72 protein-coding genes, 1 tRNA gene and 1 riboswitch are annotated in these 82,312 nt (G+C 70.3%); of the genes, 37 read left to right on the top strand and 36 right to left on the bottom strand.

What is annotated here, in order from left to right:
- Nucleotides 1–181: 181 nt before the first annotated feature.
- The 3 genes from ACFWU9_RS28275 to ACFWU9_RS28285 all read right to left on the bottom strand — a co-directional run bounded on the left by ACFWU9_RS28275 (nucleotide 182) and on the right by ACFWU9_RS28285 (nucleotide 3,530).
- Nucleotides 182–1,519 (bottom strand): MFS transporter, encoded by a 1,338-nt coding sequence (locus ACFWU9_RS28275; protein ID WP_384323304.1) that lies wholly within the window; start codon nucleotides 1,517–1,519, stop codon nucleotides 182–184.
- Between the two features lie 114 nt (nucleotides 1,520–1,633).
- Nucleotides 1,634–2,716, bottom strand: a complete 1,083-nt coding sequence (locus tag ACFWU9_RS28280) for an inositol-3-phosphate synthase (protein ID WP_384323306.1) — start codon at nucleotides 2,714–2,716, stop codon at nucleotides 1,634–1,636.
- Nucleotides 2,717–2,777: 61 nt separating this feature from the next.
- Nucleotides 2,778–3,530 carry a PadR family transcriptional regulator gene (locus ACFWU9_RS28285; protein WP_384323308.1) on the bottom strand — a complete coding sequence of 251 codons (753 nt, stop codon included), beginning with the start codon at nucleotides 3,528–3,530 and terminating at the stop codon, nucleotides 2,778–2,780.
- A 361-nt stretch (nucleotides 3,531–3,891) separates the two neighbouring features.
- On the opposite strand from ACFWU9_RS28285, the gene ACFWU9_RS28290 reads away from it, so the two are divergent.
- Nucleotides 3,892–6,621: a transglycosylase domain-containing protein gene (locus ACFWU9_RS28290; RefSeq protein WP_384323310.1), complete on the top strand. Its 2,730-nt coding sequence runs from the start codon at nucleotides 3,892–3,894 to the stop codon at nucleotides 6,619–6,621.
- A gap of 155 nt (nucleotides 6,622–6,776) precedes the next feature.
- Nucleotides 6,777–8,273: a glycosyltransferase family 87 protein gene (locus tag ACFWU9_RS28295; protein ID WP_384323312.1), complete on the top strand. Its 1,497-nt coding sequence runs from the start codon at nucleotides 6,777–6,779 to the stop codon at nucleotides 8,271–8,273.
- Between the two features lie 51 nt (nucleotides 8,274–8,324).
- On the opposite strand, the gene ACFWU9_RS28300 is transcribed toward ACFWU9_RS28295, so the two are convergent.
- From ACFWU9_RS28300 to ACFWU9_RS28310, 3 genes are all read right to left on the bottom strand, one after another.
- Nucleotides 8,325–9,356 carry an alanine racemase gene (locus ACFWU9_RS28300; RefSeq protein WP_384323314.1) on the bottom strand — a complete coding sequence of 344 codons (1,032 nt, stop codon included), beginning with the start codon at nucleotides 9,354–9,356 and terminating at the stop codon, nucleotides 8,325–8,327.
- Nucleotides 9,357–9,518: 162 nt separating this feature from the next.
- Nucleotides 9,519–10,637 carry a lipid II:glycine glycyltransferase FemX gene (locus tag ACFWU9_RS28305; protein WP_384323316.1) on the bottom strand — a complete coding sequence of 373 codons (1,119 nt, stop codon included), beginning with the start codon at nucleotides 10,635–10,637 and terminating at the stop codon, nucleotides 9,519–9,521.
- Between the two features lie 134 nt (nucleotides 10,638–10,771).
- Complete coding sequence (locus ACFWU9_RS28310; protein ID WP_384323318.1) at nucleotides 10,772–11,104, bottom strand: hypothetical protein; 333 nt, start codon at nucleotides 11,102–11,104, stop codon at nucleotides 10,772–10,774.
- Between the two features lie 271 nt (nucleotides 11,105–11,375).
- Here ACFWU9_RS28310 and rpsF point away from each other — a divergent pair, with 271 nt between their 5' ends.
- From rpsF to rplI, 4 genes are all read left to right on the top strand, one after another.
- Nucleotides 11,376–11,666, top strand: a complete 291-nt coding sequence (gene rpsF, locus ACFWU9_RS28315; protein ID WP_069626054.1) for a 30S ribosomal protein S6 — start codon at nucleotides 11,376–11,378, stop codon at nucleotides 11,664–11,666.
- 76 nt (nucleotides 11,667–11,742) lie between these two features.
- Nucleotides 11,743–12,351, top strand: a complete 609-nt coding sequence (locus ACFWU9_RS28320; RefSeq protein WP_384323320.1) for a single-stranded DNA-binding protein — start codon at nucleotides 11,743–11,745, stop codon at nucleotides 12,349–12,351.
- Nucleotides 12,352–12,393: 42 nt separating this feature from the next.
- On the top strand, nucleotides 12,394–12,630 hold the full coding sequence (rpsR, locus tag ACFWU9_RS28325; RefSeq protein WP_003967857.1) for a 30S ribosomal protein S18: 237 nt from the start codon (nucleotides 12,394–12,396) through the stop codon (nucleotides 12,628–12,630).
- 18 nt (nucleotides 12,631–12,648) lie between these two features.
- The gene (rplI, locus tag ACFWU9_RS28330) at nucleotides 12,649–13,095 is read left to right on the top strand and encodes a 50S ribosomal protein L9 (RefSeq protein ID WP_384323322.1); all 447 of its coding nucleotides are present in this window, start codon (nucleotides 12,649–12,651) and stop codon (nucleotides 13,093–13,095) included.
- Between the two features lie 176 nt (nucleotides 13,096–13,271).
- Here the strand turns inward: rplI and ACFWU9_RS28335 are convergent, their stop codons facing one another.
- Nucleotides 13,272–14,750 carry an MATE family efflux transporter gene (locus ACFWU9_RS28335; RefSeq protein ID WP_384323324.1) on the bottom strand — a complete coding sequence of 493 codons (1,479 nt, stop codon included), beginning with the start codon at nucleotides 14,748–14,750 and terminating at the stop codon, nucleotides 13,272–13,274.
- A gap of 423 nt (nucleotides 14,751–15,173) precedes the next feature.
- On the opposite strand from ACFWU9_RS28335, the gene dnaB reads away from it, so the two are divergent.
- Both dnaB and ACFWU9_RS28345 read left to right on the top strand, forming a co-directional pair.
- Nucleotides 15,174–17,498, top strand: a complete 2,325-nt coding sequence (dnaB, locus tag ACFWU9_RS28340; protein WP_384323326.1) for a replicative DNA helicase — start codon at nucleotides 15,174–15,176, stop codon at nucleotides 17,496–17,498.
- An 84-nt stretch (nucleotides 17,499–17,582) separates the two neighbouring features.
- Entirely contained in the window at nucleotides 17,583–18,017 is a 435-nt protein-coding gene (locus tag ACFWU9_RS28345) for a VOC family protein (protein ID WP_384323328.1), read from the top strand.
- Between the two features lie 21 nt (nucleotides 18,018–18,038).
- Here the strand turns inward: ACFWU9_RS28345 and ACFWU9_RS28350 are convergent, their stop codons facing one another.
- A complete protein-coding gene (locus ACFWU9_RS28350) occupies nucleotides 18,039–18,650 on the bottom strand; it encodes a TIGR04222 domain-containing membrane protein (protein ID WP_384323329.1) in 612 nt (203 codons plus the stop codon).
- Between the two features lie 137 nt (nucleotides 18,651–18,787).
- The gene (locus tag ACFWU9_RS28355; protein ID WP_384323331.1) at nucleotides 18,788–20,071 is read right to left on the bottom strand and encodes a DUF418 domain-containing protein; all 1,284 of its coding nucleotides are present in this window, start codon (nucleotides 20,069–20,071) and stop codon (nucleotides 18,788–18,790) included.
- Between the two features lie 207 nt (nucleotides 20,072–20,278).
- Here ACFWU9_RS28355 and ACFWU9_RS28360 point away from each other — a divergent pair, with 207 nt between their 5' ends.
- Entirely contained in the window at nucleotides 20,279–21,655 is a 1,377-nt protein-coding gene (locus tag ACFWU9_RS28360; protein ID WP_384323333.1) for a serine hydrolase domain-containing protein, read from the top strand.
- Nucleotides 21,656–21,703: 48 nt separating this feature from the next.
- Here the strand turns inward: ACFWU9_RS28360 and ACFWU9_RS28365 are convergent, their stop codons facing one another.
- On the bottom strand, nucleotides 21,704–22,111 hold the full coding sequence (locus ACFWU9_RS28365; RefSeq protein WP_384323433.1) for a GNAT family N-acetyltransferase: 408 nt from the start codon (nucleotides 22,109–22,111) through the stop codon (nucleotides 21,704–21,706).
- Nucleotides 22,112–22,274: 163 nt separating this feature from the next.
- Entirely contained in the window at nucleotides 22,275–22,748 is a 474-nt protein-coding gene (locus tag ACFWU9_RS28370) for a MarR family winged helix-turn-helix transcriptional regulator (RefSeq protein ID WP_384323336.1), read from the bottom strand.
- A gap of 252 nt (nucleotides 22,749–23,000) precedes the next feature.
- On the opposite strand from ACFWU9_RS28370, the gene ACFWU9_RS28375 reads away from it, so the two are divergent.
- Nucleotides 23,001–24,230, top strand: a complete 1,230-nt coding sequence (locus tag ACFWU9_RS28375) for an MFS transporter (RefSeq protein ID WP_384323338.1) — start codon at nucleotides 23,001–23,003, stop codon at nucleotides 24,228–24,230.
- Between the two features lie 22 nt (nucleotides 24,231–24,252).
- On the opposite strand, the gene ACFWU9_RS28380 is transcribed toward ACFWU9_RS28375, so the two are convergent.
- Complete coding sequence (locus ACFWU9_RS28380; protein ID WP_384323340.1) at nucleotides 24,253–24,831, bottom strand: DUF2269 domain-containing protein; 579 nt, start codon at nucleotides 24,829–24,831, stop codon at nucleotides 24,253–24,255.
- A 76-nt stretch (nucleotides 24,832–24,907) separates the two neighbouring features.
- Between ACFWU9_RS28380 and ACFWU9_RS28385 the strand changes: the two genes are divergently transcribed.
- On the top strand, nucleotides 24,908–25,570 hold the full coding sequence (locus ACFWU9_RS28385) for an HAD family hydrolase (protein WP_384323342.1): 663 nt from the start codon (nucleotides 24,908–24,910) through the stop codon (nucleotides 25,568–25,570).
- A gap of 91 nt (nucleotides 25,571–25,661) precedes the next feature.
- Here ACFWU9_RS28385 and ACFWU9_RS28390 read toward each other — a convergent pair whose 3' ends face one another.
- From ACFWU9_RS28390 to ACFWU9_RS28405, 4 genes are all read right to left on the bottom strand, one after another.
- The gene (locus tag ACFWU9_RS28390; protein WP_384323344.1) at nucleotides 25,662–26,141 is read right to left on the bottom strand and encodes an NUDIX domain-containing protein; all 480 of its coding nucleotides are present in this window, start codon (nucleotides 26,139–26,141) and stop codon (nucleotides 25,662–25,664) included.
- A gap of 75 nt (nucleotides 26,142–26,216) precedes the next feature.
- Entirely contained in the window at nucleotides 26,217–27,110 is an 894-nt protein-coding gene (locus tag ACFWU9_RS28395; RefSeq protein WP_384323346.1) for a LysR family transcriptional regulator, read from the bottom strand.
- 221 nt (nucleotides 27,111–27,331) lie between these two features.
- Entirely contained in the window at nucleotides 27,332–28,489 is a 1,158-nt protein-coding gene (locus tag ACFWU9_RS28400) for a cystathionine gamma-lyase (protein ID WP_384323348.1), read from the bottom strand.
- A gap of 6 nt (nucleotides 28,490–28,495) precedes the next feature.
- A complete protein-coding gene (locus tag ACFWU9_RS28405; protein WP_384323350.1) occupies nucleotides 28,496–28,876 on the bottom strand; it encodes a phage holin family protein in 381 nt (126 codons plus the stop codon).
- A gap of 14 nt (nucleotides 28,877–28,890) precedes the next feature.
- On the opposite strand from ACFWU9_RS28405, the gene ACFWU9_RS28410 reads away from it, so the two are divergent.
- The 4 genes from ACFWU9_RS28410 (at nucleotide 28,891) to ACFWU9_RS28425 (ending at nucleotide 31,269) form a co-directional block, all read left to right on the top strand.
- Nucleotides 28,891–29,208, top strand: coding sequence for a cupin domain-containing protein (locus tag ACFWU9_RS28410; protein ID WP_384323352.1), 318 nt, complete (start codon nucleotides 28,891–28,893; stop codon nucleotides 29,206–29,208).
- 196 nt (nucleotides 29,209–29,404) lie between these two features.
- Nucleotides 29,405–29,623, top strand: coding sequence for a DUF5326 family protein (locus ACFWU9_RS28415; RefSeq protein WP_384323354.1), 219 nt, complete (start codon nucleotides 29,405–29,407; stop codon nucleotides 29,621–29,623).
- A 327-nt stretch (nucleotides 29,624–29,950) separates the two neighbouring features.
- Nucleotides 29,951–30,682 (top strand): IclR family transcriptional regulator, encoded by a 732-nt coding sequence (locus ACFWU9_RS28420; protein WP_384323356.1) that lies wholly within the window; start codon nucleotides 29,951–29,953, stop codon nucleotides 30,680–30,682.
- Between the two features lie 152 nt (nucleotides 30,683–30,834).
- The gene (locus ACFWU9_RS28425) at nucleotides 30,835–31,269 is read left to right on the top strand and encodes an SsgA family sporulation/cell division regulator (RefSeq protein WP_384323358.1); all 435 of its coding nucleotides are present in this window, start codon (nucleotides 30,835–30,837) and stop codon (nucleotides 31,267–31,269) included.
- Between the two features lie 134 nt (nucleotides 31,270–31,403).
- Here the strand turns inward: ACFWU9_RS28425 and ACFWU9_RS28430 are convergent, their stop codons facing one another.
- Nucleotides 31,404–32,789, bottom strand: a complete 1,386-nt coding sequence (locus ACFWU9_RS28430) for a YibE/F family protein (RefSeq protein ID WP_384323360.1) — start codon at nucleotides 32,787–32,789, stop codon at nucleotides 31,404–31,406.
- Between the two features lie 71 nt (nucleotides 32,790–32,860).
- A riboswitch (TPP riboswitch) is annotated at nucleotides 32,861–33,003 on the top strand.
- Here ACFWU9_RS28430 and thiC point away from each other — a divergent pair.
- The 9 genes from thiC to ACFWU9_RS28475 all read left to right on the top strand — a co-directional run bounded on the left by thiC (nucleotide 32,998) and on the right by ACFWU9_RS28475 (nucleotide 42,953).
- On the top strand, nucleotides 32,998–34,839 hold the full coding sequence (gene thiC, locus ACFWU9_RS28435) for a phosphomethylpyrimidine synthase ThiC (RefSeq protein ID WP_384323362.1): 1,842 nt from the start codon (nucleotides 32,998–33,000) through the stop codon (nucleotides 34,837–34,839). Its footprint overlaps the riboswitch before it by 6 nt.
- 258 nt (nucleotides 34,840–35,097) lie before the next feature.
- Nucleotides 35,098–36,567 (top strand): MFS transporter, encoded by a 1,470-nt coding sequence (locus tag ACFWU9_RS28440; RefSeq protein ID WP_384323364.1) that lies wholly within the window; start codon nucleotides 35,098–35,100, stop codon nucleotides 36,565–36,567.
- A 24-nt stretch (nucleotides 36,568–36,591) separates the two neighbouring features.
- Nucleotides 36,592–37,848 (top strand): ferritin-like domain-containing protein, encoded by a 1,257-nt coding sequence (locus ACFWU9_RS28445; protein WP_384323367.1) that lies wholly within the window; start codon nucleotides 36,592–36,594, stop codon nucleotides 37,846–37,848.
- A gap of 77 nt (nucleotides 37,849–37,925) precedes the next feature.
- Complete coding sequence (locus tag ACFWU9_RS28450; RefSeq protein ID WP_384323369.1) at nucleotides 37,926–38,444, top strand: PaaI family thioesterase; 519 nt, start codon at nucleotides 37,926–37,928, stop codon at nucleotides 38,442–38,444.
- 4 nt (nucleotides 38,445–38,448) lie between these two features.
- Nucleotides 38,449–38,757, top strand: a complete 309-nt coding sequence (locus tag ACFWU9_RS28455; protein ID WP_384323371.1) for an acyl carrier protein — start codon at nucleotides 38,449–38,451, stop codon at nucleotides 38,755–38,757.
- Nucleotides 38,733–40,442: a fatty acyl-AMP ligase gene (locus ACFWU9_RS28460; protein ID WP_384323373.1), complete on the top strand. Its 1,710-nt coding sequence runs from the start codon at nucleotides 38,733–38,735 to the stop codon at nucleotides 40,440–40,442. The genes ACFWU9_RS28455 and ACFWU9_RS28460 overlap by 25 nt, the downstream gene beginning before the upstream one ends.
- A gap of 30 nt (nucleotides 40,443–40,472) precedes the next feature.
- Nucleotides 40,473–41,030 carry a hypothetical protein gene (locus ACFWU9_RS28465; RefSeq protein ID WP_384323375.1) on the top strand — a complete coding sequence of 186 codons (558 nt, stop codon included), beginning with the start codon at nucleotides 40,473–40,475 and terminating at the stop codon, nucleotides 41,028–41,030.
- Nucleotides 41,031–41,284: 254 nt separating this feature from the next.
- On the top strand, nucleotides 41,285–42,289 hold the full coding sequence (locus ACFWU9_RS28470) for a sensor histidine kinase (protein ID WP_384323376.1): 1,005 nt from the start codon (nucleotides 41,285–41,287) through the stop codon (nucleotides 42,287–42,289).
- On the top strand, nucleotides 42,282–42,953 hold the full coding sequence (locus ACFWU9_RS28475; RefSeq protein ID WP_384323378.1) for a response regulator: 672 nt from the start codon (nucleotides 42,282–42,284) through the stop codon (nucleotides 42,951–42,953). Before ACFWU9_RS28470 ends, ACFWU9_RS28475 begins: the two co-directional genes overlap by 8 nt.
- A gap of 88 nt (nucleotides 42,954–43,041) precedes the next feature.
- On the opposite strand, the gene ACFWU9_RS28480 is transcribed toward ACFWU9_RS28475, so the two are convergent.
- The 3 genes from ACFWU9_RS28480 to ACFWU9_RS28490 all read right to left on the bottom strand — a co-directional run bounded on the left by ACFWU9_RS28480 (nucleotide 43,042) and on the right by ACFWU9_RS28490 (nucleotide 46,890).
- The gene (locus tag ACFWU9_RS28480) at nucleotides 43,042–43,860 is read right to left on the bottom strand and encodes a hypothetical protein (RefSeq protein ID WP_384323380.1); all 819 of its coding nucleotides are present in this window, start codon (nucleotides 43,858–43,860) and stop codon (nucleotides 43,042–43,044) included.
- Between the two features lie 147 nt (nucleotides 43,861–44,007).
- Nucleotides 44,008–45,108 (bottom strand): metallophosphoesterase, encoded by a 1,101-nt coding sequence (locus ACFWU9_RS28485; protein WP_384323435.1) that lies wholly within the window; start codon nucleotides 45,106–45,108, stop codon nucleotides 44,008–44,010.
- Nucleotides 45,109–45,777: 669 nt separating this feature from the next.
- Nucleotides 45,778–46,890: a LacI family DNA-binding transcriptional regulator gene (locus tag ACFWU9_RS28490; protein WP_164251772.1), complete on the bottom strand. Its 1,113-nt coding sequence runs from the start codon at nucleotides 46,888–46,890 to the stop codon at nucleotides 45,778–45,780.
- A 479-nt stretch (nucleotides 46,891–47,369) separates the two neighbouring features.
- Here ACFWU9_RS28490 and hisC point away from each other — a divergent pair, with 479 nt between their 5' ends.
- The 6 genes from hisC (at nucleotide 47,370) to ACFWU9_RS28520 (ending at nucleotide 58,419) form a co-directional block, all read left to right on the top strand.
- A complete protein-coding gene (gene hisC, locus ACFWU9_RS28495) occupies nucleotides 47,370–48,458 on the top strand; it encodes a histidinol-phosphate transaminase (RefSeq protein WP_384323382.1) in 1,089 nt (362 codons plus the stop codon).
- Between the two features lie 259 nt (nucleotides 48,459–48,717).
- The gene (locus ACFWU9_RS28500) at nucleotides 48,718–50,247 is read left to right on the top strand and encodes a cytochrome ubiquinol oxidase subunit I (RefSeq protein ID WP_384323384.1); all 1,530 of its coding nucleotides are present in this window, start codon (nucleotides 48,718–48,720) and stop codon (nucleotides 50,245–50,247) included.
- A 16-nt stretch (nucleotides 50,248–50,263) separates the two neighbouring features.
- The gene (cydB, locus tag ACFWU9_RS28505) at nucleotides 50,264–51,265 is read left to right on the top strand and encodes a cytochrome d ubiquinol oxidase subunit II (RefSeq protein WP_384323386.1); all 1,002 of its coding nucleotides are present in this window, start codon (nucleotides 50,264–50,266) and stop codon (nucleotides 51,263–51,265) included.
- Nucleotides 51,266–51,305: 40 nt separating this feature from the next.
- On the top strand, nucleotides 51,306–55,088 hold the full coding sequence (gene cydD, locus ACFWU9_RS28510; protein ID WP_384323388.1) for a thiol reductant ABC exporter subunit CydD: 3,783 nt from the start codon (nucleotides 51,306–51,308) through the stop codon (nucleotides 55,086–55,088).
- Between the two features lie 226 nt (nucleotides 55,089–55,314).
- Nucleotides 55,315–57,027, top strand: a complete 1,713-nt coding sequence (locus tag ACFWU9_RS28515) for a GAF domain-containing protein (protein WP_384323437.1) — start codon at nucleotides 55,315–55,317, stop codon at nucleotides 57,025–57,027.
- Between the two features lie 423 nt (nucleotides 57,028–57,450).
- Nucleotides 57,451–58,419 carry an XRE family transcriptional regulator gene (locus tag ACFWU9_RS28520; protein WP_384323390.1) on the top strand — a complete coding sequence of 323 codons (969 nt, stop codon included), beginning with the start codon at nucleotides 57,451–57,453 and terminating at the stop codon, nucleotides 58,417–58,419.
- Nucleotides 58,420–58,453: 34 nt separating this feature from the next.
- Here the strand turns inward: ACFWU9_RS28520 and ACFWU9_RS28525 are convergent, their stop codons facing one another.
- From ACFWU9_RS28525 to ACFWU9_RS28555, 7 genes are all read right to left on the bottom strand, one after another.
- Nucleotides 58,454–59,329, bottom strand: coding sequence for a Cof-type HAD-IIB family hydrolase (locus ACFWU9_RS28525; protein ID WP_384323392.1), 876 nt, complete (start codon nucleotides 59,327–59,329; stop codon nucleotides 58,454–58,456).
- A 179-nt stretch (nucleotides 59,330–59,508) separates the two neighbouring features.
- On the bottom strand, nucleotides 59,509–60,414 hold the full coding sequence (locus ACFWU9_RS28530) for an LLM class flavin-dependent oxidoreductase (protein WP_384323394.1): 906 nt from the start codon (nucleotides 60,412–60,414) through the stop codon (nucleotides 59,509–59,511).
- 55 nt (nucleotides 60,415–60,469) lie between these two features.
- Nucleotides 60,470–61,045, bottom strand: coding sequence for an RNA 2'-phosphotransferase (locus ACFWU9_RS28535; RefSeq protein ID WP_384323396.1), 576 nt, complete (start codon nucleotides 61,043–61,045; stop codon nucleotides 60,470–60,472).
- Nucleotides 61,046–61,296: 251 nt separating this feature from the next.
- Complete coding sequence (locus tag ACFWU9_RS28540; RefSeq protein ID WP_384323397.1) at nucleotides 61,297–62,268, bottom strand: MerR family transcriptional regulator; 972 nt, start codon at nucleotides 62,266–62,268, stop codon at nucleotides 61,297–61,299.
- A 24-nt stretch (nucleotides 62,269–62,292) separates the two neighbouring features.
- Complete coding sequence (locus tag ACFWU9_RS28545; protein ID WP_384323399.1) at nucleotides 62,293–63,198, bottom strand: metal-dependent hydrolase; 906 nt, start codon at nucleotides 63,196–63,198, stop codon at nucleotides 62,293–62,295.
- A 47-nt stretch (nucleotides 63,199–63,245) separates the two neighbouring features.
- Entirely contained in the window at nucleotides 63,246–65,159 is a 1,914-nt protein-coding gene (locus tag ACFWU9_RS28550; RefSeq protein ID WP_384323401.1) for an SDR family oxidoreductase, read from the bottom strand.
- Nucleotides 65,159–66,001, bottom strand: coding sequence for a M24 family metallopeptidase (locus ACFWU9_RS28555; protein ID WP_384323403.1), 843 nt, complete (start codon nucleotides 65,999–66,001; stop codon nucleotides 65,159–65,161). The genes ACFWU9_RS28550 and ACFWU9_RS28555 overlap by 1 nt, the downstream gene beginning before the upstream one ends.
- A 222-nt stretch (nucleotides 66,002–66,223) precedes the next feature.
- On the opposite strand from ACFWU9_RS28555, the gene ACFWU9_RS28560 reads away from it, so the two are divergent.
- The 6 genes from ACFWU9_RS28560 (at nucleotide 66,224) to ACFWU9_RS28585 (ending at nucleotide 71,231) form a co-directional block, all read left to right on the top strand.
- Nucleotides 66,224–67,309, top strand: a complete 1,086-nt coding sequence (locus ACFWU9_RS28560) for an ABC transporter ATP-binding protein (protein ID WP_384323405.1) — start codon at nucleotides 66,224–66,226, stop codon at nucleotides 67,307–67,309.
- Nucleotides 67,299–68,180, top strand: coding sequence for an ABC transporter permease (locus ACFWU9_RS28565; RefSeq protein WP_384323407.1), 882 nt, complete (start codon nucleotides 67,299–67,301; stop codon nucleotides 68,178–68,180). The genes ACFWU9_RS28560 and ACFWU9_RS28565 overlap by 11 nt, the downstream gene beginning before the upstream one ends.
- Nucleotides 68,177–69,088, top strand: a complete 912-nt coding sequence (locus ACFWU9_RS28570) for an ABC transporter ATP-binding protein (RefSeq protein ID WP_384323409.1) — start codon at nucleotides 68,177–68,179, stop codon at nucleotides 69,086–69,088. The genes ACFWU9_RS28565 and ACFWU9_RS28570 overlap by 4 nt, the downstream gene beginning before the upstream one ends.
- A 29-nt stretch (nucleotides 69,089–69,117) precedes the next feature.
- The gene (locus ACFWU9_RS28575; protein WP_384323410.1) at nucleotides 69,118–69,840 is read left to right on the top strand and encodes an ABC transporter permease subunit; all 723 of its coding nucleotides are present in this window, start codon (nucleotides 69,118–69,120) and stop codon (nucleotides 69,838–69,840) included.
- A gap of 280 nt (nucleotides 69,841–70,120) precedes the next feature.
- Nucleotides 70,121–70,813, top strand: coding sequence for a hypothetical protein (locus tag ACFWU9_RS28580; RefSeq protein ID WP_384323412.1), 693 nt, complete (start codon nucleotides 70,121–70,123; stop codon nucleotides 70,811–70,813).
- A 311-nt stretch (nucleotides 70,814–71,124) separates the two neighbouring features.
- A tRNA-OTHER gene (locus ACFWU9_RS28585) sits at nucleotides 71,125–71,231 on the top strand.
- Between the two features lie 80 nt (nucleotides 71,232–71,311).
- Here the strand turns inward: ACFWU9_RS28585 and ACFWU9_RS28590 are convergent.
- From ACFWU9_RS28590 to ACFWU9_RS28630, 9 genes are all read right to left on the bottom strand, one after another.
- Nucleotides 71,312–72,160, bottom strand: coding sequence for an HAD-IIB family hydrolase (locus ACFWU9_RS28590; RefSeq protein ID WP_384323414.1), 849 nt, complete (start codon nucleotides 72,158–72,160; stop codon nucleotides 71,312–71,314).
- Nucleotides 72,157–73,446 carry a serine--tRNA ligase gene (serS, locus tag ACFWU9_RS28595; protein ID WP_384323416.1) on the bottom strand — a complete coding sequence of 430 codons (1,290 nt, stop codon included), beginning with the start codon at nucleotides 73,444–73,446 and terminating at the stop codon, nucleotides 72,157–72,159. Before serS ends, ACFWU9_RS28590 begins: the two co-directional genes overlap by 4 nt.
- Nucleotides 73,447–74,005: 559 nt before the next feature.
- Nucleotides 74,006–74,941: a prephenate dehydratase gene (gene pheA, locus ACFWU9_RS28600; RefSeq protein WP_384323419.1), complete on the bottom strand. Its 936-nt coding sequence runs from the start codon at nucleotides 74,939–74,941 to the stop codon at nucleotides 74,006–74,008.
- A gap of 91 nt (nucleotides 74,942–75,032) precedes the next feature.
- The gene (gene efeB, locus ACFWU9_RS28605) at nucleotides 75,033–76,355 is read right to left on the bottom strand and encodes an iron uptake transporter deferrochelatase/peroxidase subunit (RefSeq protein ID WP_384323421.1); all 1,323 of its coding nucleotides are present in this window, start codon (nucleotides 76,353–76,355) and stop codon (nucleotides 75,033–75,035) included.
- 4 nt (nucleotides 76,356–76,359) lie between these two features.
- Complete coding sequence (locus ACFWU9_RS28610; RefSeq protein ID WP_384323423.1) at nucleotides 76,360–78,420, bottom strand: copper resistance CopC/CopD family protein; 2,061 nt, start codon at nucleotides 78,418–78,420, stop codon at nucleotides 76,360–76,362.
- Between the two features lie 14 nt (nucleotides 78,421–78,434).
- On the bottom strand, nucleotides 78,435–78,869 hold the full coding sequence (locus ACFWU9_RS28615; RefSeq protein ID WP_384323439.1) for a copper chaperone PCu(A)C: 435 nt from the start codon (nucleotides 78,867–78,869) through the stop codon (nucleotides 78,435–78,437).
- A 65-nt stretch (nucleotides 78,870–78,934) separates the two neighbouring features.
- Nucleotides 78,935–79,597, bottom strand: a complete 663-nt coding sequence (locus ACFWU9_RS28620) for an SCO family protein (RefSeq protein WP_384323425.1) — start codon at nucleotides 79,595–79,597, stop codon at nucleotides 78,935–78,937.
- 67 nt (nucleotides 79,598–79,664) lie between these two features.
- Nucleotides 79,665–80,525, bottom strand: coding sequence for a YcnI family protein (locus tag ACFWU9_RS28625; protein WP_384323427.1), 861 nt, complete (start codon nucleotides 80,523–80,525; stop codon nucleotides 79,665–79,667).
- Nucleotides 80,526–80,632: 107 nt separating this feature from the next.
- Nucleotides 80,633–81,490, bottom strand: a complete 858-nt coding sequence (locus tag ACFWU9_RS28630) for a hypothetical protein (protein ID WP_384323429.1) — start codon at nucleotides 81,488–81,490, stop codon at nucleotides 80,633–80,635.
- Nucleotides 81,491–81,682: 192 nt separating this feature from the next.
- On the opposite strand from ACFWU9_RS28630, the gene ACFWU9_RS28635 reads away from it, so the two are divergent.
- Nucleotides 81,683–82,168 carry an ATP-binding protein gene (locus tag ACFWU9_RS28635; RefSeq protein ID WP_384323431.1) on the top strand — a complete coding sequence of 162 codons (486 nt, stop codon included), beginning with the start codon at nucleotides 81,683–81,685 and terminating at the stop codon, nucleotides 82,166–82,168.
- The last annotated feature ends 144 nt before the right edge of the window (nucleotides 82,169–82,312 follow it).

The following is an 82,312-nucleotide window of genomic DNA, read 5'->3' on the forward strand; positions in this document are numbered from 1 at the left end:
CCTCGGGGTTGCGGGTTGTGTTGTTGTGTGGGCAATCCATTTTTTTTGTGGGGCGGGGCGGGGGGTCGGGGGGTGGTTTTTTACCTTTAAAAATTCCCCCGCGTCGACCGGGCCCATGAGGCGTCGCGCGGTGTGAAGGAGGGGCGATGTTTCACGTGAAACATCGCCCCTCCTTTATGCGCTAGCCGTCCTTCTCCTTCTCCTTGTCCCTCTCGTCGTCCTTCTTCTCGTCCTTCTTCTCGTCCTTCTTTCCGTCCTTCGTCCTGAGCTTCGCCCAGCGGAAGAGACCCGCCGCGACGGCCGCGTAGACCACCGCCACGCCCAGTACGAGCGGTACCGAGCGCCCGTCCGGCGGAAGCATCAGCGCGGCGACCCCCGCGGCGCCGACGAAGGCGACGTTGAAGAGCACGTCGTAGAGGGAGAAGATGCGCCCCCGGTAGGCGTCGTCCACCGATGTCTGCACCACCGTGTCCGTGGCGATCTTCGCGCCCTGGGTGACCAGACCGAGGACGAACGCGGCGGCGAGCATCGGGGCCGGAGCGAACGGCAGCCCGAGCGCCGGCTCCAGCACGGCCGCCGACCCGGCGCACGTGACCATCCAGCCGAACGAGCCGAGCCGCCCGACCGCCGACGGGGTGACGACGGCCGCCGCGAAGAAGCCCGCTCCCGAGACCAGGAGCGCCACCCCCAGCAGAGCGAGCCCGTCCTCCTCGTCGCTCGTCCAGGCGTAGCGGCACAGCATCAGGACCATCACCGTCAGCGCCCCGTAGCAGAAGCGCATCAGCGTCATCGCGGTGAGAGCGACCGCCGCGTCCCGCCGCTCCGCCAAATGGCGCAGCCCGCTGCGGAGACCGCGTGCGGTCGACGCGACGGCGGCCTTCAGCCGCGGCTGGACCAGCCCCGGATCGGGGCCGAGCAGATCGCGCGCCATGGTGATGGCCGCCAGCGCCGACGACAGATAGAGCAGGGAGGCCAGCAGCACCACGGCGGCGTCCGAGTCGGCGACTAGCAGTCGCACCAGGAAGGCGAGTCCGCCGCCGGCGGTCGCGGCGAGCGTGCCGGCCGTCGGGGAGAGGGAGTTGGCGAGGACCAGGTGCTCGTCCTCGACGACGCGTGGCAGCGCGGCCGAGAGCCCGGCGAGTACGAACCGGTTGACCGCCGTGACGGCGAGCGCGGAGGCGTAGAAGAGCCAGTCCGGCAGCGAGGTGAGGATCAGTACGGCGGTGCAGGCGGCCAGGAGGGCCCGCAGCACGTTCCCGTACAGGATGATCTGGCGCCGCCGCCAGCGGTCGAGCAGCACCCCCGCGAACGGGCCGATGACCGAGTAGGGCAGCAGCAGCACGGCCATCGCCGACGCGATGGCGCCTGGGGTGGTCTGCTTCTCGGGGGAGAACACGACGTGCGCGGCGAGCGCGACCTGGAAGACCCCGTCGGCCCCCTGCGACAGCAGACGCACGGTCAGCAGACGGCGGAAGTCGCGCAGACGCAGGAGCACGCGCAGATCGCGTACGACAGACATGTGGATCAGCGTCACACACGATGCCCGTGCCACACGCGAGGGGTCCCCGGGCAGTCTGCCCCGGGGACCCCTCGGCGGTACGTGTACGGGGGAGTCCGCCCTCCCCCTTCCGTGCTAGCGCTCGACGTCGCCGCGGATGAACTTCTCCACGTTCTCGCGGGCCTCGTCGTCGAAGTACTGCACCGGCGGGGACTTCATGAAGTACGAGGACGCGGAGAGGATCGGGCCGCCGATGCCGCGGTCCTTGGCGATCTTCGCGGCGCGCACGGCGTCGATGATGACACCGGCGGAGTTCGGGGAGTCCCAGACCTCCAGCTTGTACTCCAGGTTCAGCGGGACGTCGCCGAAGGCGCGGCCCTCGAGACGGACGTACGCCCACTTGCGGTCGTCCAGCCACGCCACGTAGTCCGAGGGACCGATGTGGACGTTGGAGGCGCCCAGGTCGCGGTCCGGGATCTGCGAGGTGACGGCCTGCGTCTTGGAGATCTTCTTGGACTCCAGGCGCTCGCGCTCCAGCATGTTCTTGAAGTCCATGTTGCCGCCGACGTTCAGCTGCATCGTGCGGTCCAGGACGACACCGCGGTCCTCGAACAGCTTCGCCATCACGCGGTGCGTGATGGTGGCGCCGACCTGGGACTTGATGTCGTCACCGACGATCGGGACACCGGCCTCGGTGAACTTGTCCGCCCACTCCTTGGTGCCGGCGATGAAGACCGGGAGGGCGTTGACGAAGGCGACCTTGGCGTCGATGGCGCACTGCGCGTAGAACTTCGCCGCGGCCTCGGAGCCGACGGGCAGGTAGCAGACCAGGACGTCGACCTGCCTGTCCTTGAGGGTCTGGACGATGTCGACCGGGGCCTCGGCGGACTCCTCGATCGTCTCGCGGTAGTACTTGCCCAGACCGTCGAGGGTGTGGCCGCGCTGGACGGTGATGCCCGAGTTCGGGACGTCGCAGATCTTGATGGTGTTGTTCTCGCTGGCACCGATGGCGTCCGCGAGGTCGAGGCCGACCTTCTTGGCGTCGACGTCGAAGGCGGCGACGAACTCCACGTCCCGCACGTGATATTCGCCGAACTGAACGTGCATCAGGCCGGGCACCTTGCCGGCCGGATCGGCGTCCTTGTAGAACTCGACGCCCTGCACCAGCGAGGCGGCACAGTTGCCCACGCCGACAATGGCTACGCGAACGGAACCCATCCTGGTTGCTCCCTGTGTGTGATCTCAATGTTGCGATGAAGCCCCGCGCTGATGCGGAACCTCATGGGGTGGTGTCCACGGACGGATCCGGCCGGCCGGGGTCTTCCGGAGGCGAACCTCCGGAAGACCCCGGGGACCGGGGCAGGCCGTCCGTGTCTCCCGTTGTGTTGCTGTTGGTCCTGTCGCTCGACGCACCGCCCGCCGCGCTGTCCTGCTGGGCGGCGGTGCCGTCCGGGCCGGGTCGTCGCTGATCCCGTCCCGCGCGCTCGCTCTCGATCAGCTCGTTGAGCCAGCGCACTTCGCGCTCCACGGATTCCATTCCGTGCCGCTGAAGTTCGAGCGTGTAGTCGTCGAGGCGTTCGCGGGTCCTGGCCAGGGAGGCGCTCATCTTCTCCAGCCGCTCCTCCAGCCGGCTGCGGCGGCCCTCCAGCACGCGCATCCGGACCTCGCGCTCCGTCTGTCCGAAGAAGGCGAAGCGGGCGGCGAAGTGCTCGTCCTCCCAGGCATCGGGGCCCGTCTGCGAGAGCAGCTCCTCGAAGTGCTCCTTGCCGTCCGCCGTGAGCCGGTAGACGATCTTGGCCCGTCGGCCCGCGAGTGACGCGGCGAGCGCCTCGTCGGGCGCGCTGCCGGGCTCCTCGATCAACCAGCCGTTGGCGACCAGCGTCTTCAGGCAGGGATAGAGCGTCCCGTAGCTGAAGGCGCGGAAGATCCCCAGCGAGGTGTTGAGCCGCTTGCGCAGCTCGTACCCGTGCATCGGGGACTCGCGCAGCAGACCCAGGACGGCGAACTCGAGGATGCCCGAGCGTCTGCTCACTGGCCGCCTCCTCCGCCGTCCTGACCGCTTATGCCGTCCCGATGTATCGACTCGATACATCGGGACGATAGAACACCGATGCTGATGGGACAAGGGGGGCCATGGTGAACGGCGTCACATCATCAATTCACAGCGAGTAACTTGCCTGGTTTGGGGTGAAGTTCAGATCTCGGAGGGGTTTGACCCTGCGTAGTCTGTGCGGCATGCAGACCACCGGGAACCGCGTGACGTGTGAGAGCGTCGTCGTTCTGGATGCATGCGGGATGAGCCCGACGGCGGGTACATCCGTATTCATCTCGGGGGGACCGGAACTCAACTGCCGCTTCCAGGCGCCCGCGCCTGCCCGAGGAGTAGTCGTTCGATGAGTGAGCACCGTCGCAAACAGCCACAGCCGCAAGGTGGCCAGGGTGGCGGACGAGCCGCGGCCAGGCGCGCCGCACAGCGGCCTTCGGGCCGCCGCGCGGACCCCTCCCGTGGAGTCCCCACGGCCTCCCACTCAGACTCCTACGAACCGGAGCCCTCCTACGGAGGACGCGCCGAGGCACGTAAGGCGGCCCAGCGGGGCCGCCGACGCGCAGCGGAAGGCGGCGCCGGGGCGGGAGGCCACGGCGGGGGCCGCCGTGGCGGTGGGCCCGGAGGTCCCGGAGGTCCCGGAGGTCCCGGTGGCGCAGGCCGAGGGCGTGGAGGGCGGCCGGGCAAGAAGCGGCTGATCGACTACCCGCGCCACGACAAGTACGGCTGGCAGCGCTGGGTACCGTCCTGGAAGCTCGTGACCGGCCTCTTCATCGCCTTCATGGGCGGTCTGATGGCCGCCGGCACGCTCGCCTACGCCATGGTCGAGGTGCCGAAGGAGAACCTGGCGTCCAAGGCGCAGAACAACGTCTACCTCTGGGACGACGGAACGCCGATGGTCGCCACCGGCGGTGAGGTCAACCGGCAGATCGTCGGGATCGAGCAGATCCCCGAAGAGATGCAGAACGCCGTGATCTCGGCGGAGAACAAGACGTTCAGAAAAGACGCGGGCGTCGACCCGATGGGCATCGGCCGGGCCGTGTTCAACATGGCCAGGGGTGGTCAGACGCAGGGTGGCTCGACCATCACCCAGCAGTTCGTCAAGAACGCCATGCTCAACCAGGAGCAGACCTTCAAGCGCAAGTTCGAGGAGCTGTTCATCTCGATCAAGGTCGGGGCCGACCTGGACAAGAACGAGATCATGGCGGGGTACCTCAACACCTCCTACTACGGACGTGGCGCCTACGGCATCCAGGCGGCGGCCCGTACGTACTACAACAAGGACGCCAAGGACCTCGACGCCAGCCAGTGCGCCTTCCTGGCGACGCTGCTGAAGGGCGCGACGTACTACGACCCCAACGGCAACCCGTCGATCGACAAGAACGCCAGCGCCAAGAAGAACACCGAGCGCGCCCAGAAGCGCTGGGCGTGGATCCTCGACGAGATGGTCAAGGACGGCCATCTCGGCGCGCAGGAGCGGGCGACGTACAAAGAGTTCCCGATGCCGGGGCCGCCGAAGAAGAACGCGCAGCTCAGCGGTCAGATCGGCTACCTGGTGGACCTCGCCAAGGCCTACTTCATCAACAACAACGACAGGGGCATCACGGCCGACGACCTGGCCAAGGGCGGCTTCGAGATCAAGACGACCTTCAACAAGGACAAGGTCAAGGCGCTCAACAAGGCCGTCACCGACGTCTACAAGGCGAACATCGATCCGAAGAAGCGCCCGGAGAAGGACACCCACGTCCAGTTCGGCGGCGCTTCGGTGGAGCCGGCGACCGGCAAGATCGTCGCCATCTACGGCGGCCAGGACGCCACCAAGCACTTCACCAACAACGCCGACCAGACCGGTGCCCAGGTCGGATCGACCTTCAAGCCGTTCGTGCTGGCCGCGGCGATGCGTGACGGTGTCCGCGACCCCGACCTCGGGCCGGAACAGGGCAGCGAGTCACGCACACCGGTGTCGCCGGACAAGAGCGAGTACAACGGCGAGAACAAGCTCAAGATCAAGGACTACAACGGCCAGGTCTGGACCAACGAGGAAGGGAAGGAGTGGCTCCAGCGCAACGACGGTGACGAGGACTACGAGGACATCAACCTGCGTGAGGCCATGAAGGTCTCGGCCAACTCCCCCTTCGTCCAGCTCGGCATGGACGTCGGCATTCCGCAGGTCAGGCAGTCGGCCGTGGACGCGGGACTGCTGGCGGACAGCCTCCCGGGCGGCAGCAACCCCTCGTTCTCCATCGGTATCTCCGACCCCAGCGCCATCCGCATGGCCGGCGCGTACGCCACGTTCGCCGACAACGGCACGCAGCGTGATCCGTACTCCGTCCAGGAGGTCAAGGAGAAGGGCGTCGTCGTCTTCAAGTACGACAAGAAGCCCAAGGCCAACTTCCCCGCCGACATCGCGCACAACGTGACGGACGTCCTGAAGTCCGTGGTCATGGAGAAGGGCGGCACGGGCACCTCGGCGCAGCTGCCGGACGGCCGCGAGGTCGCGGGCAAGACCGGTACCACCGACGGCAACAAGTCGGCCTGGTTCGTGGGCTACACCCCGCAGCTCTCCACCGCCATCGACATGTACCGGCTGGACGACAACGCGGCGAACAAGAACCGCAAGTTCCTGGAGATGTTTGGCACGGGCGGCCAGGAGAAGATTCACGGTGCGTCGTTCCCGGCCGACATCTGGCGGGAGTACATGACGGTGGCGATGAAGGGCGAGAAGCTCCTGACGTTCCCGGAGCCCGAGCCCGTCGGTGAGGCCGTGTACGGCGGCGGTGTGGAGTCCCCGCTGCCCAGCCCGAGCAACACGCCGTCGGAGTCGCCGTCGGAGTCGCCCTCCGAGTCCCCGTCGGACTCCCCCTCGCCGACGATCAGCGAGTCCGAGTCCTGTGAGCAGCCGAACGGCTGTGAGGACGGCGGTCCGGGCGGCCCGGGCGGTCCCGGCGGTGAGGATCCCGGCGGAGTGATCGGAGAACCGGGCACCTCGTCCAGCAGCCCACCACCGGGTGAGGGAGACGACGAGGGCGGCGATACCGAGGGAGACGACGAAGGCTTCATCCGAGGCCAACAGGGCTAGGGCCCTCCCGGCCGGTCGAAGCCGACAGGGCCGCGCTCCCCGAAGGCTCCCAGGAGCAGCAGGAAGGCCGTCGTACCAGCGCCGTACACAGACCGTGTACGGCCGGGTGCGGCGGCCTTCGCCGTGCCACAGCGGCGTACGGCAGGATGGTCGCCATGCCGAGCACAGAAGACACCACGGTGCCCAAGGACCGTCCGGTCGTACCGCCCACCCGGCGGGACCGGATCGCCGCGTCCGGCAGTGAGCTGATCGGCGGCCCCATCGGCCGCTGGGCCTGGTACGGCGGCAGCCGGCTCACCCCGGTGCGGGTGGTCGCTCTCGTGGCGATCGGGATGTTCGCGCTCGGCATGGTGCAGAAGATGCCCTGTTACGAGTGGGCCTGGTTCCGGGGCGCCAGCTCGCAGTACACGCACGCCTGCTACTCGGACATCCCGCACCTCTTCCTCGGGCGCGGTTTCGCCGACGATCTGGTGCCGTACTTCGACCGGCTGGGCGGCGACATGGAGTATCTGGAGTACCCGGTCCTGACCGGTCTGTTCATGGAGGTCGCCTCCTGGCTCACCCCCGGCGGCGGCTCGATACAGCACCGCGAGCAGATGTACTGGATGGTCAACGCCGGGATGCTGATGATCTGCGCGGCGGTCATCGCCGTCTGCGTCGCGCGCACCCACCGGCACCGCCCCTGGGACGCCCTGCTCCTCGCCCTCGCGCCCGCCTTCGCGCTCACCGCCACCATCAACTGGGATCTGCTGGCCGTCGCGCTCCTGGCGGCCGGGATGCTCATGTGGTCGCGCGGCCGGGCGCTGGCCTTCGGCATCCTCATCGGCCTCGCGACGGCGGCCAAGCTCTATCCCGTACTGGTGCTGGGGCCGCTGCTGCTCCTGTGCTGGCGCGCGGGGCGGCTGCGGGAGTTCGGGGTCGCGCTGGGCGGTACGGCCGCCTCGTGGCTGCTGGTGAACCTGCCGGTGATGCTGCTCGCTCCGGAGGGGTGGAAGAAGTTCTACACCTTCAGCCAGGAGCGGCAGGTCGACTTCGGATCGTTCTGGCTGATCATCACACAGCGCACGGGCCAGTCCCTGGAGGTCGAGACCGTCAACAGCTGGTCGATGGCGCTGATGGTCCTGGCGTGCGCGGGCATCGCGGCGCTGGCGCTGACGGCGCCGAGGCGGCCCCGGTTCGCGCAGCTCGCCTTCCTGGTCGTCGCCGCCTTCATCCTGACCAACAAGGTCTACTCGCCGCAGTACGTGCTGTGGCTGGTCCCGCTCGCCGCGCTGGCCCGGCCGAGGTGGCGCGACTTCCTGATCTGGCAGGCCTGCGAGGTCATGTACTTCCTGGGCATCTGGATGTACCTCGCGTACACGACGAGCGGGGACGCCCACAAGGGGCTGCCGACCGAGGGCTACCAACTGGCCATCGCGCTGCACCTGCTGGGGACGCTGTACCTGTGCGCCGTCGTCGTACGGGACATCCTGCTGCCGGAGCGCGACGGGGTACGGCGCGACGGTTCGGACGACCCGTCGGGCGGGGTGCTGGACGGGGCGCGGGACGTGTTCGTGCTCGGGCAGGCCGCCAGGCCGCAGGCGCCGGTGGCGCACACGGTGGAGGCGTCGCAGCGCGTGTCGTGGGGGGTACGGCCGCCGGGAGCCGCCTGAGGCGCGGGCTCCGGCGGCCGGCCGGGCGGTGCGTCGGGCCCGCGGCTGCCTCTAGCGGTCCACGAGCCGGTCGAACTGCGTCGTCGTGTGACGCAGATGCGCCACCAGCTCGTCGCCCACCTTGGGCTCCTGCGCGTCCGCCGGGACGAAGAGGATCGACACCTGCATGTGCGGCGGCTCGGCGAACCAGCGCTGCTTGCCCGACCAGACGAACGGCGAGAGGTTGCGGTTGACCGTCGCCAGGCCCGCCCGCGCCACACCCTTGGCACGCGGCATGACGCCGTGCAGCGCCTTGGGGGCCTCAAGACCGACTCCGTGCGACGTGCCGCCCGCGACGACCACCAGCCAGCCCTCGGAGGCGGTCTTCTGCTGGCGGTAGCCGAACCGGTCGCCCTTGACGACGGGCGTCACGTCCAGCACGGCGCCCCGGTACTCGGTCGCGTCGTGGTCGCCCAGCCACAGGCGCGTACCGATGCGCGCGCGGAACCGGGTCTGCGGGAACTGGCGCTGGAGCCGGGCCAGTTCCTCGGCGCGCAGATGGCTGACGAACATGGTGTGCAGGGGGAGCCGGGCCGCGCGCAGCCGGTCCATCCAGCCGATGACCTCCTCGACCGCGTCCGACCCGTCGGTGCGGTCGAGCGGGAGGTGCAGGGCGAAGCCTTCGAGGCGTACGTCCTCGATGGCCGCGTGGAGCTGGTTGAGTTCCTGCTCGCGGACGCCGTGGCGCTTCATGGAGCTCATGCACTCGATGACGACGCGGGCGCCGACCAGGGCGAAGACGCCGTCGACGGAGGAGACGGAGCGGATGACGCGGTCGGGCAGCGGTACGGGCTCCTCGCCGCGCCGGAAGGGGGTCAGGACCAGCAGGTCGCCGCTGAACCAGTCCTTGATGCGGGCGGCTTCGTAGATGGTGCCGACCGCGAGGATGTCGGACTCGAAGCGGGTGGTCTCCTCGGAGAGCCGCTCGTGACCGAAGCCGTAGCCATTGCCCTTGCAGACCGGGACAAGGCCCGGGAACTGGTCAATGACCGACTTCTGGTGCGCCCGCCAGCGCGCGGTGTCGACGTAGAGGGAGAGCGCCATGCCGGTCCGGAACCTTTCTCTCGGCTGCGGTGTATGAAGGATATGAACGTTCTTGAGGGCCTTGGGGGCCTTACGCAATTATTGGGCGCGCTGGTGCGGTTGACCGGTGTCCGGCACCGCAGCGTGCTGACCACCGGCACCCCGCCGCCCAGGGAGCCGGGCTCAGCGGCGAGACATGTACATGTCGAGAGCCTTGTGGAGCAGCTTGTTGAGCGGGAAGTCCCACTCACCCACGTACTCGACGGCCTCGCCACCCGTGCCCACCTTGAACTGGATGAGACCGAAGAGGTGATCGGTCTCGTCGAGGGAGTCGGAGATGCCGCGCAGGTCGTAGACGGTGGCGCCCATCGCATAGGCGTCGCGGAGCATCCGCCACTGCATCGCGTTCGACGGCCGGACCTCCCGCTTGTGGTTGGCCGACGCCCCGTAGGAGTACCAGACGTGGCCGCCCACGATGAGCATCGTCGCGGCGGCGACGTTCTCCCCCTCGTGCCGGGCGAAGTAGAGACGCATGCGGTTGGGGTCCTCGGAGTTGAGGACGGTCCACATCCGCTGGAAGTAGGAGAGCGGCCGGGGCCTGAAGTGGTCGCGCTCGGCCGTGATCTCGTACAGCCGCTGCCACTCCTCCAGGTCGTTGTAGCCGGCCTGGACGACCTCGACGCCCGCCTTCTCCGCCTTCTTGATGTTGCGCCGCCACAGCTGGTTGAAGCCCTTGAGGACATCGTCCAGGGACCGGTTGGCCAGCGGCACCTGGAAGACGTAGCGGGGCTGTACGTCCCCGAATCCCGCCCCGCCGTCCTCGCCCTGCTGCCAGCCCATCTTGCGCAGCCGGTCGGCCACTTCGAAGGCGCGCGGCTCGATGTGGGTGGCCTCGACATCACGCAGCCGCTTGACGTCCTGGTCCTGGATCCCGGACTTGATGGCCCCCGCGTCCCAGCGGCGGATCACCACGGGCGGACCCATCTTCACGGAGAACGCGCCCTGGTGCTTCAGATGGGCCAGCATCGGCTGGAGCCAGTCGCTCAGGTTCGGGGCGTACCAGTTGATGACCGGGCCCTCGGGCAGATACGCGAGATACCGCTTGATCTTGGGCAGTTGGCGGTAGAGCACCAGGCCGGCGCCGACCAACTGGCCGTCCCTGTCGAACCAGCCCAGGCTCTCCGAGCGCCACTCCGTCTTCACGTCCGCCCACGCGGGGACCTGGCAGTGGCTGGCCGCGGGCAGACTCTGGATGTACGCCAGATGCTGCTCGCGACTGATGGTGCTCAGCGTCAGGGTCATGCGGGGCGCTCCTCGCAGATGTGTCCCCATGGAGTAGGGGGGGCTCCGGCTCTCGCGCCGAAGCCTACTTGCCGATGGAGCGCCCCGGCTGGCCACGGGGCGGAGCGGACCCCGGGCCCGGGGCCCGGGAGGGGCTAGCCGATCACTCCGCCGAAGAGGCCGCCGTGCGCCATGCCGAGGTAGAAGCCGACCCCCGCGGAGCCCAGGCCCATGAGCGTCGCGAACCGCTCGTGTGTCGTCCTGGAGATGAACTGGCTGTACAAGCCGGTGAGGATGCCGATGAGCCCTGCCCAGGAGCTGAGCAGGTGCAGGTTGTGGAACATCGAGGAGATGAACGCGAGGACGCCCAGGACCGCGGTCACCCAGAGCAGGGTGTCCTGGAGGGGATGGGGCCGATGATCGGTGGCGAAGAGAGAACCGGTCGCATGGGTCGCACCGGTCGATTTGGGTTGCATTGCCTGTGCCATGGGGCACCTCCTGGCGCCTTGCCGGAAGCGGCGCATCGTGACGCCGCACACACCCGATGTGTCCAGAGTGCGTCCGTACCCGGCCGGATTTCAACCGGAAGCCGGTCTGCGGGTAGTCTGTACGGTCTGCACCGGTGTCTGCCCAGGCCAGAACGCGATCTTCGCTCGACGAGCGGGATTGTCAGTGGCGGCCGATACCGTTGCTCACGCATCACGACCCTCCTGCCACGGAACGACCGTGGCCGCTGAGTCCAAAGGAGGTGGGTTCCACATGCGTCACTACGAGGTGATGGTCATCCTCGACCCCGATCTCGAGGAGCGAGCAGTCTCCCCGCTGATCGAGAACTTCCTCTCCGTCGTCCGTGAGGGCGAAGGAAAGGTCGAGAAGGTCGACACCTGGGGCCGTCGTCGTCTCTCTTACGAGATCAAGAAGAAGCCCGAGGGCATCTACTCGGTCATCGATCTGCAGGCCGAGCCCGCGATCGTCAAGGAGCTCGACCGACAGATGAACCTGAACGAGTCGGTCCTCCGGACCAAGGTCCTCCGTCCCGAGACCCACTGAGCTCTTAGCTCAACGGTCGTCGGGTCCGAGTAGCAGCCAAGCAGCAAGAAGCAATCCCCGCCGAGAGGTTCACCCAATGGCAGGCGAGACCGTCATCACGGTCGTCGGCAATCTCGTCGACGACCCCGAGCTGCGCTTCACCCCGTCCGGTGCGGCGGTCGCGAAGTTCCGTGTCGCGTCCACTCCCCGCATCTTCGACAGGCAGACCAACGAGTGGAAGGACGGCGAAGGCCTGTTCCTCACCTGCTCGGTCTGGCGTCAGGCGGCGGAGAATGTCGCCGAGTCGCTCCAGCGGGGCATGCGCGTCGTCGTGCAGGGCCGGCTGAAGCAGCGGTCCTACGAGGACCGCGAGGGCGTCAAGCGCACGGTCTACGAGCTGGACGTCGAGGAAGTCGGCCCCAGCCTGAAGACGGCCACGGCCAAGGTCACCAAGACCACGGGTCGCGGCGCCCAGGGCGGTTACGGCGGTGGCGGCGGTCAGCAGCAGGGCGGTGGCGGCAGCTGGGGCGGCGGTCCCGGTGGTGGCCAGCAGGGCGGCGGCGGAGCACCCGCCGACGACCCCTGGGCGACCAGCGCACCGGCCGGCGGCCAGCAGCAGCCGCAGGGTGGCGGGGGCAGCGGAGGCAGCTGGGGCGGAAGCTCCGGCGGTTCCGGCGGCGGCTACTCGGACGAGCCGCCCTTCTAGGGCAGCTCGCTCCCACTTTCTTGATCACACAGGAGAAACACCATGGCGAAGCCGCCTGTGCGCAAGCCTAAGAAGAAGGTCTGCGCGTTCTGCAAGGACAAGACCCAGTACGTGGACTACAAGGACACGAACATGCTGCGGAAGTTCATTTCCGACCGTGGCAAGATCCGTGCCCGCCGCGTCACCGGCAACTGCACGCAGCACCAGCGTGACGTCGCCACGGCCGTCAAGAACAGCCGTGAGATGGCGCTGCTGCCCTACACGTCCACCGCGCGATAAGGGGAGGGTGACCTAATCATGAAGATCATCCTCACTCAAGAGGTCTCCGGCCTCGGTACCGCCGGCGACGTCGTCGACGTCAAGAACGGGTACGCCCGTAACTACCTGGTCCCGCGTGGTTTCGCGATCCGCTGGACCAAGGGTGGCGAGAAGGACGTCGAGCAGATTCGTCGTGCTCGCAAGATCCACGAGATCGCCACCATCGAGCAGGCCAACGAGATCAAGGCCCGCATCGAGGGCGTGAAGGTGCGTCTGGCCGTTCGCTCCGGCGACGCCGGCCGTCTCTTCGGCTCCGTCACCCCGGCCGACCTCGCTTCGGCGATCAAGTCCGCCGGTGGTCCGGAGGTCGACAAGCGCCGTATCGAGCTCGGTTCGCCGATCAAGACCCTGGGCTCGCACCAGGTGTCCGTGCGTCTGCACCCCGAGGTCGCCGCGAAGTTCGGCGTCGAGGTCGTGCCCGCCTAGGGTTCCGGCCGACATGGTTCACCGGGTCCGCCCGGTGGCCGGCAGAGACAGTGAGAGGGCCGCACCCCAGCCGGGGGTGCGGCCCTCTCGTTTCACGTGAAACCAGGGCGGGCCATGGAGCGCCTCCCCGGTCCGACCCGCACGGATCCACCTGGCCCGCGCGCCGGCCGCTCCCGTCAGCGGGTGGCGCCCGTGATCAGCCAGCGGCCGGAGCGGGTGCGTAGCCAAAGCGTCAGCATGCGGACGGCCATCATGAGCGTCATCGCCCACCACAGGGCGGTGAGACCGCCTCCGAACACCGGCACCAGCAGGGCGGCCGGGGCGAAGACCGCCAGTGTCACGACCATCGCCTTCGCCAGATACGGGCCGTCGCCCGCTCCCATCAGCACACCGTCCAGGACGAAGACGATGCCCGCGATCGGCTGGGTGACCGCCACCACCAGAAGCGCCGGCAGCAGCGTGTCCCGGACCACCTGGTCGCCGGTGAAGAGGGGGATGAACAAGGGGCGCGCCAGCACGATAAGTACCCCCAGCCCCACACCGGAGACCACGCCCCAGCGCACCATGCGACGGCAGACGTCCTTGGCGCCCCGGGGATCGTTCGCCCCCAGATACCGGCCGATGATCGCCTGCCCGGCTATCGCGATGGCGTCGAGCGCGAAGGACATCAGATTCCACAGGGACAGGATGATCTGGTGTGCGGCGACATCGGCGTCCCCGAGGCGGGCGGCGACGGCGGTGGCGATCATCAGGACCGCGCGCAGGGAGAGCGTACGGACGAGAAGAGGGACGCCGGCCTGGGCGCTCGCGCGTATGCCCGCGGAGTCGGGCCGCAGCGAGGCGCCGTGGCGGCGGGCCCCTCGTACGACCACCACCAGATAGGCGGTCGCCATGCCGAGCTGGGCGATGACCGTGCCCCAGGCGGAACCGGCGATGCCGAGACCGGCGCCGTAGACGAGGGCCACGTTGAGGACGGCGTTGGCGGCGAAGCCGCCGATGGCGACGTACAGCGGGGTCCGGGTGTCCTGGAGACCGCGCAGAACGCCCGTGGCCGCCAGCACGACCAGCATGGCGGGGATGCCGAAGCTGGATATGCGCAGATAGGTGATCGCGTACGGGGCGGCGGTGTCCGAGGCGCCGAAGATGTCGACGAGCCAGGGCGCCAGGGGGAGGGTGATCGCGATGACGGCGGCGCCCAGCAGCAGGGCGAGCCAGATGCCGTCCATCCCCTGCCGGATGGCCGCCTGGAGATCACCCGCGCCGACGCGGCGGGCGACGGCGGCGGTCGTGGCGTAGGCGAGGAAGACGAAAACGCTCACGGCGGTGGTCAGCAGGGCCGCCGCGATCGCCAGACCGGCGAGCTGCGGGGTGCCGAGATGGCCGACGATCGCGCTGTCGACCATCAGGAAGAGGGGCTCGGCGACGAGGGCGCCGAAAGCGGGCACGGCGAGGGCGAGAATCTCACGGTCGTGGCCTCGCCGGGCGGCCTTGGACGGGCCGTTTCGCGAGTCGTCCTTCCGCGAGCGGCCGATGGGTGAACGGCCGTTCGGCCCGCCGTCCGGCGCGCTGTCGGATCCGGTGCGGGGGGCGTCGTCGGAGCGGCTGTCGGAGCCGCTGTTCGGTCCGGACCCGGGTGCCGTGGGGACCTGTGTCATGCGGTCAATCTAATCTTCCACAGGTAAGAGATGCAATGCGCCTGTGATCCTTACCATTCGGCAAGACCGGGGCGCTGCTGTGCGCCGTTTGCTCTGATCTTGGACCAGCTTGAAAAGTTTTTCTCCCCCACAGCCGGTGGACGGAGAAAGTCCAGGTCAGGGTGGGTGCGACAGTCGGGCGGCGAGGTTGTCCACAGTGCTGTCCCCCGGTCCGTGCACAGGTTCACCGGGGTTCTCCACAGCATATGGTCCTTCGTCCACATGGCCTGTGGATAACCAGATTGGCGGACGGTCCCCGCGGGCCTACCGTGGACCGACGTCCGACGCGCCGGAACCGGAGTCAGGCCACTCGATTTGTCAGTGTCGTGCCGTAGAAAGAGTGGCACGGCGAGGTCCGCTGGGCGGACGGGAGGAGGTGGCCGGATGAGCATCCCCGAGCCATTGGACGACCCCTGGACCGAAGCCGGGCCGAGCGATCGTCTGCCCGTCTCCCGCCCGCGCCGGGGTGAGACGCGGGGCCGCGAGGAGCAGCACGAGCGCGGCAGGGACAACGCGGCGTGGGACGGCGGATCGCCGGGCTTCGAGCGGGTGCCTCCCCAGGACCTGGACGCCGAGCAGTCCGTCCTCGGCGGGATGCTCCTCTCCAAGGACGCGATCGCCGATGTCGTGGAGACCATCAAGGGCCATGACTTCTACCGCCCGGCGCACGAGACCGTCTTCCAGGCGATCCTCGACCTGTACGCGAAGGGGGAGCCGGCCGACCCCATCACGGTGGCCGCCGAGCTGACCAGGCGCGGTGAGATCACCCGGGTCGGCGGGGCGTCGTATCTGCACACACTGGTCCAGTCGGTGCCGACGGCGGCGAACGCGTCGTACTACGCGGAGATCGTGCACGAGCGCGCGGTGCTGCGCCGTCTCGTCGAGGCCGGCACGAAGATCACGCAGATGGGATACGCGGCGGACGGCGACGTCGACGAGATCGTCAACTCCGCCCAGGCCGAGATCTACGCGGTCACCGAGCAGCGCACCAGCGAGGACTATCTGCCCCTCGGCGACATCATGGAGGGCGCGCTCGACGAGATCGAGGCGATCGGTTCGCGCAGCGGTGAGATGACCGGGGTGCCCACGGGGTTCACCGACTTCGACTCGCTCACCAACGGGCTGCACCCGGGCCAGATGATCGTCATCGCGGCCCGTCCCGCCATGGGTAAGGCCCTGGCCCTGGACACCCCCCTGCCCACCCCCACCGGCTGGACCACGATGGGAGAGGTGCGGCAGGGCGACCTCCTCCTCGACGCGACGGGCCGGCCGACTCGGGTGGTGGCCGCGACGGACATCATGCGCGACCGCCCCTGCTACGAGATCACCTTCGACGACGGGTCGAGCGTCGTCGCCGACGCCGACCACCAGTGGGTCACGGACACCGAGGACTCGGGCGTAGTCGCCTCGGTCAGGACCACCAAGGAGATCGCCGAGACCCTTCGCGCCGTCACGTCCGACGGGCGCATGAAGCACTCCGTACGGACGACGGCACCGCTCGAACTGCCCGAGTGTGATCTCCCCGTCCCTCCCTACACGCTGGGCACGCGGCTCGGCGGCGGGGGCGGCGACCACATCCCCCAGGAGTATCTACGCGCCTCCGTCGCGCAGCGTCGGGCGCTCCTCGCCGGCCTTCTCGACACGCACTTCGGGGACGGCACGCACGGCACTGACGGCAGGGACGGCACGGTGACCGGCTCCGGGTCGGTGCGGCTCGCCGTCGCGAATCGCGCGCTCGCCGAGGGCATCGGTGAGCTGGTGCTGAGCCTCGGCCACCGGTGCGAGGCGTCGACCGAGCGGGTCGAGACCGAAGAACACCCGGAATCCTCCGTCACGCGCTACCGGATCAGTTTCGAGACCGCCGACGAGCGGGACCGGAGCGGCCCGGGAGCAGCGGAGCCGGAGCGGCGTTTCATCACGGAGGTCCGGGAGGTCGGGAGCGTCCCGGTCCGCTGCGTCCAGGTGGACAACCCCGCGCACCTGTATCTCGCGACCCGTTCGATGATTCCCACCCACAACAGCACGCTCGCCCTGGACTTCGCACGCGCGGCCTCCATCAAGAACAACCTGCCGAGCGTCATCTTCTCGCTGGAGATGGGCCGCAACGAGATCGCCATGCGTCTGCTCTCGGCCGAAGCACGGGTGGCGCTGCACCATATGCGTTCCGGCACGATGACCGACGAGGACTGGACGCGACTGGCCCGGCGGATGCCGGACGTCTCACAGGCACCGCTGTACATCGACGACTCGCCGAACCTGTCGATGATGGAGATCCGCGCGAAGTGCCGACGGCTCAAGCAGCGCAACGGACTGAAGCTGGTGGTCATCGACTACCTCCAGCTGATGCAGTCCGGCGGCTCGAAGCGCGCGGAGAGCCGCCAGCAGGAGGTCTCGGACATGTCGCGAAACCTCAAACTGCTGGCGAAGGAGCTGGAGTTGCCGGTGATCGCGCTCTCCCAGCTGAACCGTGGCCCCGAGCAGCGTACGGACAAGAAGCCGATGGTCTCCGACCTGCGCGAGTCGGGCTCGATCGAACAGGACGCGGACATGGTGGTGCTGCTGCACCGCGAGGACGCGTACGAGAAGGAGTCCCCACGCGCGGGCGAGGCGGACCTGATCGTGGCAAAGCACCGCAACGGCCCGACGGCGACGATCACGGTGGCGTTCCAGGGCCACTACTCCCGCTTCGTGGACATGGCACAGACCTGAGCGAGTGAGTGGCCGGCCCGTCTCCCGGGCCGGTGGTGTCTTGGAGAGCTGTCCGTGGGCAGTGCGCGCGCATAGGGTGGGCCGATGGCGTCGGTCAAGCAGTTCCAGGTCACCTTCGACTGTGCGGAGCCCGAGCGCGTCGCGCGTTTCTGGTGCGAGGTGCTGGGGTACGTCGTGCCGCCGCCTCCTCAGGGGTTCGGTACGTGGGGTGATTTCGATCGGTCCCTGCCGGCCGAGAGTCGGGGAGGGGCGTTCGCGTGTGTCGATCCCTCCGGTGTGGGTCCGCGGCTCTTCTTTCAGCGGGTGCCCGAAGGCAGGGTCGTCAAGAACCGGGTTCACCTCGATGTGCGGGCCGGTACCGGGCTCGTCGGTGAGGAGCGTCTTGCCGCGCTCGAGGCCGAGTGCACGCGACTGGTCGCGCTCGGTGCGGTACGGGTGCAACTGCTCGTTGCTGACGGTGTCAACGAGTCCTGCATCGCGATGCAGGACATCGAGGGCAACGAGTTCTGCCTCGACTGAGGGGCAGCCGCCGGACAAGCCCTAGTCGCTGCCCCCGCCCCCTCCTCCACCGCCGCCGCAACTGAAGCCGCCGGGTTCCGAGGACGAGTCCGAGCCCGGGTCGTAGTCGTAGTTGTCGTCGTGGTCCGGTTCGGTCGCCCTGCCCATCCGAATCAGGGTCCGTCCCAGGCCCGACGGGAGCGACGTGCCCGCGACGATGCGGCGCAGGCGTCGGTCCGGGTGCGCGCCCGGGCCTTCCAAGACATACGCGGGGAGCGCCGCCTCCTCCCTGGCCGCCGCCAACTGCCGCCTGCCCGCCGGGGTGAGCCGGTGCCGGCTCCGGGCGACGAGGCCGAGGGCGATCAGTTCACGCTTGAGCGCGGCGACCTCCGGTCCGCCGCGCACGGCGTCCGCGACGACCGTCAGGCTCCTCCCGCGCGGGCAGGCGGCGAGGACCGCCCGTTCGACGGGGTGCGTGGCGAGGCTGTCGTCCTCCCGGACCGCGCGCACGCGGGGGCCCACGATCGTGACCGCCCCCCGGTCGCGCAGTGCGAAGAGCGCCGCTTCCAGGACACGTTGGGGTCCACCTGCCAGGTAGGCCACTTCGTACGTTTCGAGTCGCCGTTCGGCCGCCGAGACGCGCCGCCAGATCATGGTCCGCACAGGAGCCCCCGTCCCTGATGTCGTCTTTCGCCAGTATGACGGCGATGCCCGGAACGAGCCCTGGCGCGGCGGCAGTTCAGAGGAAGACTTGAGGTACGGCCGCGGGGGCGCCTGGGGGACGGCCGGGCTCAGGCCGAGGGCCGGTACATCAGCCGTCGTAGCAGGGCCTCGGCGGGCCCCCGGCGCCCGGCTCGTTCCAGGGCGTACGCCCCGGCCACCGTGATCAGCCAGACGCCGACCGCGACGAGCGCCATCGTCGCGCTGGTCAGGTGCTCGCCCAGTCCGAGCCCCCACGCCGCCAGCAGCGGGGCGAAGAGGAGCGAGTGCGTGAGGTAGCAGGAGAGCGAGCGTCTTCCGACCGCGGACACCGCCTCGACGGCCCGGGCGCCCCGGCGGGCCGGTCTCCGTGTCCACCAGTGCGCGAACAGGGCGACAGCGGCGATGTAGCCCAGCCCGGCCGCGTTGCCGGTGATCTCCCTGACCGTGAAGAGGATGCCGGAATCGCTCTGCGCGTCGTCCGGGACGGTGATCGCGCCGATGTGCGCCAGCGCGGCGGGCAGCCCGCCGAGCCAGCTGGCCGAGATGCCGATGACGGCGGTGCCGCGCAGCAGCCGCAGATGCCGCCCCGGCTCCTCCAGGATGCGGCGCCGTGCCGCCCAGAAGCCGAGCAGGAAGATGACGTAGGCGCCGCCGACCAGGGTCGCGGGGGCGGCGACGAAGGTGACGAACAGTCCGGTGGCCGCGCGGGTGCCGGCGGCGGCCAGCCAGTCCGGCTCGTCCGCCGCGTACGCGTCAGCGCCCGGCTCCGTGCCGGCGTCCCCCACGGCGCCGAGGTCGCCCTGGAGCAGTACCGCCACGACCGGCTGGGCGGCGGTGATCGCCATGACCGTCGTCCCGATCCAGATCCACCACATGAGCGCGCGGTCGCCGCGCCTGAGGAAGAGCCAGCCGAGGGCGAGGCTCAACAGGCCGTAGAAGCCGACGATGTCGCCCGCCATCAGCAGGGTGGCGTGCAGAAGGCCGATGGCGATCAGCAGGAGGCTGCGTCTGCGCAGGATTTTCACGATGTCGCGCTCGGCGGTGCCCGAAGCCTTCTGGCGCAGGAACAGCTGGGTCATCCCATAGCCGAAGAGAAACGCGAAGAGCGGATAGATCCGCAGGTCAAGGGTGGTGATCATGCCGAACTGCACGGCCCGGTCGAGCCGTCCCCCGTCCACGGGCTGCCAGCCCGACGGCCCGTACCGCGCCGACCACAGATGGAACGCGGTGTTCGACAGCACGATGAAGAGCAGCATGAGCCCGCGCGCGAGGTCGGGGGCGAGCGCCCGCTCGGAAGCCCGTACGGCTCCGCGTCCCGACGCGGTCCCGGCCCCGGCGTCGGCCACGCTGTCTTTCGTCGTCTCGGCTGTCATGCCTCAACGCTAGGAACGGGGCCCGGAACCGGTAACCCGCCTTCTGTAGGGCCCTGTCAGTCCAAGGTATGCGTCTCGGCCGACCCGGCCGACCCTCGGTCTCTCCCCGGCCGACGAAAGTTCCCGCGCCCCGGCTGCCGCGCGGACACACCCCGGCCCGGCCGAAATGCGGTCGACGCCGCCGGGCCCTACCGATAGATGTGGACCATGACCTCACCCTTCGAAGATCTCCTCCCCGGTACGCGACGGGCCCTGCTGCACCGCGTCGCCACCGCGCAGTCGGAGGGCCGCGCGCCCTCGCTCGTGGGCGCGGTCGCGCGCGACGGCCGGACCCTCTGGTCGGCCGGGCGCAGCTGTGTGGACGGCCATGAGCCCGACGCCGACACCCAGTACCGGATCGGCTCCATCACGAAGTGCTTCACGGCCGTACTGGTGCTACGGCTCCGGGACGAGGGGCTGCTCGATCTGGCGGATCCGCTGGAGAAGCATCTTCCGGGCACCGGGGTCGGTACGGTCACCATCGCCCAACTGCTCGGTCATGGCGCCGGGTTGGCGGCCGAGGCGCCGGCCCCCTGGTGGGAGCGGACTCCGGGCACCACGCGCCCGGAGCTGGCCGACGTCCTCGGCGAGCACCCCGTACTGCACCCCGCCGGCCGACTGCACCACTACTCCAACCCCGGCTACACCCTGCTCGGTTCGCTGATCGAGGCGCTGCGCGGCGCGCCGTGGGGGGAGGTGCTCCGGCGGGAGGTCCTGGAGCCGCTGGGGCTGCGCCGTACGACCACGGAGCCCGTCGCCCCGGCGGCCGGTGGCTGGGCCGTGCACCCCTGGGCGGACGCGATTCTGCCCGAGCCCGCCGAGGATCTGGGTCTGATGGCCCCCGCGGGCCAGCTCTGGTCGACGGCCGAGGACCTCTGCCGCTTCGGGGCGTTCCTCGCCGAGGGCGACGACCGTGTCCTCGGCGCCGCGTCCCTGCGGGAGGCCCGGACGCCCGCCACGCCGCCCGAGGGCGGGGAGTGGGACGGCGGTTACGGGCTCGGTGTGCAGCTCGTCCGTCGCGGGGGCCGTACGCTCGTCGGCCACACCGGCTCCCTGCCGGGCTTCGTCGCCGCGCTCTGGGTGAGTGTCGATGACGGGCTGGTCGCCGTCACCCTCGCCAACGCCACCTCGGGACCGCTCACCGGCGCTGTCGCCGCCGATCTCATCGGCATCGTGGCGGACGCGGAGCCCCGTATCCCCGAGCCATGGCGGCCCTTGCCCGAGATCGACCAGGCGCTGCTGGAGCTCACGGGCCCCTGGTACTGGGGCGCCGCCCCCTTCGTCCTGCGTCTCATGGCGGACGGCGGCCTGGACTTCAGGCCGCTGCGCGCGGCCGGCCGCCGCTCCCGGTTCGAGGCCCTGGCGGACGGGACATGGAAGGGGCTCGACGGTTACTACACGGGGGAGACGCTGCGGGTCGTCCGGCGTCCGGACGGCCAGGTCAGCCATCTCGACCTGGGCTCCTTCGTCTACACCCGTGAGCCGTACGAGCCGGGCGACGCGGTGCCCGGCGGTGTGGACGGGGAGGGCTGGCGCGGCCTGTGATGTTTCACGTGAAACCGGACGAGCCAGACAAGGCCCCCAGGACTCGTCCTAGGCGCCGGACTCCAGGCTCAGCTTCAGTCCGACATGGGAGGCGGTGAAGCCGAGCCGCTCGTAGAAGCGCAGGGCGTCCGTACGCGACGCGTCGGACGTCAGCTGCACCAACTGACAGCCCTGGCGGCCGGATTCGTCGATGGCCCACTGGATCAGCTGAGTGCCGAGGCCGGAGCCCCGCTCGTCGGAGTGCACCCGTACGCCCTCGATGACCGAGCGTGTGGTGCCCCGACGGGAGATACCGGCGATGATCGTCAGTTGCAGCGTCCCGACGACTCGTCCGTCGCGCTCGGCCACGACCTGGTACTGGTTCGGGTCGTCGGCGAGCCGCTCGAACGCCTTGAGATACGGGGTCATGTCGTCCGGCGACTCCCGTGCCGCGCCGAGCCGGTCATCGGCGAGCATGGCGACGATCGCCGGCAGGTCCCCGGCGTCGGCCGGCCGTATGTGCAGATCTGAGTGCGGGTCCGAGCGCGGGCCGGAGCGCGGGTCGAGGGGCGCATCGGGATGTGCGTCGGAACCCGGAGCCGTGTGCTGGTCACTGTGCTGGTCGGTCATGGATCGCAGATTACGCCGGTGCCGACCGCGTGGGCATACGCAGCCCTTCCACCGCTCTGACCAGCGGCGCGAGCTCGGGATTCATGGCAGCCGCGTCGAGCGCCTCGCGCAGCGCGGTGTCGTTCGTCGGCCGCGCCTCGGCCAGCAGCCGAAGACCCGACTCGCTGACGTCGGTGTAGATCCCGCGCCGGTCGGTGGGGCAGAGATAGCGCGTGAGCAGCCCACGGTCCTCAAGGCGGGTGACCAGCCGGGTGGTCGCGCTCTGGCTGAGGACCACGGCGTTGGCGACCTGTCTCATCTGGAGATGACCTCCTTCGCCGTCGTGCTGACGGCTGAGGACGTCGAGCAGCGAGTACTCGCGGACGCTGAGGTCGTGCCCGCTCTGGAGAGCCCGCTCGATGTGCGACTCGATCCTGCTGTGCAGCAGGGAGAGGGCCACCCAGCCCTGGGCGAGGGCGGTGATCGCGGGGTCGCTGGCAGTCATGTCGTCGTCTTCCTGCGTCGTCTTCCTGCGCGGTCTCCGCCGTCTCCGCCCTCTCTCCGGCGGATCCGTCGACCGGAGCTTCCTCGGCCCAGGGTAGTGCACGTCTGCAATATAGCGCGCTTGCAATTAAACGGCGCCTGCAAGTATTGTCCACGCTCGTAAACGGCACGCGCAAGCGGTGGGGTGCGTATGTGCTCCGGCACACCCCCGTACCCCCGTGCGTCCACGTCCGTCCGGGAAAGGCCATCACCCATGCCACTCGCGCTCCTCGCCCTGGCCATCGGGGCGTTCGGGATCGGGACCACCGAATTCGTGATCATGGGGCTGCTCCCCGAGGTCGCCTCCGAGTACGGCGTCACCATCCCCGACGCCGGCCAACTGGTCAGCGGTTATGCCCTCGGAGTCGTACTCGGTGCGCCGGTCATGACCGTCCTCGGCACCCGCGTCAGCCGTAAGCGCATGCTGATGCTGCTGATGGGCCTGTTCATCGCGGGCAACGTGACGTCCGCCCTCGCCCCCACCTTCGGTCTCATGCTCACCGGCCGGGTCGTCGCCTCGCTCGCCCACGGCGCGTTCTTCGGCATCGGGTCGGTCGTCGCCGCGGGCCTCGTCGCACCGCACAAGCGGGCCGGCGCGATCGCGATGATGTTCACCGGTCTCACGCTCGCCAACGTCGTCGGCGTACCCCTCGGAACGTACGTCGGCCAGACCACCGGATGGCGCGCGACCTTCCTCCTCGTCGCGGGCCTCGGCGTCGTCGGTCTCGCCGGGGTCGCCAGGCTCGTACCGGAGCAGCCCCGCCCCGAGGGCGTACGGATACGGCACGAGGTCGCCGCGTTCCGCAACGTCCAGGTCCTGCTCGCCATGGGGATGACCGTCCTCGGCTTCGGCGGGGTCTTCGCCGCGATCACCTACATCACCCCGATGATGACCAGGACCGCCGGCTTCGCCGCCTCCTCCGTCACCTGGCTCCTGGTGCTCCTCGGCCTCGGCATGGTGGCCGGCAATCTCATCGGCGGCCGGTACGCGGACCGTCACCTCATGCCCATTCTGTACGTGTCGCTCGGCGCCCTGTCCGTGGTCCTCGCGCTGTTCACCCTCACCGCCCACGACAAGATCGCCGCGGCCGTCACCGTCTTCCTGATCGGCGCGTTCGGCTTCGCGACCGTGCCGCCGCTCCAGAAGCGCGTTCTCGACCAGGCGTCGGGCGCCCCGACGCTCGCCTCCGCCGTCAACATCGGCGCGTTCAACCTGGGCAACGCCCTCGCCGCCTGGCTCGGCGGCCTGGTCATCGGCGCCGGACTCGGCTACACCGCGCCCAACTGGGTCGGTGCCGCCCTTGCCGCGTCCGCGCTGCTCCTCGCGGTCGTCTCGCACACCCTCGAACGCCGTGATGCCCGCGGCGGCGACATCGCCACCCCGGACACCCTGGAGACCACAGGCACCACAGACACCAACAGGACCGCTCCGACGCCGGTCTGACCGGCCGTTCCCCCCGGCGCACTCAGCTGGTCGGCGAGAGACTCTTGGCTCCCGCCCCCGCGCCAGCACCCCCGCCCGCTCCCGCACCCGCACCCCCGCCCGCCCGGCGGCCCGACGAGGCGGCGGCCCGGAACCGCCGCCCCCGGCGGGTCAGCCCCCATGGCTTCAGCACCGAGACGACGGTCATGAAGAGATACGCGGCGGTCGCCACCGACGGCGCCGCGACCAGGCTGATGTCGGGCACACCGCCGCTCTCGGCGGCTTTCCCGATCCCCGGCCGCAGCGCGAAGACCGTCGCCCCGCCGGTGACGAGCGTGATCCAGAACTTGATCCAGACCCAGTGGTACCGGGCCAGCCCCCAGGGCGTACCGAGGGAGAGCACCAGACCGCTGACGAGCGTGACCACGACGACGGGCGCGAGCAGCCACTCGGCGAAGACGTCCATCGAGCGGTAGGAGGCGTCGGCGAGAGTGGAGTCGCCGGTGGTGTAGGCGGTGATACCAAGCGTGAGCAGACCGAGGGTAAGGCCCAGCCAGCTCACGGAGACGGCGACATGGACGACGAGGAGTGCCCGGCGGACGGGCCGCTTGAGTGGTTTCACGTGGAACACGGTGTCGTGATTCGCGCCCGGGGTCGTCTGACGGCGGGAGTAACCGCCCGTACTAACCTCGGCGTACATGGACAGCCCCGGGAAGCACAGCGGCGCCCGCCCCCGCACCCTGCACCTCTTCGACCTCGACGGCACGCTGATCCGGGGATCGGCCGCCGCGGTCGAGATATCCCGGCAGCTCGGGGTGGGCCCGGAGATCGCGGAGCTGGAGCGCGAGTTCCTGACGGCGGGCCTCGCCCCGGACGAGTTCGCGGTACGGGCGAGGGAGCTGTGGGCGGAGCTCACCGACGCGCAGGTGGCGGCGGCCTTCGAGTCGGCGCCGTGGCTGGCCGGGATCCGGGAGGTCTGGGAGACCATTCGCGGGCGGGGCGACTACTGCGCCGTGATCACGCTGTCGCCGGACTTCTTCGTGGAGCGGCTGCTGCCCTGGGGCGCGCACGCCACGTACGGCTCGCGCTGGCCGGCACCGCCGTTCACCGCGCCGGTCGACCGCGCGGGGATTCTCGACACAGCCGCCAAGGTGCGGATCGCCGGGGAGCTGTGCGCGCGGTTCGGGGTCGAGCCGGCGGACTGTGTCGCCTTCGGGGACTCCATGTCCGACGCGGCGATCTTCGCCTCCGTACCGCGTGCGGTGGCGGTGAACGCGGACCACCATCTGGCCGGGCTCGCCACACACACGTACACCGGCGGCGATCTGCGCGAGGCGTTCGCCCTGCTCGACGAGGACTAGGGCCTGCCGAGCAGCGCGAAGATCCGCCGGACCGGGCACGCGAAGGGCCACCGGAGGGGACCTGAGGCGCCGGCGGGACCGCCTCTCGCGGTCAGCCCAGGTCGGGCGCGTGCATCGCCCGTACGCCTTCGATGTTGCCGTCCAGATAGTGCCGCAGCGACAGCGGTACGAGATGGACCGCGGCGATCCCGACCCGGCTGAACGGCACCCGGACGATCTCGTACTCCCCGGACGGCTCGTCGATCTCCGGCCCGTGCCGCAGCGACGGGTCCATCGATTCGAGCCGGCAGACGAAGAAGTGCTGCACCTTCACGCCGGTGATGCCGCTGGGCGGGATGTGCTCGACGGTGTCGACGAAACAGGGCACGACATCGGTGATCTTGGCGCCCAGCTCCTCGTCCACCTCGCGGTGGAGCGCCGCGACGACGGTGGCGTCGTCCGGTTCGACCCCGCCGCCGGGGGTCAGCCAGTACGGGTCCACACCCGGCTTGGTGCGCTTGATGAGGACGAGATGGTCGCCGTCGAGCAGGATGGCGCGTGCGGTGCGCTTGACCACGAGCCGTTCGGTCATGAAGAAAGGGTGGCCCGATACGCCCGGGTCGAAACACCTCCGGGCCGAGGGGCACGGACCGGGCGGCGAGCATCGTCACCAGTCGACCGAGGCGCGCAGCAGCCATTCGTGCGCCCGCGCGATGTGCGGCAGGGCGAGTGTGCCGGTGCGCACGACGAGGAAGTACGTGCGCAGCGGGGGCACCGGAGGGTCGTAGAGGGCGACGACCTCGCCCCGTTCGAGCGCGGCCTCGCAGAGGTAGCGGGGCAGTACGGCCAGTCCCGCGCCCGCCGCAGCGCTCTCCAGGACGGCGCGCAGGTCGGGGGCGATCACGGCGCCCGCGGCGGCCGGGCGTGAGTCGAAGACCGAGCCCCAGTAGCGCGAGACGAGCGGCAGGGACTCGTGGACCTCCACGACCGGCAGCTGTTCCAGTACGACATGGCCCTTGCGCAGTACGTCGTGGCCCAGCCGCGCCGCCCAGCGGGGCGAGGCGACCAGGACGTGCTCCTCGTCGCAGAGCGGTGTCGCGGTGAGCAGCCCGCCGCGTGGCCGGGCGGTAGCGATCGCGAGGTCGTGGTGTCCGGCGGCGAGCCCGTCCAGGGTCTCCTCGGCGTTGCCGAAGAAGGACGCGCGGAGCGCGAGGCCCTGGCTGATCAGCGGGGTGAGCGCGGGCAGGGCGCGTACGGAGGTGAACTCCGGCGGTCCCGCGAGATGGAGCGTCCGGACGCCCGACTCCTCGTCGAGCCCGGTCTCGGTGATCTCCACGAGGGCGTCGAGATGGGGCGCGGCACGGTGCGCGAGTTCGTCGCCGATGGTGGTGGGGGTGACCCCCCGGGCCTGGCGCAGGAAGAGCGGGCGGCCCAACTGCCTTTCCAGGGTGCGTATCTGACCCGTGACGGCGGGCTGGGAGAGCCCGAGCAGCGCGGCGGCGCGGGTGAAGGAGCCGGCCCGGTGGACGGTCACGAAGGTGCGCAGCAGGGCCAGGTCCATGTCAGCCCTCCTCAACTTCCGGCCCCACGCGGACCCGTCCCAGGGCCCGTCGCCGGAGCGTCCAACTATAAATAAGTCGATAGGCCGCTGTCGCTACTGTGATTGGACACTGACGCAGAGTCAACTAGCCTTGTGGACGTGGTTCTTCGCGCGTGGAACCCGTGGGCGGCCCGAGCCACGAGGGGGGAGGCTCGGACCGCCCGTTCCGCTAAGGGGCCCGTTCAGGGCGCCGCTTCCTCCAGTGCGCGCAGCACGTCGGCGACGAGGTCGTCGGGGTCCTCGGCGCCCACGGAGAAGCGCACGAAGCCCTCCGGCACGGCGTCGCCACCCCACCGCCCACGCCGTTCCGCGGTCGAGCGCACGCCGCCGAAGCTCGTCGCGTCGTCGACCAGCCGCAGCCCGTCGAGGAAGCGCTCGGCATGGTCGCGGTCGGGCAGGACGAACGACACCACGCACCCGAAGCGCCGCATCTGGGTGGCGGCGAGGGCGTGCGAGGGATCGTCGGGGAGCCCGGGGTAGCGCAGCCCGGTGACGTCGGCCCGTCCGCCGAGCGCCCGCGCGAGCAGCAGCGCGTTGGCGCACTGGCGGTCCAGACGCAGCTGGAGCGTGGCCAGGGAACGGTGGGCGAGCCAGGCCTCCATCGGCCCGGGGATGGCACCGGCGATCTTGCGCCAGCGCCGCACGCCCGCCGCGAGATCGGGATCCTCGCAGGTCACATGGCCCAGAAGAATATCGCCGTGGCCCGTCATGCCCTTGGTGTCGCTGGCCACGGAGAAGTCCGCGCCGAGCTCCAGGGGCCGCTGGCCGAGCGGCGTCGCCAGCGTGTTGTCGACCGCGACGAGCGTTCCCCGCTCGTGCGCCGCCGCCGCCAGCCGGCGGATGTCGCAGACGTCGAGCGCGGGGTTGGACGGCGTCTCGATCCACAGCAGCCGGGCCCCCGCCAGTACGTCGAGCTGCGCGTCGTGGGCGGTGGGCGCGGTCCGTACCTCGATGCCGTACGCCGTGAGCTGCTCCCTTACCAGCGACAGCGCCTGATAACCGTCGTCCGGCAGGACGACCGCGTCGCCGGCGCGGAGCTGGGAGAAGAGCACCGCCGAGATCGCGGCCATCCCGGAGGCGAAGGCGACCGTCTCGACGGCCCGGCCCGGGGCCTCCAGCTCGCCGATCGCCCGTTCCAGATGGGTCCAGGTGGGATTGGTGTCGCGGCCGTAGGTGTACGGGCCCGTCGGCTCACCCGGCAGATGGAAGTGGGCGGCGAACACCGGACCCGGCAGGGTCGGCTCGTACTTGACCGGGTCGGGCAGCCCGGCCCGTACCGCGCGCGTGCCGTCCCCGATCCCGTGCTCCGCCCCGGCCGCGTCGCCCGTCCCGCGCTCCACGGGCGATCAGTCCTTGTCGTCGGGGAGCGCCATGTGCAGCGCCCACGACACGATCGAGATGATGAGCCCGCCGAGCAGGGCCGTCCAGAAGCCCTCGACATGGAAGCTCAGGTCGAGCTTGTCGGCGAACCAGGAGGTCAGCAGCAGCATCAGCGCGTTCACGACCAGCGTGAACAGACCCAGCGTGAGAATGAACAGCGGCAGCGTGAACAGCTGGACGATCGGCTTGACGACAAAATTGACCACCCCGAAGATCAGCGCCACGACCACCAGCGCGAGGGCCTTCTTCCCGGTGCTGTCACCGGTCAGGGTTATGTCGTTGATCAACCAGATGGCCACCGCCAGCGCTCCCGCGTTGGCGATCGTCTTGACTACGAAATTTCTCATGGTGAGATCGTGGCATGAAGGCATTCCGACTTGACGAGCTGGAGGCGGAACGTGCCGCCAACGACGGGGCGTATCTGCAGTTTGTGCGGGAACGGAACATGTCCGTCGGCCTGTACGCGCTGGACGCCGGCACCATCGACCCGCAGCAGCCGCACCAGCAGGACGAGGTCTATCTCGTCATGAGCGGGCGAGCCTCGATCACCGTGGGTATGGAGACGACGCTGGTGGGGCGCGGCAGCGTCATATACGTGCCCGCCGGTGTTCCGCACAAGTTCCACCACATCACCGAGGACCTGCGGGTGATGGTCGTCTTCTCCCCGCCGGAGGGCTGAGCCGGGCGCCGGGCGGGCCCGCGGAGAGCCGGGGCGGACCCTCACCCGTCCCGTCAGGGTCGGATCAGGGGAGTTCCAGGGCCGTGGGACCTCCGCTTCGGACCGCGCCGCTCTAGCATCGAAGTCAGGCGGGAACGTATCTCACGTATTCACGCTGTCCGGATGCTTCAGACACTCACGGAACGAGGTAGGGACGATGGCGGTACGGGAGATTGTCGCGGGAATGCCCTGGTGGGTGAAGTGGATCGCACTGCCCGTGGTGGTTCTCGTGGTGTTCGGCGGGCTGATCGCGAGCCTCGTCGGACTGGTGATCGGGCTGCTCTTCAAGGCGCTGGTCCTGGTGGCCCTGGTCGGCGGGCTCGTCTACGGCGTACGGAAGGTCACGTCGTCGTCGTCCTCGCGCGGCGACTGGTAGGACCGCCGCCGCCCCGCTCCGGGGCGGCCCCGCACCCCCCGCCGTTAGCCCGCGCGGGGGAATGGCGGAGACGAAACCACGCCCGCCCCAGAGGCTGCCATTAGAGTGGCAAGCCTCTGCCACATCCTGCGAAAACAGCGTCCACGGTCGCTTTGACCAACGCATTGTTCGAGTTCTCGGCGCCGGACCTCAGAGTCTGTCCCGGGTCCCCCAGGGCGTGGCAGGCGCGGGGGCGGCCCCCGCGAGCGGGCGCACGCCCGTCAGTACGCCTGGGGGTGACCTTTGGCCACAGCGACCACGTCAGCTGCCCCTACCCTCATCGGTTCGGTGCGGCGCGCGCTGCGCCTGCTGGAGTCGGCCGGCGGCCATCCGAACGGCGCCCCGGCGAAACGGCTGGCCCGTGAGGCCGGCCTCCCCCTCCCCACCGCCTATCACCTGCTGCGCACCCTGACCCACGAGGGCTATCTGCGCCGGGAGAACGGCGTTTTCTTCCTCGGCGACGCGGTCGACCGCCTGGTGAGCGGCGAAGCCCCACCGGCCGGCCGGGGCCGGCGCACGATGGCCGAGTCGATGGAGCGCTGCCGCGATCTCATCGGGGCGCCGGTGTATTTCGCGGTCTACCGCGAGGGCGAGATCGAGATCGCCGCGGTGGCCGAGAGCCCCGCCGCGCCCGCCGTCGCCGAGTGGGCCGCCTTCCGAGAGACCGCGCACGCGCACGCGATCGGCCAGTGTCTGCTGAGCCAGCTCGACGAGGAGGGCCGCCGGGACCATCTGGACCGGCACCCCGTGGGCCCGCTCACCCCCTACTCGGTCGCGGACCGGCGCACGCTGCTAACGCGCCTCGGCGCCATGGGGCGTACGGGGCCGGTGCTTGAGCGCCAGGAGTACGCGCTCGGGCATGTCTGCGCCGCCGTACCGATCAGGGCGGGGGCGACGGTCGCGACGCTCGCCACGTCCGTGCCGCTGCATCAGGAGGAGAGACTGCTTCCGGCTGTCGAACGGCTGTGCAAGGAGATCGGAAGCATGATCGGCTCGCTGGAATTCTCTATCAGTATCTGAAATATCACTCCTTGTGATCCACCAGAGCGTGCCGGACGATTAAGAAGAGGATCAAGGGGCATCAATACCGGACCTTTCACCCGTCAAACCACCAAAATCACTCTGAATTTCCTACTCTCCGTAACTTTCCGTCATCCACTGCGGGGTACATGATGCGCGAGTTGGTTCAGGCCGAAGTCCTGATGAGTTTCCTCGTCTCCGAGGAGCTCTCCTTTCGAATTCCCGTGGAACTGCGTTACGAGACTTCGGATCCCTACGCGGTGCGGATGACGTTCCATCTGCCCGGCGACGCCCCGGTCACCTGGGCCTTCGGCCGGGAGCTGCTGATCGACGGCATCAACGAGCCCAGCGGCGACGGCGACGTGTACATCTCGCCGACCCAGCCGGAGGAGCTCTCCGATGTCCACATCAGGCTCCAGGTCGGCGCGGAGCACGCCCTGTTCCGGGCCAGCGCCCCGCCGTTGGTGGCCTTCCTCGACCGCACGGACCGGCTCGTCCCGCTGGGCCAGGAGATGGCGCTCGGGGACTTCGAGAGCGATCTGGAGGAGACGCTCGGACGCATTCTCGCCGAGGAGAACGCGGGCTGAGCGCCCGTACTCCCCAGGGCCGTATCCAACGCGCCGTACCCCACGGGCCGTATCCCCACGCGCCGTATCCAACGGGCCGTATCCCCACGCGCCGTACCCCGCACGGGCCGGGGTCCTCACGTCCACGCCGCGCGCTACTTCTTACGCCGCCGCCCCCCGCCGCCACCGCGCGTCCGCAGCCCGCCCAGCGGCCCCTTGGAAGGTGCCCCCGACGGCTCCCCCGAGGGCGCCCCCGCCGCGGTCTCCGGCGCCGGTCCCCCCGACGGCTCCGGCCGGTCGGCCGACACCACGAGCGCCGCGAGCGCCGTGGTCACGGGCACCGACGCGACCAGACCGATCGACCCGACCAGGGTCCGTACGATCTCCTCCGCCACCAGCTCGCTGTTGGCGACCGTCCCCACGCTCGACTGCGCGATGGAGAAGAGCAGCAGCAGGGGGAGCGCCGCGCCCGCGTAGGCCAGTACGAGCGTGTTGACCACTGACGCGATGTGGTCGCGTCCGATCCGGATGCCCGCCCGGTAGAGCGCGCGGGGCCCCATCGTCGGGTCCGCCTGACGCAGCTCCCACACCGCCGACGTCTGGGTGACCGTCACATCGTCCAGCACACCCAGCGATCCGATGATCACCCCGGCCAGCAGAAGGCCGCTCATGTCGATCTCGGGGAACAGCCCGTGGATCAGCCCGGTGTTGTCGTCCGTATTGCCCGTCAGGCTCGCCCAGCCGATGAACAGCGAGCCGAGCAGCCCGATCAGCAGCAGGGAGATCAGCGTGCCGAGCACGGCGACGGATGTACGGGCCGTCAGACCGTGGCAGAGATAGAGCGCGATCAGCATGATCGCGCTCGCGCCGACGACCGCGACGATCAGCGGATTCGAGCCCTGGAGAATCGCCGGCAGGATGAACAGCGTCAGCACGGCGAACGAGATGACCAGCGCGACCAGCGCCATCAGCCCGCGCAGCCGGCCCACCACGATCACCGCGAGCGCGAAGATCCCGGCCAGCAGAGCCATCGGCATCGTGCGGTCCACATCGGTGACCGAGTACTGGAGATCCCTCGGGGCGTCGGGCGCGTAGGCCACCACGACGTCCTGTTTCACGTGAAACTGCCGCGGCGCGTCGGGCTGGACGACCTCGACGAATCTGCGCCCCTTGTCCTTGCCGCTCTTCACCTCCACGGTCGCCTTCTCGCAGTCGCCGGTCCGCGCGCGCTGAGCCTCCCGCCCTTGGGGGGTCGACGTGTCGCCCGTGGGCGGGACCTGGGCGGCGTTCACAGCGCCGCAGTCGACCTTCTCGATCTTCACCACCTGGCCCTGCTGGGTCTGCCGGTCGAAGCCGACACCGGTGCGTTCATGGGCGGGGGTGCCGCCGGGCCAGAGCACGACGAGACCGACGACGACGGCCGTCGCGAAGGGAACCAGCACCGCGGCGATGACCTTGCGCAGATGTCTGGAGACCGGCGCGGCCGGCCCATGACTGTGCGAGTGGCCGTGCGGATCGGGTGGATGCGTGGATGGGGTCACCGACCGATCATCGCAAGAACGGCGGAGGCCCTCTGTTCAGCACGCCCGATATGGCGTTAGCGTGGTGGTGCCTTTACACACGCGGGAGCTCGGAGCACCGGGCTGAGAGGACGCTGACTGTGGAGTTCCGGGGCTTCCCCGGATCCCTGAGCTGCGTCGACCGCCGAACCTGTTACCGGGTAATGCCGGCGTAGGGAGTAGGTCTCACATGACCGTTCAGGACACACGCACGTCTGCCTCCAACGGTTCCAACGGTTCCAACGGACCCGACGGCCCCGAGGGCCCCAAGGGTTCGGACGGCTCCAGGGCCATCGGCTGGCACAAGGGATACGTCGAGGGCTCACGCCCCGACCTCCGGGTGCCGGTCCGTCAGGTGCATCTCACCAACGGCGACGACGTCACGCTGTACGACACGTCGGGGCCGTACACCGACCCCACCGTCGAGACCGACGTACGGCGCGGGCTCGCACCGCTCCGGGAGAACTGGATCGTCGGCCGCGGCGACACCGAGGAGTACGCGGGCCGCCCCGTCCGCCCCGAGGACGACGGGCTCAAGCACACCTCACCGCGCGGCGGGCTGCTCCGGAGCGGAGCGACCGATCTGCGGGGCCTCGACGCGGTCTTCCCCGGCCGCCCCCGCCAGCCGCGCCGGGGCCGCGAGGGACAGGCCGTGACCCAACTCGCGTACGCCCGCCGGGGCGACATCACCCCGGAGATGGAGTACGTCGCCATCAGGGAGAACGTCGCGCCCGAGGTCGTACGCGAGGAGATCGCCGCCGGCCGCGCCGTACTGCCGGCCAACGTCAACCATCCCGAGATCGAACCGATGATCATCGGCAAGCGGTTCCTCGTGAAGGTCAACGCCAACATCGGCAACTCCGCGGTCACCTCCTCCATCGAGGAGGAGGTGGACAAGATGACCTGGGCCACCAAGTGGGGCGCGGACACGGTGATGGACCTCTCCACCGGCCGTAACATCCACACCACCCGCGAATGGGTCCTGCGCAACTCCCCCGTCCCCATCGGCACCGTGCCGCTCTACCAGGCGCTGGAGAAGGTCGACGGCAAGGCCGAGGAGCTGACCTGGGAGATCTACAAGGACACGGTCGTCGAACAGGCCGAGCAGGGCGTCGACTACATGACCGTCCACGCGGGCGTGCTCCTGCGCTACGTGCCGCTGACCGCCCGCCGCAAGACCGGCATCGTCTCGCGCGGCGGCTCGATCATGGCGGCCTGGTGCCTGGCGCACCACAAGGAGTCGTTCCTGTACGAGAACTTCGAGGAGCTGTGCTCCATCCTCGCCTCGTACGACGTGACGTACTCCCTCGGCGACGGTCTGCGCCCCGGCTCGATCGCCGACGCCAACGACGAGGCGCAGTTCGCCGAGTTGCGGACGCTGGGCGAGCTGAACACGATCGCCAAGCGGCACAACGTACAGACCATGATCGAAGGCCCGGGCCATGTCCCGATGCACAAGATCAAGGAGAACATCGACCTCCAGCAGGAGATCTGCGAGGAGGCGCCGTTCTACACGCTCGGCCCGCTGACGACGGACGTCGCCCCCGCGTACGACCACATCACCTCCGGCATCGGCGCGGCGATGATCGCCTGGTGGGGCACGGCGATGCTCTGCTACGTGACGCCCAAGGAGCATCTGGGTCTGCCGAACCGGGACGACGTGAAGACCGGTGTCATCACGTACAAGATCGCGGCGCACGCGGCGGATCTGGCCAAGGGTCATCCGGGGGCGCAGGAGTGGGACGACGCGCTGTCGGACGCGCGGTTCGAGTTCCGCTGGGAGGACCAGTTCAACCTGGCTCTCGACCCGGACACGGCACGGGAGTTCCACGACGAGACGCTCCCCGCCGAGCCGGCGAAGACCGCGCATTTCTGTTCGATGTGCGGGCCGAAGTTCTGTTCCATGCGGATCTCGCACGACATCCGGCGTGACCACGGCGGTTCGCGGGAGGAGATCGAGGCGGGCATGGCGGCCAAGTCGAAGGAGTTCGCGGAGAGCGGCAACCGGGTCTATCTGCCCCTGGCGGAGTGAGCCGTAGTCCCGACGACGGAGGCCCCCGACCGGACGGTCGGGGGCCTCCGTGTTTTCCGGCCCCGCCACCGGGGCGCGGAGTCGGGTCCATAGGTCGTAGCGGCGACTCCCACCAAAGTGGTGGTTGAGGCCGCGAAAGGTGGGGACGGGGCGGAATGACTTGTACCGGGGAGTGGCGGAAGTATCGGATGAGTCCTGTAGTCGGCAGGCGGCAGCGCGCTTCACCGACATCCCCGACGTCCCGAGGGACAGATCTGCATGGCCACAGAAGCCGGCACCGGACCCGCGACACCCGAATCGACATCGAACCCCGTCCCACCGGCTCAGAAACCGGCGTCGGCACCGCCTCCGCACTCCGGACTCCTGCTCGGAGTCCTGTCCCTGGCCGCCTTCATGGCCGGCCTCGATCTCTTCATCGTCAACGTCGGATTCGACGCCATCGGACGTGAGTTCGACGGAGCCTCACTCGGTGACCTCTCATGGGTCCTCAACGCGTACGCCATCGTCTTCGCCGCACTCCTGGTGCCACTGGGGCGGCTCTCCGACCGCTACGGCCGCAAGGCCGGATTCCTGCTGGGCGTCGCCCTGTTCACCGCGGCGTCCGCGGCCTGCGCCGTATCGACCTCGCTGTGGCAGCTGGTCCTCTTCCGGGTGCTCCAGGCGGTCGGCGCCGCGGCGCTGACGCCCGCCAGTCTCGGTCTGCTGCTCTCGTCGTTCCCGCCGGACCGCCGGGCCGGCGCCGTACGGATCTGGTCGGCGAGCGCCGCGCTGGCGGCGGCGGCCGGGCCGGTCTTCGGCGGGCTGCTCGTCAGCGCGTCGTGGCGGTGGATCTTCCTGGTGAACATCCCCATCGGCGTCCTCGCGCTGGTCGTGGCCGTACGCATCGTCCCCGACTCCAAGGAGGCGGCGATGACCCGGCTGCCCGATCTGCCGGGGGCCGCTCTGCTGACGGGTTCGATCGGGCTGCTGGCACTCGGCCTGGTGAAGCTCAACGACTGGTCCGCGGTACGGACGTCCGCCGTGCTGGCCGGTGCGGTCCTCGGGATCGCGGTGTTCTGGTTCCGGTCGCGGCGCCATGCCTCCCCGGTGATCGAACCGGCGCTGCTGCGGGTGCGGGCCTTCGTCTGGTCGAACGTGACGGCGATCGCCTTCAGCGCGGCCTTCGCCGCCAACCTGCTCACCGCGATCCTGTGGATGCAGCAGGTCTGGCACTACTCCGCGCTGCGTACGGGACTCGGGATCGCCCCGGGCCCGCTGATGGTCCCGCTGGCCGCGCTCGTGGCCGCGAAGCTGGCGACGCGCGTACCGGCAGGCCGGATGGTCGCCGCCGGCTGTCTGCTGTGCACCGCCGGTGTGCTGCTGATGGCCGCGAGCATCGGGCAGGACCCGCACTACGCCGACGAGTTGCTGCCCGGCTGGCTGGTGGGCGGCGTCGGGGTGGGCCTCGCGCTCCCCACGATCCTCGCCACCGCCACGACCGACCTGCCGGCCGCCCGGTTCTCCACGGGCAGCGCGGTGGTCAACATGAGCCGGCAGATCGGCAGCGTGCTGGGGATCAGCCTGCTGGTCGCGATCCTCGGCACCCCGCTCACCTACGACGCGACCCACGAGGCGTTCGTCGACGCCTGGATCGCGATCGGGATCTTCATGATGCTCGGCGCCGCGACCGCGTTCGGTATGACCTCGCGTCCTGCCGCCCGTGGATCCCGGGCGCCGGCGAGCACGTAACCATCTCCTTCGAGAGGAAACGTCATGAACACAGGCATCAACCTGGGCAACGGCACCAACCTCGCCACCGGCACCGACGGTACGAGCACGAGCAAGACGCGCGTCGTCTTCGTCGACTGTCTGCCCGCGCTCACCCTCGGCCCGCAGCTCTCGCTGGCTCGCTTCGGTGAGATCGGTCTCGACCGGTCCACCCCCGACACCTTCGAGCGCTACCTGCACGACCTCGAACCGGGCACCGAACTCGCCGTCGCCTTCATCGGCGGCAGCGGCTCCTCCGCCCCGGCGGCGGTCCGGGCCCTGCGCGGCATGCGCGGCTTCGCCAAGACCCGGGTGTACGTCGTCGGCGACGGCGCCGGCGGCCAGGTACCCGGCTGGGCCGAGGTGCACGACGTCGAAGACATCATCGCCCCCGCCGCCTTCGACGGGTTCGGCTTCGCCGACACCGTCGAGATAGGCATGCGGGCCCACGGCTCGCTGATCCTCGACCCGCTGTACACGGACTTCTACCTCGACATGACGTGGAACAAGATCTTCGACTGGTTCGAGACGACCCGCTGGGACTGGCGTGAGCTGGACCTCGACAAGCTCAAGCCCGAGCTGATGAGCGCCGAGGAGATCGACTTCCTCACCGAGGCGGCGATCATCGAGTTCGGCACCCTGCCCGGCGCGCACAACTTCCTGCGCGAGTGGGAGGGCGAGACCAGCTTCTCGTCCTGGGCGCTGAGCTGGGGCGCCGAGGAGGCGCGGCACTCGCTCGTACAGGCCCGCTGCCTCGACAAGCTGGGCGTCAAGGTCCGTTCCAAGCACGCGCTGTACAAGCGCGAGCCGTACCCGATCGGCGACACCCGCGTCGGCACCCTGATGATGAACATCATCTCCGAGGCCCGCGCCGCCGAGCTCTACCGCGCGCTCGCCGCCGAGACCAAGGAGCCCGTCGTCAGGGGCATCTGGAAGCTCCTCGGCCGCGACGAGTCCCGGCACGCCCGCGCCTTCTACGTCTTCACGCAGGAGCTGTGCGACGGCAACCGGGAGAGCCAGATCGCCGCGCTCAAGATGGCGTACGTCTGGCTGGCCGACCGCAGCGACGGGCTCAAGCACCCCGCCGGGCACTTCTACCCGCACTCGACCTCGGCGAAGGGCGTGCGGCGCATCGAGACGATCCAGGACGGCGCCACCGACGCGGCCGACGGCAAGGTCCTCTCCATGGTCCGGCGGCTGGTCGAGGACGACTCGATCGAGTCGTCGAAGGACCTCAAGCGCAAGCTCCGCTCGCTCATCTGAACCGGTGTCGGCCCCGGCGCGAGCCGGCGGCCGACGACCGGACAGCGGCCGACGACCGACGACTGAGGAGCGAAGTCTTGCCCGAGTCAGCGTTCAACGACAGCGCGAGCGGAGCGGCGGCCGACACGGCCAACTGCTTCGGCTGCGCTCCGCACAATCCCATCGGGCTGCGGCTGGTCTTCGAGGAGGAAGGCAACGGATTCGGCACCCGGATCAAGCTCGGCGCCGACTACGAGTCGTTCCCGGGCGTCATCCACGGCGGCATCGTCGCCGCGATCCTGGACGAGACGCTGGCCCAGGCCGTGTACCGGTCGGACCGGATCTCCGCCTTCACCACCGGCCTGCGCATCCGTTACGGCAGGCCCATGGAGACCGGCGCCGAGTACACGGCCCACGCCGAGATCACCAAGCGCGACGCCCTCTCGGTACGGGCCTCCGGCGAGATCAGGCTGCCGGGCGGCGATCTCGTGGCCGCGGCCGACGGCACGTTCCATCTGCTCACGGACGAGGTCCTCGGCACGTACGGCACCCGCCTGCCGACCGAACTCGTCGACGCGCTCCGCGCCTCCAACAGAACCGTCACCCAGGGGGATTGATCACATGGACACCACCGAGACCACCGACACCACGGCCGCGGCCGGCACCACGGACCTCACCACCGAGGCCATCCACGAGAAGATCCGCCAGATCATCGGCGCCGAACTCGACACCCCGGCCGAGGGCCTGACACCCGACCAGCACTTCCGGTCCCTGCCCAACGTCGACTCCATGCGGGTCCTGCAGATCGTCCTCAACACCGAGAAGGCCTTCGACATCGAGATAGAGGACGAGGTCACCTTCCGGGTCCAGACGGTCGGGGAGTTCCAGGGCGTGGTGGTGGAGCTGTGCGGGCAGAAGAGCTCGGCGTGATCACCGGCGAGGGCGGCGGGAGCCTGGTCGACGCGCTCGCCGCCGTCGCCGCCCGGGGATCGGGCCACGGTATGCGCCTGTTCCGCGGGGACGAGGAGGCCGAGCGCGTCACGTTCGGCCGGCTCTACACCGAGGCCGGCGAGGTCGCCTGCGGGCTGCTCGAACGCGGGGTCGTACGGGGGGAGCGGGTCGCGATCGCGCTGCCCACCTCGATCGACTTCGCCAGGGCGTTCTTCGGCGTGCTCGCCGCCGGCGCGGTGCCGGTGCCGGTACCGCCGCCGGTGCGCTTCGCCTCGCTCGACATCCATCTGAGGCGGATCGCCCTGGTGATGCGCCAGTCCAAGGTGCGGGTCGTGCTCTCGGACAAGATGCTGGGCGGGCTGCTGGAGCCGACGCTCGGCGGCGCCGACGGCGAGTTCAAGATCCTCGACGTCGCCCTGACGCGTGCGCCGTCTCCGGTGTACGTGGACGTGGCGGCGGACGATCCGGCGCTGGTGCAGTACACCTCCGGGACCAGCGCGTCGCCGAAGGGCGTCGTCCTGACCCATGCCAACCTCCTCGCGAACGTCGATGCGATTGCCGGGGGGCTCGGCATCGACGACAGCGATGTGAGCTGCAACTGGCTGCCGCTCTTCCACGACATGGGGCTGATCGGCGCCTTCCTCTCGCCGGCGCTGAACGACGCCGAGACATATCTGCTGCCGCCCGAGGACTTCCTCCGGGACCCGGGGCGGTGGCTGCGGATCATCAGCCGGTACGGGGTGACCGCGACGACCGCGCCCAACTCCGGCTATTTGTACGCCCTGCGGCGTACCCCGGCCGCGCGTGTGCCCGAACTCGACCTGTCGCGCTGGCGCTCCGCGCTCAATGGCGCGGAGCTGATCGATCCGGACACGCTGCGCCGGTTCTCGGCGCACTTCGCCCCCGCCGGGTTCCGCCCCGACGCCTTCCTGCCGGTGTACGGCCTGGCGGAGGGCAGCCTCGCGGTGACGTTCGCGCCGACGGGCAGGGCGGTGCGTACGACATGGGTGCGGCGCGAGCCGCTCTCCCGGGGCGTGGTGGTCCCCGCCCCGGCCGGTGGCGAGGGCGCCGACGCGGGACGGGAGATCGTCTCGGTCGGCTTCCCGGTGGCGAACACCGAGGTCAGGCTTGTCGGCGAGGACGGTACGGAGGTGACCGACCCCTCACTGGTCGGCGAGATCCAGATCCGGGGCGCCTCGGTGATGCGCGGTTACGAGGACAACGAGCCGGCGACCCGGGCCACCGTCCTTCCCGGCGGCTGGGTCTCCACCGGCGATCTGGGCTTCCGTCAGGACGGCGAACTCTTCATCGCGGGACGGAGGAAGGAGGTGATCATCGTCTTCGGCCAGAACTACTACGCGAGCGACATCGAGTCCGTCGCGGGCCGGGTCGACGGGGTCACGAACGAGGCCGTCCTCGCAGCGGCGGTGACGTTCCCCGACGGCGAGGGGCTGGTGCTCGTCGCCGAGACGAAGGAGTCCGAGGCCGGGGCCCGCGAGGAGCTGATCGCCCGGCTGCGGTTCGCCGTGTCCGACTCTCTGGGCCTCACGCCGCGGGACATCGTTCTCGTACGCAGGGGGCGACTCCCGCGCACCTCCAGCGGGAAGCTTCAACGGCACGGGGTGGAAGAGGTGCTGGCAGCGGCCGGCGCCGACCCCGTATGACGGACCGACGAAGAGAAGGTGACTGACCTCATGAGCGCGGACCCCACTCCGGCGACCGGCACCACGCCCCCGGCGGACCCCACTCCCGAACTCACCGCGACGCAGCGCGAGGAACTGCTGCGCCGCTCGTGGATGGCGACCGACGGCCTCTGGTACTACCAGACCGCGATGTCGGGCGGCATCGACGGCGCCAACGAGGCGAACATCGCCGTCGTACGCGAGTTCGGGCGCCAGGAGATGGTCCGGCTGATGCGCGGTCTCGGCATCGAGAAGGTCGAGACCGTCGAGCAGTACCGCCGGCTGTTCCGGGCGGCCGTGGATCTCTATCTCGGCTCGCTGTTCGAGGCCGAGGAGTCCTTCGACGGCGGCACGCACGACCTCAAGGTCATCACGTGCTTCGCCTACAAGGGCGTCAAGAAGGCGGGAATCGACAAGGTCTACCACTGCGGTCCGGGCGAGCGGCTGACCGGCTGGCTCAAGGCGATGGATCTGCCCGACGACATCGATCCGGACGTCGGGCTCTGCCAGATGGCCCACACCGGCTCCTGCGGTTACCGGCTCCAGGTGGGGCTGCCGCACGAATCCTGAGCTCACGCAGGCTTGACCGAACTCATAGCAGAGTTTTACTACGGAATGTAGGTGTTTGGCAGAATTGTGGTGAATATTGTTTCTTGAAAGCCCCGCTTGGCCACGTATACTCCCTAAATATCACGTGGGAGGCTGCGGGATACAGGCGGGGGGCTGCCGTGGCGATCGATCCGAAAGGGCATGCCGGAAATTCCGGGCTGCCGAACGAAGTTCGCGCGAAGATTGTTGACCCATTCTTTCAGCAATTGCGGGCGATGGACAGCCCGTTGCTCGAAGAGCCTCAGATAAGCGCGTTACTCGTCAATCAGGTCCATTTACTGCTGGACGACATAGCGCGAGGCGCGCGGACCGGTTTCGGCAGCAGGACCGCGCCGAGCCAGGAATCCCTCACGGCCGCCGCCGAATTCAGCAGGACCAGGGCGTCGCGCGGTATCCATCCGACCGAGACGGTCCGGGCCGCCGAGCTGTTCTTCGAGATGGCGCTTCCCGTCGTCGTACACGAGTATCTGCCCGCCACACCCTCGGCGGACGAGTTCCTGGACACCGCGCTGACACTGAACGACGCGGTGATGACACAGATCGCGCTCGGCTGTGTCGGCTACATTAAATTCCTGCGCGAGAAACTGCACAGTTCCCATATCGACGAGCGCCGCAGGCTCGCCCGGGATCTGCACGACCGGGTCGCGCACGAAGTCCTGGTGGCCATGCTGGAACTGGAGCTGTGCGAACCGCTGATCCAGAGCGAGAGCGCCGTCGTACGGTCGAAGCTGAAATCGGCCGAGGAGGCGCTCAAGGTGGCGCTGCGGGAAATCGGTGATCTCTCGGGTGAGTTGCGGGAATCGGTCTCCGACACCAATCTTGAGCAGGCCCTCACCAAATTCCTCGAATTCACCGTGCCGGACCGTGTCCGGGCCGAGCTGACCGTCACGGGAAATGTCGACGACATACCGGCGGCAGCGGCGGAGGAGCTCTACTTCATCATTCGCGAGGCGGCCAGGAACGCGCTGCGCCACTCCGGCCCCGACGAACTGTGGATCTCCCTCAGGATCACGGAGACGCTGGTCCAGGCCTCCGTCATCGACGACGGCGCGGGCTTCGAGGTGGCCTCGCTCGCCGCCAAGACCCGGCGGGGCGGTCTGATCTCGATCCGCGAGCGGGCCGAACTGCTCGGCGGGAACGCCGGCATCCACAGTTCGGTCGGCGGCGGGACGACGGTCAACGTCTCGATTCCGCTGGTCAACTGGCGTCGGCATGACTGACGCCCAGAGCCCTCCGAGGACCGATGTCACCAGCGTCGTCGTGGCGGACGACCACACCCTCTTCCGGGAGCTGCTGGCTGATCTGCTCTCCCTTGAGGACTGGCTGGAAGTCGTCGCCCAGGGTGCGAGCGGCACCGAAGCCGTCAAGCTGGTGCGCAGCCACCGGCCGGGTATCGCCGTGCTCGACGTACAGATGCCGGGACCGGGCATCCGCGCGACCGTACGCGAGATCGTCAGGCACTGCCCCGAGACCCGCTGCATCGTGCTGACCATGCACGACGACCCTGTCCTGCTCAGGGACGTCCTGGACGACGGCGCCACCGCCTATCTGCTGAAGTCGGTCTCCAGCCGCGAGCTGGTCACCTCGATCCACTCCGTGATCCGTGAGCCGGAGAGGATCCACTTCTCGGTCTCCCGGAACATGATCAAGGAGTTCGGCGGGCCGGCCGGGGACCGGCTCCTGTCCGCGCGCGAGGTCGAGGTGCTCAGTTACGTCGCCCAGGCGCGCAGCAACGCGGAGATCGCGGCGGCGCTCTTCCTGGCCGAGACCACCGTCAAGCGGCATCTGACGAACGCCTACCGGAAGCTCGGCGCGGTGTCGCGCGTGGACGCGATCCGCCGGGCGATGGACGCCGGGATCATCGCGCCGTACCCGCAGCCGTGACTCGTTCCGGACTCGCTCCGGGCCTGTTCCGTGCTCGCTCCGTGCTCGCTCCGTGCTCGTTTCACGCGTGGATCGCTCCGCGCCCGACTCACTCCGGCCGGTGCTCGGGCCCGCCGAAGTCGGGGCTGGAGAAGTCCGGGCTGGAGTAGGTCGGGCGCTGGCCGGTCGTCGCGCCGTCGTCCGGGCTGGAGAAGTCCGGGCGGCTGTAGCCCATCTTCGGCAGATGCCGCGCCGGGCGTACCTTCGGCGCCGGCTCCACGCCGGGCGCGGCCAGGGCTTCCCGCAGGAACGGCAGAATGCCTCGTTCCAGTACGGCCGTGCGCCATGCCTCACGGGCCTCCGACACCTCGTCGGGCCACGCGCCCTCCGCCTGGCCGGCCGAGACCTGGGTCGCGCCGTTGCGCAGGGCGGTGATCAGCAGCCCGGCCGCGGCGACGGCCAGACCGACGGCCGTGACGGCGCCGAAGAACCAGCCGACGGTCAGCAGCGTGTCGGAGAAGGCGGGGACCGGGCTGAGCATGCGCAGGATGTACCCCACGAGCAGGAAGACCACGGCCGCGGCGCCCGCGAGGACCGGGACCAGGACGGCGACGACGGCGGCGAGGCCGGCGCCGGTCTCGGCGGTCCCCTGCACGGCCGGGCTCAGTACGGAGCTGCCCACCGGAGCGGCGGCCGTGGTGCGGAATTCCTCCCGGACCTTCGCGTAGTGCTCGTACTCGACCGCCGCCGCGTCGGTTATCAGAGACGTCGCGTTGAGGGCCAACGTGCGCAGTTGTTCGGCGTTGAGGCGCTGCCCGACATCGGCCAGATCAGGACGGTCGTGCGCGTGGCGCAGCGTCTCGTCGAGAATCCGCTCGAAATCGGCGCGATCCTCGTTCAGCAGATGCGGAGCGCTGTTCATGTGCATCCCCCGATGCTCCGTAGGGCCGGATTGTCCGTACAGAACGGACGATTGGCGAAAACGGAGGAGAGCCTGCTACGGATGAGCCGATGGTAGAGCGATTAAGGCACGGGGTGACAGGGGGTTCACCGAAAACACCTGCCCCCACTCTGTTCAGTTATGCAACGGGAGCTGTACGACCAGAAGCTTTCCGGCCATGGTCACTCCGCCGTCCATGGCGATGGCGAGCCCGTCCGCGTACACATGCGGTCCGTCGACGACGGGTCCCGCGTTCTCCTCGCCGTCCGAGGCGTCCTCGGTGCCGACTTCGCCCAGCAGATAGGGAATCGGGCTGTGGCCGTGGACGATACGCCGCCCGCCGTACGCGGCCATCAGTTCCCTGGCGGCGTCCGAGCCGCCGTTGTCGCGGAACGCGAAGCGCTTGGTGAGTTTGCGGAAGATGTCCCAGCACTCGTCCGCGTCGTTGCGCGTGAGGATGGCGCGGACGTTGTCGTTGACGTCCTCGATGGTCGCGCCGTAGTCGAGATACGCGGTCGTGTCGGAGTGCATCAGCAGATGCCCGTCCTCCTCGACGAGGGCGTCGAGCCGGGACATCCACTGGAGATGGACGTCCTGGAGGCGCTCCATGTCCGTCTTCTGGCCGCCGTTCAGCAGCCAGGCGGCCTGGAAGGTGGCGGTGCCGGCCCCGGAGTTGACGGGGGTGTCGCCGAAGCGGCGGGCGCCGAGAAGGAGCAGTTCGTGATTGCCCATCAGGGCCTTGCAGTAGCCGCCGGCGGCGGCGGCCTCGGCGGAGAGCCGCATGACGAGGTCGATGACGCCGACACCGTCGGGGCCCCGGTCGGTGAAGTCGCCGAGGAACCAGAGACGGGTGTTGCCCGCGGCCCAGCCGCCGTCGCCGTCGATGAGGCCCTGTCCGGCGAGGGCGGCGACGAGCTCGTCGAGATAGCCGTGGACGTCGCCGACGACGAAGAGCGGGCCGAGGCCGTCCGCCGTGCCGGGGCTCTCGACCGGCTCGACGGTCACCCGCACGGTGTCACCGCGGTTGATCACCGGCAGGTCGCGCTCGGTGGGGGTGTAGCCCTCGGGCATCTCGTCGAGGGGAATGGCGTTGCCGGGGTGGCCGGTGGGGGTGGCGTCGGCGACCGGCACGGCCGGTGTGGCGGCCGTCAGGGGCGCTCCGGGGACGGCGGGAGGCGCGCCCACGAGGCTGCGTGGATCGGGAGCTGACGGGGCGTCAGGGACGCTCGTGGCCACCGGCGTCGGCGTCGCCCCGGAGACGGCCTCCGCCTCCTCGGGCGTCGGGAAGGGGACGCCCCGGGGATCCGTACGCGGTGCGATGCCGATTCCCGTCGGAACGCCGGCCCGCGTGGCGGCGGGCCGGTCGTCGGACGTCTCGGACGGTGCGGGCTCGAAGGCCCCCGACGAGGGGGTCACCGCGGGCGCGGCGACCGGGGCCGGCGTGGACGCGGGCGCGGGGGCCACGGCCACCGGCGCGTCGGCCGGCGCGGAAGCGACCGCCGCCACCTGGGGCGCGGTCTCGTCGGAGGGACCGGACTCCCCGGTCGGCGCCGTCTCTTCGGGCGGCGCGGGCTGCCCCGGCTGCACGGGAACCTGCGTGTACGGCGGCACCCGGAAATCGCGCAGCGTCGCCGTGCGCACCACGGGTCCCTGACCGGTCCCGGCCCCCTGAGTCATCGACCCCTCCACCACCGTCGCGCCGCCGTACACCTCTCGGGTCCGCCTGTTCGGGCGGGACATCCCCACCGGAGGTAGGGGAAGGTCCGCGGTGTCGTGCGCCCATCATAGGAATGGAGCCACCCCTGTGTGACGCACCAGGGGTGGTCAATCCGATTCCACCCACGTTTCGTCGTCTGTTTTACGCGGATCGCCCGAATTGTGTGACGCGGAGTGTCCCCGTCCGCCTCAGTCTCTGGCCGGAGACCTCGGAGCGCTGACCGTGGTACGGGGCGGGCGCCGCTGGGAGGAGGTCCGGACGATCAGCTCCGTGGGTATCACCTGCTCCACGGGACGCCCGGTGTCGATCCCCTCGATGGCGTCGATGAGGAGCTGTACGACGGCGGTGCCGATACGGCGCGGTTTGAGCGAGAGCGTCGTGATGGGCGGTTCGGTGGTCGCGTACACGGTGGACTCGCTGCAGCAGACCAGCAGCAGATCCTCGGGCACCCGCAGGCCGTACCGCCGCGCGGCGGCCAGCAGATCGGTGCCGTTGGGATCGAAGAGCCCGTAGACCGCGTCGGGCCGGTCGGGTCTGGCGAGCAGCCGGTCGGCGGCGACCGCCCCGGCGCAGGGGTCGTGCGCGGGGTAGGACTCGTAGACGGGGTCCTGTCCGACACGCTCGCACCAGCGCAGATACGCGGTGGTGGAGAGCCGGGTGTAGGTGTCGGTGGTGGTCCCGGTGAGGAGCCCGATCCGGCGGGCGCCGGCCGCGGCGAGATGGTCGAGGAGATCGAGGACGGCGGCCTCGTGGTCGTTGTCGACCCAGGCGGTGACGGGGAGGGTGCCGGCCGGGCGGCCGTCGGAGACGACGGGCAGGCCCTGGCGGACGAGCTCGGTGACGACCGGGTCGTGGTCGGAGGGGTCGATGACGACGGTGCCGTCGAGTGCGACGTTCGACCAGACGTCGTGCCGGGAGGTGGCGGGGAGGATGACGAGGGCGTAGCCCCGGGCGAGCGCCGCGGAGGTCGCGGCCCGTGCCATCTCGGCGAAGTAGGCGAATTCGGTGAAGGTGAAAGGTTCATCCCCGTACGTGGTGACGGTCAGGCCGATCAGCCCTGACTTGCCGGTACGGAGGGTTCGGGCCGCTGCGGACGGGCGGTAGCCCAGCCGCTCGGCGACTTCTCGGACATGTCGGCGTGTGGCGTCGGGTAACCGCCCCTTGCCGTTGAGCGCGTCGGAGACGGTCGTGATGGAGACACCGGCTGCGGCGGCCACGTCCCGGATGCCCGCCCGACCTTGCCGGCTGCCCCGGCGGGATGTGTCCGTCCGGCTCACCTGGTGTTTCCCTGCTGGTGTCATGGCGAGCCGATAGTAGGGCTCATCAAGGTGGTGAGGCCGGTCGCATATTCACCTCCCAAGAGTCACGTTTCTGCATGATCAACAACGCTCAAGGGACATGGAAATCAAGGTCGTTGAGCGATTCGGTACTGGTCTGTCAAGTGTGGAGCTGGATGGGCCTGGCGACTGTCCGATGTTTCGAAGAGGTCTCAACTCACCCCCACGGGGGACGCGCGCCACGGAGTGAGCCACCGGCGCGCGCCAGGTCCGGGAGCGCTCCCCCTGTCGGGGCCCGGTCTCCGGGGCCCCGGCGGGCCCTTCGGACCCGTGCCGTTCCGGCCCGGGGCCCGGTTCCGGGACGGGTATTCGCGGGACCCGCCAATCCTCTTAAGGTGAGCAGTATTGGTACATCCGCATGAGGTGGCCGATCATGTGTACGGACCCCCGCATGTGACCCCCGCATGTGTACCGACCCCCAGAGCGCCCGAGGAGGATCCGCGGTGAGCGACACGAGCCCGAAGCTGCGCGCCGAGCTGGACGGCATTCCGATGTACAAGCCGGGCAGGCCGGCGGCGGTGGGCGAGCCCGTCTCGTACAAACTGTCGTCGAACGAGAACCCCTACCCGCCGCTGCCGGGCGTGATGGAGTCCGTGCTGGCCTCGGCCGGCGCGTTCAACCGCTACCCCGACATGGCGTGCACCGGGCTGATCGGCGAGCTGGCCGACCGCTTCGACGTGCCGGCCTCGCACGTGGCGACGGGCACCGGCTCCGTCGGGGTCGCCCAGCAGCTGCTCCAGGCGACCTCGGGCCCCGGCGACGAGGTGATCTACGCCTGGCGTTCCTTCGAGGCGTATCCGATCATCACGCAGATCTCGGGCGCGGCGTCGGTGAGGGTGCCCCTGGACGCGGACCAGGTGCACGACCTGGACGCGATGGCGGACGCGATCACCGACCGGACCCGGATGATCTTCGTCTGCAACCCCAACAACCCCACCGGCACCGTTGTCCGCCGGGCCGAGCTGGAGCGGTTCCTCGACCGGGTGCCGACCGACATCCTGGTGGTGCTGGACGAGGCGTACCGCGAGTTCATCCGCGACACGGACGTCCCCGACGGCGTCGAGATCTACCGTGAGCGGCCCAACGTGGCGGTGCTGCGGACCTTCTCCAAGGCGTACGGCCTGGCGGGGCTGCGGGTCGGTTTCGCCATCGCCCACGAACGGGTGGCCGCCGCCCTGCGCAAGACGGCGGTGCCCTTCGGTGTGAGCCAGATCGCACAGGACGCGGCGGTCGCCTCGCTGCGCGCCGAGGACGAGCTGCTGGAGCGGGTGGCGGAGCTGGTCCTGGAGCGGGCCCGGGTGTACGAGGCGCTGCGCGGCCAGGGCTGGACGGTGCCCGAGACGCACGCCAACTTCGTCTGGCTGGGGCTGGGGGACCGTACGACCGACTTCGCGGCCGAGTGCGAGCGCGCGGGTGTGACGATCCGGCCGTTCGCGGGCGAGGGCGTACGGGTCACGATCGGCGAGTACAAGGCGAACGATCTCTTCCTGCGGACGGCGGAGTCGTTCCGCGGCGAGTCCTCGGCCGGCTGAGCGGGGCCGGCCGCAGGGCCGACCGAGCGGGGCCGAGCGGGGCCGCGCGGGGCGCCACGGCGCACGGTCACGGCGGGATGTTCGAAGGGGGACCCCCCCCTTGAAGATCCGGTCGGGCCGTGCGCCATACTTTTGCTTGTGAATGTGAACGCGTTCACAAGCACGCTCGAAGCTTCCTGGTTCGTCCGGTTCCTACCGGGACCTTCAGGACAAGCTGCCGCCCCGCCAAGGGGCCTGTAAGGAGAAGGAGAGAGACGACGTGGACATCGCACTGGCCCCCGAGACTCTCGCGCGATGGCAGTTCGGCATCACCACCGTCTACCACTTCCTCTTCGTCCCGCTCACGATCTCGCTCGCCGCGCTGACCGCCGGTCTGGAGACCGCGTGGGTGCGGACGTCGAACCCGAAGTACCTCAGGGCGACGAAGTTCTGGGGCAAGCTCTTCCTGATCAACATAGCCATGGGCGTCGTCACCGGCATCGTGCAGGAGTTCCAGTTCGGTATGAACTGGTCGGACTACTCCCGCTTCGTCGGCGACGTCTTCGGCGCCCCCCTCGCCTTCGAGGCGCTGATCGCCTTCTTCTTCGAGTCCACCTTCATCGGCCTGTGGATCTTCGGCTGGGACAAGCTGCCCAAGAAGATCCATCTCGCCTGCATGTGGATGGTCTCGATCGGCACGATCCTCTCCGCCTACTTCATCCTGGCCGCCAACTCCTGGATGCAGCACCCGGTCGGCTACCGCGTGAACGAGGAGCGCGGCCGGGCCGAGCTCACCGACTTCTGGGCCGTACTGACGCAGAACACCGCGCTCGCCCAGTTCGCCCACACCATGACCGCGGCCTTCATGGTCGGCGGCGCCTTCATGGTCGGTATCTCCGCCTTCCACCTCGCGCGCCGGGGACGCGAGGGGCACCGGGAGCACATCCCCGTGATGCGGACCTCGCTCCGGCTCGGACTGGTCACCCTGGTCACGGCGGGCCTGCTCACCGCCGTCAGCGGCGACACGCTCGGCAAGATCATGTACGAGCAGCAGCCCATGAAGATGGCCGCGGCCGAGGCCCTCTGGGACGGCGAGGCGCCCGCGCCGTTCTCGCTCTTCGCCTACGGGGACGTGGACAAGGGCCACAACAAGGTCGCCGTCGAGGTCCCCGGCGTGCTGTCCTTCCTGGCCCACAGCGACTTCGAGTCCTTCGTCCCCGGCATCAACGACGTACAGAAGGCCGAGCAGGAGAAGTTCGGGCCCGGCGACTACCGGCCCAACATCCCCGTCGCGTACTGGGGCTTCCGCTGGATGATCGGCTTCGGCATGGCGTCGCTGGGCATCGGCCTCCTGGGGCTCTGGCTGACCCGGCGGAGGTTCCTGCTGCCGGAGGCGCTGCGGACGGCCGAGGACGAGGTGCCGCGTCTGGTGCTCTTCCGCGCCAAGGCGCTGAGCCCACGGTTCGCCCATATGTACTGGCTGGTCGCCCTGTGGACGATGCTCTTCCCGCTGATCGCCAACTCCTGGGGCTGGATCTTCACCGAGACCGGCCGGCAGCCCTGGGTGGTCTACGGCGTGCTGCGCACCGCCGACGCCGTCTCCCCCGGCACCTCGCAGGCCGAGGTCCTCACCTCGATGATCGTCTTCACCCTCCTCTACGCGGTGCTCGCCGTGATCGAGGTCAGGCTGCTCGTGAAGTACGTCAAGGCGGGACCGCCGGAGCTCACGGACGACGACCTCAACCCACCCACGAAGATCGGCGGCCACGACTCGAAGGACGCCGACCGCCCGATGGCCTTCTCGTACTGAGGAGTTGAACCGAATCATGGAACTCCACGACGTCTGGTTCGTAACGATCGCCGTCCTGTGGACCGGCTACTTCTTCCTCGAGGGCTTCGACTTCGGGATCGGCGTCCTGACGAAGCTGCTCGCGCGGGACCGCAAGGAACGCAGGGTGCTCATCAACACCATCGGGCCCGTCTGGGACGGCAACGAGGTGTGGCTGCTGTCGGCGGGCGGCGCGACCTTCGCGGCGTTCCCCGAGTGGTACGCCACCCTCTTCTCCGGCTTCTATCTGCCGCTGCTGGTCATCCTGGTCTGTCTCATCGTGCGCGGTGTCGCCTTCGAGTACCGCGCCAAACGGCCCGAGGAGCGCTGGCAGCGCAACTGGGAGCACGCGATCTTCTGGACCTCGCTGCTGCCCGCGGTGCTCTGGGGCGTGGCCTTCGGGAACATCGTGCGCGGCGTGAAGATCGACGCGGACATGGAGTACGTGGGCACCCTGGCCGATCTCCTCAATCCGTACGCGCTCCTCGGCGGGCTCGTGACGCTGACCCTCTTCACCTTCCACGGCGCGGTGTTCGCGGCGCTCAAGACGGTGGGGGACATCCGGGTGCGGGCGCGGAAGCTCGCGTTCACGCTGGGGCTGCTCACCGCCGCGCTGGCGCTGGCGTTCCTGGGCCGGACCCAGCTCGACAGCGGTGACGGCGGGAGCCTGGCCGCGATGGTCGTGGCCGTGGTGGCGCTGGCCGGCGCCGTGGTGGCGATCAGGGCGGGGCGTGAGGGGTGGTCGTTCGCGCTCTCGGGTCTGACGATCGTGGCCACCGTCGCGATGCTCTTCCTGACGCTCTTCCCGAACGTCATGCCGTCCTCGCTCGACGCGGAGTGGAGTCTGACGGTGACGAACGCGTCGTCGACGCCGTACACGCTGAGGATCATGACCTGGTGCGCGGGCATCGCGACGCCGTTGGTGCTGCTCTACCAGGGCTGGACGTACTGGGTCTTCCGCAAGCGCATCGGTACACAGCACATAGCGGACGCGCACTAGGGGCTCCGATGGCTCTCGAACTGGTGGGTGGGTGTTTCACGTGAAACCAATCGATCCGCGTCTGCTGCGGTACGCGCGGGCCACCCGGCGCTTCCTGGTGGCGGTGGTGGTCCTGGGACTGGCCGGTGCGGGGCTGGTCGTGGCCCAGGCGATGGTCATCGCCGAGGTGGTGGTGGGGGCGTTCGAGGACGGCCTCGATGTCTCCGGGCTGCGTACACCGCTTCTTCTGCTCGGCGCGATCGCCGTCGGACGCGGGCTGGTCGCCTGGCTCACGGAACTCGCCGCCCACCGGGCGAGCGCGGCGGTCAAGTCCGAGCTGCGGGGGCGGCTGCTGGAGAGAGCCGCCGAGCTGGGGCCCGGCTGGCTGAGCGGTCAGCGCACCGGCTCGCTCGTCGCGCTGGCGACCCGTGGCGTGGACGCGCTCGACGACTACTTCGCGCGCTATCTGCCGCAGCTCGGGCTCGCGGTGGTGGTGCCGGTGGCCGTACTGGCGCGGATCGTCACCGACGACTGGGTGTCGGCGGGCGTCATCGTGCTGACGCTGCCGCTGATTCCGCTCTTCATGGTGCTCATCGGCTGGGCCACGCGGTCCCGGATGGACCGGCAGTGGCAGTTGCTGTCGCGGCTGTCGGGCCACTTCCTGGACGTGGTCGCCGGGCTGCCGACGCTGAAGGTCTTCGGGCGGGCGAAGGCCCAGGCGGAGTCGGTGCGGGAGATCACCTCCGAGTACCGGCGCGCCACCCTTCGTACGCTGCGCATCGCCTTCCTGTCGTCCTTCGCGCTGGAGCTGCTGTCGACCCTGTCAGTGGCGCTGGTGGCGGTGGGCATCGGAATGCGGCTGGTCCACGGGGATCTGGATCTCTACACGGGCCTGGTGGTGCTGATCCTGGCGCCGGAGGCGTATCTGCCGCTGCGGCAGGTGGGCGCGCAGTACCACGCGGCGGCCGAGGGGCTGGCAGCGGCGGAGGAGATCTTCGCGGTGCTGGAGACGGCGCCTCCGGGTCCGGGCGGCGGCGCGGACGTGCCGGATGGTGGCGCGGTTGTGCCGGGCGGTGGACTGGACGTGCCGGGTGGCGGCACGGTTGTGCCGGGGTCGCTCCGGCTGGAGCTGGAGGGGGTGACCGTGCGCCACGAGGGCCGTACGGCGCCCTCGTTGGACGCCGCCACGCTGGTGGTCGAACCGGGGGAGACGGTCGCGCTGGTCGGCCCGAGCGGGGCGGGCAAGACGACGCTGCTCAACGTGCTGCTCGGTTTCACCGCGCCGACGGAGGGCCGGGTACGGGTGGGCGGGCGTGATCTGTCGTCCCTCGATCCCGACCGCTGGCGCGAGCGGATCGCCTGGGTGCCGCAGCACCCGTACCTCTTCGCGGGGACGATCGCCGAGAACGTACGCCTGGCCCGCCCGGACGCCGACGAGGCCGCCGTACGGAACGCGCTGCGGGACGCGGGGGCGTACGACTTCGTGGCCGCGCTCCCCCAGGGTGTGGACACCCCTCTGGGTGAGGGCGGCACGGGTCTGTCGGCCGGGCAGCGCCAGCGGCTCGCCCTGGCCCGCGCCTTCCTCGCCGACCGGCCGCTGCTCCTGCTCGACGAGCCGACGGCGGCGCTGGACGGGGAGACGGAGGCGGGCATCGTGGACGCCGTCCGCCGGCTGGCGGTGGGCCGCACGGTGGTGCTGGTGATCCACCGCCCCGCGCTGCTTCCGCTGGCGGACCGGGTGATCGAGCTGGGAGGAGGGCGCGGGGCACCGGGCGGATCTCGCGTGGCGCCCGACGGGCGGCTCGGTGCGGCGACCGTCGGCACTCGGCCGCCCGGTGCGGGCCCGGTGGGGGTGGCGGCAGCCGTGGGTCCCGACGGGGTGCTGAGCGAGCCGCTCGGTACGGGCGGATCCGCGGCGGTGGCGGGTGCGCCCGGTACCGGGCCCGGGAGGGGGATCGGCGCGGGGTTCGGCACGGCGGACGGTGACTCGGCGGGGGATGCCGTGGGGGCTGATGCCCCCACCCGGCCGCCGGGTCGGGGAGCCGGCCGCGGCGGGGGCGCCGGGGCCCGCCCCCTCGCCCGTACGCGCGCCGCCGTCGGTGCCCTGCGCGGGCGCTTCGTCCTGGCCCTGGTGCTGGGGAGCCTGGCGCTCGGGTCCGCCGTCGGGCTGATGGCCGTGTCCGGGTGGCTCATCTCGCGCGCGTCCGAGCAGCCGCCCGTTCTCCATCTGATGGTCGCCGTGACCGCCACCCGCGCCTTCGGGATCGGGCGGGCCGTCTTCCGCTACGCCGAGCGGCTCGTGTCGCACGACGCCGTACTGCGGATGCTCGCCGACCTCCGGGTCTCCGTCTACCGCCGGCTCGAACGGCTCGCCCCCGCGGGCCTGCGCGAGACCCGGCGCGGCGATCTGCTCTCCCGGCTCGTCGCCGACGTCGACGCGCTCCAGGACTACTGGCTCCGCTGGCTGCTGCCGGTCGGCTCCGCCCTGCTCGTCGGCGCGGGCGCCGTCGGATTCACCGGCTGGCTGCTGCCCGAGGCGGGCGCGGTGCTGGCCGTCGGACTGCTCGCCGCCGGCGTCGGCGTGCCGCTGCTGAGCGGCGCCCGCGCGCGCGGCGCCGAGCGGCGGCTCGCCCCCGCGCGCGGCCTGCTGGCGGCGCGCGTCGCCGAACTCCTCGACGGCTGCGCCGAACTGACCGTCGCCGGCGCCCTCCGGAGCCGTATCGCCGCCGCCCGCGACGCCGACGCCACACTCACGGCCATCGCCTCGCGCGGTGCGACCGCCACCGCGCTCGGCGGCGGTCTGTCCGCGCTGATCTGCGGGCTGACCGTGACGGCCGCCGCGTACGCCGGTGTGGGCGCCGTGCACGACGGGCGGCTCCAGGGTGTGGCGCTGGCCGTTGTCGTACTGACCCCGCTCGCCGCGTTCGAGGCGGTCGCCGGACTGCCGCTCGCGGTCCAGTACCGGCAGCGGGCCGCGCGCGGCGCCGAGCGGGTGCACGAGGTGCTGGACGCGCCCGTCCCCGTACGCGAGCCCGAGCACCCGGCCGCCGCGCCCGCGACGCCGTTCCCGCTGGAGGTACGGGGGCTGTCCGCCCGGTACGCGGGACAGGAGCGGTCCGCGCTGAGCGGCGTCGATCTGACGCTGACCGCCGGGAAACGGGTCGCGGTCGTGGGGCCGTCCGGGTCCGGCAAGACGACTCTCGCCCAGGTCCTGCTGCGCTTCCTGGACCCGCACGAGGGCGGCGTACGGCTGGGCGGGACGGACACGGCGGCGCTGGACGGGGACACGGTGCGGCGTTTCGTGGGGCTGTGCGCGCAGGACGCGCACCTCTTCGACAGTTCCGTACGCGAGAACCTCGCCCTCGCCCGCAAGGACGCGACCGAGGACGACCTCCGCGACGCCCTGCGCCGCGCCCGTCTGCTGGAGTGGGTCGACGGGCTGCCCGCCGGGCTGGACACCCATGTCGGTGAGCACGGCGCCCGGCTCTCCGGGGGCCAGCGCCAACGCCTGGCACTGGCCCGCGCGCTCCTGGCCGACTTCCCCGTCCTCGTACTGGACGAGCCCGCCGAACACCTCGACCTGCCCACGGCCGACGCGCTGACCGCGGACCTGCTGGCGGTGACCGAAGGGCGTACGACGCTGCTCATCACCCATCGCCTGGAGGGGCTCGACGCGGTCGACGAGGTGATCGTGCTCGACGAGGGGCGGGTGGTGCAGCGGGGGCCGTACGCCGAGCTGGTCGCGGTGGAGGGACCGCTGCGGGCGATGCGGGAGCGTGAGCGGGGGCAGGTGGGGCTGGTCGGCTCTGTTTCCCGACTTTCCCCTACGAAAGGGGCTCACTAGTGTCAAGGGTGTGAAGGCGCCCGAACCCGAACCTCGGGATTCCCCCCAGGATTCCTCCCAGGACTTCCCTCCGGACTCCTCCGAGGGCTCTCCTCAGGGCTCCCCAGAGGGTTCTCCACAGGACGGTCCCGACGACGGGACTCCTCCTCGCGACGCCGACATCGAGCGCCGGCTCCAGAGCAGATCCACCGAGCTCACCGCCCGTGTCCCGCAGCTGCTCGAAGCCATGCGCTCCGTCGGCACCGGCCTCGAACTCCACTCCACCCTGGACCGGATCTGCGAGACGGCGGCCCGCCTCCTGGGCGCCCGCTACGCGGCACTCGGCGTCGTCGACGAGGCGGGCGGCCCGCTCACCGACTTCCTCACCTACGGCGTCGACGCCGAGGTCGCGGAGCGGATCGGCCGCCTCCCCGACGGCCGCAGCGGTCTGCTCGGCGAGCTGATCCGCCGCCCCGAACCGATCCGGCTCGCCGACCTCACCACCGATCCGCGCGCGGTCGGATTTCCGCCGCACCATCCGCCGATGCGGACGTTCCTCGGTGTTCCGATCCGCGTCCAGGGCGAGATCCTCGGGAATCTCTATGTCGCCGAGAAGCGCCACGGCGCCGAATTCACCGAACACGACCAGCACATGATGCGGGTGCTCGCGACCGAGGCGGGGCTCGCCATCGGCAACGCCCGGCTGTACGAGGCGGCCCGGCAGCGCGAACGCTGGATCGACGGTTCGGTCGCCGTCACGACAGCGCTCCTGTCGGGAAAGGCCGCCGAGCCCGTGGACGGCGGCGAGTACACCGACCGCTCCGAGTACACCGACCGCACCGAGCAGCCCGACCGCACAGGCGGCTCCGACCGCTCCGAGCACCCCGACTACTCCGAGCACGCCCGCCACGCCCTCACCGTCGTAGCCGAACAGGCCCGCAGGCTCGCCGAGTCGGCCGCCGGCTTCGTCCTGCTGCCCACGCCCGAGGGGGGACTGGAGGTCGTCGCCGTCTCGGCCGACGACCCGGACGATTTCATCGGCGCCCGGATTCCGGGGAGGAGCCCCGTCGTGGCCCAACTCCTCGCCGGCGAGGCCGTATACGTGGTGGATCCCCGCACCGACCCGCGCCTGATCTCCCCGCTGTCCTCCCGCTTCGGCCCGGCGATGCTGCTGCCCCTGCACAGCGACGGCCGGGTTCTCGGCGTACTCGTCACACCCCGCGAGATCGGCGCCCGCCCCTACACCGAGGCGGAGCGCACCCTGGCGACGCAGTTCGCCTCGCAGGCCGCTCTCGCGCTGATGATGGCCGAGGCGCAGCGCGACCGGGAGCGGCTCGCGGTCTTCGAGGACCGCGACCGGATCGCCCGCGACCTCCACGACCTGGTCATCCAGCGCCTGTTCGCCGCCGGGATGATGCTGGAGACCGCGCAACGGCAGTCGGATGTGCCCGAGGTGCGCTCCGGTGTGGGCCGGGCGGTCGACGAACTGGACATCACCATCCAGGAGATCCGTACGGCCATCTTCGCCCTGCAACAGGGCCCGGCCGAGGCGCCGTCCGGGCTGCGCACCCGCGTACTGCGCGAGATCAACATGGCGGCCGTGCCGCTCGGCTTCAAGCCCACCCACCGATTCGCCGGCGCGGTCGACTCGGCCGTCGGCGAACTCACCGGCAAGAACCTCATCGCCGCCCTCCGCGAGGCGCTGTCCAACACCTTCCGGCACGCGCGCGCGGCGCGTATCCATGTCACGGTCGACGCGAACGCCCGACTGCCCGACGGCACACCCGCCGTACGGCTCTCGGTCGCCGACGACGGTGTGGGCATCCCGGAAGGCGGCAGACGCAGTGGCTTGCGGAATCTGCGGCGGCGCGCCGAGTCATTGGGCGGGTCGAGCGAGGTCGGGCCGGGCCTCGGCGAGGGCGGCGCCGGTACGACGGTGATCTGGCAGGCCCCGCTCTAGGCACCCCTCGCGCTCCCGACGGCGCGCGCCTTGCCCTCCCTCGGACATGAGCTGGTTGCCGGGGCGCTGAATCGCGAACGTCGCCAGATCCCCCCTGGTGACGGGCTGACGGCCCCCGATCCGACCAGTCCCCGTGTCGCGGATCCCTCGCCCCGGCACCGATGAGTCTTCCGACGCCGAAGGCCGACCGCAACAGGGCCGGGGCGTCCCGGACAGGGCTGAGCCTGTCCGGGCTGGTCAGAAGCTCTGTCCGGATTCTGTCCGAATCGTCTCCGGATCGGCGAGATCGGGTCGGGAAAGATCAGGAACGGACCGAAACAGCTGTTGCCGCCCGCGAAGCACGCCAGGAGGATGTGCGGCATGGGGACGCAGGGGGAGACAGCACCTCAAGACGCGCGGAACGCCGCTGAGTTCACCGTTCTGATGCGGCAGCTGAAAGAGCGGTCGGGCCTTACCTACCGGCAGTTGGAGGAGAGCGCGGCACAGCACGGCGAGGTGCTGCCCCGGAGCACGTTGGCGGATGTCCTGCGCCGGGGGTCCCTTCCGCGGCCGGAGGTGCTGACCGCGTTCGTCCGCGCTTGTGGGGAGTACGACCGGGTGGACGCCTGGCTGGCGGCCAGGGACCGGATCGCCGCCGCCGCGCCGCCGCCGACCACGACAGCTCCCACCGGAATGAATGGTTCCAGTCCGACGGGTGCGACGGGACCGGGTGTGTCGACCGCGCCGGTGGGACCTGCCGGATCTGCCGAATCTGCCGGACCGGTGGGACCGGCGGGACCGGCCGCGCCGGAATCCGGTTCCACGGACCGCGGGGGCGCCCGAGGTCGGCGACTGCGCCGGCCCTGGACGGTGGCCGCCGTCGGCGGGCTGGTCCTCCTGGTCGCCGCCGGCACCTTGGCGTACGTCCTCAACGGCTCCGGTTCTTCCTCCGCCGCCCAGGGCCCCGCCGAAGGCTGGTCACGTATCCGGCCGGTGGCCACCCCCGACCTCTGCCTCACCGAAGGCCGTGCGCGCGACGGCAGTTACGAATCCGCCGTGGCCGTCCAGAACCCGTGCGACAAGGTGAAGCATCCCCGCACCTATCTGGAGCGGACCGACGACGGGCTGTATCGCATCCAGTGGCACCACCCCGAGTTCGGCAAGGGCTGTCTGACGGCCCTGGCCAGCGGTCCCGTCCAGGGCATGTTCGAGCCCAGGGACAACTGCGCGGAAGCGACCCGGTTCCATATCGAGCGCGCCGAGGCGCCCTTGCCGGACGGTTACCGGCTCCGGCTGGCGGACAGCGACCTCTGCGTCGGCATCGCGAACGGGGAGACCGGTCCGGGCACCGAGGCGATCCAGCAGGAGTGCGGCGAGCAGGCCGACCAGCAGTTCCTGGTCGGCCCGGCCTGATCCCGAACCCGCTCCGGCCGCGACCGGGGCGGCGTCAGCTACCGGCGCCGTCCGGGTTCTGCGCGCGTGCGCGCGCGACCAGCTGCTCGATGATGACGGCGACACCGTCCTCGTTGTTCGCCACGGTGCGCCCCGACGCCGCCGCGATCACATCGGGATGCGCGTTGCCCATCGCGTACGACGTACCGGCCCACGCCAGCATCTCCACGTCGTTCGGCATGTCCCCGAAGGCGACGACCTCGTCGGACGAGATGCCGCGCTCGGCGCAGCAGAGCGCGAGCGTGCTCGCCTTGCTGACACCGAGGCCGCTGACTTCGAGCAGCGCGGTGGGGCTGGAGCGTGTGAAGGAGGCCAGATGCCCGGCGGCGGTACGGGCCAGCGTGAGGAAACCGTCCGGCGTGAGCGTCGGATGCTGCGCCAGCAGCTTCACCACCGGATCGCCGCCCCCGTTCTCCGCCGGCTGAAGCAGCTTCTCGGCGGGGGCCACGTGCGCGCCCGGGTCGTCGATGAAGGGCGGGTACTCGGGCTCGTAGTCGAAGCTCTCCGTCGTCTCGACGGCGAAGACGGCGCCGGGCGCCGCGTCGCGCAGTGCCCGTACGACGTCGAGCGCGGCGGACCGGTCCAGGTCGCGGACCTTGACCAGCTCTCCTCCGCCGCGCAGATCGACGACGACGGCGCCGTTGGCGCAGATGGCCAGGCCGTGGCGGTGCACATGGTCGCTGACGACCCCCATCCACCGGGCCGGCCGCCCGGTGACGAAGAAGACCTCGATCCCGGCCGCCTCGGCGGCGGCGAGTGCGGCGACGGTGCGTTCGGAGACGGTCTTGTCGTCGTGCAGCAACGTTCCGTCAAGATCGGTGGCGATCAGCCGTGGGCGGGCGGGGAGCGAGGACTCGGTTGCTGAGGTCACCCCTCCATCCTCTCGTACAGGCGTGCACGGGAGTGCGGAGGGGCGCACATCTGAGAACCCCCCTGGGGGCATCCCGGTGTCCCTGTGCCCGGGCGCGTCGAGGAGCCGCCCAGGCGTCGGGGAGCAGGGCCTCGGGGGAGCCGGGGCACCGCAGGGCTCTCGTGCTCCGCGGCGGGCGGTCAGGCGCCGAGCTGGGCCGGAGCCTCGGTGGCGATCTTCTCGAAGACGGCCTGGTCGGCGGCGAAGTCCGAATCGGGGATCGGCCAGTGCACGACCAGCTCCGTGAAGCCGAGGTCCTGGTGCCGGCCGGCGAAGTCGACGAACCGGTCCAGGGACTCCAACGGACCGGTGCGGTCCGGCGTGAAGCCGGTGAGGAGGATCTTGTCCAGCTCCCCGACATCCCGCCCGGCCCCCGCGCACGCGGTGCCGAGCCGCTCGATCTGGCCGCGGATGGCCTCCACCGACTGGGCCGGGGTGCCCTCCTCGTACAGACCCGGGTCACCGGTGGTCACCCACGCCTGGCCGTACTCGGCGGCGAGCCTCAGTCCGCGCGGGCCGGTCGCGGCGACCGCGAAGGGCAGCCGGGGGCGCTGGACACAGCCGGGGATGGTGCGGGCTTCGACGGCCGAGTAGTGGGTGCCCTGCCGAGTGACCGTGTCTTCGGTCAGCAACTGGTCGAGAAGAGCCAGGAACTCACCGAACCGGTCGGCCCGCTCCCGTGGGCTCCATGCCTCCTGGCCCAGGGCCGTGGCGTCGAACCCGCTGCCGCCTGCGCCGATCCCCAGGGTGATCCGGCCGTCGGAGACGTCGTCCAGGGAGATCAGCTCCTTGGCGAGGGTCACCGGATGCCGGAAGTTGGGCGAGGTGACGAGGGTCCCCAGCCGCACCCGCTCGGTGACGGCCGCGGCGGCGGTGAGCGTGGGCAGCGCACCGAACCAGGGACCGTCCCGGAAGGTCCGCCAGGACAGATGGTCATACGTGTACGCGGCGTGGAAACCGAGCTCCTCGGCACGCCGCCACTTCGCGCGGCCCTCCCCGTGCCAGCGGTCGACGGGCAGGATCACGGTGCTCAGACGCAGACTCATGCCCTGAGCCTACGTCCGGCTCCCCGGCCGCTCCCCGGCCGCTTCCTCGTCCGGCTCAGGCGCTGAAGCGGAGGTACCGCGGGGGTACGGCGTCGGCCAGCCAGACTCCGTTGGCGCTCACCCGGAAGACATGGCCGTCGCGGTGCATCGCCGCCGCGTCCACCGGCAGGACGACCGGGCGCCCGCGGCGGGCGCCGACGCGGGTCGCCGTTTCGCGGTCGGGCGAGAGATGGACATGGTGGCGGTTCATCGGGCGCAGACCCTCGGCGCGGATCGCGTCGAGGCTGCGGGCGACCGTGCCGTGGTAGAGGTACGCGGGCGGCTCGGCCGGTGGCAGGTCCAGGTCGACCTCGACGGTGTGGCCCTGGTTGGCGCGGATCCTGGTGCCTTCGATCGTGAAGCGCCGCTTGTCGTTGACGGCCACGACATGGTCCAGCTCGGCGCGGGTGATGGGGAAGCGGTGGTCGGCCGTGGCGCGGAGGAGGGCGTCGACCTCCACCCAGCCGTTCGGGTCGAGGGTGAGACCGATCCGCTCGGGCTGATGGCGCAGATGCTTCGAGAGGTACTTCGACACCTTCACGGTGCGTCGTTCGTCGGGCGTTCCCGCGCCCGCTGTCTGTGTTCGGGTCATTCGCACAGCGTGCCCGGTGCCGTCGGACGGGCGCCACCCATTTGGTCCGGGCCGGGACCGGCTCCGAGTCGCTCCGAATTCGCTCCCGGCCCGCTTCGCGCCAGCTCCGGTCCTGGTCCGGTCCAGCTCCGGTCCTGGTCCGGCGCGCTTCGATCCGATCCAAAAACGATCACCACTGAAATGTTTGATCCACAGTCAACTCGGGTTATCCACAGGCCATTTGATGAATCTGTGGACAACCAGGGCCCGGATTACTCCATTTGATCAAGTTGGGTGTTCTGTCTGTGGGTTGTGGTGAGGGAGTCCAACGTCCGTGCCCGGACCTCCCGTTCCGTGGCCGCCGCGACGAACTCCGGCACGCTCTCCTCCCCAACCAGCCGCCGCACCGCGTCGATCGTCCCCGCCGGAAGTGCCACAGAACGGGTCTCGGCCCCCGTCGGCTCCGGGTCTGCGGGCAACAGGTGCTCCCGCAGCCGCCGCGTCGCCGACAGCCGCATGGCGCGCGCCAGTTCGGCGTCGACGGTCTGCGCCGCCAGCGGACGCAGGCGCCGTACGAGCGACGCCGCCTCCGCCGCGTCCGCGTCCGTCGGCGGGTGATGGCCCGGACAGCGCGCGAAGACGTGCTCGGTGGTGAACTCCAGGAAGCGCGCGGCGATGTGCTCGACCTGTCCGCGAAGTTCCCGCAGCTGGCCGGAGATCGCGGGCAGCGGCACCCCGGCCGCGTACAACTCGGCTGCCACGGCGAGCTCTTGAGGGCTCGGTACGAGGAACTCGTCGTCCCGCCCGGGAATCCGCTCCAGCACCCCCAGTTCCACCGCCTCCGCGAGCGCCGCCTCGTCCCCGGAACCGCCGAACCGCTCGTCCAGCTCCGCCCGGCTGATCCGGGCGGCCCGCTCCTCCGTCCAGGGCCCGTGCACCTCGGCGACCAGGCCCAGCACCCCGCCGAGCCCCCGCCCGGTGTCCCATGCTTCCAGCAGCTCCTTGATGGACGCCAGCGTGTAGCCCCGGTCCAGGAGATCCGCGATCTGGCGAAGCCGGGTCAGATGCGGGTCCCCGTACACATTGGCGCGGCCCCGCCGCTCCGTCGCGGGCAGCAGCCCCCGGTCCTGGTAGGCGCGGATGGTCCGTACGCTGGCGCCGCTCGCGTGCGCCAGGTCCTCGATCCGGTACCGGCCGCCGCCGGCCGGTGGCCGCGATGTCTCCGAGCTCTCCGACACGCTCACTCCTCCCCGCACCAGGTCACTGCGTCATCCCAGCGCCGCCCGGCCGACCGCTCCGGCAGCGGCGCGGGCCGCGGGCGAGATCGCGAGATAGTCGACGGCCCTGCGGAGCGAGCCTTCCCGCGAGGGATGGTACGACCGCCGGAAGTACCGGGGCACCGCCGCGCCGAGCTCACCCCAGGTCGGCAACAGGCCCTTGGCGACGGCGCGGTTGTGCTCGCGCAGCGAGTAGCGCAGCCGGCCGGCGAGCCGCGGGTCGTGCCGGATCAGATACGCCGTCCCGCGCGCCCAGAACCAGAGCATCACCGGCGCCGCGACGAGCATCGTCTCCACGCGGCGGGCGTAGCGCACCGGATCGGGACCGCCGCAGTGCTGGTACATGTCGAAGGCCACCGACCGGTGTTCGACCTCCTCGGCGCCGTGCCAGCGCAGCAGGTCGAGCATGACCTCGTCCGCGCCCGCGCGGTCCAGTGCCTCCGCGCGCAGCACCCAGTCCCCCAGGACGGCCGTGAACTGCTCGATCGCGGCGACGATCCCCAGCCGGAAGCGCAGCCAGCTCCCCGGTGGCCAGGGCGGCCCGAACGGCGGCTTCTCGCCGAGGAGTATCTCGAAGAGATAGTCGACGTGCCGGGTGTACGGCTCGGTGTCCAGGCGCTGGTCGGCCAGGTGGTTCAGCACATACCCGTGCTGCACGCTGTGCGTCGCCTCCTGCCCCATGAACCCCTTCACGTCCGCCAGCAACACCGGGTCTCTGACGAGCGGCAGGGCTTCCTTGAAGACCTTGACGAACCAGCGCTCGCCCGCGGGGAGCAGCAGATGCAGCACGTTGATGACGTGCGTGGCGGTGGGTTCGTCCGGTATCCAGTGCAGTGGTGTGCCGCGCCAGTCGAACGACACCCGGCGAGGAGCGATCACATACCCCTCGTCCGGCACGGAACCCCCTTCAGAGCCCGGCGCGTTCGCTTCCTCTCCGTCCCGGTTCACAGCGGCGGCTCCAGTCGGGCGATCCCGCGCCGCGTCCTGGGCGCGAAGCGGGACAGCAGCCGCAACCCCCTGGCCTCGGGCGTGACCGGTACGACGGCCTCGTCGCGGACCACCGCCCGCAGGATCGCGTCGGCGACCTTCTCCGGCGGGTAGTTGCGCAGCCCGTACAGCCGGGCCGTCCGTTTCCTCCGTCGTTTCTCCTCCTCCGCCGTGACTCCCGTGAACCGCGCGGTGGCAGTGATGCCGGTGTTCACGAAGCCGGGACAGATCACGCTGACGCCGATGTCCTGTTCGGCGAGCTCCGCGCGCAGGCACTCGCTGAGCATCAGCACCGCCGCCTTGGTGGTGCTGTACGCGGGCAGGGCGCGCGACGGCTGATAGGCCGCCGCCGACGCGGTGTTGACGATGTGCCCGCCCTCGCCGCGCGCCACCATCTGCCGGCCGAATATCCGGCAGCCGTGTATGACCCCCCAGAGATTGACGTCCAGGACCTTCTTCCAGTCCTCGCTCGTGGTCTCCAGGAACGGCCCCGAGAGCCCGATCCCCGCGTTGTTCACCAGGACGTCCACCGTGCCGTACTCGGCAGCGACCTTCTCGGCCAGCTTCTCCATCGCCTCCTCGTCGCCGACGTCGACGGTCTCCGCCCATGTCTTCGGGGCGCCGATCAGCCGTGCCATCTCGGCGGTCCTGGCGACCCCTTCGGCGTCACGGTCGACCGCGACCACCCGGGCGCCCGACTCGGCGAACGCGAACGCGGTGGCCCGCCCGATGCCGCTCGCCGCTCCGGTCACCAGGACGAGCTGCCCACCGAACCGCTCCCCGTAGGGTCCGCTCGCCACCAGGTCCCGTGCCCTGCGGGCCCGGCTCTCCCGGCGGGCCTTGCCGACCGGCCCGAGCACGACATCGCTCGCCTCGTGCTCCGGCTCGGGCTCATGGGCGGTGACGAAGTCGCTGATCCAGGAGGCCAGTTGCTCGGGTCGCGTACGCGGCACCCAGTGCTTGGCCGGGAGCGTACGGCGCACCAGCTGCGGCACCCACCGCTCCAGATCGTCGTAGAGCCGCTCCGAGAGGAAGGCGTCCCCGGTCGGGGTGATCAGCTGGACGGGCGCGTGGGCATGCGCGTCGGTACGCGGTCTGCGCAGCCGGGCGTGGATGTTGTCCCGGTAGAGCCAGGCGCCGTTCGCCGCGTCGTCCGGCAACGAGGCCGTCGGATACGCGTCCGTCTCCCCGGGGCTCCCCGGGACGGCCGCGCTGTCCGACGCCGGCGAACTCCGGGGCGAGGGCACCTTCTCGAACCGCTCCAGGAGCCTCGGCCACCGCCTCCCCAGCGGCCCGCGCCACGCGAGTTCGGGCAGGACCGGCGTATGCAGCAGATAGACGTACCAGGACTTGGCGCCCTGGCCGAGCACCTGGCCCAGCGCACGCGGCGTGGGCCGGGTCGTCCGCCGCTTGATCCAGTGCCCCATGTGGTCCAGCGACGGCCCGGACATCGAGGTGAAGGAGGCGATACGGCCCGCTGTGCGCCGTACGGTCACGAACTCCCAGCCCTGCACGGACCCCCAGTCGTGCCCGACCAGATGGACCGGCCGGTGCGGGCTCACCGCGTCGGCGACCGCCAGGAAGTCGTCCGTCAGCTTCTCCAGGGTGAAGCCGCCCCGCAGCGGCTGCGGCGCCGTCGACCCGCCGTGCCCCCGGACGTCGTACAGCACCACATGGAACCGCTCGGCGAGCCGCCCCGCGACCCGGGACCAGACCTCCTTGCTGTCCGGATATCCGTGCACCAGCAGCACCGTAGGCCGCGCCGGGTCACCCAGCTCGGCCACGCACAGATCGACCCCACCCGTGCGCACCCGGCGCTCACGCGTCCCCACCGGCCGGCCCGACGGCGACGGAACAGACTGAAACGACATCACGCACCCTCCGCCCAACGCCGCACATGCGGCAGATCGTCATCCAGCCAGAACGCGCTCTCGGCCGGGTCCCTGGAGTCGGTGACCACCAGGATCTCCTCGAACTTGGCGCCCGTACCCCGGAATCCGAGGTGCGGCTCGACCGCCCACAGACCCGATCTCGGCGGGTGGTCGGAGAATCCGTACGGGCTCCACAGCGGCGACCAGCCCTCCCGGTGCCCGTGCAGCGCGTCGCTCGCCAGACCCTTGAGCGCCTGCGTACCGAACCCGAGAACCCGCGGTGACCAGCGCCTGTCCCGCACACGGTCGATCTTGTGGGCGATCACACCGAAGGGGTAGGCCCGGTGTCTGTTCTCGTATCCCTGCCGGACCATCAGCCGGTCCACGTCCTCGTAGATCTCCCGCAGCGAACGCCGCTCGCGCACCTCGCGCAGCAGCAGCTCGCGGTGCTCCCGGAGATCGGCGAGCAGCTTGTCGTGCAGCGGGTTGGGCCCCAGACAGCCCGAGTAGCCGACGTCGGCGGTGAAACCCCGGTGGACCGGCGCCATGTCGAGGATGAACGGCATGCCCTCCGCCAGCCTGCGGTTGGTGGGGAAGAACTGGAGCGGGATCCGGAAGCCCCGGAAGGCCGTGCGGTCCCCGAACCAGGCGAACGGCAGATGGAACCAGTCGCGCACCCCGCGCGCCCGCAGCCACTCGCGCTGCATCCGGGCGGCCTCGCGCTCCGTGACACCCGGCCGCAGACGCGCGGCGACCGCTTCGGCACACTCGTACGCCAGCCGCTGCACGGACCTGAATCCCCGCAGCTCCGTGGCCCGTTCGGCCGTCACCACTGAAGCCATGCCACCCCTCCGCGCTGATCGCGGACACGCGGCGATCGCCGTACGTGTCCGTAACGTGACACTGATGAATGTGACAATGTTCGGTGGCTGCGTCAAGTGGCCCCTCAAGCCTGTGGACAACTCCATCGACCCGGAACCTTCGGCTTAACTTTTTATGCTGCCCTTACGGGTCCGTACGCCTCAAGGGGGACCCCGAGACAACCGCCAGGGCTGACGTCCCCTGTGGTGCGCGCCACTACCGTCGTCAACGTGACTGTGATCGCCACTGAAGGCCTGAGTAAGCGGTTCCCCCGGGTAACTGCGCTTGACCGGCTCTCCTTGGACATCGGACCGGGCGTGACCGGTCTGGTGGGTGCCAACGGAGCCGGCAAGTCCACCATGATCAAGATCCTGCTGGGTCTGTCCCCCGCCACCGAGGGCCGGGCCGCCGTGCTCGGGTTCGACGTGGCCACCGACGGCGCCGCCATCCGCGAGAGCGTCGGTTACATGCCCGAGCACGACTGCCTGCCGCCCGATGTCTCGGCGACCGAGTTCGTCGTCCACATGGCGCGCATGTCCGGCCTCCCTCCGACCGCCGCCCGCGAACGCACCGCGGACACGCTGCGCCACGTCGGCCTGTACGAGGAGCGGTACCGCCCCATCGGCGGCTACTCGACCGGTATGAAGCAGCGCGTCAAGCTCGCGCAGGCCCTCGTCCACGACCCCAAACTCGTCCTCCTCGACGAGCCGACGAACGGCCTCGACCCCGTCGGCCGCGACGAGATGCTCAACCTGATCCGCCGCGTGTACACGGAGTTCGGCATCTCCGTCCTCGTGACCTCGCACCTCCTCGGTGAGCTCGAACGCACCTGTGACCACGTCGTCGTCATCGACGGCGGCAAGCTGCTGCGCTCCAGCTCCACGAGCGACTTCACGCAGAACACGGCCACGCTCGCCGTCGAGGTCACCGACACCGACACGCACCCGGACGGCACCCGCGCCCTGCGCGAGGCCCTCACCGCGGCCGGGCTCTCGCTCCAGGTGGGCGAGGAGGACGGGCTGCCCGGCGCCGGCCACATCCTGCTCATCGAGGCGACGGGCGAGGAGACGTACGACGTCGTCCGCGACACCGTCGCCGAACTCGGCCTCGGCCTCGTACGGATGGAACAGCGCCGCCACCACATCGCGGAGGTCTTCCGCGCGAAGGACGCCGCGCAGGAGGCCTCGCGGCACACCCGGCCGGGCTCCGGCGACGGCCGGGCCGTACCGGCGCAGCCGGGCACCGCGGAATTCGCACTTCAGAAGGGAGGCGGCAACGATGAGCGCTGACCTCACCCAGATCCACAACATCGGCTACCGCAACTACGACGGCCCGCGGCTCGGCCGCGCCTACGCCCGCCGCTCCCTCTACTCGCAGTCCCTGCGCGGCTCCTACGGCCTCGGCCGGTCCGGCAAGTCCAAGATCCTGCCGATGATCCTGTTCGCCGTGATGTGCGTGCCCGCGGCCATCATGGTCGCCGTGGCCGTCGCCACCAAGGCGAACGACCTGCCGGTCGAGTACACGCGGTACGCGATCTTCACCCAGGCCCTCATCGCGCTTTTCCTCGCCGCCCAGGCACCGCAGTCCGTCTCGCGCGACCTGCGCTTCAAGACGGTGCCGCTGTACTTCTCGCGCCCCATCGAGCGGTTCGACTACGTCATCGCCAAGTACGGCGCCATGGCCTCCGCCCTCTTCGTCCTGACCGCCGCGCCCCTCCTGGTGCTCTACATCGGCTCACTGCTCGCCAAGATGGACTTCGTCGACCAGACGAAGGGCTTCGGACAGGGGCTCGTCTCCGTGGCGCTTCTCTCGCTGCTCTTCGGCGGCCTCGGCCTCGTGATGGCCGCCCTCACCCCGCGCCGCGGCTTCGGTGTCGCCGCCGTGATCGCCACCCTGACCATCACCTACGGCGCCGTCTCCACCGTCCAGGCGATCGCCTTCGAGACCGGCTCGTCCGGCGCCGTCCAGTGGCTCGGCCTCTTCTCACCCATCACGCTCATCGACGGCGTGCAGACCGCGTTCCTCGGCGCCTCCACGTCGTTCCCCGGCTCGGCCGGTCCCTCGACCGGTGTCGGAGCCGTCTATCTGCTGGTCGTTCTCGCGCTCATCCTCGGCTCGTACGCCGTCCTCATGCGCCGTTACCGGAAGGTCGGGCTGTGACCACCCTCAACATCGAGCACGCGTCGCGCTGGTTCGGCAACGTGGTCGCCGTCAACGACGTGACGATGACCGTCGGCCCGGGCGTCACCGGACTGCTCGGACCGAACGGCGCGGGCAAGTCCACGCTCATCAACATGATGGGCGGCTTCCTGGCGCCCTCCAACGGAAGCGTGACCCTCGACGGCGACACGATCTGGCGCAACGAGTCGATCTACCGCCAGGTCGGCATCGTCCCCGAACGCGAGGGGATGTACGACTTCCTCACCGGACTCGACTTCGTCGTCGCCAACGCCGAACTCCACGGCCTCGGTAAGAAGGCGGCCCAGAAGGCGCTCGCCACCGTGGAGATGGAGTACGCGCAGGACCGCAAGATCGCGACGTACAGCAAGGGCATGCGGCAGCGCGTGAAGATGGCGTCCGCCCTCGTCCATGAACCGTCCGTGCTGCTCCTCGACGAGCCCTTCAACGGCATGGACCCGCGCCAGCGCATGCAACTCATGGAGCTGCTGCGGCGGATGGGCGACTCCGGCCGCACCGTCCTGTTCTCCTCGCACATCCTTGAGGAGGTCGAGCAACTGGCCTCGCACATCGAGGTGATCGTCGCCGGCCGGCACGCCGCCTCCGGCGACTTCCGCAAGATCCGCCGGCTGATGACGGACCGTCCGCACCGCTACCTCGTACGCTCCAGCGACGACCGCGTCCTCGCCGCCGCGCTGATCGCCGACCCGTCGACGGCCGGTATCGAGGTCGACCTCACCGAGGGCGCGCTGCGGATCCAGGCCGTCGACTTCGGGCGCTTCACCGAGCTGCTGCCGAGGGTCGCCCGTGAGCACTCCATCCGGCTGCTCACGGTCTCACCGTCCGACGAGTCCCTCGAATCGGTCTTCTCGTACCTCGTAGCGGCCTGAGCGGCCTTGACAAGGAGCTGTGACGTTCCATGTACCACCCCACAGTCGCCCGGCTCACCTACCGGGCCCTGCTCGGCAGGCGCCGGGCCGCCGTCCTCCTCATCCTGCCGGCCCTGCTGATCCTCATCGCCGTGGCGGTACGGGCCTTCAACGGCGTCGACGACCAGATCGCCTCGGACGTCCTGGGCGGCTTCGCCCTCGCCACGATGATCCCGCTGATCGGTGTGATCGCCGGAACGGGCGCCATCGGCCCCGAGATCGACGACGGATCGATCGTCTACCTGCTGGCGAAGCCGGTCACCCGGCCGTCGATCATCTTCACCAAACTGATCGTCGCGATCTCCGTGACCATGGTGTTCTCGGCGGTCCCCACCTTCATCGCGGGATTCATCCTCAACGGCAACGGGCAGCAGATCGCGGTGTCCTACACCATCGCCGCGCTGGTCGCCTCCATCGCCTACAGCGCGCTCTTCCTGCTGCTCGGCACGGTCAGCCGACACGCGGTCGTCATCGGCCTCGTCTACGCGCTGGTCTGGGAGACGCTCTTCGGCAGCCTGGTCGCGGGCGCGCGCACCCTCAGCGTCCAGCAGTGGTCCCTGGCGGTCGCCGAGAAGACCAGCGCGGAGGAGGGCATGATCGCCTCGGACGTCGGACTGCCCGTGGCCATCGTCCTGCTCGTCGGCGTGACGGCCGTCGCGACCTGGTACGCGGGGCGCAAGCTGCGCACGCTGACGCTCGCCGGCGAGGAGTGAGCGAAGCCTTCCCACCGCCGTACGTGCGTGTGCGCGACGCCGCGACCCCCTCCCTTCGGGTGGGGGTTGCCGCGTAACTGTACGTTTATCGGCTCGTTGTTCCTTCTGCGTGGAGGCAACTGGAGTCCGTGACGTCGAGCGTTCGTGAAACTGGGGATTGCCGGAGCAGGATCGAAAGCCGCACCGGTCATTGAGTGAGTAGCCACCGTGAGCCGACCTCCGCCCCTGAAGCCCGGGGTGAGGGCCGCCCATCATCGGTTCACGAACGGAAGGCAGACTCATGCCATCGGAAGTCGCCCTGCTCGAGTCGCGCGCCATGCGCGTCGAGCATGTGGGGCGCGTCGAAGCGCTCGACAAGGTCAAGGCCCTGGTCATGCTCCCGGACGGTACGCACAACACGACGGACGGGGTCGCGCGGTACTTCGAAGTATCCACAGGCGTCATCAGGCAGTTGACGGCGCGCCATCGCGCGGAGCTGGCCGAGAATGGGATGCAGGTGCTGCGAGGCTCTGACCTGCGCGAATATCAGAGTGACAACATGTCACTATCATCCGGGAGCGACGGAAGTTATCCACAGCGCCGCTCCGGTCTCACCCTCTACACCCGCCGGGCCGTCCTCAACATCGCGATGCTTCTGCGTGACAGCGACATCGCCCGGCGCGTGCGCACCCACCTCCTCGACGCCGAGGAAGGCTGGCGTGAGGGGTACGCGTCGCTCGACCGGCGCGTCACCGACGTGGAGACCTGCCTCGGTGGGGTCGGCGTCGCGCTCCAGGAGCTGGGGCCGGTGCTGAACCGGATGTCGTACCGCCTCGACAGCCTGGACCGGCGGCTCGACGCCACCAACCAGGTCGTCGCGGCGATCAGCAACCGGCTCTGCCAGATGTCCGAGGACATCAACCGCGTGGATGCCAGGGTGGACGACGTCGTCCATCAGCTGAGGGATCTGCGCCGGGGCCGTAAGCGCCGCTGACGCACTCCCGCGGGTCCGCGTCCGTCCGTGGCGCTTTCACGGGCGGGCGCGGGCCCCGACCGGACCTCCGGCGCCACCGACCAATAACTCGGTGGCGCCTGACTCCCGCCCCGGTGCACAGTGGTGGTGGCAGGTACCACAGGACCGGGAGAGGAGCGCGGCGATGACCAGTAGCACGAGTCCGTCGAGTTCCCGACAGGGCAGTCCCGACCCGGCACCGGAGTAACCACTTCCGCTCCGTGCAGCCGACGGTGACCCGCCCAAGGGGGCGGTCGCTTCGAGCGCGCGTTCGCGCGGACCGCCCCCTCCCCGGAGGATTGGCCGAGTGGTAAGGCAACGGCTCGCACCGCGCCTGATCAGGTGCGCACCGTGGTCGGGCGTCACAGCCCGCGCGCGCGTTCGATCCGCGCATCCTCCACCGAAGCACCGAAGCACTCAAGACCAGAAGCACCGAAGCACCCAAGACCAGAAGCCGAAGACCAGCGGCCGAACCGTCGTTCAGCCCCGCTGAAGCAGCTTCTCCAGCACCACCGCGATGCCGTCGTCGTCGTTCGACGCCGTCACCTCGTCCGCCACGGCCTTCAGCGACTCGTGCGCGTTGGCCATCGCCACCCCGTGCCGCGCCCACCCGAACATCGGGATGTCGTTGGGCATGTCGCCGAACGCGATCGTGTCGGCCGCCGTCACACCCAGCCGGCGCGCCGCCAGCGAGAGCCCCGTCGCCTTGCTCAGACCCAGCGGCAGTATCTCCACGACCCCCGGCCCCGCCATCACCACGGCGACCATGCCGCCCACCGTCTCCTGCGCGATCCTCGCCAACTCGTCGTCGCTCAGCCGCGGATGCTGGATGTAGACCTTGTTGATCGGCGCGGTCCACATCTCGGCGGGATCGTCGATGAAGAGCGCGGGCAGCGGACCGTCGTGCACCCGGTAGCCCGGCCCGATCAGTACGTCACCGTCGAGACCGTCCCGGCTCGCCGCCAGCGCCAGCGGGCCGACCTCCGCCTCGATCTTCGACAGCGCAAGGACGGCCACCTGGCGGTCCAGGGTCACCGACGTCAGCAGTCTGTGCTCGCCGGCGTGGTAAACCTGCGCGCCCTGGCCACAGACCGCCAATCCCTCGTACCCGAGGTCGTCGAGGATGCTCCGCGTCCACGGCACGGCCCGCCCCGTGACGATGATGTGCGCGGCGCCCGCCTCCGTGGCGGCGGCGAGCGCCTCACGCGTACGCGCGGAGACCTCGTGGTCCTCGCGCAGCAGCGTGCCGTCGAGGTCGGTCGCGACGAGCCGGTACGGGAAGGCGGAGGGCGCGGCGGCAGCCGGGGAAGGGGCGGAGGCGGAGCTCACTTGGCGATCGGCTCCAGCGTCTCGCGCCCGCCCAGATACGGGCGCAGCACCTCCGGCACCCACACCGAACCGTCCGCCTGCTGGTGGTTCTCCAGCAGCGCCACGATCGTGCGCGTCACCGCGCAGAGCGTGCCGTTCAGCGTCGCGAGCGGCTTCACCTGCTGCTTGCCGTCCTGCGACGCCCGCATCCGTACGGAGAGCCGGCGGGCCTGGAAACCGTCGCAGTTGGAGGCCGACGTCAGCTCGCGGTACTTGCCCTGCGTCGGGATCCACGCCTCGCAGTCGAACTTGCGCGACGCCGACGCACCGAGGTCGCCCGTCGCCACGTCGATCACCTGGAAGGGCAGCCCGAGGCCGCTGAGCCACTGCTTCTCCCACTCCAGCAGCCGCGCGTGCTCGGACTCGGCGTCCTCAGGGTCGACGTACGAGAACATCTCGACCTTGTCGAACTGGTGCACCCGGAAGATGCCCCGGGTGTCCTTGCCGTACGTTCCCGCCTCGCGGCGGAAGCAGGGCGAGAAGCCCGCGTACCGCAGGGGCAGTTTGTCGGCGTCGATGATCTCGTCCATGTGGTACGCGGCGAGCGGCACCTCCGACGTGCCGACCAGGTAGAAGTCGTCCTTCTCCAGGTGGTACACGTTCTCGGCGGCCTGGCCGAGGAAGCCCGTGCCCTCCATCGCGCGCGGGCGCACCAGCGCGGGGGTCATCATCGGGATGAAGCCGGCCTCGGTGGCCTGCGCGATCGCCGCGTTCACCAGGGCGAGTTCGAGCAGGGCGCCCACGCCCGTCAAGTAGTAGAAGCGCGAGCCGGAGACCTTCGCGCCGCGCTCCATGTCGATGGCGCCGAGCGCCTCGCCCAGCTCCAGATGGTCCTTGGGCTCGAAGCCCTCGGCGGCGAAGTCGCGCGGGACGCCGACGGTCTCCAGGACGACGAAGTCCTCCTCGCCGCCCACCGGCACGTCGGGGTGCACGATGTTGCCCAGCTGGAGGAGCAGCCGCCTGGCCTCCTCGTCGGCCTCGTGCTGCACCGCGTCGGCCGCCTTCACGGCCGCCGACAGCTCGCGCGTACGGGCGAGCAGCTCGGCCTTCTCGTCGCCACTGGCCTTGGAGACGAGTTTGCCGAGCGACTTCTGCTCGGAGCGCAGCTCGTCGAAGCGGACGCCGGAAGCCCTGCGCCGCTCGTCGGCGGAGAGCAGGGCGTCGACGACGCCGACGTCCTCTCCACGGGCGCGCTGCGAGGCGCGGACACGGTCGGGGTCGTCTCGGAGCAGGCGAAGGTCAATCACCCCACCAGGCTACCGGTGCGCGGTTCCGCCACCCCACCCCATATTTCAGCGCGTAGCACTTTGTCCGAATTGCCGTAATTGGGGACGGTGAGGGAAGGGTGAAAAGGAGGGGTCGCTTACGTCAATAATGGGTTTCCAATTCCCCGGAAAGGGGCGGCGGCTCTTCGCTGTTGACTCATTTCCCTTGTGGCGCACGGCACTTGGGGCGACGTTGTCCACAGAGAGGCGACTGCCCGGAAAGTTATCCACAGGTTGTGTGGGGGATCTGTGGATCGCGAGCGATTTCACGGTGAAAGCCGCAGGGGGGCCGAGGGGATTCTTCTCCTAAACCCGCCTCACGCGCTCATTCGGGTGGGACTTGGTCCCTCTAACGAGTTGAGCAAGGGAATTGGGGTGACAGGGGTCACCCGTGTGTCCTGTGGATGGAAGCAGGGTCGCTGAGGAGATTTGTCGACCGGGTCGCTCGACGCTGTCGACTTGTCCCCAGGGTGCACGGTCTGCCTGTGGATAACTTTGGGGACAACGGCCGCCGACCGCCGTCCCCACCGCCCCGGGCGGCTCAGATCCGGCCGTCCTGGCTCCGCGCCAGCCAGTCGGCGGCGTCGATGAACTCCGCGTCCGACGTCCCCGCGCGCAGTCGGCGCACATCTTCCGGAGCCACGCCTGCCCTCGGGTACGACCCGAGGAAGCGCACCTTCGGGCTGATCCGCTTCAGCCCCATCAGCGCCTCGCCCACCCGGCGGTCCGCGATATGACCCTCGGCGTCGACGGCGAAGCAGTAGTTACCGATGCCCGCGCCCGTCGGCCGCGACTGGATGAGCATCAGGTTCACCCCGCGTACGGCGAACTCCTGGAGCAGTTCCAGCAGCGCGCCCGGATGGTCCTCCCCGAGCCAGACCACGACCGACGTCTTGTCCGCGCCGGTCGGCGCCGACGGCCGCGCGGGCCTGCCCACCAGGACGAAGCGCGTCTCCGCGTTCTCCGCGTCGTGGATCTCGGTGACCAGCGCTTGGAGCCCGTACGTCGCCGCCGCGAACTCACCCGCGAAGGCCCCGTCGAACCGGCCCTCCTGGACCAGCCGCGCGCCGTCCGCGTTCGAGGCGGCCGACTCCCACAGCGCGTTCGGCAGATTGGCCCGCAGCCAGTTGCGCACCTGCGGTTGCGCCACCGGGTGACCGGTCACCGTCTTGATGTCCGACAGCGAGGTGCCCGGCCTGACGAGAAGCGCGAAGGCGATCGGCAGCACCACCTCGCGGTAGATCATCAGCGGCTCGCCCGAGGCGAGTTCGTCGAGGGTCGCGGTGACGCCGCCCTCCACGGAGTTCTCGATCGGCACGAGGGCCGCCGCGGCCTCCCCGTGCCGTACGGCGTCGAGGGCCGCGGGCACCGAGACCATCGGGATAAGTTCCCGGGTGGCGGATTCCGGCAGGGTGCGGAGGGCGGCTTCGGTGAAGGTGCCCTCGGGGCCGAGGTACGTATAGCGGGTGGCCGACATGTGGTCACTTTAGTCCGACCGGCGGACGGCGCGGGCCCGCCTCGGCCCGGTCGCCCGAGCCCGGGCGACCGGCCCCGGCCCCGGTCCCGCCTCAGGACTCCAGCAGCCGCTGCCCCACGTACTCGCCCTCGCGCGCTCCGGCCGGCACCGCGTACAGCCCGCTCGCCTCGTGCCGTACGAAGGCCGACAGCGCGTCGCCCCTGTCGAGCTTGCGCTGCACCGGCACGAAGCCCCTCAGCGGATCGGCCTGCCAGCAGATGAACAGCAGGCCCGCGTCGGGTGTGCCGTCCGCCGCGATCCCGTCGTGGAAGGAGAACGGGCGCCGCAGCATCGCGGCCCCGCCGTTCTGTTCCGGCGCCGAGATCCGGGCGTGCGCGTTGTCCGGGATGACCAACGTGCCGTCCGGGCCGGTCTTGTCGAGGTCGAGCGCCGTCGTCTCCGAACCACCCGTGAGCGGCGCGCCGTCGGACTTGCGGCGACCGATGACGAGCTCCTGCCGCTCGACCGGCAGGGCCTCCCAGTCGTCGAGGAGCATCCGGATCCGGCGTACGACGGCGTAGGAGCCGCCCGCCATCCAGTCGGGTGTCCCGGCCGGCGGCTTCGCGGGGACGAAGATCCGCCGGTCGAAGTCGGGGTCGGCCGGCCTGGGGTTGTTGGTGCCGTCGACCTGGCCCATCAGATTGCGGGCGGTCATCGGACGGGCGGTGGCTCCGGGCGAACGGTTGAAGCCGTTCATCTGCCACCGCACGTGCGCCGCGTCGCCCGCCTCCTTGAGAAGGGCGCGCAGCGCGTGGAAGGCGACGAGCGCGTCGTCCGAGCCGATCTGAACCCACAGGTCGCCGTCGCTGCGGCGCGCGTCGAGATGGTCCGAGGAGAACGCCGGCAGCGGGTCGAGCGCCGAGGGGCGCCGGTCGGCCAGCTTCGTACGGTCGAAGAAGCTCCGGCCGAAACCGAAGGTGACCGTCAGCGCGCAGGGCCCCGCGTCCAGCGCGACCCCCGTGTCGCGCTCCCCGGCCGGCTCGCCCGCCATGAGCCCGCGCGCGGTCTCCGACCAGCGCCGCAGCAGCGCCGCGGCCTCCTTGCGCCCGGCGCCCGGGGCGAGGTCGAGGGCGACCAGATGGCCCCGGGCCTGCATGGGGCTGGTGATACCGGCCTGGTGGGCGCCGTGGAAGGCGACGGCGGCCGAGCCGACGGTGGCGAGCGCGGCCGGCTCGTCGGGGCGGGTGGCGGCGTACGTGGCGCCTCCGCCGGCCGCGCCGGCGACGAGGCCCGCGGCGCCGGCCGCACCGGCCGTACCGATCAGCCGCCGCCGTGAGATCGCGCGGGCGCCGCCGGCGCCGGTGCCGTCCGCGCGGGTGGGATCGGCTCCGGCGCCGTTCGCGTCGGTGTCGCGGGTGGTACGGGTGTCGCTCACGGGGTCAACCGATCTTCACGTTCTTCTCGACGGTGGTCTGGTCGATGTCCGAGGTCCGCACGGTCACCTGGAGGGACCAGTCGCCGGGCATCGGGATCTGTACGTTGCTCGAGCTCCAGTGTCCCGGCGCCAGACGCTCGGGCACGACGGGGAGCGGGCCGATCCGCTCGGACTTGAGGGTGTAGGCGACCTTCACCTCGGGCACGTCCATCGGCTTGCCGTCCGGCCCGTCGAGCCAGACGTGCATGAGGTTGGAGCCGGGGCTCGCCGGGTCCAGGGTGAGCCGCAGAGTGCCCTTGCCCTTCACGCCGCCGGTGTCGAACGGCGCGGTGAGGCTGACGGGGCCGGTGGGCGCGGCGGGGGCCGAGGCCTCGGTGCCCGCGCGGCCGACCTCCTTCTCCTCCGTACGGCCGGGCTCGGTGCCGGTCAGCGCGGTCGTGACGGCCAGTACGACAAGGGCGACGCACGCCTCGGTCAGTACGGAGCGGCGCAGCCCGGACCGCTCGGGGTCGGCGTCGCGGTCGCGCCTCTTACGGGCCGTGGCCAACGCGGTTCGCTGCCGGGCGAGTTGAGCGGCGCGCTCCGGATCGGGCCCGTCACCGGCGGCGTTGTCACCGGCCTCCGTTTCGGCTTCCGCTTCCGCCCCGGATTCCGCCTCTGCCTCAGACTCTGCCGCCGATTCCCCTTCCTTCTCCACCTCGGTCTTCGCCCGCTCACCGAGCGCCCCCGTCCAGCGCCGCGAGAACCAGGCGACACAGAGCAGGACGGCGATCAGCGCGACCTTGGCCAGCAGGAGCTGCCCGTACGACGTGCCGGTCAGTGCCGACCACGAGCCGACCTGCCGCCACGCCGCGTAGAGCCCGGTCACGGCCAGGACGACGACGCTGCCGAAGGCGATCCGCGAGAAGCGCCGCACCGCCGCGCGTTCGATGTCCGGCGTCCGGTAGAGGGCGACGAGCAGTGATACGAGGCCGCCGAGCCAGGTGGCCACGGCCAGCAGATGCAGTACGTCGAGCGGCATGGCGAGACCGGTCTGGATCCCGGTCGACGCGTGCTCGGACAGTGCCCAGGTCCCGGCGATGCCGGCGGCGACGACCGTGCCGCCCAGCCCCAGCCCGAAGGTGAGATCCGCCTTCGCCTTCCCGGCGTCGGAGCCCGCCCCCGCCGCCGCCCCAGACCCGGTTTCCGCCCCCGACCCGGACCCCGACCCGGCCTCCGCTTCGGCTTCCTCTTCCGTCTCCGTGACGCGCTTCGCGTACGCCCCGAACAGCACCGCGATGAAGAGCGCCGCCGCACCGAGCAGCAGCAGCCGCGAGACGAGCGCGGCGCCCGTCTTGGTGTCCAGCACGTCCGTCAGCCCGCCGAGGTCGAACGCGTCGGCGAGCTTGCCGGACCCGGTGTACGGCGTCCTCAGTAGGAGGAGGACGAGTGTCGCGGCCGTCAGCGTGACCCATCCGCCGACGACGAGGCGCTGCAACGGCCGTACGGACGAGCCGCGTTGCCAGCAGGCGAGAATGAACGCCGTACCGCCCACGAGCAGCACGAACCCGGCGTACGAGATGTAGCGCACCGTGTCGTACAGCAGCCCGACCACGCCGCCCCCGGCCTCCTGGTCGGGCACGCTGGCCGTCGTCTTCGACGGTGCTCCTACGGAGAAGGTGAACGCGCCCGACACCGGATGGCTGTCGGCGGAGACCGCCTGCCAGGCGACGGTGTACGTGCCGTCCGGCAGACCGGGCTTGAGGTCCACGGCGTAGCGGACGATGCCGCCCCCGCTCAGGTCGCGCATCTTCGCGACGTCGACGCGCTTGCTGGTCGGATCGAGGACCCGGATCGAGTCGTCGCCCATGGCGATCTGTTCGGAGAAGGTGAGTGTGACGTCCTTGGGGGCGACGTCGACCACCGCCCCGTCCTTCGGATCGCTGCCCGTCAGCGCCGCGTGCGCCGACGCCGTACCGGAGAGCGCGCCGAGGAGACCGACGGTCAGTACGGCGGCGACGAGCAGCAGCCGTATGAGCCGGTTTCCGGAACGGGAAGCGCCGAAGCGCGGAGCGGTGGCCGTCATGGTGAGTCAGTCCCTCAGTGCCGCGTGGGGTTGTAGGTGGTCTCCTTGACGGGAAGGTCGACCTTGATCGGGTCGGTCTTCTCGAAGTGCAGTTCCACGGCGATCCGCTGCCCCTGTGCCGGCTTCTTCCGCAGGCCCATGAACATCAGATGGTTTCCGCCGCGGGACAGATTCAGTTCGCCGCCGGCAGGGATGTCGAACGACTCCACCTGCCGCATCTTCTGGTCCTTGGTCTCATGGATCGTGATGTCGTCCGTGAGGTCGCTGGTGACGGAGGTGAGCTTGTCCGCCGCGCCACCGCTGTTGGTGACGGTCAGGAAGCCGGACGCCATGTCGCTGACGGGCTGGGGCATGAAGGCGCCGGTGACCTTCAACTGAGGCTCGTCCTCGGAGGCGTCCGCCGACGAGCACCCGGCGAGCGACGCCAGCGAGGCGACCGACACCAGCACCGCCGCGGCGGCGACCGTGGGACGACTTGCCCCCGGGCGTACGGGACGGTGGCCGGCGCGCCCCCTCACGGGGTCTCGCCCTTGATGAGTTTCGGCAGATCCTTCGTGTAGTCGTCGGCCGTGGTGTCCTCGCCGTACAGGACGTAGCCGCCGTCCGTCTTCGGTGAGAAGGCGATGACCTGCGCCCCGTGCATGGAGACGACGGTGCCGTCCTTCTCCTTCGTGGCCGCGTCGATCCCGATGCCGAGCTGGCGCGCGCCGGCCTGGATGGTCGGGAAGTCGCCGGTGAGACCGGTGAAGGACGGATCGCCCGCGCTCGGCAGCCACTTGGCGAGTTCGGCGGAGGTGTCCCGCTCGGGGTCGGTGGTGACGAACACGACCTGGAGCTTGTCCTGGTCCGCCTTGGGGAGCGCCTTCCTGGCGATGGCGATGTTGCTCATCGTCAGCGGGCAGACGTCGGGGCAGTGCGTGTAGCCGAAGTAGATCAGCGTCGGTTTGCCCTTGGTCTCCTCGCGGAAGTCGTACGTCTTGCCCTTGGTGTCCTTCAGGACGAGGTCCGGCTTCTCGAAGGGCTTGTCGAGGACGGTCGCGGCCTTGGTCTTCGGCTGGACGGACACGTCCGCCACGGGCTTGGACGCGTCGTCGTCGCCGCCGCTTCCGCAGGCGGACAGGGTGAGTGCCGCGGCCGCCGCCAGTGCGGCGGCGCTGAGCACGGTCTTCTTGCGCATGGAGGTATTTCCCGTTGGTGGTGTACGGCTCCGGGCGCGGGCCCGCCACCGGGCCCGCGCCCGCAGATCAGCTGGCGGGGGTGCCGGTGGACGGCGGGGTGCGGCGGCGTCCGCCCAGGACGCCGTAGGCGACACCGGCGACGCCGATGACGATGCCGGCGATGCCGAGGCCACGGGCCATGCCGTCGCTGCTGTCGGAGGAGGCGGCGCTCTCGCCGTCCCCGCCCTTGCTCTCGGTCGACGCCTGGTCGGTTCCGGCCTTGTCGTCGTCGCCCGCCGTGTCCGCACCGGCCTTGTCGTCGGGCGCGGCGCCGTGACCGTCCTCGGAGGCGGCGGTGAGGGTGAGCACCGGAGCAGGGCTCTCGGGCTCGGCGCCCTCGGTCGGCGCGTCGATCCACCGCACGACCTCGTCGTTGTCGTACGTCTGGAGGGTCTTGAAGACCAGCTGGTCGGCGTCCTCGGGCAACTGGCCGACGGAGAGCGGGAACTGCTGGAAGTAGCCCGGCGCGACCCCGCCGCCGGACGCCGCGGTCCAGGTGACCTTCGAGACGGCCTCGGTGATCTGCTTGCCGTGCATCTCGATCGGCTTGGCGAGCTTGCTCTTGGTGACGGCGATCTTCCAGCCGGGCACGGCCTGCGGTGCCACCGAGGCGAGCGGGTGCTCGGTCGGGAAGTTGACTTCGAGCTTGACCGTCGACGCGTCGTCGCGCTCGTTCGGCACCTTGAAGTTGACCGTCGCGTAACCGCCCTTGGCGGCTTCGCCGACCGGCTGCACGCTGACGTGCGCGAGGGCGGGACCGGCGAGGAGCACGACGGCGGACGCGGCGACGCCGCCGACGACCGCCAGGCGGCGCGCGATGCGGGTACGGCCGGTGGTGGACGGTCGCGAGACGGTGTGACGAGACGTGTTCGTACGAGAGGCGTTCATGACAGGAGACACTCCACGGTGGGGGAGGGACGGTGGGCCGCGCGCGGATACGCGTCGGCATCGCGACGTCACCGCCCCACGTACTCCGTACGGGAGGTGTCGTCGCGTCAGGCCGCGAGAGCGAGTACGGCCGGCGGGCCGCGTCTGATCACCGAGTGCTGGAGCGTCCGGCCCGTGGACGACGGCGGTGCGTCGGGCCGGGGGCCGGGCCGGGCGAGAGGCGCGGGGGCGGGCGTGAGCGGCAGTCCGGCGCTCAGCGCCCGTACGAGACCGAGGGCGGCCCGCAGCGCCCGCAGCCGCGCGTTGTCGGCGACGACCTCGCCGAAGCCGTCGCCGAGGCCCTGGGAGGAGAGTGTGGCGAGCCGGGCCAGCGCGAGATCGCCGCGGCGCATCAGCCAGCCGGTCGCGAGGGCCGCCAGCAGGTGCGCGAGGAACATGGGCAGCGTCGGCAGCTCGGGCAGCAGCGCGGCGCCGCCGCCGCTCCCACCGGCCGCCGAGTGCGCGGCCGTTCCCGCGGTCGCGCCGTGCAGGTGACCGCCCTGTACGAGCCCGCCGCCGACCGTGGCGGGGTCGATGCCCGCGTCGGTCACGATGCGGCGCGCGTCCCCGGCGCTGAGCGAGGCCGGGCCGGCGCCGCAGATCAGCTTCGCCGCCATACGGACCAGTACGTCGTCGGCGCCGTCGCGCATCGTGAGGTGGTGCTGGCTGATGCCGAACAGGGTGTGCAGCGCGAGCTGTCCACCGGTGAGGGCGAGCGCGATGGCGGGCAGCGAGCGGGCGCGTCCGGCGAGCGGCGCGGCCACGGCGAACACACCGGCGAAACCGACGACGAGCGTCCACCAGGGGACGGCCTGACAGGCCGCGATCACATGTCCGGTCCCGGACAGCACGACACAGACCGCGGTGAACACCGCGGCCCTCAGGAGCCGCAGACCGGCTCCGGTGTGTGCGACACGATCCGGCATGGCGGGGTCATCATCGCACTGCGACCGGCGGCTTCGTACGGCAGGTCCGGAAGATCAGCTTCTGTCCCCTACAACGGCAGACACCTTATGCGCGTCCGCCGAATGAGTTCTTTCACGTGGACGATGTGCTTACGACTCGCCTACAGGGGCAATACGTATCGGTATGTCGAGCTGTGGCCAGGAGGCTGGAGCATGAGCATCTGGTGGTCCCTCCATTTGCGGCGCGAAGCGGCGAGCGTCCCGCTCGCACGCCGCCTTCTGATCGGCACGATGGAGACCGCGGGCGTCGACCCCGACATTTCCTTCGATCTGTCCGTCGCGCTGACCGAGGCGTGCGCGAACGCCGTCGAGCACGGCGGTGACGACCGGCCCGGTGAAGCGTCCCAGGCGTCGGCGGCCTACCGGGTGACCGCGTATCTGGACGGCGAGAAGTGCCGTATCGAAGTCTCCGACTGCGGTCCCGGCTTCCCCGCCCGCCGACCCGTCCACCGGACGGCGGCCCGCGCCGCCTTCACCGCCGAGAACGGCCGCGGGCTCTCGCTGATCGAGCAGCTGGCCGACCATGTGCACTTCCGGAACAGGCCGGGCCGGGGCGCGGTGATCAGCTTCGACAAGATCCTGAAGTGGCGCGAGGAGACCCCGCTGGTGGCCCTGGGCGGTACGGCCGCCGGGGTCTGACCCCGTCTCAAGCGCGCCATGGCTTCGAGCACCCCTGGTCTCGACACGCGTCGGCCCGGCCGCGCCCCCCCCGCGGCCCGGGCGGCCGCCCCCGGTGCCGCGCCCGGGCCCCCCGCGCAGCCCCGCATTTCCGGGGCCCTCCAC

Source organism: Streptomyces sp. NPDC058653, assembly GCF_042716895.1.
Classification (GTDB): Bacteria; Actinomycetota; Actinomycetes; order Streptomycetales; family Streptomycetaceae; genus Streptomyces.

What these genes read in the sequence shown, in the direction of transcription:
- ACFWU9_RS28405 (WP_384323350.1), bottom strand. Translation starts at nt 28,876, where the DNA reads ATGAGAAATTTCGTAGTCAAGACGATCGCCAACGCGGGAGCGCTGGCG.
- ACFWU9_RS28410 (WP_384323352.1), top strand. Translation starts at nt 28,891, where the DNA reads ATGAAGGCATTCCGACTTGACGAGCTGGAGGCGGAACGTGCCGCCAAC.
- ACFWU9_RS28425 (WP_384323358.1), top strand. Translation starts at nt 30,835, where the DNA reads ATGCGCGAGTTGGTTCAGGCCGAAGTCCTGATGAGTTTCCTCGTCTCC.
- ACFWU9_RS28475 (WP_384323378.1), top strand. Translation starts at nt 42,282, where the DNA reads ATGACTGACGCCCAGAGCCCTCCGAGGACCGATGTCACCAGCGTCGTC.
- ACFWU9_RS28415 (WP_384323354.1), top strand. Translation starts at nt 29,405, where the DNA reads ATGGCGGTACGGGAGATTGTCGCGGGAATGCCCTGGTGGGTGAAGTGG.
- ACFWU9_RS28390 (WP_384323344.1), bottom strand. Translation starts at nt 26,141, where the DNA reads ATGACCGAACGGCTCGTGGTCAAGCGCACCGCACGCGCCATCCTGCTC.
- ACFWU9_RS28470 (WP_384323376.1), top strand. Translation starts at nt 41,285, where the DNA reads ATGGACAGCCCGTTGCTCGAAGAGCCTCAGATAAGCGCGTTACTCGTC.
- ACFWU9_RS28370 (WP_384323336.1), bottom strand. Translation starts at nt 22,748, where the DNA reads ATGACTGCCAGCGACCCCGCGATCACCGCCCTCGCCCAGGGCTGGGTG.
- ACFWU9_RS28515 (WP_384323437.1), top strand. Translation starts at nt 55,315, where the DNA reads ATGCGCTCCGTCGGCACCGGCCTCGAACTCCACTCCACCCTGGACCGG.
- ACFWU9_RS28300 (WP_384323314.1), bottom strand. Translation starts at nt 9,356, where the DNA reads ATGGCGCTCTCCCTCTACGTCGACACCGCGCGCTGGCGGGCGCACCAG.
- ACFWU9_RS28520 (WP_384323390.1), top strand. Translation starts at nt 57,451, where the DNA reads ATGCGGCAGCTGAAAGAGCGGTCGGGCCTTACCTACCGGCAGTTGGAG.
- ACFWU9_RS28635 (WP_384323431.1), top strand. Translation starts at nt 81,683, where the DNA reads ATGAGCATCTGGTGGTCCCTCCATTTGCGGCGCGAAGCGGCGAGCGTC.
- ACFWU9_RS28295 (WP_384323312.1), top strand. Translation starts at nt 6,777, where the DNA reads ATGCCGAGCACAGAAGACACCACGGTGCCCAAGGACCGTCCGGTCGTA.
- ACFWU9_RS28305 (WP_384323316.1), bottom strand. Translation starts at nt 10,637, where the DNA reads ATGACCCTGACGCTGAGCACCATCAGTCGCGAGCAGCATCTGGCGTAC.
- ACFWU9_RS28465 (WP_384323375.1), top strand. Translation starts at nt 40,473, where the DNA reads ATGAGCGCGGACCCCACTCCGGCGACCGGCACCACGCCCCCGGCGGAC.
- ACFWU9_RS28345 (WP_384323328.1), top strand. Translation starts at nt 17,583, where the DNA reads ATGGCGTCGGTCAAGCAGTTCCAGGTCACCTTCGACTGTGCGGAGCCC.
- ACFWU9_RS28565 (WP_384323407.1), top strand. Translation starts at nt 67,299, where the DNA reads ATGAGCGCTGACCTCACCCAGATCCACAACATCGGCTACCGCAACTAC.
- ACFWU9_RS28625 (WP_384323427.1), bottom strand. Translation starts at nt 80,525, where the DNA reads ATGAACGCCTCTCGTACGAACACGTCTCGTCACACCGTCTCGCGACCG.
- ACFWU9_RS28385 (WP_384323342.1), top strand. Translation starts at nt 24,908, where the DNA reads ATGGACAGCCCCGGGAAGCACAGCGGCGCCCGCCCCCGCACCCTGCAC.
- ACFWU9_RS28530 (WP_384323394.1), bottom strand. Translation starts at nt 60,414, where the DNA reads ATGAGTCTGCGTCTGAGCACCGTGATCCTGCCCGTCGACCGCTGGCAC.
- ACFWU9_RS28630 (WP_384323429.1), bottom strand. Translation starts at nt 81,490, where the DNA reads ATGCCGGATCGTGTCGCACACACCGGAGCCGGTCTGCGGCTCCTGAGG.
- ACFWU9_RS28620 (WP_384323425.1), bottom strand. Translation starts at nt 79,597, where the DNA reads ATGCGCAAGAAGACCGTGCTCAGCGCCGCCGCACTGGCGGCGGCCGCG.
- ACFWU9_RS28350 (WP_384323329.1), bottom strand. Translation starts at nt 18,650, where the DNA reads ATGATCTGGCGGCGCGTCTCGGCGGCCGAACGGCGACTCGAAACGTAC.
- rplI (WP_384323322.1), top strand. Translation starts at nt 12,649, where the DNA reads ATGAAGATCATCCTCACTCAAGAGGTCTCCGGCCTCGGTACCGCCGGC.
- ACFWU9_RS28555 (WP_384323403.1), bottom strand. Translation starts at nt 66,001, where the DNA reads ATGGCTTCAGTGGTGACGGCCGAACGGGCCACGGAGCTGCGGGGATTC.
- ACFWU9_RS28575 (WP_384323410.1), top strand. Translation starts at nt 69,118, where the DNA reads ATGTACCACCCCACAGTCGCCCGGCTCACCTACCGGGCCCTGCTCGGC.
- ACFWU9_RS28445 (WP_384323367.1), top strand. Translation starts at nt 36,592, where the DNA reads ATGAACACAGGCATCAACCTGGGCAACGGCACCAACCTCGCCACCGGC.
- ACFWU9_RS28360 (WP_384323333.1), top strand. Translation starts at nt 20,279, where the DNA reads ATGACCTCACCCTTCGAAGATCTCCTCCCCGGTACGCGACGGGCCCTG.
- dnaB (WP_384323326.1), top strand. Translation starts at nt 15,174, where the DNA reads ATGAGCATCCCCGAGCCATTGGACGACCCCTGGACCGAAGCCGGGCCG.
- ACFWU9_RS28280 (WP_384323306.1), bottom strand. Translation starts at nt 2,716, where the DNA reads ATGGGTTCCGTTCGCGTAGCCATTGTCGGCGTGGGCAACTGTGCCGCC.
- ACFWU9_RS28375 (WP_384323338.1), top strand. Translation starts at nt 23,001, where the DNA reads ATGCCACTCGCGCTCCTCGCCCTGGCCATCGGGGCGTTCGGGATCGGG.
- ACFWU9_RS28480 (WP_384323380.1), bottom strand. Translation starts at nt 43,860, where the DNA reads ATGCACATGAACAGCGCTCCGCATCTGCTGAACGAGGATCGCGCCGAT.
- ACFWU9_RS28365 (WP_384323433.1), bottom strand. Translation starts at nt 22,111, where the DNA reads ATGCTCGCCGATGACCGGCTCGGCGCGGCACGGGAGTCGCCGGACGAC.
- ACFWU9_RS28290 (WP_384323310.1), top strand. Translation starts at nt 3,892, where the DNA reads ATGAGTGAGCACCGTCGCAAACAGCCACAGCCGCAAGGTGGCCAGGGT.
- ACFWU9_RS28310 (WP_384323318.1), bottom strand. Translation starts at nt 11,104, where the DNA reads ATGGCACAGGCAATGCAACCCAAATCGACCGGTGCGACCCATGCGACC.
- rpsF (WP_069626054.1), top strand. Translation starts at nt 11,376, where the DNA reads ATGCGTCACTACGAGGTGATGGTCATCCTCGACCCCGATCTCGAGGAG.
- ACFWU9_RS28320 (WP_384323320.1), top strand. Translation starts at nt 11,743, where the DNA reads ATGGCAGGCGAGACCGTCATCACGGTCGTCGGCAATCTCGTCGACGAC.
- ACFWU9_RS28610 (WP_384323423.1), bottom strand. Translation starts at nt 78,420, where the DNA reads ATGACGGCCACCGCTCCGCGCTTCGGCGCTTCCCGTTCCGGAAACCGG.
- thiC (WP_384323362.1), top strand. Translation starts at nt 32,998, where the DNA reads ATGACCGTTCAGGACACACGCACGTCTGCCTCCAACGGTTCCAACGGT.
- ACFWU9_RS28490 (WP_164251772.1), bottom strand. Translation starts at nt 46,890, where the DNA reads ATGACACCAGCAGGGAAACACCAGGTGAGCCGGACGGACACATCCCGC.
- rpsR (WP_003967857.1), top strand. Translation starts at nt 12,394, where the DNA reads ATGGCGAAGCCGCCTGTGCGCAAGCCTAAGAAGAAGGTCTGCGCGTTC.
- ACFWU9_RS28440 (WP_384323364.1), top strand. Translation starts at nt 35,098, where the DNA reads ATGGCCACAGAAGCCGGCACCGGACCCGCGACACCCGAATCGACATCG.
- ACFWU9_RS28335 (WP_384323324.1), bottom strand. Translation starts at nt 14,750, where the DNA reads ATGACACAGGTCCCCACGGCACCCGGGTCCGGACCGAACAGCGGCTCC.
- ACFWU9_RS28535 (WP_384323396.1), bottom strand. Translation starts at nt 61,045, where the DNA reads ATGACCCGAACACAGACAGCGGGCGCGGGAACGCCCGACGAACGACGC.
- ACFWU9_RS28355 (WP_384323331.1), bottom strand. Translation starts at nt 20,071, where the DNA reads ATGACAGCCGAGACGACGAAAGACAGCGTGGCCGACGCCGGGGCCGGG.
- cydB (WP_384323386.1), top strand. Translation starts at nt 50,264, where the DNA reads ATGGAACTCCACGACGTCTGGTTCGTAACGATCGCCGTCCTGTGGACC.
- pheA (WP_384323419.1), bottom strand. Translation starts at nt 74,941, where the DNA reads ATGTCGGCCACCCGCTATACGTACCTCGGCCCCGAGGGCACCTTCACC.
- ACFWU9_RS28275 (WP_384323304.1), bottom strand. Translation starts at nt 1,519, where the DNA reads ATGTCTGTCGTACGCGATCTGCGCGTGCTCCTGCGTCTGCGCGACTTC.
- ACFWU9_RS28550 (WP_384323401.1), bottom strand. Translation starts at nt 65,159, where the DNA reads ATGTCGTTTCAGTCTGTTCCGTCGCCGTCGGGCCGGCCGGTGGGGACG.
- ACFWU9_RS28580 (WP_384323412.1), top strand. Translation starts at nt 70,121, where the DNA reads ATGCCATCGGAAGTCGCCCTGCTCGAGTCGCGCGCCATGCGCGTCGAG.
- ACFWU9_RS28455 (WP_384323371.1), top strand. Translation starts at nt 38,449, where the DNA reads ATGGACACCACCGAGACCACCGACACCACGGCCGCGGCCGGCACCACG.
- ACFWU9_RS28395 (WP_384323346.1), bottom strand. Translation starts at nt 27,110, where the DNA reads ATGGACCTGGCCCTGCTGCGCACCTTCGTGACCGTCCACCGGGCCGGC.